The following is a 115,343-nucleotide window of genomic DNA, read 5'->3' on the forward strand; positions in this document are numbered from 1 at the left end:
GTTATGAATTCAACTTCATAACCAAATTCATCAGCAACAATAGTTAATGTTTCTGCATCCAAACGTTGATTCATGGTAACCATGATTCCAAGCGACATACATGTTCCAATAACCTTAGTAATTGGAACATCCATCATTATCGCAATTTCACCAACGGTAACAAATTCAGTAACCTTAATAGTTTTACTTCCTTCGTCTATTGCTCTTTGCTCCTCATCCGATTTTTGACGGTGCGTATCTCTTTTGTCTCTTCTGTATTTCGCTGCTTTAGATTTACCTCCTTTTTTACCTTGAAGTTTTTCTAAAGTCTCACGAATTTGATTTTTAACTTCCTCTTCTGTTGGCTCAACTTTAGCTACAATAGCTGGTCTATTCCCTTTAACAAATCCAGGTCTAGAACTTCTATTTGCATTAAAACCACCCCCACCAGTATTTGGTGTAATTTTGTTTGGGTTTGGCGCACCAGGAACTCCAGGAGGTCTAGGTGTTCCAGGTTTTGGAGCAATTCTTTTACGCTTATTTTTATTTGCACCAGCAGCTCCTGGAGCACCAGGCTTATTAGGTGTAATTTTAGGCTCTTCTTTTTTCTTCTTTGGCTTATTAAATTGAGACAAGTCAATTGTTTGACCAGTTAATTTAGTACCAGATAATTTTTGATACTGCGTTGTGATTGCCTCTTCAACAGGAGCTTCATCAGTTTTAGGGACGACTTTTGCTTCAGGAACAATTGCCTTAGCAACCACTTTCTTAACATTTTCTTTTTTCTCTTCCTTTATTGCCTCTTTTACTTCAACAGTAGGTTTTACTTCTTTTTTGTCTGAAACAAGATTTTCCTGTACTGGTTCTTTTTCAACTGGTTTTTCAACTGGAACTATTGCTTTTGGAGCCTCTGTTTTTTCAACTTCCGCTTTTACTGGAGCAACTACTTTTTTAGGATTAAGATCTATCTTCCCAACTTGAACAGGACCGGTAACTACAGCTCTCGCTTTTATCACTTCTTGTTGTTGTTTCAGAACTTCATCGTCATGCTTGCGTTTATCTTCAATTTCTTTTTCTCGCTCCACACGCAATGCCTCTTTCTCTTTTCTTTTCTCTTCTCCTACTTCTTTCGAAGCTTCTTTTTTCCCTCTGTCACCTGCAAATTGACCGCACAAGACATTGTACACATCATCAGAAATTTTTGTGTTTGGATTTGCTTCAATAGCAATCCCTTTATCTTTTAGATAATCCACAGCTCTTTCCAAAGAAATGTTCAATTCCCTTAAAACTTTGTTTATTCTAATAATTCTCTCTTCAGACATAAAACCTTTTTATTATTACCTTTTTTGTTATTCCTCACTTTACTCCCAACTAGGTCCTTATTGACCAAGAAAATTATAAAGTGGCATGTTTATCGTTGAAGATACATTGACTAACTGTCAAATTCTTCTTTCAATATTCTCATTACATCTAGAATCGTTTCCTCTTCTAGGTCAGTTCTTCTTACCAAATCCTCTACATCTTGTTTTAAAATACTTTTTGCAGTATCCAATCCAATTTTTGCAAATTCTTCTATTACCCACTCTTCTATTTCATCCGAAAACTCAGTTAATTCAACATCATCTTCATCAGCAGTTGCTCCAGCTACATCACCTTCACGAATCACATCTAATTCATAACCTGTCAATAAACCTGCTAATCTAATATTGTGTCCACCTCTACCAATTGCTTTAGAAACTTCTTCCAATTTCAAAAACACTTCAGCTCTTTTAGTTTCTTCATTAATTTTAATTGAAGATACTTTGGCTGGACTTAATGCTCTTGTAATATATAATTGTATGTTACTTGTAAAATTAATAACATCTATATTTTCATTTCCTAATTCACGAACAATACCGTGAATACGTGATCCTTTCATCCCCACACAAGCTCCTACAGGATCAATTCTATCATCATAAGAATCAACAGCTACTTTTGCTTTTTCACCAGGAATTCGCACTACATTTTTAACCATTATCAATCCGTCAAAAACTTCAGGAATTTCTTGTTCAAATAATTTTTCTAAAAACTTCTCAGAAGTTCTAGACATAATAATTTGAGGTTTGTTTCCTTTCAGCTCAACGCTTTCAATGATACCACGAACATTATCTCCTTTACGGAAAAAATCGGATGGGATTTGTTTTTCTTTTGGCAAAACAATTTCATTCCCTTCGTCATCAACTAAAATAACAACTCTAGGTCTTACATGATGCACTTCGGCTGTATAAATTTCACCAATTAAATCTTTAAATTGCTTGTAAAGATTCGTGTTGTCATGTTCATGAATTTTAGAAATTAAGTTTTGGCGTAAAGCCAAAATTGCTCTTCTTCCTAAGTCAATCAACTTCACTTCTTCAGAAACTTCTTCTCCAATTTCAAAATCTTCTTCTATTTTTCTAGCTTCAGTAAGTGTAATTTCTTCGTTTTCAAAATCTAAATCTTCGTCAGCAACGATCACCCTTCTTCTCCAAATTTCCATATCTCCTTTATCAGGATTTATAATAATATCGAAATTATCGTCTGAACCGTATTTTTTCTTCAATGCATTTCTAAATACATCTTCCAAAATTGCCATAAGCGTTACACGATCAATAAGTTTATCATCTTTAAACTCTGAGAATGAATCGATTAATGCTAAATTTTCCATGCGAATTCTTTAATTAAAATGTTACTGTAACAATTGCTTCTTTTATGTCTACATAAGGTATCTCAAGTCTTTTTTGAACCGTCTCCTTACCTTTTCCAATTTTTTTAGGTTCTCTTGCTTTCCACGACAAAATTACAAAATCATCATTAGCTTCCACCAATTCTGCCTCTATATTTTCTGTTCCCGTTTTAACAATCAACATTCTACCTATGTTTTTCTTGTATTGTCTTATCAATTTTAAAGGTGATCCAACTCCTACTGACGCTACTTCCAGAGAGTAATCTTGCTCTTCTCTATCTAAATTAGCATCGATAAAACGACTCACATCAATACAATCTTGAAGAGCCACACCATTGTCTCCATCTAAGTTCACAATTACTTTAAAAGCATCCGTAATAATTAGATCAATTAAGAAGATAGAGGGCTTATCCACAAGACCTTCCGCTAACAATGTATTTACTTTTTCTTTAAATGTCATATTTTTTATAAAAAGAGGGGACATTTAGTCCCCTCATTATCTAGATTTTAATAAATAACGGTGCAAATATAGTGTTTTTTTTATAAACCAAAATAATTGATTGCTGTTAAAATATTTCTTATCTTTATTGGAGCATTTAAATAAAGGTTTTCTGAATAATTAATTCTATAAATTATGAAACGAATTCTAGTTCCTATCGATTTTTCAGCTCATTCTGAAAACGCTTTAAAAGTAGCTGCTCAAATTGCAAAAAAAAATAATAGCGAAATCCATTTGCTTCACATGTTAGAAATTCCAACTCAAATGAACGATGCCATTACTGGAGCAACAGGCATCCCAGAAGTCATGTTATTTATTAAAAAAGCCAATGAAACGCTACAAAAATTTAGAGAAAAAAACTACCTAGACGGCATACAAGTAACTGAGCAAGTGAAATTTGAAAGAGCTTTCGAAGGCATTCTTTCTTACAGTAAAAAAAACAACCCTGATTTAATCGTAATGGGTTCACATGGCGTTTCAGGCATCGAAGAAATTCTAGTTGGATCTAATACTGAAAAAGTAGTTCGCCTTTCAGACACTCCTGTTTTAGTAATTAAAAAAAACATCCCTGAATTTAAATCTGCTGATTTTGTTTTCGCTTCTGATTTTTCAAAAGAAATAAAAAAACCATTTAAAAAAATGATTGAGTTTACTAATCTTTTTGATGCAAATTTACACTTAGTCATGATTTGCACCCCTAATAGTTTTAAAACTACTGAACTTTCAGAGAAAATAATGAATGACTTTTTAACTGAATTCGATATTAAAAACTATTCAACGCATATTTACAATGATGTTAACATTGAAAAAGGGATCCTTAATTTTTCAAGAAAAATAGATGCTGACTTAATAGGCTTGTGCACACATGGCAGAACAGGATTATCACATTTCTTTTCAGGAAGCGTATCCGAAGATTTAGTAAACCATGCTATTAAACCCGTAATAACATTTAAAATTTAGCCAAAAAATCATAACCGACTAAATAAAATCATTTCTCAGTCTAAATTTAATCCAAAAAAAAAGCCTCTCAAAAATTGAGAGGCTTTATGTTGGTCTACAAGGACTCGAACCTTGAACGACTGCACCAAAAACAGTTGTGTTACCATTACACCATAGACCATCATTGCTGTTAAGCGAGTGCAAATTTATAATAAAATTTAGTTTGCGCAAACTTTTTTAGAGTTTTTATCAAAAAAATTTACGTCAGAAACCAATAAAATTAAGCAAAACCTTGAAAAATACTAAAAACCAATACGTTACCAAATGTAAATAGTTTCCCAGAAAATTTTGTTAATGCCTACATCCTTAAATAAAAAAACATTTTCTTTGTAACTTAAAATATAACTAAATTTTAATACATGAATAAGGCGACATTCAATTTCAATAAATGGAATACGATAATAGGATGGATTACATTTGGAATCGCACTAATAACATACACGCTTACAGTGGAGCCCACAATGAGTTTCTGGGATTGTGGAGAATATATAGCAACTGCCGCTAAACTCGAGGTAGGTCATCCACCTGGAGCACCCTTATTTCAGATGATTGGCGCATTTTTCGCCATGTTTGCCTCAGACAATCAGCACATCGCATTGATGGTTAACATGACATCCGTATTCTCAAGTGCATTTACGATCTTATTCCTTTTTTGGTCATCATCCATGATTTTAAAAAAATTAGTTTTAAGAGTTACTGACAATACGAATGATAACAATCAAGACTCAACTCTTACTAAAAGCAATGCGATTGTAGTTTTAGGAAGTTCATTTGTTGGCGCTTTAGCTTACACTTATTCAGATAGTTTTTGGTTCAATGCCGTTGAAGCGGAAGTATACGCTATGGCTTCGCTGCTTATTTCTTTACTTTTTTGGCTTGGGTTACGCTGGGAACAAGACATGGATTCTCCAAGAGGAAATAAATGGTTACTCATAATTTCGCTTGTAATTGGTCTTTCATTTGGTGTTCACTTCATGGCATTATTGACCATTCCTGCTATAGGTTTTTTATATTATTTCAAACATTACAAAACGGTTACAATCAAAAACTTCCTCATAGCCAATGTTGTTGTAATCTCTATCCTATTGTTCATTTTCAAACTATTACTTCCGTTAACAATGGCTTTCTTTGGTAAAACAGAAATATTCATGGTTAACAACTTAGAAATGCCTTTTAACTCTGGAAGTATATTTGTTTCCATAGCATTAATAGCTTTCTTTTATTTTGGATTAAATTACACTCGCAAAAAGGAAATGGTTCAATATAACACCTTATTGTTGTGTGTTTTATTTATTTTTATTGGATTTTCAACATGGATGATGCTACCTATTAGAGCAAATGCCAATACCGTTATTAACGAAAATAAACCTTCTGATGCTGCCGAAGTACTGGCTTATTACAACAGAGAACAATATGGTGTTAATCCATTATTTTACGGACCGCAATACACAGAAACATTTGCCGGATTAGACAAAAACAACCCTTACCTTGACAAAGCTCCAAATTACGAGAGAGACTACAAAACAGGCAAGTACGTTATTGTAAATAACTTTAAAAATGCAGAGCAAAATAGCGATGATAATCAAAAAACTATTTTGCCAAGAATGTGGAGCGCTGATCATATTTCAAATTATATGAACTTCACCAATCCTCCTGAGTTCAAAATAAATCCAGCTTATCCTTATGAGAATGATTTAGCGCAATACGGAATTGACGCTAGTAAATTATCTGAAGAAGATTACAATAAAGCAATCGCTCAGTTGAAAAATGAAGTAGCAAAAACAGTTACGGAATTTAGACACGCCTACGCACAAAAGCAAATTGACAATGACGGATACGTTAAGTTTCTAAAAAGTTACGGCGATTATCTAATAATTGAAAAACCAACAACAATTGACAACTTAAGTTTTATGGTCGAATACCAATTTGGCTATATGTACTGGAGATATCTAATGTGGAATTTTGTTGGACGTCAAAGTGATGTACAAGGAAGATATGACAATCAAGATGGTAACTGGATAAGTGGAATTAATTTTATAGATAATTTACATGTTGGCTCTCAAGATAATTTACCTTCGGATGTTTTAAACAACAAAGGACGTAACGTATATTACTTTCTTCCATTCATTCTTGGACTTATAGGTTTAATGTATCATGCCAATAAAGATTTAAAAAGTTTTTATGTCTTGCTAGCCCTATTCCTTTTTACGGGTTTAGCATTGAAAATCTACTTAAACGAAAGACCCTTTGAACCTCGTGAGCGAGATTATGCCCTCGTAGGTTCCTTTTATGTCTTTGCCATATGGATTGGTTTTGGAGTATATGCTCTTTACGAAAGTTTGCAAAAATACTTAGCTCCAAAAATAGCTGGACCAGTTATCATTGCTGCTTCTTTATTGGCCGCTCCCGTACTTATGGCTTCTCAAAACTGGGATGATCATGATCGCTCTGGCAAATATACTGCAACTGCAATGGCAAAAGCGTACCTTAACTCTTGCGACCCCAACGCCATATTATTCACTATAGGAGACAACGACACCTTCCCACTTTGGTATGCCCAAGAAATAGAAAAAGTAAGAACCGACGTGAAAATTGTGAATACAAGCCTTTTCATGACCGATTGGTATATCGATCAAATGAAAACAAAAACTTACGAATCAAATCCATTGCCTATTTCATTTACACATGACCAATATGTAGGAGACAAACTGGATTATGTAGTTCATATTCCAAAAACAGAAAGCAGATGGGAAATAAAAGATTTTATAAATTTTATAAAAAACCCAAAATCAACAGTTGATATGCAAAATGGACAAAGAATCCATTTTTACCCAACTAATAAAATCAGAATTCCTGTAGACAAAAATAGCATCATAAAAAACAAAGTGGTTGCTACAAAATACAATGACTCTATTGTCCCCTACATTGATTTAGACATCAAAGGAAATGCATTGTATAAAAATAGATTAATGATGTTGGACATTGTAGCCAATAACAACTGGAAAAGACCTATTTTCTTCAGCCCAGGAGCTTTTGATGATGAAGATTATTTATGGATGAAAACCTACCTTCAATTGGACGGAATGGTTTATAAACTAGTCCCAATAAAAACCGCTATTCCTAAAGATGGAAGCCCACTAGATATGGGACAAATTGATTCTGATAAGATGTATGCCAATATTATGAAATGGGATTGGGGAAATAGTGATAGCGATAAAATCTATCATGATCCAGAAACCAGAAGAGAAAGCATAACCTATAGAACAAATCTTGCCCGACTAATGGACCAATTAATTGTGGAAGGAAAAATGGACAAAGCCAAAAAAGTAATTGATTTGGCAATGAAAAAAATGCCATTAGAAAAATTTGGCTATTATTCCCTTCTAGAGCCTTTTACAAGAGGATATTATCAAGTTGGAGAAAAAGCAAAAGCACAAGAACTTTTAGGGAAGCTAATTACAAAATACAGAGAAAACTTAAATTATTATTCAAAACTAGCTCCATCAGAACAAACAAGTATCGCTATTGACATCATTACAGATATTGAGCGCTACAGAGGACTGTTACAAGTAATGATTGAAAGTGGCGACAGTACGTTTTACAACCAAAACAAAGTTGTATTCAATACCTACATTACGATGTTTGAACGTTTTGGACGTAAAAAAGAATAACTTTAAATCATTTTTAATCTAAAAAATGCAGCAAAACCTTCTGACTTTGCTGCATTTTTTTTAATTTTATAAAAAAACAAATGAGCTTTTATTGGATAAAAACACACTCAATAATAAAGAAATTATTTTCAAAATACATTTGGGATTTACCCAATACTGAAAATAAAATATATCTTACTTTTGATGACGGTCCCACACCAGAAATTACCAAATGGGTGTTAGCAGAATTGAAAAAACATTCCGTCAAAGCTACTTTTTTTTGTATTGGGAAGAACATCGAAACAAATTCAGCCATTTTTAATCAAATAATAAATGAAGGTCACGCAATAGGGAATCACACTTTCGACCACTTAAAAGGATGGAAAACAACTACAGAAACATATATACATAACGTTTCCCTTTGTGCAGATTCAATTTCTAAATTTAAAAAGAAAAAAACAACTTTATTTCGTCCTCCTTACGGCAAAATAAAATCCAATCAAGCTAAAATATTAAAAGCCCAGGGATATAAAATTATTATGTGGGATGTACTTAGTGCTGATTTCGACCAAGCAATAACTAAGGAAAAATGTTTAGAAAATGTGATCTCCAATATGAGATCAGGAAGTATAATAGTCTTTCACGATAGCATAAAGGCATTTGATAACCTCAAATATACATTGCCTAAAGTTTTAGATTATATAGCTGAAAATAAATTATCCTGCGAAGTTTTAGAATAATAAAAAGCAAAACTAAAGTTGCTCCTGAACAATACTAATGATAGTATTTGCGTCCAGTTCACCAGATTGTCTCCAGATCATTTGTCCCTCTTTATAAATCATTAAGGTAGGAAGCCCTTTAATTCTTAAAGCATCTGCTAATTCTTGATTTTTATCCACATCAATCTTGATGACTTTTGCTTTGTCACCAAGAGCTGCTGCAACATCTCTAATAACTGGATGCATCGAAACGGATGATTCATTCCAATCTGTGTAAAAATCGATTAACACAGGTACTTGTGCGCTTATAAGTTCTCCAAATTTTGACATAAAACCAAAAATTTAATTTTTAAATCTATTAAAAAAAATAGATATAATTTACAAATGTAGCATTTTTAACGAATTATGCCACATTCTTGCCTTTTTTTAGTTCAATGACTGTGATTTCGGGCATAATTCCCACTCTTCCTGGGTAAGCATGAAACCCAAACCCTCTATTCACATAGACATATCTACCTAAATTTTCGTATAAACCTGCCCATTGTGCATAAACATATTGTGCCAAACTCCATTTAAAATAACCTGGGATTTCTATTCCAAATTGCATTCCATGTGTATGTCCTGACAATGTAAGATGAAAGTTTTTTACATGATTTTTAATTTCATAATCCCAATGACTCGGATCATGACTCATTAAAATCTTAAAATCATCTTGAGCAACATCCTGAGAAGCTTTGTTTATATCACCTGCTTTTTTAAAATTATGTCCCCAATTCTCAACCCCGATTAGAGCAATTTTATCATTTCCCTTTTCAATATATGTATGCTCATTCAACATTAGTGTAAAACCAATTTTTCCGTACAAATCTTTTATAGCTTGAAAATTATCTGCTTTATCTTTCTCTGAAGGCCAAGTCACATATTCTCCATAATCATGATTCCCTAGCACCGAATATTTACCATATTCATGCTTTTTAATTCGGTTGAAGGTCTCTAACCACGGATGCATTTCTTTAGCATCAGTATTCACAATATCTCCTGTAAAAAGAATCATATCTGAATTTTGCTCATTAACTAAATCAATTGCATAATTAATTTTCTCAGGATTATCAAAGCTTCCGCTGTGAACATCTGATATTTGAGTAATAGTAAAACCATCAAAAGCATCTGGTAAGTCCGGAAAGAAAATACGTTGCTTTATTACTTTATAATTATACTTCCCTATTGTAATACCATAAATCAATGACATAAATGGAATTGCCGCCAATCCTAACCCTATCTGGCTAACAAATTTTCTTCTTGAACCCAAAAAAGTATCGTTATTGTTTTCTAAAAAATAGTTCACAGAACCAGCACCAATTCGAAAAACATCTTCACCAAGAAGCAAGAATGTAACTATTAATTTCGGAACATATACTATTAGGAGCAACCCCATAGTAAACATTGTCTGTTTTGTTTGCCCAACCGAACTATCAAACTTGGTAAAAGAATAGAGGATAAACAACAAGACTAAAACACTTATTACTTGATATGAAATTAAAATCCATTTTAACTTAACTAATGTTCTAAATGCTTGGAATGCATAAATCTCTATAATAAGAAGAATCAAACCTAGTAAAAGTATACGAAAAACCATTATTATATATTTTTTGACAAAATAACAAATTAAGAAAAGACTATGTGCTTATATTAATCAATATTTAACAAAAAGAGACCATTTTTTTTCAACCTGTCATGTATTTAGAAACAAAAAAGTCAGCAAGATAATTGCTGACTTTAATATACCTAACTGCTGTTTTAAATTTCATTCCCTAATAAATACTTTTACTTTACAACTATATTTAAGTTTGGAGTAACGATATAATCGTTATTTCCACCTGAATACCTTTGAACATAAACTTCAAGATAGTCATTTGTTACTAACTCTGCTGAAGCAATCAATGGAAGCACTAAAATATCATTTGAAGCTAATCCTTTACCATAAACTTTATATTGAGTAATGGGCACTCCATTCTTTGCAATATAAATAATATAAGTACCTGCTCCACTCACTTGAAATGAAACTGATCCTGTAAGTTGGAAAAACCTTTTTTTCTTTCCTAAGTATTGAAGTCGATTATCCATTGAATTTCTTGAAAACCTATATAAATTCGTTGATGTTGATGTCCCTAATAACTTTATAATATTACTTGGGTTGGAATTATTAAAAGAAGTTGAAGCCCCTGACCCAACAGCATAATCAAAATTCATATCACCTGTGGCTACAGCATCACCTTCAGTAGGTATCCCAGCACATCTAACTGTCCATCTATCATTAAAATTATAACCAACATAACTACCAACTGTGTATCCTTTTAAATACAAACCAGTTGTAAGTGTACCTGTAAAAACAACTGATTCCATTACTGCATCTCCGGTAACTGTAGGATTACTTGACACATCAATCCCAATACCCGTTCCATATACTTCGCTAAATCCCCCGGTTTTTTCAATTAAACCAAAAGTACCTAGAAAGGCTTCATAGGTTCCAGAATTATTTCCAAACCAAGCAGTATTACTAAGCAAAACTTTACTGATATCTTTATAAACAATTCCATTAGTATTCCCTAAAAACTGAACGATACTAACAAAAGCTAATGCGAAATTTTCAATTTTTCCAACGTTAGAAGAACTCGCAATGATACAATCTCTTAAAACTAAACTTTGGGTTTGTGTCCCCGAGGCTATTGATCCAGTTCCTGTAACATTAAAAACATTTCCACTTGTTGCAGTCAAAGTTAATACCTTAACAGACCCTCCAGTTGCACCAGTAAAAAGATCGCCAGATGACTTAACCAATTTATCATCACCAGCATCTTGACCAACAATATAAGCATTATTTAACTCAATTGGTAAATCAACAACAACAGTCCCATTAATCTCATAGAGAGTTTGAGAGTCTAATAGATACTTTGTACCTCCACCTGCTGTTTTTTCAGTAGCTAAAACTGTTGCTAATACATCAGTTGATTTAATTCGTTTGAACTTTAATCTTCCATCACTAACTGAAGCACCAATACTTACCCAAGAAATAGTAGAACTATCATAATAACCAAACGCTTTAAGCGTAGTATCATAAACCATTAAACCATTAGCTGGACTAGCTATAGCCATTTTTTGAGTAGTTGTCATCCTGGGTGCTAATAATCCTTGCGATGTAGAAGAAACATCAAGGACAGCACTTGCATCTGGAGTAGTTGTTCCAATTCCTACTTGTGAAAAAACACTTGTATTTGATATCATGAAAAAGAAAAAAAGGCAAGCTGAAAAATTTTTAAATAATGTAATTTTATTCATGATATTTAGATTTATAATTAAACACACAATTCAATTGCGATTGATTTAAAGATACAAATAATACCGTTTAAAAGCATATTAATACGACTAAATACATGTTTTTTTAACTACAAAGGCATAAAATAAAATATTTTATAAGCTATATATTACAATTCTAGAATCCTTAAGTCATACACAACATTTATTTTATCTTAACCGAATGAATCTAAACTTTCGATAAAAATCAAATAATTAAATTTTTAAACTGATTTTTATAAATATTAAATTCAGCAACTGCATTATCTTTTAAGTTTTGTACTTTTGAAATCCTTACAAAATTAAAACCATGTCACAACAAAAACGTCTTTTCCTACTTGATGCTTATGCCTTAATATTTAGAGGATATTATGCCTTTATAAAAAACCCAAGAATTAATTCAAAGGGCATGGACACTTCTGCTATTATGGGATTCATGAATTCCTTGATGGATGTAATTAAAAGAGAAAAACCAGATCATTTGGCCGTGGCCTTTGACAATGGTGGAAGTCAATTACGAAATGAGATTTATCCAGATTACAAAGCACATCGTGACGCTACTCCCGAAGCTATTAAAATAGCCGTGCCTTATATCCAAGATCTATTGCGCGCCATGCACATTCCAATAATTGAAGTAAAAGGATACGAAGCCGATGACTTAATTGGAACCATAGCAAAGCAAGCTGAAAAAGAAAACTACAAAGTTTTCATGGTGACTCCAGATAAGGATTTTGCGCAATTGGTTTCTGAAAACATTTTCATGTACAAGCCTGCTAGAATGGGGAACGGAATAGAAATTTGGGGAATTCCTGAAGTTCTTGCAAAATTTGAAATAGAAAGACCAGATCAAGTAATCGACTTCCTAGGGATGATGGGAGACGCAGCTGACAATATTCCTGGACTACCAGGGGTAGGCGAAGTAACAGCCAAAAAATTCTTGAAAGAGTACGGAACAATGGAAAACCTTTTAGCAAACACTGATAAGCTAAAAGGAAAAATGAAAGAGAATATTGAAGCCAATAAAGAAAAAGGACTTTTATCTAAAATTTTAGCCACCATATTACTCGATTGCCCTGTCGTATTTAACGAAACTGATTACGAACTATCAACTCCTGATGTAGAAAAAACAGATGCATTATTCAATGAATTAGAATTTCGCCGAATGGCAGAACAATTTGACGCCATATTCAAAAAAGGAGACACAACAGCTACAAGCAATCCAGCTGACGAAGCCAAGTTATACAAAAAACCGCAACCAAAAAACGAAGACCAATTTGACCTTTTTGGAAGCACAATAGCTAATGAAACCTCAGAGGAAACACATCACCAATATTATAACACTTTAGAAAATACAGAACATTCCTATCAAATTATTCAAGGTGATTTAGGATGTAAATTATTGTTACAAAATTTACTAAAACAAACTTCCGTATGCTTTGACACTGAAACTACTGGCTTAGATGCATTACATGCAGAACTCGTTGGTGTTTCATTTTCATATGAAAAAGGAAAAGGTTTTTATGTCCCTTTTCCAGAAAATCAAGAAGAAGCAAAAACTTTAATAGAGAAATTCATTCCTTTTTTCGAAAATGAATCTATAGAAAAAATTGGTCAAAATTTAAAATATGATTTAAAAATATTATCAAATTATGGTGTTTCTGTCGAAGGAAAATTATTCGATACGATGATTGCCCACTATCTAATCAATCCTGATATGCGACATAATATGGATATTTTAGCGGAGACCTATCTAAAATATTCTCCTAAATCCATTGAAACATTAATTGGTAAAAAAGGGAAAAATCAAAAATCGATGCGTGATGTTGATTTAGAAGAAATCAAAGAATATGCAGCCGAAGATGCTGATGTAACTTTTCAGCTAAAAGAACTGTTTTCGGTTGAATTAGAAAAAACCGAGACAAAAAAACTTTTTGAGGAGATTGAAATTCCTTTGGTAAAAGTACTGGCCGATATGGAAAAAGAAGGGATTCGTTTAGATACCGATTTCTTAAAATCACTATCACATGATCTAGATAATGATATTAAAAAACTAGAAGCTACTATTTACGAAATTGCCGGAGAACATTTTAATTTAGCTTCCCCAAAACAACTTGGAGACATCTTATTTGACAAATTAAAAATAGGTGGAGCCAAACAAAAAAAAACAAAAACAGGTCAATATGCTACAGGCGAAGAAGTATTGAGCTACTTGGCCAACGAAAATCAAATCGTAAAAGATATACTTGATTGGAGACAATTGATAAAATTAAAAAACACCTATGTTGATGCTTTGCCTAATCAAGTTGACCCAATTACATTGCGCGTTCATACCGATTATATGCAAACTGTAGCAGCAACTGGCCGTTTGAGTTCTAATAATCCAAACTTACAAAACATTCCAATTCGTACTGAACGAGGGCGACAAATAAGAAAAGCATTTGTAGCACGTGATGAAAATTATACTTTAGTATCCGCGGATTATTCTCAAATTGAACTTCGTGTTATTGCTGCTTTGAGCGGCGAAGAGAATATGATCAAAGCGTTTCTAAATAATGAAGATATTCATAAATCTACTGCTTCTAAAGTTTTTGATGTCCCGTTAGAAGAAGTAACAAGAGAACAACGTAGCCATGCTAAGACGGTCAATTTTGGAATTATATATGGGGTTTCAGCATTTGGATTAAGCAATCAAACTTCACTTTCCCGTTCTGAAAGCGCTGCTTTAATTGAAGCGTATTACAAAACATATCCAAGACTCAAATCATATATTCACGAGCAAATTGAATTTGCACGTGAAAACGGATACGTACAAACCGTTCTAGGAAGGCGTCGCTATTTAAAAGACATCAACTCGCAGAATGCAATAGTTCGTGGTGGCGCAGAACGCAATGCAGTAAACGCACCAATACAAGGAAGCGCTGCCGACATTATCAAAATTGCCATGATTAATATCCATGAAAAATTAAAAACAGAAAACTGGAAAAGTAAAATGCTCCTTCAAGTTCATGATGAACTAGTGTTTGATGTACATAACTCAGAATTAGAAAAAATCCAACCGATGATCAAACACGAAATGGAGAACGCTTTCAAACTTGATGTTCCATTAATTGTAGATCTTGGAATGGGTAAAGATTGGCTGGAAGCACATTAATTTCAATTAAAAAAAGCACAAAAAAAACCACTCTTATATAAATAGGAGTGGTTTTTTTTAATATTAAAAATTCTAATTATCCGTTTCTTGTAGACTCTCTTTCTTTCAAAATTGTTTTAATAACCACCGTTTTAAAAGGTAAATTTTCTTCTTTAGCTTCTAAACGATCAATTAACAACAAAGCTGCTTTTTCTCCAATTTCAGGCGCATGTTGGCTTACAGTTGTAACACTTGGAGTTAGCCTTCTCGAAGCTAATATTCCATCTGCAAAACCAATAATTGATAATTCTTCAGGTATTTTAAAACCATGTTTTAGTCCATACTTTAATGCAGCAACCGTATCCGTTTCTTCCAAAGCAAAAATTGCATCTATAGGCTCATTTGAAGGAATATTTAAAACAGCGGCACTTAAATCCTCTTCTGAGTTTGTTCTTAAAATAATAGTTTCATTTACTGCAACACCATTATTTTTCAACGCTTGTAAATAACCATCTGTACGCAATTTACCAACACTAAGTTCATCTACTGATGAAAACAACGCAATATTTTTACAACCTAAATCAATTAATCTTTGAGTAGAGTTTAAAGCTGAATTAAAATCATCAACCACGACTTTATCACATTCAATTTCATCCGCTATTCTATCAAACATTACTATAGGAGTTCCGTCATTTATTATTGCTGAGAAATGAGAATAATCCTGAAGCTTCTGAGCTTCTTCAGATACTGATAAAATGAAGCCATCAATAGTTCCATTACTAAGCATTTCTAATGTATTTATTTCCTTTTCTATCGACTCATTAGAAATACAAGTAATCACATTATATCCTTTTTCATCCGCAACTTTTTCAATACCACTAAAAACTTTTGCGAAAAAAGAATTTAAAATATTGGGTATAATAACACCAATTGTTTTTGTTTTTCTGTTTTTTAGATTTAAACCAATAACATTGGGTTTGTAATTTTTAAGTTTAGCGTATTCTTTTATCTTAATTTTTGTTTGATCACTAATCTCAGGACTATCATTAAGGGCTTTTGAAACTGTAGAAACAGAAACGTTAAGTTCTTTTGCAATTTGTTTAAGAGTTGCTTTAACTTTCATAATTATGTATTTGTTGACTAAATTAGTAATAATAGTATCTTGAATAGTCTCTAACTTTAAATATAATAGCAATTTACATGCTATAAAAAAAGACAGTATTATTCTATAAAAATAGCTGGTAAGAATGCAATATAAAAATTTTATTATTGATAACAAAAGTAATGTAAAAATAGAATAGATGTATTAAGTAAAAATCGAAAAGATAAAAATACAACGACACCCTAAATATACAATTGATTATCAGTGTAAAAACAAGTGAAAATTATTCTTTTAAGGTATTTGTATTTAAAATAATTAATTGTACTTTTGCATCCCCTTTAATGGGGATGGAATGTTTAATTAAAAAATTATTATGGACGCATTAAGCTACAAGACACAATCAGCAAGCAAAGCCACTGTTACAAAAGAGTGGATCGTTGTAGATGCTGAAGGTCATAACTTAGGTCGTCTTGCTTCAAAAGTCGCTATGATTTTAAGAGGTAAGTACAAGCCAAGTTACACACCGCACGTTGACTGTGGAGATAACGTAATTGTTATCAACTCAGAAAAAATTAACCTTACAGGTAACAAAATGGACGAAAAGATTTACATGCGTCACACAGGTTACCCAGGAGGACAAAGAACTTTAACTGCTAAAGTATTGCAATCGAAAAACCCTGCATTATTAGTAGAAAAAGCAGTAAAAGGAATGTTACCAAAAAACAAAATTGGTGCTGAACTTTTCAGAAATTTAAATGTTGTTGTTGGTTCAGAGCACAAACAAGGTGCACAAAAACCGAGAACAGTTAACCTAAACGATCTTAAGTAATGGGAGTTATTCACAAAATCGGTAGAAGAAAAACCGCTGTTGCACGTGTTTATGTTTCGGAAGGAACAGGAGTAATCACTGTAAACAAAAAAGAATTCGCAACTTACTTCCCAACAGCTACTTTACAGTATAAAGTGATGCAACCTATGTCTATGACAGAAAATGCAACTAACTTTGACGTAAAAGTAAATGTTTATGGAGGTGGTTCAACTGGTCAAGCAGAAGCTGTAAGAATGGCATTGGCACGCGTTATGTGTGAAGTAAATGCTGAAAACAGATTAATCTTGAAACCAGAAGGTTTATTGACAAGAGATCCAAGAATGGTTGAGCGTAAGAAATTCGGTCAAAAGAAAGCTCGTAAGAAATTTCAATTCTCGAAACGTTAATATTGCCTGTCTTGAATACATTTATTCAAGACTCATTGAATTTATTATTGAATTTAAAACAATGTTGTTGTTGCCTACCGAGGTAGGAATTAGTTTAGCATCTAAATGTATTTAGCCGAGAAATCGCCATTCATACATTGCTAATCAACAGAACGTAAACTAGTACAAAAAATGTCAAACAAAGTAGAAGTAAAAGAATTACTAGAAGCAGGTGTTCACTTCGGACACATGACTAGAAAATGGGATCCAAACATGGCTCCGTACATTTATATGGAACGTAATGGTATACACATTATCAATCTATATAAAACTGCAGCAAAAATTGAAGAGGCTAATGAAGCTTTGAAAAAAATCGCTGCATCAGGTAGAAAAATATTATTTGTTGCTACCAAAAAACAAGCAAAAGACATCGTTGCTGAAAAAGCAAAAGCTGCAAACATGCCTTACATCACTGAAAGATGGCCTGGTGGAATGCTAACTAACTTCGTAACTATCCGTAAAGCTGTTAAAAAAATGGCTACTATTGATAAAATGAAGAAAGATGGTACTTTCATGACACTTTCAAAGAAAGAGCGTTTACAAGTTGATCGTCTTCGTGCTAAATTAGAGAAAAATTTAGGTTCAATTTCTGATATGTCAAGATTACCAGCTGCATTATTTGTAGTAGACATCAAAGCTGAACACATCGCAATAAAAGAAGCTCAAAAATTAAACATTCCAGTTTTTGCAATGGTTGATACTAACTCTGATCCTCGTGAAGTAGAGTTTGTAATTCCATCAAATGATGATGCTTCTAAATCAATCGATAAAATTTTAACTTTAGTTACAGCTGCAATCACTGAAGGACTTTCTGATAGAGGGTCTGACAAAGAAGCTGACGCAACTGAAAAAGCTGCTCCTGCTGCTGTAGCAACTGCTACAACTGAAGAAGTAGTAGCTCCAGCTGCTGAAACAGCTGCACCAGCAACTGAAGAATAAAAAACAAATTTTAAATTCCAAATTTTAAATTCCAAATTCCATAAAAAAATTAGAAACAATAAGTTGATAATTTAATAAAATTGGAATTTGGGATTTAAGAATTGGAATTTTTACTTTTAACCTTAAAAAATAATACAACATGGCAACAATTACAGCTGCAGACGTAAATAAATTAAGAACAATAACCGGTGCAGGAATGATGGACTGCAAAAAAGCATTAGTTGAAGCAGAAGGAGATTTTGATTTAGCGATCGAAAACCTTCGTAAAAAAGGACAAAAAGTAGCTGCTAACCGTTCAGATAGAGAATCTACTGAAGGTGCTGCAATTGCTGTTGTAAATGCTGACAAAACTGCTGGTGTAGTAATCACTTTAAACTGTGAGACTGACTTCGTGGGTATGAATGAAAGTTTTGTAAAAATGGCTACTGAAATGGCTACATTAGCATTAAATTTTGATTCAAAAGAAGCATTTTTAGCTTCAGATTTCAACGGAATTACTATTGCTGATAAATTAATTGAGCAAACTGGAGTTATTGGTGAAAAATTAGAAATCAGAACTTTTGAAAAATTAGAAGGTGCTTTTATCGGATCTTACATCCACTCTGGAAACAAAATCGCAACTTTAGTAGCTCTTTCTGCAAAATTAGAAGGTGGTGAAGAGGTAGCTAGAAATATTGCTATGCAAGCTGCTGCAATGGCCCCTATCGCGTTAAACGAAGAAGGTGTTGATGCTGCAACTATCGAAAAAGAAATTGAAATTGCTAAAGATTTACTTCGTCAAGAAGGAAAACCAGAAGCAATGTTAGACAATATTGCTAAAGGTAAATTGGCTCGTTTCTTTAAAGACAATACTTTAGTAAACCAAGATTACATCAAAGACAATAAATTAAGTGTTGCTAACTACGTAAAATCTTTAGATAAAGATCTTATCGTTACAGGATTTAAAAGAGCGGCTTTAGGTTAATCCTAATTTACTTCCAAAATAGAAAAAGAGCGATTTGTTTATTCAAATCGCTCTTTTTTATTTAATGTTACTTAAACTATTATTTCAAAAAAAAAATCAGACATATTCTAAATCAATGATTAAAACTTAAAACTCAAAATAAAATATTAAATTTGAGTTTTAAATCGGTTTTATGCTCAAAACAAAAAAAGAATTTGTATTCATCATCCTTGCAGGAATCTTCATCACTAATGCTGTTGTAGCAGAATTAATAGGCGGTAAATTAATCCAAATTGGCCCTTTTGTAATGAGTATAGGAATCTTGCCTTGGCCAGTTGTATTCCTAACAACTGATTTAATTAATGAATATTTTGGAGAAACAGGCGTAAAAAAACTGTCCTTAATAACGGCTTGCTTAATAGCATATGCTTTTGTCATATTGTTTTTTGCCATAAATGTTCCAGCAGCTGTAGGCATCAGTCCTGTAAATGACAATCAATTTTATGCCGTTTTTGGGCAAAGTATGTGGATTATTGTAGGAAGCATAATTGCATTTATGGTTTCTCAACTAATAGATGTTAGCATCTTTTGGTTTTTCAAGAAGCGCACTGGAGAACAAAAAATATGGCTTCGTACTACTGGTTCAACTGTAATCTCACAATTATTTGACTCCTTCATTGTTTTAGGAATTGCATTTTGGTTGCCTGGAAAAATAAATTTCGATACTTTTATCTCATCTGCATTAACGGGTTATGTTTTTAAATTAACCATTGCTATATTGCTCACTGGAATAACTACAAAATTTGTGACTAATTTACTCAAGCCGCTATTTTAAATAAATCTCTCAACTCTATTTCTTTTTGCAAGGGTGTTTTATAACCTAAACTAGAATGTAATCTTTGTGTATTGTACCACTGTATATAATCAGATGTACAATCATATAATTGCTGATATGTATTAAATTTATACCTATATAAACATTCATATTTTATTGTTTTAAAAAAACTTTCAGCTACAGCATTATCCCAACAATTTCCTTTTCTACTCATGCTTTGAGTAGTTTTAGTATTTTTATCTAATATTTGATTCATTTTTTTAGAAGCATATTGTACACCTCTATCAGAATGAAAGATATGATCTGGAGTTGTTTTTCTAGTATTCTTAGCTAATAACCAAGCTTTATAGATGGTGTTTTCAACTGTCATATCTTCGCTTAATGTCCATCCAATAATTTTTCTATCTGCTAGATCCATTATTGTTGTTAGGTAATTCCACTGGTCATTAACTCTAACATAAGTAATATCTGACACCCATTTTTGTCCTAATTGATTACTTGTAAAATCTCTATTCAGTATATTTTTTGCAATTGGATAAGTATGATTAGAATCTGTTGTAATAATAAATTTTCTTTTTAAAACACTTCTCAATCCTAGTTTTTTCATCAAAAACGCAATGTAAGAACGAGAATAATATAAATGACTTTGTTCTAACTTCTTTTGTATTCTATAACTACCATAAATCTCTTTGTTTTCATAAAATACCTGCTCAATTTTTTCCATTAAAACTAATGTGTCAGATTTTTTATAATCTAATAAAGAGCTTTTTAACCAATGATAATAAGCATTTTTACTGACTTTCATACAGTAACACATCTTCTCAACAGGATATTGATTCTTATTTTCAGAAATGAATTTATACCTTATCTGTCGTTCTTGGAAAAGATGCTCACCGCCTTTTTTAGAATATCTCGTTCTAATTTAACATCTTGAAGCTCTTTCTTTAGTTTCTTTAATTCGACTTCTACAGCAGATAGTTCAATTTTCTTAGAAAAATCTCCTGATTTCGAATCAAACTCTCTTCGCCACCTTCGTAGCATACTGTCATTTAAACCATATTCTTCACTAATCTCTTTTAGCGATTTACCAGACTTTAATAATTCTACAATCATAATTTTAAAGTCGTTTGCATAAACTTTTCCCATAATTCAAATATACTATTTATGGGCTTAATTATTTAGTCACAACAAAGATAGACACTCCACACTCCGTTAATATATTTAGGGCATCATATTATTAAAAAATACTTATCAGAAGAAACTGAAGAATAAAATGGAAGAAAAAACAAGATGTGGCTGGTGCTTATCAAGCGATTTATATAAAGAATACCACGATCAAGAATGGGGAACTCCTGTTTATGATGACGCTACGCTATTCGAATTTTTAATTCTTGAAACCTTTCAAGCTGGATTAAGTTGGATAACTATACTCAACAAAAGAGAGAATTTCAGAAAAGCTTTTGACACATTCGATTATAAAAAAATAGCCAACTATTCTGAAGATAAAATTCAAGAATTACTATTAGACAGTGGAATTATTCGCAACAAATTAAAAGTTCGATCGGCTGTTTCTAATGCACAAGCTTTTATCAAGATTCAAGAAGAATTTGGAACTTTTTCAAAATATATTTGGAGATTTACTGATGGAAAACCGATTGTCAATAACCCCAAAACCCTAAAAGAGGTTCCAGCTACTACTCCATTGTCCGACGTTATTAGCAAAGATTTAAAAAAAAGAGGCTTTAAATTTGTCGGCTCCACCGTAATATATGCTAACATGCAAGCCACTGGAATGGTTAACGATCATGTTCAAGATTGCTGGAAACGCAACTAATTTTCACTTTCAATCGTAGACTTACCTATTTATAATATCACAAAAAAGCACAAACAACCTCAACTTTAAACTTAAAACTTAAAACCTTTAAGTAAAAAAACCATTACATTTGTCTCACACTTTAGGGGTGTCTACAATATTGTAGGCTGAGAATTACCCTCTGAACCTGATCTAGTTCATACTAGCGTAGGGAAAAGTAAGATGACTTCGTCGCGTATTTTTATGCGCCCTTGTTGCCATTCCTAAAGTATAACTATACTAAATCTAAAAGGAATGGAGCTTAAAATCAACAACCAAACAAAACAATTTGCCGAAAACAGCCTAACTATTCAAGCACTTCTGGACTTGGAAATTCCCGAAAAACAAAACGGAATTGCCATAGCCATCAACAATACGGTTATTCCAAAATCCAACTGGAATTCCCATTCTATACAAGAAACCGACATTATTCTAATTATTTCTGCGACCCAAGGAGGCTAATTTGGCTGCTCGGGCGGGCTATTCATTACAAGTCCGCACTGTAATCTTATAAAACATAGTCTTAGTTAAAGCTTCTTTCAGTCGCTTCACTAATCCTTGTTTTACATCGATTCCACTTTACGGGCTTTTCACTGCTATCCCTAGCAGAAAAGAGTTCGTTTTAACAGAGGAAAGAATCAAGATAAAAGAACCAAAAGAAAATCAACAAACTACTACAAACTGAAAAATCCGCTTCAATCCGCGTTTTTGCTTTAGAAAATCAGTCTCATCCGCGTGCCATTACACACAATTAAAACAGACTTTAAGACTTTCGACTTTATAACTTTAAGACCTAAAAAAATGACAAACGAAGAAAAAATATCAAGAACTCCTTTCCCAAATTCCACTAAAATATATGTGGACGGAACAATTCATCCTATAAAAGTAGCCATGCGAGAAATCGCATTGGCCGACACTAAAATGTCAAATGGACGAATTGAAAAAAATCCTCCCGTTACCGTTTACGATACTTCGGGACCATTCACCGATCCAAATATCGACATCGACATTCGAAAAGGCTTACCTCGCATTCGCGAACAATGGATTCTAGATCGTAATGATGTAGAAGAACTTACAGAAATCACATCAGAATACGGAAAACAACGACTACGTGACGAAAAACTTAACGACTTGCGTTTTGAATATTTGCACAAACCCATGCGTGCCAAAAAAGGGGCTAATGTATCCCAATTGTATTATGCAAAACAAGGAATCATCACTCCCGAAATGGAATACATTGCCATCAGAGAAAACCAAAGAATTGAACAAATAAATGACCAAACTAAAGCAATGCAGTGCCAACATGGTGGTCAAAGTTTTGGTGCCAACACGCCAAAATCTAAAATCACACCTGAGTTTGTTCGTTCTGAAGTAGCCAGAGGTCGTGCCATTATTCCAAACAACATCAACCATCCAGAAAGTGAACCTATGATTGTAGGCCGTAACTTCTTAGTGAAAATTAATGCCAACATTGGTAATAGCGCAGTTACTTCAACTATCGAAGAAGAAGTAGAAAAAGCAGTTTGGGCTTGCCGCTGGGGAGCTGACACAATTATGGATTTATCAACGGGTAAAAATATTCATGAAACCAGAGAATGGATTATCCGTAACTCTCCAGTACCAATTGGTACGGTGCCAATTTACCAAGCATTGGAAAAAGTAAACGGAATTGCCGAGGACTTAACATGGGAAGTGTTCCGCGATACCTTAATCGAACAAGCAGAACAAGGAGTTTCTTATTTTACGATTCATGCCGGAGTATTATTACGCTACATTCAATTAACAGCGGAGCGTGTTACAGGAATCGTTTCTCGTGGTGGTTCGATTATGGCAAAATGGTGTTTGTTCCACCATAAAGAAAACTTTTTATACACCCATTTCGAAGATATTTGCGAAATCATGAAACAATATGATGTCGCTTTTTCACTTGGTGATGGATTACGACCGGGTTCAATTGCTGATGCGAATGATGCAGCACAATTTGCCGAATTAGAAACTTTAGGTGAGCTAACAAAAGTAGCTTGGAAGCACGATGTACAAGTTTTTATTGAAGGCCCTGGTCATGTTCCTATGCACATGATTAAAGAAAACATGGACAAACAACTAGAACATTGTGACGAAGCTCCGTTTTACACCTTAGGGCCCTTAACTACAGATATTGCACCTGGTTACGACCACATTACTTCAGCCATTGGCGCGGCAATGATTGGTTGGTACGGTTGTGCTATGTTGTGTTATGTTACCCCAAAAGAACACCTTGGACTACCCAATAAAAAAGATGTAAAAGATGGCGTTATCACTTATAAGATCTCTGCACATGCAGCAGACTTGGCCAAAGGGCATCCAGGATCACAATACCGTGACAATGCTTTAAGCAAAGCACGTTTTGAATTCCGTTGGGAAGACCAGTTTAATTTATCATTAGATCCAGACACAGCAAGAGAATTTCATGATGAAACTTTACCTGCTGAAGGAGCTAAAATAGCACATTTTTGTTCGATGTGTGGCCCAAAATTCTGCTCGATGAAAATTTCACAAGAAATCCGTGATGTTGCCGAAGCCGAAAAAGGAATGAAAGAAAAATCAGAAGAATTTATTGAGCAAGGGAAAGAAATTTATATCTAAACGAAAATATAAGAAAGAAGCAAGATTATGATAGTAATCACAAACCCTATTCCCATAGCAAATGAAATCAACACCATTCATTCTCTTTTTGAGAATGGATTGGAGTTGCTTCATATTAGGAAACCTAATTTCACTGAGGATCAATTAAAAATATTTATTTCAAAAATAGAACTAGAATTTCATTCCAAATTGGTTCTACATCAAAACCATAATTTAGCTGAAGAATTCGGGATCAACAGAATCCATTTTACGGAAAACAAAAGAAGCATTTACCACTTAACCTGTCAAAAATTGATAGAATCTGCATCAACTCATTCGATAGAAGATTTCAATTCATTAAATACTGGTTTTAATTACGCCTTTCTATCTCCTATTTATCAAAGTATTTCAAAACCAAACTATGTGCCTAGACTGAACCTTATCGAAACGGTAAAACAACGAACTAATTTCAAAACTAAACTAGTTGCTTTGGGCGGGATTTCTTCAGAGAACATCACAGAAACATACAAATTTGGTTTTGATTCAGTAGCCCTTTTAGGAACCATTTGGAACAGTAAAAATCCGATAGAAAATTTTAAATTATGTCAACAATTCGCCCATTGGTTCTAAGCATAGCAGGATTTGATCCTTCAGCCGGTGCTGGCATTTTAGCAGATGTAAAAACATTTGAACAACATAAAGTTTACGGTTTTGCCATAAGCACAGCCAATACTATCCAAACTGAAGAGGAGTTCTTCAAAATAGAATGGACTGACATTAATTTTGTTTTAGAATCACTAGAAAAATTGTTTGGCAATTATGATATAAAAGCAGTGAAAATTGGAATTGTACCTTCATTGGATTACTTAAAAAAAATTGTATTAAGTATCAAACGGCTTTCGCCAAAAACAAAAATCGTTTGGGATACAGTTTTGAAATCCACAACTCAATTCAATTTTACAACTGTAGAAAAACAAGACTTATTAATAGAAATCTTGCAAAAAATAGATTTAATAACACCCAATTATGATGAAATTTTGTCGTTTTCATTAGATAAAAAAAAACCAGTTCTAATAGCTCTAGCGCTTTCAAAATACACATCGATTTTACTTAAAGGAGGACATAATTCAGCTGCAGTTGGGACAGATTATTTATATAGCAAGAATGAAATTTTCAGGCTTTCACCAAAAACCACTTTGGTTTTCCAAAAGCACGGTTCTGGTTGCGTATTGTCATCGGCCATTACTGCCAATTTAGCTTTAGGCCAAGACTTATTAACTGCTTGTAATAATGCCAAAATATATATAGAAACATACTTAGCATCAAATCAAACTAAATTAGGATATCATTATGTATAATAAATTACAATACATTTCTCAAGGAAATACAATCAAAAAACAGTTGTATGCTATCCATAGCGCATTAGACAATGGGTGCGACTGGATCCAAATGCGATTCAAAAATCCAAATGTGCTTGAAGTTTTAACTTTGGCAGAAGCCGTAAAAAAGTTAACTCAAGACTATACATCCACATTTATCATCAATGATAATGTCCAATTAGCAAAACAACTGGACGCTAATGGAGTCCATTTAGGCTTAACGGATATGGGGATTATTGAAGCCCGCTCCATTTTGGGGCCTACAAAAATCATTGGAGGTACTGCTAATACATTTGAAGACATTCTTAGAAGAGCTGCTGAAGATTGTGATTATATCGGATTGGGACCATTTCAATACACAACAACAAAAGAGAATCTAAGTCCAATTTTAGGACTTGAAGGGTACCACTCAATTATAAACCAAATGCAAAACAACGGACTCACAATCCCTATTTATGCAATTGGAGGAATCACATTAAATGATGTCGAAGCATTGATGGAAATTGGCATTCATGGTATTGCTGTTTCCAGTTTGATTACACAAAACAAAAATCCATTAGAACTTATTACTCAACTTAACGAAAAACTATATGTCAGTATTTAATTTAGGAGATAAAACCTTCCAATCCCGTCTGTTTTTAGGCACTGGAAAATTTGGCTCAAACCGACAAATGGAAGAAGCAATCTTAGCTTCTGCCAGCGAATTAGTGACGGTTGCTTTGAAACGAATCGATTTAGAAACCGAAACAGATGCTATTTTATCACATCTCAAACACCCACACATCAACTTATTGCCTAATACTTCTGGCGCTAGAAATGCTAAAGAAGCTGTTTTTGCAGCACAATTGGCAAGAGAAGCATTGGAAACCAATTGGTTAAAATTAGAAATTCACCCCGATCCAAAATACTTAATGCCAGATGCCATCGAGACCTTAAAAGCTACTGAAGAACTAGCCAAACTCGGTTTTATAGTCTTGCCTTATATTCATGCTGACCCCGTTTTATGTAAACGATTAGAAGATGTTGGAACCGCAGCAGTAATGCCTTTGGGCGCACCAATAGGAAGTAATAAAGGACTTAAAACGATTGATTTTCTTGAAATTATAATTGAATCCTCCAAAGTTCCTGTGATTATTGATGCTGGAATTGGAGCACCATCTGATGCTGCAAAAGCAATGGAACTGGGTGCAGACGCCGTTTTAGTAAATACTGCAATATCAGTTGCTGGAAATCCAATATTAATGGCAGAAGCTTTTAGAGAAGCTGTAATTGCAGGTCGAAAAGCATATGAAGCCAAGCTGGGACAGCAATATAAACACGCAATGGCTTCGAGTCCCTTGACAGCATTTTTAAATCAATAAATTAACTGCAAAATTCACAAAGATAGGCAGTAAGCGCGCAAAACTTTGTGAACCTTGCGAAAAACCGTGCGCACTTTGCGTTTAAGCTTATGAAAACATTCAAATCTATTTTTGAACAATACGATTGGGAAACCATTAAATCAAAAATATTCAAAACCACTTCAAGAGAAGTTGAGCAATCTTTAGCCAAAACTAAAAGAAATCTTGATGATTTCCTTGCTTTAATTTCCCCTGCAGCCCAACCCTATTTAGAACAAATGGCACAGTTAAGTCATGAACTTACAAAAAAACGTTTTGGCAAAACCATTCAAATGTATGCTCCATTATATTTAAGTAATGAATGCCAAAATATATGTACCTACTGCGGTTTTAGCCTCGACAACAAAATAAAAAGAAAAACACTAACCGACTCTGAAATTAAACTTGAAGTAGGAGCTTTAAAAAAAGCTGGTTTTGATCATGTACTATTAGTAACTGGAGAAGCCAACTATACCGTTAATATCAATTATTTTCTTAATGCTATAGATGTGATAAAAGAACAGTTTTCCATTATTTCCGTAGAAGTGCAACCGCTGTCTACAGAAGATTATGAGCGTTTGCATGAAGCTGGTGTTTATTCGGTATTAGTCTATCAGGAAACCTACCATCAAGAGGTCTATAAACAATACCATACAAAAGGGAAAAAATCAAATTTTGATTATCGACTAGAAACTCCAGATCGTGTGGGATCGGCTGGAATTCACAAAATAGGTTTAGGGGTCTTACTCGGATTGGAAGATTGGCGTACAGATAGTTTTTTTAACGCTTTGCATTTAGATTATTTACAAAAGACCTATTGGCAAACAAAATACACTGTTTCATTTCCTAGATTACGTCCCGCCGAAGGGGTGATAAAACCCAATTTTATTATGGACGACAAAGATTTAGCCCAACTCATTTGTGCATATCGTTTGTGGAATGAAGATCTAGAGATTTCTTTATCAACACGTGAAGATGAAAAATTTAGAAACAATATTATTCCACTTGGTATTACTAGTATGAGTGCAGGTTCTAAAACAAATCCAGGCGGATATGTGGTAGATCCACAATCGTTAGAACAATTTGAAATTAGTGACGAACGATCTTCTTTTGAAATTGCATCGATAATTTCTAATAGCGGATATGAACCGGTTTGGAAAGATTGGGACAGGACTTTTAGCCAAAAGTCTAATTGAAGTCAAGAGCTTCCAATAGACTATTATTAAACATAAAAACCTCATACTTTAATATATAAAATAAAATGGGTGTAATACAAGATTTTTTGCGCTATAACCGCCAAACCATGCTTCCCGAAATAGGTAATGCGGGACAAGAGAAACTAAAAAAAGCCAAAGTACTCGTTATTGGTGCGGGAGGATTGGGTTGTCCCGTTTTACAATATATAGCCACTGCAGGAGTGGGAACTATTGGAATAGTAGATTTTGATATTGTAAAACTACACAATTTACACCGTCAAATTTTATATACTGAAAAACATCTTGGCCATTCGAAAGCAATTATAGCAAAATCAGTTTTAGAGTCTTTAAATCCATTAATTAAAATTGATGCTTTTCAAGAAAAATTAACTTCAGATAATGCTACTCAAATTATTTGTGAATTTGATATTATCGTCGACGGTAGCGATAATTTTGCCACCCGCTATTTAGTCAATGACACTTGCGTAACTTTAGGAAAAACAGTTGTATATGGAAGTATTCTAGGTTTTGAGGGACAACTTGCTGTTTTTAATCACCAAGACAGTAAAAACTTGCGTGATTTATTTCCGGAGGCACCTGATCCTAAAGATGTTCCTAACTGCAATTTAAATGGTGTATTGGGCACTTTACCAGGGATGATTGGCACTATGATGGCTCATGAAACATTGAAATTAATTATTGGGTTGCCGAGTTTGAGGAATGAATTGGTATTGTTTAAAACTTTGGACTGGCAATTTACTAAATTGAAGTTTTAAATCAGTCTTAAAATCTATTTTGATTGTGTGGAATGGAACGCGTATGATGCGGATTTACTGAAGCAAAAACACGGATTAAAACGGATTTCAAATTATTCTGTTTACTGTGTGAAATTGGGCACCGATTTAACGGATAGATAGTTGTTTTATTACTGTGTTCTTATTGATTTATGTAGATTGTGTGTCGTAGTTTTCTTTGTAGGATTGTATGTGTTTTGCCCCAGATGGGAGTGAAAAGCCCGGACTTTTAAAACTATTTTTTCAAGGAATAAAAGAGCGACCGTAGGAAGCTCCTTTTATGACTTTAGAAAAAAAGGTTTTGAAGGAGGACTTGCAACATACAGCTGGATAAGGCACTACTTACTATTTTTAAGAATTGCCATGAAGTCCTTTCTATCAATTTCACGACAGCCTAGACTTTCTAAATGAGGATTATAAACCTGGCAGTCCAAGAGTTGATAATTGGCAGTCTTTAGTGAATTAACCAAGGAAATAAAAGCGACTTTGGAAGCGTTAGAAACTTTAGAGAACATACTTTCGCCACAAAAAACGTTACCTAAATCTATACCGTATAAACCACCAACCAAAATACCATCTTGCCAAACCTCAACTGATTTTGCGACTCCTAATTCATGTAAATTGCAATAGGCATCAATCATATCATTAGTAATCCAAGTGCCGTTTTGACCGTCTCTTTTTATTTTTTGACAATTAGAAATGACATCTTTAAAGTTTTGATTGAATGTAACAGTAAAGAGGTTCCGATTTAGAATATTTCGCATACTTTTAGAAACAATCAATTCATCTAAAAATAAAACCATTCTTGGATTTGGTGACCACCAAGTAATAGGTTCTCCATCTTCAAACCAAGGGAAAATACCGCTTTTATAGGCCAATTGCAGCCTTTCGGGAGATAAATCACCACCCAACGCAATAATACCAGAAGAATGCGTTAAACTAACATCTGGAAAAAATAAATCTTGAGACAAATAATACATATTTTAAATAATATCTAAATCATTACACTTAACTTTGGTATACAATTTTAATTTTCAACCCATTCATTCTTATAATAAAGTCATCCTTATGAAATACAAATCAATTCTACTTGTTTTTATAGTATTGGTAACACAAATGTATGGACAAAAAATTGATACGCTATCAACTTCCAAGAAACTCAGCTATAAACCTTTTATTGTTCCAGCTGCTATGATCACAGCCGGAGTAATATTACTGAATACGGATGATAATCAGGAAATACAAGATAAATCAAATAATTTTTTTGGAAAAAATTTCCATTCTACAGCTGACAACATATTGCCTTTAGTTCCAATTGCACAAATTTATGCAGGACGTTATTTAGGTTTTCAACCCAAAAACAACTTTAAACACCAAACTATTGATATTGTCGTTGCCAACGCAACCAGTTTAATTATTGTTGAGATTCTTAAAAATACCATTAAAAAAGAACGCCCCGACCAATCAGACAATTTGAGTTTCCCCTCTGGACATTCGGCCATCGCTTTTACGAATGCAGCACTGTTGTTCAACGAATATAAAGATTCTAATATTTGGTATGCAAGTAGTGGTTTTCTATTTGCTACTACTACCGCAGTTTTTCGAATAGCCAATAACAAACATTACAGTTCTGATGTGTTGACTGGAGCAGGAATCGGCCTGGCATCGGGAATTTTAGTATCGTATTACAATCCTGTTCAATCCATGCGATTTGGAAAAACAAAAAAGACAACTGCTTTCATTTATCCCCAAATTGGCAATAAAATTGGATTTGGGTTACTTATAAAACCTAATTATTGAGATGGGAATTGATTAAACAAAAAAAGCCTTGAGATAAACTCAAGGCTTTTTTTTTGTTTTTCTTTTTATTAAAAAGGCAAATCGTCTGGTTCATCTTCATTAAGATTTGTAGCAGGAGCAAATGCTTGTGCTGCTGGCATAGGTGCTGAAGCTGCTGGAGCATCGGCAACTAATTTTTCAATTCTCCATCCTTGAATACTGTTGAAATATTTAGTTTCACCTTGTGGATTAACCCATTCTCTACCTCTTAAATTGATTGAAACTTTTACAGGTTCACCAATATTATAATTGTTTAACAAATCACATTTATCCTGAGTAAACTCAATCATAATGTGTTGTGGATACTGCTCTTCTGTAGTAACAACTAATTCTCTCTTTTTAAATGAGGCACTCACTTGTTGTTCTGGATTAACAACTTTAATTTTTCCTGTAACTTCCATCTTCCTTTATTTTAATTGTTATTTAAGATTATTTTTTTGCAAGAAGTACTTTCCATGCAGAAAGAACATCGTTTTCATCTAAGTATTTTTTGGCTTCTACATGTACATTTTTCTTATCATCTGAGCTTAAAACTGCTTTTATAGAAAAGTTCTGTTTTACAAATATACTAACTTCTTCTATCGTAGGCAAGGCTTCTATGTTTCCTAATTTACCAAAATCATTTCCATTAAAAATGCTGCTCTTTTTAATATGCTCAGGAATAGCATCTACTCCTATTCCAAGAGTAGATAATGGCTTTGGCACTTCAAACAAACCTTGATTTGATCTAGAATACCAATTCCCTCCTAGCCTAGAAACTAAATCAATTTTATGTTGATCAATCGCCCCTTTTTCATCCAAAATAGCCTCATCAATATGTAATTTAATCACTTCACACAAAATTAAATTCCCAGCACCTCCTTCAGTTCCCAAAGGAATAATCTGAGTCACTTTGCATTCAAACTGTACAGGTGATTCTTTTACTCTTAATGGCTTTACAAGATCTGATGGAATAGGAGTAAAACCTGATTTCAAAAATTCATTTACTCCATCGGCATACTCCGTACTGGCAAGTGAAGTTTGTTGCACCATATCAAAATTGACCACATTTATCACCACTTCTCTAGTGGCTTCGCAGTTAATTAAAGTATGCTTTACCGAATTATCTCGTACACGACGTGCTGGTGAAAAAACAAGAATCGGTGGATTAGCACTAAAAACATTAAAAAAGCTAAAAGGAGACAAATTAGGATTGCCATTTTCATCTATGGTACTGGCAAATGCAATTGGCCTTGGCCCTACAGAACCCTGTAAATATCCTTGTAACACAGCCGTTGTTATACTTTTTGGATCAATACTAATCATACTTTTTACCTGTTTAAATCGCTTGGTTTACAAAAGTAAGCAAATCGTTTAAGTTTAAAAAAGAAGGGGCACTAATTTAATCTTAAATATTGAAAGCCAAGTAAAAAACTTTCTTTCACCTACTAAAACAATCCAATATTTATTTCGTTATATTTATACCTCAAAATAACATTTATGCAGTTTTCTGAAAGAAGAAATACAAGTCGTTGGATTATTATTTTTGCTTCATTTTTGATTATCTCTCTGATACTTTGGAATACCTATACTTTTTTTCAAATTTTTAAAAACGAAGAACGTTTAAAAATGAATCTTTGGGCAAATGCTCAAAAAACACTTATAAATGCTGATGCAAATACTGATGTCGAATTGCCATTACAAATATTCAGTAACAATACTTCCATACCCATCATTCTTACCGAAAATGACAGCATTATAAACACCGTTAATATTGATGAAGTGATTATAAAAGACAGCAATAAAGCAACTCTTTTTTTAAATGACTTAAAAAATGAAAATGACCCAATTGTAATTAAATATGGCCCCGGGAAATTTCAAAAATTATATTATGGAAATTCTGCTTTACTAAATAAGCTTAAATATTATCCTATTGCTTTATTACTGATTATTGTATTATTTGCTGCCTTAGTCTATTATTTTTATCGAAGTACAAAAATTGCAACTCAAAATAAACTCTGGGCTGGAATGGCCAAGGAAACCGCACATCAAATAGGCACGCCACTCTCCTCTTTAATAGGATGGGTCGAAATTTTAAAAGCAGATAACGTAGCTGAGTCAATTACAACTGAAATTGAAAAAGACATCGATCGTTTACTAACTATCACAGATCGTTTCTCGAAAATAGGATCAGAACCCATATTAGAAAATAAAAATATTGTTGAAGAAACACAGCAATCGTATCACTACTTACAATCCCGTTTTTCTAAACAAATTGAATTTATATTTGAAGCTCCAGAGAAACCCATATACGTTATGCTGAACTCTAGCTTACACAGTTGGACTATAGAAAACTTGGTCAAAAACGCCATTGATGCTATGAAAGGAAGAGGGAAATTAACGTTAAAAATTGAACAGGATAATGATTATGTGAAAATAAATGTGTCCGATACCGGAAATGGAATTCAGAAACAACAATTCAAAACAGTATTTGAACCCGGCTTTACTACTAAAAAAAGAGGTTGGGGACTAGGCCTTTCTTTAACAAAAAGAATTGTAGAAGAATATCACAAAGGAAAAATTAGAGTATTAAATTCTGAAATAGGGAAAGGAACCACCATGCAAATTGTATTAAAAAAGAATAAGCCGCTTAATATCTAATGATGGTACGAAACATAGTCTCTCTTGCTGGCTCTGATTTACTTAAGTATTTAAACACAAACTTTTCATGTTCTTGAGTCAATTGCATTGCAACACTTAAAGTTTTTTTTATTGAATTTAGGCTTGCAACATTTTTATCACCTACTTGCCCCAAATTATTCAACAAATATTGACAGTTACTAAATATATCTTTGGGGTTACGTATCATTCTTTTTAGTTCTTCATCTGAATGAATGGGTCTAAATTGCTTGTTTCTATAATTAATGAATTCATTTAATTTATTAATCCCTTCTTTATATAAGTTTACTATTATTTTAAAATCGTCTAAAGCTTTGACTTGATCGTAATATTCTATTTTCTTTTTCTCATAAGAAAGCTGATCCAAAATCATAGAATTGATAACACCATTCTTTTTAATTCTTTCCGAAGAACTTATTAATTGTTCTTTCTCTGATAGCGTATTATATCTTGAAATTTCTGAATCAAAATCGAAACGTCTTTTTGATGAATTGATTTGGGTTTGCCCATTATAGAATTCCTTATTAGATATTGTATAATTAAGAAATTGCCACATATAATCAAATGGAATGTGAGATGAAATTATTTTACTTGGATCTGTTTTAAAATAATAATTATCAATTGCTTTAACAAATACACCATTTCTTATATAACCAGCGCCCCAAGTTGGATCAAAAACATACCATTTATTATCAATATTAGCACCACACCAAGCATGTGGGTCGGTAAGAATTTCTCCTTTATATTTTGTATATCCGTTTATCACTACGGCATTAATTCCTGCTTTAATTGCAATGTCTTTAAATATTTCTGCATAATCACTACAAACTCCTTTTCTAGTTTTTAATGTGTTTTTTATTCTGTTTTCAAAAGTATCGGTATAGTTAAGGACACGCATGTTTTCAATATCATAACTGATTGTTGATGCAGTCCAATAAAAAACTGCCCGAATTTTTTCGTCATTAGTTTTAAAATTAGATGTGATATAATCTGCAATTGAATTTGTAGAAAAGGTCAATCGATTTGGAATTTCAGCCATTTTCTTATCAATTGAAGCGTACTCTATTTTGGCTTGACCCAAACAAAACAGGGAGAAAAAGAAAGTGATAAAAAGAAATAAAAAACTATTTTTCATTGTAATGGTGCGCTCTAAATTAAAATTAGCAATTGCTTATTTCATTTTAAACGAAAACCGTACCACTTTATTGGATTGTGCTGATAAACTACAAATTGGATTGAATTTGCTCTGCCAACGATTCAAATTCTTCTTTAGTTAAAGAAACTTTATTTTGAAAACGCATTTCATCCATTTCATTAAGAGGAATTAAATGAACATGGGCATGAGGTACTTCAAGCCCTACAACTGCCATTCCTACTCTTTTACAAGGAACGGCTTTCTCTAAGGCTATAGCTATTTTTCTAGAGAAATGCATTAATCCCAGATAATGCGCTTCGTCCATGTCAAAAATTTTATCAACTTCAAATTTAGGAATACAAAGTGTATGCCCTTTAGCATTAGGATTTACGTCAAGAAAGGCCAAATAGTTATCGTCCTCCGCAATTTTATAACAAGGAATCTCACCGTTTACAATTTTGGTAAATATGCTACTCATAATTTATGTTCATTTGAAGTTTTAATTTATCCGATAATTGAGTACAAAATTAGTCACGCGAAATTTCTAAAATTTCAAATTTCAACACTCCATTCGGCACCGTAATTTCAGCAAATTGACCAACTGATTTTCCTAGCAATCCTTTCCCTATTGGTGAGGTCACGGAAATTTTACCGGTTTTTAAATCGGCTTCACTTTCAGCTACCAAAGTATATTTCATTTCCATTCCGTTGGCTTGATTTTTAATTTTTACAATAGATAAAACCAATACTTTAGAAAGATCAAGGTGTGTTTCGTCAATCAATCTAGCGTTTGAATGTACCTCCTCTAGTTTAGCAATTCTCATTTCTAACATCCCTTGAGCCTCTTTGGCTGCATCGTATTCTGCATTTTCAGACAAATCTCCTTTATCTCTTGCCTCAGCAATATCTGCAGAAGCTTTTGGACGCATGACACTTTTTAAATAATCTAACTCTTCTCTTAATTTTTTTAATCCTTCTGCTGTGTAATACGATATTGCGCTCATAGTTTAATTATATTATTTGTTGGGTCATATGTAAGCTTTGAATTAAAAGTGTGAGTATCATTCTTCATTTAGTTTAACCCAAATCAAACTTAAATTCTCTTAGCTTATATAAATAGAAAAAATCCCATCAGGACGGGATTTCTTTCCACAAAGATAGTATTATTTTTTTAGTATATAATTATATGTTAATCATATCTAATTCAAAGTTAAATAATTTAAATTTGTTTAACTAATACTTTTAAAATATTATTATTTAATGAAAAAATGTATCGTATTACTCGTTATTATAACTGCTTTTTGGGGCTGTAGCAACAGTGATTTCAATAATAAAAACCCCTATATACCTAGCTATACTTTTACTGTTGATATCAACATGAATTTACCTGCTTACTCAAACTTACAATATCCTAGCAATGCTATCTATTACTCTAGTGTTGGAGCTAAAGGAATTTATATTTTCAATACAGGAAGTGGCTATAATGCATTTGATGCCGCCTGCCCTAATCAAGCAATTAGCAGTTGCTCTACGATGACATTAAAAGGCATTAATGTAGTTTGCCCATGTGATGACACTGAATATAGTTTATTTACTGGGCAAGGAAAATTACAATATCCTTTAAAACAATATCGAGTGGAGGTCAACGGAAATGTACTACGCGTGTATAATTAATAAAAAAGCCCGAAAATAAAAACTTTCGGGCTTTTTTATGCGTTTCACTATGTTTATCTAAAACTTCAATGTTAATCCTACAAGGAAGTTAATTCCAGCTTGTGGATAGTACCCTGCTCCTTCTATCGTTTTAATTTGATTTGGGTCGCTCCAGTTATCATCGTACGTATAGAAATAACCGTTGGACACATATTTATAATCAAAAATATTATTAACTAATCCTGTTACCAAAATTGATTTGAATACTGACTTCGGTGTAAACTCATATGAAACATTCAAGTCGTTTACAAAATAAGACTTCAATTTAGACCCTTCTGAATCTATATTTCCCATGTATTGCTGACCAACCATTTTTGATAAAAACGAAACTTGAAAATTAGTAATTGGCATAAAAGTGATTATGTTCCCCGCAATAAAATCTGGTGAATAGGCAATATTAGTATTTCCTAAAGCAGTTAATACTCCGTCTCTTTCAAAATGAAAATCTTTATTTTTATTACTACTTAGGGTAAAGTTTGGTCGAATGATTAAATTATCCAATACTGCTATTGTAGCATCAACCTCTACACCTAAGCGATAACTATCCCCGCTATTTTTGCGAATTGGACTTCCTACATCATCTAATTGTCCCGTTAAGATCAACTGATCTTTGTAGGCCATATAATAGACATTTACGTTTAATTTTACTTTTGCAGTACTATGACGCAATCCCAATTCAAAATCATTCAACTTTTCAGGTTTTGGACTTCCGTTTTCATAATCGGTTCTATTAGGTTCACGATTCGCTCTTGCATATGAAGCATACAGTTGATTGTTGTCGTTAATCTCAAAATTCAATCCTGCTTTTGGATTAAAGAAATTAAAGTTGTCATTTACTACTCCTGTTTCAGGACTATCTGCTTTGTAACGTACATTTCTCAATTGTAAATCTCCATATAAACTAAACTTCTCTGCAATTTGATAATTGGCTTTTGCAAAAACATTTCCATCAGTTTTGGTGGCATAATCATCATAATAATGGTCTCCCAATTCGGATGTTGAAGCAAAACGTGCCCAAATTACTTTTCCAAAATGACTTCCTTCGTATTTATTGTATCCCCCTCCAAGTATTACATCTAACTTTTCACTTTTATAATTAGCAGAGAATGTAGTTCCACAGAAATCATTGTCTAACCATTTTTGACGGACAAGGTCGGTAGTAGTCACTGTCCCAACAGGCTGCAAACCATAATCAGCCATATCAGCATCTTCCTTGTAATTTTCATAATACCCCTTCCCTTTGGTATAATGAAAAGCTAGGTTTGTATTCCAGTTATCAGATACTTTTTCGTTCCAATGCAATTGGTAATGATCTTGTTGGTAATTATCCGTTTCATTATCATAAAATCGTGTATTTCCAGATTCATCTGTAAATATTCCAGCTGAATTAAATGTCCTGTCACTGATCAATGTTTCCGCATCAATACCATTCCAAGATTGATAGGTTTTTTCCTTTCCACCAAAGGCCAACGCTTTAATCAAGGTTGTTTTACCTACATAAGTTCCTTGTAAGAAATACGATTTTAAGTCGGAACTAGCGCGATCAATATAACCATCTGATTTTAAAGCAGACAATCGTCCTGCCAATTCAAAATGATTGTTCATTAATCCCGTACTGAATTTAACTGTATGTTTTCTTGTATTGAAACTTCCAAAAGAATTAGAAATCTCCCCATTGCTCTCTTTTGAGTAGGCATCAGTCAACATATTTAGACTAGCACCAAAAGCGCCTGCTCCATTTGTTGATGTTCCTACACCACGTTGCAATTGCAAGCTTTCTACTGAAGAAGCAAAGTCGGGCATATTCACCCAATACGTTCCGTGACTTTCAGAGTCATTATAAGGGATTCCATTAATAGTTACATTCACACGGGTAGCATCACTACCTCGTACCCGAATTCCTGTGTAACCAACACCGTTTCCTGCATCTGATGTTGTAATAACCGAAGGTAGATAGTTCATCAAAATAGGAATATCTTGACCTAGATTTCTAAACTTGATGTCTTTTTTATCTAAATTACTAAAACTAACCGGTATTTTTGTGGTAACCCGAACCGCTGAAACCAGTACCTCATCGAGTTGATTCACCTTAGTCGTATCTTTTACTTGTGAAAAAGAAAGAAAAGAAAAAAGAAAGAAAAGAATTGACGTTGAGATTGTCAATTTTTGTTGTTTTGCAGCTTTGCAGCTTTGCAACTTTGCGACTTTGTAATCAATAATAGTATTCATCCGTAAATAAGATTACGAATAAAAGGGGGAATTATTCTTTTGTTAAATTAATAAATGATTGTTTCCTATGACTATCAGATAGCTTACACACTATTGATTTATCATTTTTTCCCTTGACAACATTACTCGTCCAGGTTCGTTGGGTATAATCTCAGCTCGTTATTTAGAGCACCCCTTTGAGACGGTGCAAATGTAATCTTAAAAAAAATAAAAATCAAACAAGAAATTACAATTTTAATTAAGAAAAACAAACGAATGCAAACAAGTTAAAAACCACCATAAAACCTAGCTACTCTATATCTGGTTTTTTCCTATTTTGCTTTACTTGAGAGATATTCTTTTTATTCTTAATCCTTTTTCTAATTGCTGATTTTGGAACTTTTGTCTCTTTTCTTGATTTTTGTAAAATTAAACCTTTCTTGATTAGTTCCAAAAAACGTTTGGTGACAATTTCCTTATTCCTTAACTGACTTCTATCCTCATCACAGTTTAGTATCAAAATCAAATCAGCGGTTAATCTTGTGGAAAGACTTATTTCAATAAGTGCTTTTTCAGACTCGGACAAAGCATTAGAATTTTTCAAATCAAAAGTCAATACAATCTTTGAAGAGACCTTATTTACATTTTGCCCACCAGCACCACTGCTACGAACCGCCTTGTACTGTAATTCTGATATAATTTTTTGAACTTCCATTATGTTTTCTTACTAATTCAAAAACTATTGGGGTTGATGAGCTAGGTTTAATAAATCATTTACAGTCTTCACTGGATTAAAGGTAATCAACGGAACTTGTACAAAAACAGTCAGCCAATTGGCCATTGCGCCATTCCATAAACCAGGTAATTCATAAGCTTTAATATCTTTTCCAGAAATACTTTTATGAACTATAAATCCACGATCATGATCTACAAAATTCATTAAATCGAACTTTTCATTTTTGTAGTTTTTAAAACTACAAACCAAATCTACAGGGTTAAAATGAGAAGCGTTTTCCATAATTTTCAGTTGGCCTTTAACTGATAAATCAACTTCCGAAGATTCTACAATTTGAAGTGATACATTTCCATTATTTCCTTTGGTCCAAAAAGGCCCCCCTCCAGGTTCTCCTTCATTTTTAACCATACCGCATATACGAATTGGTCTATTTAAAATAGTCCTAATTTCTTTAACTCTATTTTCAAAGGTAAGGTCTTGGAAATCTAAAGAGAATGATATGTTCAATTTTTCTCTCAAAAAAGTAATCGTCTCATCTAATAATTCTTGATTAAAAGTAGCGGAATCAATTGCATTGAGATATAAAAATATTTTTTGTTGTAATTCAATCAAAATTCCAGCTAACGCTTTCTTATACAATGAAATTTTTTCGTGGTTAATTTGAGTTACATTATCAATGTTTTTAATAAAAACAATATCAGCATCTAATTCATTTAAATTTTTAATTAATGCTCCATGTCCACCAGGCCTAAACACTAATTCCCCATTTTCATTTCTAAAAGGTTTATTATTTAAACCCACCGCAATTGTATCAGTACTTTTATTTTGAAAAGAATAATTTACATTTATTTTAGTCTTCGTTTTTTTCTCAACTATAGGCTTAACATCGTTTATTATATCTTCAAATTGTTTTAAATGATTTTCAGAAACAGTAAAATGTAAATTTGAAACTCTATTTGAACTTGAGTAATTAGTGCACTCATATAAATGTTCTTCTATTGCTGTAGCGCTATGTGTTTCATATCTATGAAATGGAAGAACACCTTTTGGTTTATTTGAATAATCAAAATAATCCTCAGACAACATTAATTTTATAAAATAATAGTTTTTTAAATTTCGATGCAAGGAATCAAAACTTATAAATTCTTCTTTTAATTTTTTATCAATTACGTCATAAAACGGCAGCCTTTCTAATCCTACTACAAAAACAGGTAGTTTACTGCTTTTTTTCCTATTTACATAGGCTTTAATACTTTCATTTTCTACATCAAATTCATTCAAAAAGGTAATCAAAAACTTAAACATTCTACTTGCTGCACCAGATGCCGGAACGAATTTCTCTAACCTTAATGTCGAATTATTTGCGTCATAAAAACCTGCTTTATCTTTAAATTCGTTTTCGGATAGTTTTAAAATTCCATTGTATAGGGTTGCTGGTTCCAATAAAATCGTTTTTGCAACACCATTTTTAAATATCGACAACTGTTTTCGAATATTCTCTAATGGAATTCCATATTCATATATCTGTACAAAATCACGGGAGCTCAAACCCATTTCTTTAGCCTTAGTTAAATCATCAATAATAGAAATCGCTGTATTTAATCGAAGATTTTTATCTCCAGAAAGCGTTATAAATGGTTTTTTATTTTCTATCAATGCCCTTTTAAAAACCTCAAAAACCGATTTCCTTCCTTCTGGCTTGTCCCTCAAATCGTCTTTCTCCCACGGCACATCGATATCAGTAAGAAAAAACAAGTCGTATTCATGTTTAAGTGCAGCTTCATCTAGAGAAGGCTCACAAGTATTATAGTAAACCTCAGAGAAAACTTTTGTAACCATTAAGTTGGTATCACAAAATAAATAATCATTTGCATGAGCAAGAGCATCATTTTCTAATTTAGTTTGGCCATAAGCGATTGGTAGCATATCACTAACATCACAAACAAGTTGCTGCTTATCCCATTTTTCTTGTAAATAATCACGCGCAAACTCTGGAACCCACAGTGTCTTATAGTATTCCGCAAGTTGCTTTGCTAAAGTTGTTTTCCCTGTACTTTCAGGGCCAAACATAGCAATTTTTATAATTGCAGACTGCTTTTGTTTAAGATTTTCCTCCATTCTAAATAAGCTGAAACAGCTAAAATTGTAAATATTAAATATTGTAAAGACAACATCCCTAACCCTCTATAAGCATATAATGGTGTTACAATTATATCACCAATAATCCAAAGCGTCCAATTTTCTATTTTTTTATTGGCCATATACCACATTCCAGTAAAGAAAATACCTGAGGCAATGATGTCTATATAATTATCATTATGAATTTTATAATCAAATAATTTATATATCCCGAAAACTACGAAAATTGTCACAAAAAACAACAAAATACCAATTAATTTTTCTTTACCATTGGTTCTTGTTATTGGCAATGAGTCGCTATCTTTTGTCTTTCTAGTCCACTTATACCAACCATAAATACTCATAATTGTAAAATAACCGTTAATCATCATGTCACCAAGATATCCTGCAACATAAAGTAAATATACTGAAATTATTGTGGCTATCAATCCAGTAGGATATACTAAAATATTTTCTTGTCTAGCAAACCAAACGCTTAATATCCCAAAAACGAAAGCTATAAACTCTAATATAATATGCGTCATACTTACATCTTTGTAAGCATTTAAAAAAAAATCTATCATTGATTAAAGTGATTAAAAAAATTAAAATCTTTTTCAAAAGCTGTCCCTATAACTACCAAATCAGCCCCTGCAGCATATGCTTTTTGAATTCCTTGTAAATCTACAATTCCACCACCAACAATTAAAGGAATTTCTAAATTTTGAGCAACTAATGCAATCATTTCAAATGGAACAGCTTGTTGCGCTCCACTACCCGCTTCTAAATAAATGAGCTTATTACCCAGCATTTCGCCCGCTTGGGCAGTTGCAAGCACTAAATCACCATTGCTTCTCGCTACAGGATTTGTTTTACTAACTCTGGCTACGGCAGTTTCATTTCCGCTTTCGATCAATATATAACCTGTCGAAATAATTTCGAGATCACTTTGCTTTAAAATTGGAGCTGCTATAACCTGATGGCCTATTAAATAATCTGGATTTCTTCCTGACAATAAGGAGAGAAACAAAATTGCATCGGCTTCATTTGAAATTTGAGACGGATTGCCTGGAAAAAGAACGATTGGTAAATTAACGTTCTGCTTTAATCGAATAATTAATTCATCGATTCGATTCGATTCTACCAAACTCCCACCAATGAAAACATGTGAAGCAGGAGATTGATTAATTTTCAAAATCAAATTATCCAAATCTCTCCAGACAATTTTATCTGGATCCAACAAAATGGCCAATAGTTTTTTTCTATCTGCCTTACTTTTTACTATTTCTTGATATGTGTTTTCTGTTTTTTTTTGCATTGGAACGTAAAAGTAAAAGTTTTTTTTTTAGCACAATAACTATTTTTGAAACAATTACATTTGCTTGAAAGACCCTCCATAACAAAACCAAAAAAATAAAAAATGATTGCTATTGAATTATTAGAGAAATATGGAGCCGTAAAAAAACGATATGACAAAGCCTCCACTATATTTGAAGAAGGAAAACTGCCTACACATTATTATCAAATTCTTTCTGGCGAAGTGAAAATGAACAATTATAATGACGATGGGCGCGAATTTATTCAAGGCTTTTTTTATCAAAATCAATGTTTTGGCGAACCTCCTTTATTCCTAAATCGAGTTTATCCAGCTAGTGCAGTTGCCGTAGAAAATACCGAATTGATTTGCATCACTAAAGAATGCTTTTTAGAATTGCTCGCTAATAATCCTGCAATAAGCATAACAATAATTGAAAACTTAGCACAGCGATTGTATTATAAATCAGTAATGGCAGCTGAAATATCTTCTGAAGAACCCGAACATAGAGTCTTAACACTCATTGATTATACGATTGCTAATTTTAATTTAAAAAAATCCCAACATGGATATCTAATCAATTTTACTAGGCAACAAATTGGTGATTTAACGGGACTTCGAGTAGAAACCGTTATTCGAGCTATTAAGTCTTTAGAAAAAAAAGGGCTCTTAAAAATTATTAATCGAAAGGTCTACCGTTAAGTTGCCCTTTATGATTTGAATCATAAATACAACGAGTCCCATACATCTAACTTTGTCATATTAAATTTTTACACTATGACACTTTATAAAAATACATTAGAGAATTTCGACAAAAATTTTATTGGTTTTTCAACTTTAGCTATATTAGGACAAAGTTGCCTTGGCGGAGCTGCAGCTATGACCATATTAGCTAACGGAACTTCTGTTGGACAAATGATTCAACTTAGCTTCATCGTGTTAATTTGTATGCTGGTAAATACTTCTATTTTAGCACAAATGAAACACAAGCTAATTTTCAACCTGATTATCACAAGCACGCTGCTAAGCACTTTATTGATTGTATTAAATAATCTTTAATAATGAAAAAGACTATTGATAACCGAGCTGACATTTCACTTTTAGTCACCACTTTTTACAAGAAAATAAGAGCCGATAGTGAAATAGGTTTTTATTTTAATGACACCATAGTTAACTGGGAAGAACATGTAACAAAACTGACCGATTTTTGGGAAACCAATTTATTTGCGGTCAAAAAGTACAGCGGAAACCCAATACTGGCTCACAATACAATCGACAAGTTATTTACTAACCAAATATCATCACATGAATTTGGCATTTGGCTGAATTTATGGTTTGAAACCTTAGACGAGTTATTTTTAGGAGAGAATGTGGATATTCTAAAAAGAAGAGCCCGAAAAATGAGTACTTTTCTTTATATGAATATGTTCGAAAGCCGAACTAAAGTGTAGTTCATTTATACCGTTTTACAACACATATTACTTTTTCTCAAAAGCATACACAAGCCCAAAGTCTTCTATTTCTTCGTGAAATATTTTAAAATCTTTCACTAACTTATCAAAGTGAAGTTCTGCTCTTAATTCTTTATCATGTAAACGGAAGGCTTTGACTTTAATATGATCTTTGAAACTAATTCCCTTTTCATTTCTAATTTTAAAAATAGCTTCTTTGGCTCCCCAAATCACGGTAAGTTTTTTTATGTATTCTTCGTGATTTTTTTTATCTAAATAGTTGAACTCTTCATCAGCAAATTTATCAGCGATGCGAATGATTTTTTCTCTTTGCAGCTCAATATCGATGCCTACGGTTTCATCACTCAGAATAATAGCTGAAAAATGGTGGGAATGTGTAATAGAAATGTATTTACCATCTATAAGATGTGGCTTCCCAAATTCATCATAATACAAATCTAAATCATTATAACCTGCCTCTTGCAAGAGTTTACGAACGCTTAAAAAACCCCGTTGATGTAAGTCGGATTTCATATTATCAAGTCGGATACGGTTTTTCATGTTTAACACTACTTCCCCATGGAGTTCATTAAAAGATTCGGTGATTTTCCAAACCAGAATTTTAGTATTTATCCCAACGTTTGGGGAGAAGTTTATGGTCTTGTATAAAGGCATGATTCTATATCGTGATTTTTAGCCCCGATGGCAACGGCATCCTTTTTATCTTGAAAATTGTTTTAGTTTACCAAAACAAGTTCAAGATAAAAAGATATAGTGAACAGCGGGATTAGCTCCTGAAAATGAAGCTAAACAGTCTTTAATTTATTATTTTACTGATTTTTAAAAGATTACACTATTAAACAATTCATAAATATAAGTGAATCCTTTTTAAATCATAAGTTATTACGTAAATTTGCAAAAAATTACAATACAAATATACTATAAATGAGTACTACAACTATGCCTTTTGTGGCTTTCAAAGTAAAAGACATCTCTCTAGCAGCCTGGGGAAGAAAAGAAATTGAACTAGCTGAAGCTGAAATGCCAGGTTTAATGGCACTTCGCGCTGAATACAAAGACGAACAACCTCTTGCTGGTTCTCGTATTGCTGGATGTTTACACATGACGATTCAAACTGCAGTTTTAATAGAGACTTTGATTGCTCTTGGTGCTGAAGTGACTTGGTCTTCTTGTAACATTTTCTCAACTCAAGATCAAGCTGCTGCTGCTATCGCTGCTGCAGGAATTCAAGTATACGCTTGGAAAGGTTTGAACGAAGAAGATTTTGACTGGTGTATTGAGCAAACATTATTCTTTGGTGAAGATAGAAAACCATTGAACATGATTCTTGATGACGGTGGAGATTTGACTAACATGGTTATTGACCGTTACCCAGAATTAGTTGCTGGAATCAAAGGATTGTCTGAAGAAACTACAACTGGAGTTCATAGACTTTACGAAAGAGTAAAAGCAGGAACTTTACCAATGCCTGCAATCAATGTTAATGACTCGGTTACTAAATCGAAATTTGACAACAAATACGGATGTAAAGAATCTGCAGTTGATGCAGTTCGTCGTGCAACTGATATTATGCTTGCTGGTAAAAGAGTAATCGTTTGTGGATATGGTGACGTAGGAAAAGGTACTGCGGCTTCTTTTAGAGGTGCTGGTTCTATTGTTACAGTTACTGAAATCGATCCAATTTGTGCTTTACAAGCTGCAATGGACGGTTTTGAAGTGAAGAAATTAAACACTGTTGTTGGAAATGCTGATATCATCATCACAACAACTGGAAATAAAGATATCGTTCTTGGTTCTCACTTTGAGCAAATGAAAGATAAAACTATCGTTTGTAACATTGGACATTTTGATAACGAAATCGCAGTTGCTTGGTTAAATACTAACCACGGAGCTTCTAAAGTAGAAATCAAACCTCAGGTAGACAAATATACTATCAACGGTAAAGACATCATCCTTTTGGCCGAAGGTCGCTTAGTAAACCTTGGTTGTGCTACAGGTCACCCAAGTTTTGTAATGAGTAACTCATTTACTAACCAGACTTTAGCGCAAATCGAATTGTGGAAAAACAGCGCAAACTACGATAATGACGTATACATGTTACCAAAACACCTTGACGAAAAAGTAGCAATGCTTCACTTGGCTAAATTAGGAGTTGAATTGGAAACGCTACGTGACGATCAAGCGGCTTACATTGGTGTTCCAGTTGATGGACCATTCAAACCAGAATACTACAGATACTAATTAATTGTAAATTAGCGATTGCTGATTATAATTTTAGATTTATAGAAACCCTTGCAAGAAACTGAACTAAATTCAGTTTGAATGCGAGGGTTTTTTGTTTTTGGGCGAGACCCTACGTAAAAACTTCGGGCCGGGCTATTCACTATATCTTTTATTTCTTCCCGAAGTTTCGAGATGAAATAAAAGGATACCGCTACTATCCCTTTCGCAGTTCCCACGAGCTAGGGAATCCCTTCCTGCACAGATTTTCATGTAGAGTCGCACTGCAGTGAGGCTCTGCAATTACGCAACGTTTTGACACAAACAATTTTTACAATCAAAAAAATCCATTTCTCGTTCAGCCACCCTCTCCTTTGGCAAGGGACTGGGGATTTTCCACAAAAAAAACCCGCTTCTTTCGAAACGGGTTTTTAATAAATTGAGAAAATCAATTATGCTTCAACTTCGAATGGAAGTATTGAAACGTATGATTTGTTGTCTCTTTTCTTTTGGAACTTTACAATTCCAGGTACTCTAGCGTGTAGTGTATGATCTTTACTGATGTAAACATTTTCACCTGGATTGTGCTTAGAACCTCTTTGTCTTACGATGATGTTCCCTGCAATAGCAGCTTGTCCTCCAAAAATCTTAACGCCTAAACGTTTTGATTCTGATTCTCTACCATTCTTGGAACTACCGACACCTTTCTTGTGAGCCATGACGTATTAGTTTAATATTGTTATTATTCTTTAGTATCTTCTTTTTTCGCTTTTGGAGCTTTTTTTACTTTTGGAGCTGCCTCTTCAGTAGTTGCTTCAACCGCTGCTTTCTTAGGAGCTGCTTTTTTAGCACCTGCTGCAGTAATACCTTCAATTACAATTTGAGTAAGATATTGTCTATGACCGTTTCTCTTTTTGTATCCTTTTCTTCTTTTCTTTTTGAAAACGATTACTTTATCTCCTTTTAAGTGTTGTAACACTTTAGCTTCTACTGAAGCACCTTCTATAGCTGGGGCGCCTAAAGTGATAGATCCATTGTCATCTAATAAAAGAACTTTGTCAAAAGAAACTTTTGAACCTTCTTCATTAGTCAAACGATGAACATAAACCTTTAAGTCTTTGCTTACTTTAAATTGTTGCCCTGCTATCTCTACGATTGCATACATACCGAATTGATTTATTGATTTTTAAGGTTGCAAATATACAATTTATTTTTTACCATGCAATCACTTAAAGGAAAAAATATTTTCATTGCTTTTCACCCCATTTTCAAGACTTTAGAAACATAAAATACCATTCATTTAAACAACAATTAAAAACAATGTACTTTCATCCTTAAAAAAAAGGTATTTTTGAAGTAACAATAATCAACTTTAAATAACTTATTGTAAATACATTTTTATTAATCTTTATGAAAAAATCAATAATGGTATTAAGTTCTGCCCTTATGCTTGGTGGAGTAGCAACTGCCCAAAAAATAGCTTTTGAAGAATATGATCTTGATAACGGAATGCATGTTATTTTGCATCACGACCCTACAGCACCAGTAGTTATCACCTCCGTAATGTACCATGTAGGCTCAAAAGACGAAAATCCTGAAAAAACAGGTTTTGCCCATTTTTTTGAACACTTATTATTTGAAGGAACTGCCAATATAAAACGCGGAGAATGGTTTAAAATTGTAGCTTCAAATGGAGGTACTAATAATGCCAACACTTCTGACGACCGAACCTATTATTACGAAGTCTTCCCTTCCAATAATTTGGAATTGGCTCTTTGGATGGAATCCGAAAGATTAATGCATCCTATAATCAACCAAATTGGTGTTGATACTCAAAACGGTGTTATAAAAGAAGAAAAAGCATCCCGTTATGACAATCGCCCTTATGGAAAAATCATAAACGTAGTAAAAGAGCACCTGTTCATTAACCATCCGTACAGATGGTCAACCATTGGCTCCATGGAACATTTAGATACCGCTACATTGGAAGATTTTCAAGCTTTCAATAAAAAGTTCTACACCCCTAATAATGCCGTACTGGTTGTTGCAGGAGATTTTGAAAATGCAATTACTAAAGAATGGATTCAAAAATACTTTGGAACTATCAAAAGAGGAGAAGAAATACAAAAACAAATTTTCACCGAAGAACCGATTACACAAACTATTAAAGCAACTTATCAGGATCCAAATATCAAGATCCCAATGCTTGTCGCCGCATATAGAACGCCTTCAATGAAAACCAGAGACGCAGTTGTTTTGGATTTCATTTCTGCTTATTTAAGCGATGGTAAAAGTTCAAAATTGTACAAGAAAATTGTTGACCAAAAAAAAATCGCCTTACAAATTGGAGCCGTTAATCTTAGCGAAGAAGATTACGGAATGTATATTTTATATGGTCTACCAATGGGCACTAATTCATCTGAAGATTTATTAAGAGAAATAGATGAAGAAATCCTAAAAATACAAACTGAATTAATTACTGACAAAGACTATCAAAAACTATTGAATCAATTTGAGAATCAAAATGTAAATAACAATTCTAATGTAGAAGGTGTTGCCGAAAATCTAGCCAAGTATTATTTGCTTTATGGTGACATTCATTTAATAAATAATGAGATTGATATTTACCATTCTATTACCCGAGAGGAGATTCGAACAGTGGCTAAAAAATACTTAAATCCAAACCAACGATTATTATTGGATTACGTTCCCGCTACTGAAACAGCACAGAACTAAGATAATCATGAAAAAAATAAGAATTACACTCATCCTTTTGTTTATAACAGGAATTATGCAAGCACAAGATCGCCCACAACCCAAAGCCGGAAAAGCTCCAGTGGTAAACATACAAAAACCACAAACTTTCTTTTTGGCAAATGGACTTAAAGTCATGGTAGTCGAAAACCACAAATTACCAAAAGTTACTTTTAATCTTACGATAGACAATCCCCCATTTGCCGAAGGCGATAAAAAAGGGGTAGATGAACTTTGCAGTTATTTAATAGGAAGCGGAAGTACTAAAATCACAAAAGATGATTTAAACGAAGAAGTAGACTTTCTTGGTGCAAATATCAGTTTTAACTCCCATGGTGCTTACGCGAGTTCTCTTTCTAAATATTCGGGGCGCATTTTAGAACTCCTTTCTTATGGCGCTTTATACCCTGATTTTACTCAAGAAGAATTCGATAACGAAAAAGCCAAACTTCTTGAAAATCTAAAATCGCAAGAAAAAAGCGTTCCTACTATTGCCAATAGAGTCATTGACGCCTTAGCATTTGGAGAAAACCATCCATCTGGAGAATACATTACTGAGGAAACTATAAACAATGTGACTCTTGCCGATGTTAAAGCTAACTACACAAACTATTTTGCTCCTGAGAACGGTTATTTAGTAATCATCGGCGATGTCAAATTCAAAGAAATAAAACCAATTGTCGAAAAGCTTTTTGGAACTTGGAAAAAAAGGAATACTCCTAAATTAACTTATACTGCACCACAAAACGCACCTTTTACTCAAATAAATTTTGTAGACGTCCCTAGTGCTTCACAATCTGAAATTTCATTAGTCAACACCATAAATTTAAAAATGGGAGACAAAGATTTTTTCCCCGCAGTTATTGCTACCTATATATTAGGAGGAGGCTTCAATAGTTACCTAAATATGAACTTACGAGAAGAACACGGCTGGACGTATGGCGCTAATGCTATTATAGGTGCCGGTAAATATGTGTCCAAATTAAGATCAGCATCATCCATTAAAACTAGCGTTACAGACAGCGCAGTCGTTGAATTTATAAAAGAAATCAAAAGAATCCGAACCGAAAAAGTTTCAGCACAAACACTTAACGAAGTCAAAGCGGGCTATATTGGTCGTTTTGTAATGCAGGTCGAAAAACCACAGGCCGTTGCACGATATGCATTAAACATTGAAACGGAAGAACTACCAAAAGATTTTTACGAAAACTACATCACAACAATAAATGCAGTAACCCCAGAAGATGTACTACAAGCTGCTAACAAGTATTTTTTAATTGACAATACTCGAATCATTATTGCTGGTAAAGGAGCCGAAGTAATCCCTGGCTTAGAAAAACTCAATATCCCTATATCCTATTTTGATAATTATGGAAACTCCGTAGAGAAACCGAATTACAAATAAAAAATAGTGCTCTTTTTAAAACACAAAGGCGGTCTAGAAAGACAGCCTTTGTTGTTTATACTATATTCAAAATAGACACTACTACTTTTTCGCCGATAAATACACTCCTATTAAAATAATGAATGCACCAAAAAACTGTACAGGTGTCAACATTTCATTATCTAATAACCCCCAAAAGAAAGCCACAACTGGAATCAAATAAGTCACTGAAGTTGCAAAAACGGGTGATGAAATTTGGATTAATTTAAAAAATAAAATATTAGCAATCCCAGTTCCTACTACACCCAAGATCATAATGAAATAAACCGAATGCTGTACTTTTTCAACTGCTAGCACATCATAAAATCCTGTAAAATACAGAATTGTTAATGCGGGAAATATTAGAAATAAAAAATTTCCCGTTGTTATACTAAGCGGAGCTAAATCAGACAGAAATCGTTTAATTAAGTTTACGTTGACAGCATAACAAAGCGAAGCAATAACAACTAAAATAGCATAATAGTAATTTTGATCAGGATGGTTCATTGCTCCGTTAAAAACGAGAAGTAAACTCCCAACCAATCCAATAAAAACACCCCAGACCTGTCTTCTTTGAAAATTAACACCAAACACTAAAGCACCCAAAATCAACGTATTTAAAGGAGTTAATGAGTTTAGAATCGAACTTACTGAACTATCAATTTCTGTTTGCGCTAATGCAAAAAGAAAAGCAGGAACAAAAGTCCCAAATACCGAGGTTAGAGCAATATATTTCCATTTCTCTTTAGGGATCTTTGACAAACTTTTAAAACCAATCAACAACAAAAAAATGGCAGCAAATATAATTCGTAATGAACCCACTTGAATCGCGGACAACCCTATTAATCCTTTTTTAATTAGAATAAAAGAACTCCCCCAAACCAAAGAAAGCACCAATAAATAACCCCATTTTAATTGTTTTGATTCCATGCTATAAATTTTACCTCAAAATTGTAACAATTTTATGAATAGGCTGCCATTTTTTAATTTATTTTAGAAATAAATTATAACTCCCATCAAATAAGCACAATACAATATTACAGCTAATTGCTGTCAGAAAAATTGAATCAGAAATTTGAAACAATTATCTATCAAAATTAACTTTCAAACATGCTACCTTGAATTTGACTAAAAAAGCTTCTCAATTGAGAAGCTTTCTAAGCATAATCCTATATTTATAACTTAATTTCTTTTGCAATTTTTATCATTTTTTTATATACAAAATTCAAACCAAAAGTACCCTGAAATCCATAATCTCTAATTTTTTTAATAGTTCCATCTTTAAATCTAACCTCCAATACTACTGAAGAAAAATCAACACCATTAATTTCATAATCATCTGCTAAATCTTTCACTCGAATATACTCTAACAAATCGCTTAACTCTTCAAATTTATTTCTTGTTATATTCTTTGTCGCATTTCCATTATATAAATCACCATAATATCCAAATGCCAAAAAAGGATCTTGAATAATTTCATACTTAGCAACACCTAAATTATTGACCTCTAACTGGAAAAGGTTTTGAAATAGAAACACAACTGATTCAATTTCATAGTTTGTTTGTTTTTCTGAATGCTTTTCAACAAAAGAATCAAATTTATAAGTCAACGTATCCTCAAAATAAGTCGAAGTATTCATTTTGACATGATCTGCATCTCTTTTAAAATCATGCAATAACAACTCATTTTTTCCATCAATTTTTATAGGTTTTACTAATTTACAACCATATTGAATATTGTCTGAGAGTTCATTAAGCTGAAAACTATTTTTCTCTTTTGCTATTATGGCATATTGAGAGTAAGTGCTGTACCAGTAAGCCGTAAATAACAAATCTGTTTTACCATCATTATTTAGATCTACTTTCTCCCAGTTATTAATTTGCCATTCTTTAGTCAAGGGACACTTACCTAAATCGTTATAAATAGAATCTGTTTGTTTTATTTCTAAATTACCAAAATTCTTACCTGCAAATTTTGAATCTATAGATTTCACAAAAACAACAACATCAGCTGTATTTACTAACAAATCTATTCTATTGATTATTATTTTTATATTGTCATTATTTTTGGCCGAACAATTAATTGAACATAAGCCACAAAATAAATAAATCACTACTTTTTTCAAATTTTTAATTTATTAATTAAGGGGATTATTGATAACCCCACCATTTCTCTTTTTATCGCATCTGTTTTCTTTTGTTCTTTGAGAATAAAGAGTAACACCGCTTAAACTTACTAATAAATAAAATAGATTTGTTAGTAAATACAGCTGATTTATTGATCCCACAGCCTTGTTTAAAAATAAACTTATCCACAAACTGCTAATAATAAACCTCATCCCATTTTTTATGTTTTAAAACCCATTTATCTTTAAATCTTTCCATAACCATAAGATACGTTTCTGGTGATGCATGAAACCATGCCGCTGAAACAATGGTATAAGTAAATAAAAGATATTTCTTATTTTTATAATAAATAGGATTTGAAATATTAATGATGTAACGTTTGTCATCTCTATCGTATAAAAGACGCGTAGCTTTATATCGTACTGAGTCTCCTTTTTGAAAATTAATATTTTGAAATTTAAAATCTCTAGCTTTCCAACAATCACTAGTAACCCATTCGTTTTCATCATTCAAAGCATATTGCTTTTTCATCGTTAAAAACGCATTCTCATCATATAATGAGCCTTGAAATTTACTGTTTTTATTTTCAGATTGAGCTATAGAATCTCTCTTATATCCACTAAACATTCTAATAATTTCATTTGGATTTACCTTTTCTTTAATCAATATAATTTCCTTGTTTTTATCAATAATTATAGTTTCTAAAAATTCATTAATTACCTCCTTTTTTTCATTATTATCTCGTTTGTTTTCTTTTGCTCTTTGAGAATAAAGAGTAACACAACTTAAACTTAGTACTAAGTAAAATAGCATTTTTTTCATATCCTTTGTCTTATTAATTACATGGTTTACCTACTGGACTTTGTACATTTGGAGTACCTGCGCCTACAGTTCTACCCGTTAGTTCGCTAGAATTTTGATTAATAAATCCACATAGAGGTTGCTTTCAAAAATAAATTTTTCAATCTTTAAAATCAATACCCTAATTTAGTGATTTTCATAATAGTTTAAGCAAACCCAATATAGTGAGTCTCTTCCATTATAAGAACAAAAAAAACTTCTCAATTGAGAAGCTTTTATATAAAAATTTATTTCCACTTTAAGGTTTCCAGCAGTCTTTGCATATCATTTTTCACATAACTAGCAGCAGGCATAATGGAATCAAAATTGGGTTTTGCATAAAAATAGATAGAACCTGTTACAAAATGTTTAATACTATCAGTTGCATAAAACTGTGAATTAGTAGCTGCATTTCCATCTACTTGATAAAACATTCCATATACTTTTTTTTGTGGATTCAAATACGGTTGTTCTAGTATATCATCGGCCTTTATAACATGCTCATAAGTCAGTTTTTGAGCATCTTTCAATAATTTATTAATATCATTATTGACAGGCTTATAAGTCAGATAAATAGTTGCTTTCATTTTTGGATAGGTAATCGTAAAACCACAATCCTTTTCTCCTTTTATGACAGCCTCTGAATTCATTTCAAAAGTAAACGGACAGGAATTTTCGAAATTTACATATTTAGCGACTGGATAATCCAAACGCAAATAACTTGATGGTTTAGGTATAACATCATCTTTACAACTTGAAAAAAGGAATAGCCCCAAAAATACAATTGAAAGCATTACTAATAAATTATATTTTTTATATGCTGTTTTAATATTAAACATCAATCGTAACTTTAATTTGTTTTATCCGTTTCTTATCTACTGCTTCTATAGTAAACAAACAGTTTTCATAGGAGATTTTCTGTCCTTTAGTTGGGAAATTACCTGAGATTTCAAGAATAAACCCTGCCAATGTTTCTGCTTCTCCTTTTTTAGTTTCAAAGAGATCTTCATCAACATCTATAATTCGGTAGAAATCTTTAAGGTTTATTTTACCTTCAAAAATATAATTTTTATCATCTAATTGAGAAAAACTAACACCCTCATCATCAAACTCATCGCTAATATCACCAACAATTTCCTCTATTACATCTTCCAAAGAAACCAAACCAGAAGTCCCTCCATATTCATCAACAACTATAGCCAAATGGCTTTTCATATTTTGAAAATCTTTCAACAAATTGTCTAATTTTTTATTTTCTGGCACAAAAAACGGCTCTCTAATTAATGTAGCCCAATCAAAATCAGTAGTATTTAGGTGTGGTAATAAATCTTTTACAAAAAGTACCCCTTCAATTTGATCTACATTATCTCTATAAACAGGTATTCTAGAATACCCTTTTTCAATAATTTTAGCATATATCTCAGTAAAGGATTCTGTTATTTCTAAAGCAAAAATATCAATCCTAGGACTCATTACCTGCTTTGTATCTGTATTTCCAAAAGAAACAATTCCTTCAAGAATTTTTTGCTCTTCTGAAGAAGTTTCGTCAGATGAAGTAAGCTCTAACGCCTGAGACAATTGATCAACTGAAAAACTGGTTTTTTGTTTCCCTAATTTGTTATGCAAAAACACAGTAGCTTGACGCATTGGAATACTTAATGGCGAAAGTAACTTGTCAAGTATTACTATTGGATAAGCAACACCTTTAGCAAATTTAATATTATTTCTACTTGCATATACTTTGGGCAAGACCTCTCCAAATAGTAATAATAAAAAGGTCACAACTATTACTTCTAATATAAATTTTAAAATAGGAGAACTGATTGCCGCAAATAAGTCATTCCCAATAAATGAAAATAAAATTACTACTCCAATATTAATAAAGTTATTAGCGACAAGAAGTGTAGCCAGTAATTTTTTGGGCCTTCCTAAAAGGTCAGACAAAATTCTTCCTTTGGAGGCATTTCCTTGTATTGCTTCATCAATATCTTTTTGAGATAAGGAAAACAAGGCAACTTCGGCTCCAGAAACTAATGCAGAGCAAAAAAGCAATACAAATATTCCGGCAAAACCAAACACTAGATCAGTATCTAATGTATAGGCAAAATTTAAACTGGGCTCTGGGTCCAAATTAAAAAAGATTAGTTAAACAATTAAAACGGCAAATCATTGATTGGTAAGCCGTTATTCTGTGGGTCAAAGTTAGTGTTTTTTGTCGATTCTTGAATGGGAATTTGCTTGTTGTTTTCTCCATCCTTTTTCGTGGATAAAAAAGTGAACTCTGTAACCTGTATTTCAGTAGTGAATTTTGTTACACCTTCCTCCGTTTGCCATTGACGTGATTTAATTCGACCTTCTACGTAAATTTTATCTCCTTTCGAAAGATATTTTTCGCAAAGCTCAGCAGCTTTATTACGCACTACCAAATTATGCCACTCTGTAGAAGTTATTTTTTCATTAGTCGTTTTATTTATATAGACTTCATTTGTTGCCAATTGAAACCGTCCAATACAATTTCCTCCATCAAAATAGTGCATTTTCACTTCATCACCAAGATGCCCAATAAGCATCACCTTATTTAACGTTCCGTTCATTTTATTTATTATGGTATTTCTATCAAAGATACATTTTTTACAAACCAAATATTATTCCTTTTCAATAAAATTATGAATCACTATTGGAAAAGGGAACGTCTTTAAAGCAACATTGTCAACCCCATTTTCAATCACCCCTTTTACTTTAATTTTCCAGAACTTAATATATAGGTGTTGATGAGACAATTTATGAATTATACTTTCAGCATTACACTCCATTATACTGACAACCTCATTGTTCTTAAAAAAATCATTTTTCACCTGCATGGCTACATATTCAAAATCTTCCACCTTATCCGTTTCAATAACTGGAAATTCATATAGATTTTGCCAAATCCCTTTTGAAGTTCTCTTTTGGATTAGCGTATCCTCACGCTCATCAGAAACCACTAAATAATTAAAATAACGATTTCTAACTTTTAGTTTCTTAGACTTAACAGGCAATTGGTCTACTTTGTTTTTTTGCAAGGCTGCACAACTTTCGTTAAAAACACAAATGCTGCAATTAGGACTTTTAGGCACACATTGTAAAGCACCAAACTCCATAATTGCCTGATTAAAGGTTGCCGGATTATCTTTAGGCATTAATTCAAAAGCCAAAGCGGCAAATTCTTTTTTGGCGGAAGCCAAAGCGATATCCGTTTCAATATCAAAATAACGAGATAATACTCGAAACACATTTCCATCTACAACAGGAACCGTTTCATTATAGGAAAAAGAAGCTATGGCCGCTGCAGTATATTCGCCAACTCCTTTCAACTTCAATAACTCATTATAAGTATCAGGAAAAATTCCTGATAAATCATTAGCTACATATTGCGCAGTTTTATGTAAATTGCGAGCACGGGAATAATACCCTAAACCTTGCCATAGTTTCAAAACCTGTTCTTCATCGGCTTTAGCCAAATCAAATACAGTAGGAAATGCAGTAGTAAAAGACAGAAAATAAGGCATTCCTTGCGCTACTCGAGTCTGTTGCAACATGATTTCAGAAAGCCAAATGAAGTAAGGATTGGTGGTATTTCTCCAAGGTAAATCACGTTTATTTTGTAAATACCATTGAATAAGCAAGTTAGAAAAAATCATTATTAAATATTTGTTTGCAAAAGTAAAAGTTTATATGATTAAAATTTAACGAATTAGCTTGATTTATTGTTTTTTAAATTCCTATATTTGCACACTCAAAAAAATTATTACAATATAATAAATAAGGAAAGAAAATGACGAAAGCAGATATCGTAGCAAAAATTTCAGAAAAATTAGGTCTTGAAAAAGGTGATGTTCAAGCAACAGTAGAGACTTTTATGAATGAAGTTAAAAATTCATTAGAAACTGGAGACAATGTTTATTTAAGAGGTTTTGGAAGTTTCATTGTGAAAACAAGAGCTGAGAAAACTGGTAGAAATATTTCTAAAAATACCACAATAAAAATTCCTGCACATAACATTCCTGCATTCAAACCTGCAAAAGTTTTTGTAGAAGGAGTAAAAATAAATAACGAAGCAAAATAATATTAATTAATCATAAAATCAACACAATATGCCAAGTGGTAAAAAAAGAAAGAGACATAAGGTAGCAACTCACAAACGTAAAAAAAGAGCGAGAGCTAACCGTCACAAAAAGAAAAAGTAGTTTATAACTACTTTTTTCTTTTTAAACGTTCATTGAAATCGAAAATTAGTCGTCAGTCGTCAGTTTTTAGTATTCAGTTTACTGATCACTTATTACTGCAAACTGCCAGCTAGTTTTCTCCGGGTTCAATACCTGTTAAAATTATTGTTTAATCCATCCTTACAATTCAGTTATGAATTATGAGTTAAGAGTTTTTTAAACTTAAAACTTTAAATTAAAACTAAAAGTTTGGATAAAAATTTACAGATGAATAAAGAATTGATCATTAGATCTAGTTCTGATTTCGTAGATTTTGCCTTATTAAAAGATGGAAAACTAATTGAATTACACAAGGAAGAAGAAAAAAGCAATTTTCAAGTTGGAGATATTTTTATCGCCAAAATTAGAAAACCCGTTGCTGGACTTAATGCCGCTTTTGTAAATGTAGGCTTCGAAAAAGATGCTTTTTTACATTATCATGACTTAGGACCCAATTTATCTTCCCAACTGAAATTCATAAAACTTGTAAGCGCAGGTAAATTAAAAGATTTCTCCCTAAAAAACTTTCAGTTTGACAAAGAGATTGATAAAGATGGCACCATTACTGATGTAATCAATGCCAATCAATCTATTCTTGTACAAGTCGTAAAAGAACCGATATCAACCAAAGGACCAAGAATTAGCGCTGAGCTTTCTCTTGCCGGACGTTTTATTGTTCTAGTTCCTTTTTCTGATCGTGTCTCTATTTCTCAAAAAATAGAAGACAAAAAAGAAAAAGACAGACTAAAAAAACTTGTACATTCCGTTAAACCAAAAGGTTTTGGTGTTATTGTTCGCACAGTAGCAGAAGGCAAAAATACAGCCGAATTAGAAAAAGATTTGCAGAACCTGCTAAGCAGATGGGATGCAATGTGTAAAAAATTACCAACCGCTCATCATCCTTCCAAAATATTAGGAGAACTCAATAGAGCTTCTTCGATATTAAGAGATGTTTTTAATGATACCTTTAGTGGTATTCAAATTGATGATGAAGAGTTGTACAACCAAACTAAGGATTATTTGCAAGAAATTGCACCTTCAAAACAATCAATTGTTAAGTTTTATCAATCAAACGATACACCTATTTTTGAGAAATACAATATAGAGAGACAAATCAAGACTTCATTCGGGAAAACAGTATCCATGAGTAAAGGGGCTTATCTTATAATAGAACACACTGAAGCTTTGCACGTTATTGACGTAAACAGCGGAAACCGTTCTAATAAAGCTACCAACCAAGAAGACACTGCCATGGAAGTCAACATGATAGCTGCTGCAGAAATCGCAAGACAATTGCGTCTACGTGATATGGGTGGTATTATTGTAATTGATTTTATCGATATGTCTAATCCTGAAAATCGTAAAGTTTTGTTCGACTTCTTGAGAGAAGAAATGAGCGATGACAAAGCGAAACATAAAATCTTACCTCCTAGTAAATTTGGATTAGTCCAGATTACAAGACAAAGAGTAAGACCAGAAGTAAACATAAAAACTAGAGAAGAAGATCCAAACGATGTTAAAGGCGAAATTGAAGCGCCAATTTTAATTATCGACCGAATCAATTCTGATTTAGAAAGAGTTTTAAAAACCCACAAAGATGTTGTACTTAATGTACATCCATTTGTGGCAGCATACCTTACCAAAGGTTTTCCATCATTACGTTCAAAATGGTTTTTTGAACATAAGAAGTGGGTGAAAATCATACCTCGTGACGCTTACACGTATTTAGAATATCATTTCTTTGACAAAAAAGGAAATGCTATAAAAGACTAAACAAAAAACCGCCTTTCGTGAGATTGGCGGTTTTTTTGTGCGTCATTGCGAGATTCTTCGAAGCAATCTGTAATTTATAATTTATTTGTTTTTAAGAGCTACTTCCAGCTATACGCTGCAATCTTTTTATTTTTAAAGAAAAAATAAAAAGGATTTCCACTGCTATCTGGGCTAAAGTAATTTCATTATCAATACAATTACCTTCTCTCCAGAACGAACAAAAAACAAATTGCAATTCAGTTGGAGATCTTAAAAACAAGAAAACTGTTCCTATAATCTAGAGTTATCTACTTATAAATCAATAGTCACTAACAAATTTAGTTGTTTTGCCATTTTAATATTCGGCGCTTTCTCTGAAGAAAAATTGTTGTAAAAAACACCCCTGATAATGCCATCATGACTCCAACTAAATTAGGAGTTGCGTAATTTAACCCCACCACTAAAGGCAATCCGCCAAGAAAGGCACCTAATGCATTCCCAACATTAAAAGCGGCTTGAATTGCAGCCGAAGCAATCATCTCTGATCCTACAGCCGTTTTAATCATCAGCATTTGAATAGGAGCTCCTATAGAAAATGAAATACATCCAGTAGTAAATACTAATAACAAACTCACATATTGGTTTGAAGAGAATAAATAGACTAAGATTAAATCAACCGATAGAAATAAAAGAATCGATATAATTGTAATTTCAGGAGAAAATCGATCCGTCAGTTTCCCTCCTATTAAATTTCCTATAACCATCCCAAGCCCAGCTAAAACCAATATATACGAGACATTTGAAGCAGAGAATTGTGACACTTCAGTGAGCAACGGAGCTATATAGCTAATCCAACAAAATAATCCTCCAGTTCCGATGGCTGTAATTAAAATAACCAACCAAGCTTCTGGTTTCTTAAAAAATTGCAACTGACTCTTAACTGTTTCTTTTGCTCTAGCTTCTAAATTTGGCATCCAAAAGTAAAGAGCAACAAATGTGATCATACCAATAAAAGCAATTATTATAAAAGTATAACGCCAAGCAAAATGATGTCCTATATAAGTTCCAATAGGCACCCCAGCAAGATTGGCAATCGTTAAACCAGAAAACATAATTGATATAGCTTGCGCTTCTTTCCCTTTATCGGCAAGACGAGTAGCAACCACGGCACCAACACCAAAAAAAGCTCCATGTGGCAATCCAGAAAGCAAACGTGAAATAAACAGCAAACTATAAGATGGTGCAATTATAGATAATGAATTAAAAAAAGCAAGCATTGTTGCTAATATCAGCAATATCTTCTTTGGCGGCTCATTTCTCGCTATTATTACAATTAAGGGCGCACCAATAACCACACCTAAGGCATAAGCCGAAATTAAATATCCAGCTACTGGAATGGATACTTTTAAATCGGAGGCGATATCAGGCAATAGCCCCATCATTACAAATTCAGTTATTCCTATTGTTAACCCACCCAACAAAAGAGAAAAAAGACTTTTTTTCATGTAAAAAAAATTAATTATTTGAATATGCAGCTTTTTTTAAAATAAGCTGCTATTAGATTTTGCAAATTTATTTATTAAGCAATGGAATAAATTGTAGATTTACACTATAAACTTGTAGTTATCCGTTATGAAAAAGTTAAATCAATTTGAGTCATTAGTTATTGATGAATTTGAAGAAGAAAAGTTTCACCTCCCAACGCATAGTCACACCTATTACGAAATCATCTACATCTTAAAAGGAAACGGAATTCATCATTTAAACAAAAATCTATTACCCTATAGAGCTGGAGACTTATTTGTGATTTCACCTGATGATGAACATTATTTTGACATTAAAAAAAGTACTCGATTTGTCTTTATAAAATTCACCGACACTTATTTTAACTCAAACAAAAAACTCTCTTGTGACGAGTTTCTTCTAAACACACCAGAGAATTTCATGCGAGACCAATCTCTAAAAGAAAATGTTTTGAGACTCGATGAAACTTGCAAAATAATACTAAAAAATACAATCGAAAACATCACTAAGTACAATTGCAAAACAAACATTTCAAGTTCACCAATCATTTTCTATCAAATACTTTCTATTTTTGGACTAATCAAGGAAACTATGCGCGGCATGAATATGCAAATCACAGGAAATGCTATTGATAACGATCAAATCATTTCCTATATTCATCAAAACATTTACAATCCAAAACTAGTTCAAATCAAAACAATTGCCAATCATTTCAATATATCCCATACGTATTTTGGTACTTATTTTAAACGCAATTTTTCTCTAACTTATAGAGACTATATCAATAACCTAAAAATACAACTAATTGAAAAAAGAATAATTCTTAAACAAATGTCAATTAAACAAATTGCATATGAATTTGGTTTTACTGATGAAAGTCATCTCTCAAATTATTATAAAAAACAAAGAAATAGGAAACCCAGTGAGATTAAAAAAGATTAAATCATAAATCAAAGTCAATTTAATTAGGGTCTTTATTTTCACCTTCTAAGAACGACACTATATTAACTGTTTATTCCCTATATTAGTTGCCTAACTATAGCTAAACTACTAGACAAGACCAACATTAATGTTGGAATTTTGACAAGTATAAAATCAAGACTATGAACTATTTTGTTTTTTTTCTAGGAATCATTCTCCTTTTAGTAACTGCTTCCGATTTAATAAATACATCATTATCCGTTCGTGGAGCCGGTTTTATTTCAAAAAGGTTATCCAAATCTATTTGGAGTCTATTATTGGTCATTAATAAAAAAACAGGACGCAAAAAAGTTTTAGAACTTGGAGGAGCTTTTATTTTAGTTTCGATTCTGATTAACTGGCTGTTTCTTATATGGATATCGGCTAGCTTGTTGTTCATTAGTGATCCTAATTCAATTATGAATGTTGAAACTAATTCGAAAACGACAATTATTAATAAGATTTATTATACTGGCTACACCCTATCTACTTTAGGTTTAGGTGACATGGAATCCTCAGGTGAATTTTGGGACATACTTACTGCTATACTTTCTTTTACAGGTTTGATTTTGATTTCTATAGCGATTACCTATTTAATTCCAGTGGTTTCAGCTGAAATAATGAAAAGAAAAATAAGTGTTTATATCAATACACTTGGTGGATCGGCAGAAGAAATTCTATTGAATTACTGGAATGGAAAAGATTTTAAAGAGCTAGAACAACCTTTTATAAGCCTCATAGATTCTATCATTTTACACGCCCAAAATCATAAAGCATACTCAGTCTTGCATTTTTTTCACTCCTCAGACAGAAAAGAGGCCTTTGTTCTCAATCTTACGAACCTTGACGAGATGCTTACTATATTACTTTATAATATTCCAGTAGACCAACGACCTTCAAAAAACATTCTTATTAGACTGAGGAAAGCCATTTCTAGCTATCTCGTTACTCTTCCAGCCACTTTTATAGTACCTGGTAAAGAAATCCCACCCATACTAAAACTTACAGCCCTTGAGAATAAAGGAATAAAAATTATATCCGGTGAAAAGGTAGATTTAGAATATGAAAAACTAAAAACCAGACGTCAATTATTACTGTCCCTTATTAAAGATGATGGCTGGGAGTGGGCTGATCTAACAACCAGTGGCTATAATCATGCAATAAATACGGGAGAAACTTATTAAATACTTGTTTAACCTTTAATCAAATTATCCCTTTTGGGTTTTTAAAAAATCACTTCCTTTTTCTAACAAAAAACCGCTTCATCAATTCAGCAGCTTCATCTGCTAGAACACCATGAACAACAGCAGTTTTTGGATGCAGTTGCGTTCCCATTTTTTGAAAACCGCGCTGTAAATCACTGGCTCCAAAAACAATTTTAGAAATCTGGCTCCAATACAAAGCTCCAGCACACATCTGGCAAGGCTCCAGCGTAACATAAAGCGTGCAATCTTTCAAATATTTTCCCCCAAGATAATTAGCCGCTGCCGTTATGTTTTGCATTTCAGCATGTGCAGTCACATCGTTCAATAATTCCGTCAAATTATGAGACCGGGCTATAATTGTATTATTAATCACAATAATAGCCCCTACAGGAATTTCTCCTTTTTCAAAAGCTATTTCGGCCTCATTCAAAGCCTTTTTCATAAAATATTCGTCGGTGAAAATGTTTTCCATAATAATAGCTACAAATTCACAAATTTTAAATTCTTTGTGAATCATCCTTATGTTTGTTAATCTTTATCTAACAACTTTTTTATCGAATGTAAAAATACAATTTCAAATCGTACATTTGCTTTATGTCAGCTAATTTACTTTCAAACATAAATACCCCAATCGATTTACGCCAACTTGACGAAGCTCAACTTCCTCAAGTAGCCAAAGAATTACGTGATTTTATAATTGATATTGTATCCGTAAAAGAAGGACATCTGGGTGCTAGCTTAGGTGTTATCGAACTTACCATTGCCTTGCATTATGTATTCAATACTCCAGAGGATTTATTGATTTGGGATGTAGGTCATCAAGCGTACGGACATAAAATATTGACTGGTAGAAGAGAAACTTTTCATACCAATAGGCAATTAGGCGGTATATCTGGCTTCCCAAAAAGAAGTGAAAGCATCTATGATGCCTTTGGCGTAGGCCATTCCTCTACTTCCATTTCAGCAGCTTTAGGAATGGCAATTGCTTCAAATTTAAACGGAGACTTTGAAAAACAACACATAGCAGTCATTGGGGACGCCTCCATCGCCTCCGGAATGGCTTTTGAAGGACTAAATCATGCTGGAGTAACAGATGCTAATTTATTAGTAATACTTAACGACAACGCGATTGGTATTGACCCTAGTGTAGGCGCTTTAAAAAACTATCTAACTGCTGTAAAGGAAGGAAAGAATCCAAGACAAAACAATATGATTAAATCCCTGAATTTTAATTATTCAGGACCTATTGATGGACATGATATTTTTGCTGTTATTAAAGAATTAAAACGTTTACAAAAAATAAAAGGTCCAAAATTCCTTCATGTGATAACTACAAAAGGAAAAGGATTAAAACAGGCTGAGGAAGATCAGGTAAAATACCATGCTCCTGGGAAATTTGATGCAAAATCAGGAGAAATTCATTTAAAGTCCGAGGGAAATCTTGCTCCAAAATACCAAGATGTTTTTGGTTTAACCGTATTAGATTTAGCTAGAAAAAATAAAAAAATTATAGGCATCACACCAGCTATGCCCTCAGGGAGTTCCCTAAAATTAATGATGGATGCCTTACCTGAACGTGCTTTTGATGTTGGAATTGCAGAGCAGCATGCGGTAACACTTTCAGCAGGAATGGCAACGCAAGGCATGATCGTTTTTTGCAATATTTACTCGACTTTTTTACAGCGCGCTTACGACCAAGTGATTCATGATGTCGCAATACAAAACTTACCTGTTATATTTTGTTTGGATCGTGCTGGTTTAGTTGGCGAAGATGGCGCAACGCATCATGGTGTTTTTGATATTTCGTATTTACGCTGTATTCCAAATATGATTATTTATGCCCCTTTGAATGAAATTGCCCTTCAAAACATTTTATATACTGCCCAGCTAGGTCTAAAAAACCCTATCGCTATTCGCTATCCTAGAGGCCGTGGCGTAACACCTGATTGGCGATCCAAACATCTAGGAAATTATGAAGAAATCGAAATTGGAAAAGCAACTTGTTTAAAAAAGGGGAGCGAAGTAGCTGTACTGTCTACTGGAACCATAGGGAAAAATGTCACAGATGCTTTGGCTAATTTAAATAACCCAAAAACAATATCTCATTATGACTTTCCTTTCGTTAAACCATTAGATGAAAAGGAACTACACTCTATTTTTAAACAATCAAAATCAATTATAACAATAGAAGATGGATCTATAATTGGAGGTTTCGGAAGTGCCATTTTAGAATTTGCATCTCAAAATAATTATAACCTAAAAATAGACACATTAGGGATTCCTGATAAGTTTATTGAACAAGGAAGTGTGCTACAACAACAACAAATTTGCAAAATTGACGTTAAAAATTTAGAAATAATTTTTTCAAGTAAATGAAAATAATTATTTTGCGCCCACTAACTAAAAAAACCTATGTTTAAATTACTATCATTCACCTGTTTATTAATTTTAATTTCAATAAATAGTTACTCACAAAAAATCATAACTACATTAATTCCTCCACAACCAATAAAAGACACCGCTTCACATTGGGTAAAGAAAAATAGAATTGGATTTGACATCTCCGAAATTGCTTTTGTGAATTGGAATGCTGGGGGGACCAGTTCTATTTCCGGTTTATTAAAAACAAAATTTAACCGAGTATATACTAAGGACAATTACAATTGGTCAAACGAACTTATTATGCGTTATGGCTTAAACAAACAAGATGGGATTGAACTTCGTAAAACTGATGATGTATTCCAATTTAATTCTGCTTTTGGCTATAGAAATGACACTATTTCAAACTGGTATCATACAGCAAAATTTAATTTTAACACTCAGTTTACTGATGGTTACTCCTACCCAAATAAAGAAATTTCCGTTTCAAAACCTTTTGCTCCAGCTTATGTGTTCTTAGGTTTAGGAGCTGAATATGCTACTAAAAAGAAAGACAGAATGTTTTATCTTTCTCCATTCACCTCTAAAATGACTTTTGTTTTAGACCAAAGGCTAGCCAATCAAGGATCATTTGGGGTTGAAAAAGCAATATATGACATCAACGGAAATCTAATTAGACAAGGAGAAAAATCAAAAATAGAACTTGGAATATTAGTAACTGGTTTGTACAAAAAAGAGGTGGTTAAAAACGTAACGCTAGAAAATCGCGTGAGTCTTTACTCTGATTACATCAATAAATTTGGGAATATTGATGTAGATTATGATTTAGTTTTGGATTTAGTCGTAAACGAACACATACGCACAAATATAGGAGCACATATTATTTATGATGATGATATTAAAGCAAAAGAAGATGTTAATGGAGAGCAAATTACTGTAGGTCCAAAAACACAACTAAAACAAACTCTAGGAGTTGGTCTTGTTTATGATTTTTAGTGACCTAATCCTTCTTTTTCCCATTGATAGTATCAAACAATTCTAATGCATTTCCATCAGTTAGCAATGAAATATAATGGCAAATATGAAGCAATCTTTCATATAAATTTTCTTTCTCTAAATGGTGTCTTTCAGGTAATAATTTCAAAATTAATTTGTCATAATTAGAAGCCGTCCCATTGAAATTGTTATTGAAAGCTGTTATGAACTTATCTAGCAAGGTCTGAATAATCTGGTAGCCCACAATTTCTTTTTCAATCACTTCGCGACTTTGATAAATATTGTTCACACTGATTTTAATAATATCATCCATCTGTGCTTTATACTTGCTTTTATCCGTCAAAGCATACGGAAATTTTCCATTTAAAATCGCCTCTTCATTATCTACAAATACTTTTACCGCATCGTTGATTAAACTACCTATAGCCAATGCACGCAAATAACTGATTCGGTCTTCTTTTGTTTCTAATGTTTTATATTTTGAAGTATCAATACTGTCTTTTACCAATTTGATTAAGTACTCTAAGGCAAAATCTTCCGAAACCAATCCTAAATTAATTCCATCTTCAAAATCAATAATCGTATAACAAATATCATCCGCGGCCTCTACTAAATAAGCCAGTGGATGTCTTTCAAATCCAATATCACTGCCCGACTTATTAGGAATCATGCCCATGTCTTTAGCCACATGTTCAAAAAACTTTTTATCCGTTTGGAAGAATCCGTATTTTTTATCAGCAATATTTTTGGTTGGTTTTTTAGGCAAACTTTCCTTTGGATATTTCATAAAAGCACCAAGTGTAGCATACGAAATACGTAGTCCGCCTTCAATTCCTGGGCGACTTGCTGTAAGCACCGAAAAACCATTGGCATTTCCTTCAAAATCAATTAAATCCTGCCATTCTTTGTTAGACAATTGGTCTTTGTATTGTTTACCCTTTCCAATTGAAAAATACTCTCCAATTGCTTTCTCTCCAGAATGACCAAAAGGAGGATTCCCTATATCGTGAGCCAATGAAGCTGCTGCTACAATAGCGCCAAAATCATTCATATGGTAGCCATGTACTTCTTTTAAATGAGGGTATTTATCAATTATCTTTTTACCAACTAATCGCCCTAAAGAACGTCCCACAACTGAAACTTCTAAACTATGCGTCAATCGAGTGTGTACAAAGTCGGTTTTAGAAAGAGGAATCACTTGTGTCTTATCTTGTAAACTTCTAAAAGCGGCAGAGAAAATAATACGGTCGTAATCTACTTCAAAACCCAATCGGGTGTCATCTTGTTCAATACGTAATCTTTTGCTTGTGTCGCCTTGTCGTTTTAATGATAAAAGTTGTTCCCAGTTCATACTGTTTTTGTCGAATTTGAATATTTGGATAATTATTCAAAGATAGAGAAATACCAATAACTAAAAATAAGTTTCTGTTGATTTATAAAAGCAACAAAAGAAAACCTGTCTTAAATTGAGCAATCAATTAAAAATGATTAAAATCAACAATAAGACTATTTAATAAATTGATACTATAAAACCATTTTTAAACAAACAGATTGTATTTTTACAACCAATAACTACTAGAGCAATGTCCAAAAAAATAATCATATTGGGAGCAGGATTAAGCGGATTACTAACTGCTTATCGTTTACAATACAAAGGTTTTGAAACCGAAATTATCGAAGCCAGAGAACGCATAGGCGGACGAATTCACACCATAAGTACAGATACCGCTCAGGTCGAAATGGGCGCGACCTGGTTTAATGCTATTCATGTTAACTTTAGAAATCTTTTAAGCGAACTAGAATTGGATTATTTTGAACAATTCATGCAAGGCACCTCGTATTTCGAACCATTTTCGGCAGCTGCCGTACAAGAAATCCAGATTCCAGAAAATAGCCCAAGTTATCGTGTTTCGGGTGGCACAAGCCAACTTATTGACACCTTAAAAAACAAACTAACAACTGTTCCTATTCACTTAAACGAAACCGTTTCTAGTCTTGATTTTGAAAATGAAAAGATTCAAATTAAAACTCATAATCAATCTTTTGATGCTGATTATGTGATTTCGACTTTGCCACCAGCTTTATTTACAAATGAAATTATCGTTACTCCTGCTCTTCCACAAAAACTAACTGATATCGCTAATAAAACGCATACTTGGATGCAAGATTCTATTAAAGTTGCTTTTGTATATGCAGTACCGTTTTGGCGCAACAAGAATTATTCAGGCACTTTATTTAGCAATGTAGGTCCCATAACTGAATTCTATGATCAGTCAAATATTTCCTTAGATAAATTTGCCCTTTGCGGTTTTATTAGTTCTGGAATGGAAATATATTCTAAAACAGATCGTTTAGAAAAATTAAAAACACAATTGGTTAAGGTTTTTGGTAAGGACGCACTAGATTTTACGTCTTATCACGAAACAGTTTGGGCCAAAGAAAAACAAACCAAAAGCGCAAAACAAATTGGTTTTATGTATCCGCATCAAAACAATGGACATCCTTTATTTAGAGAATCTTACTGTGAAAATCGTTTGTTTTTTGCAGGAACAGAAACGGCAAATCAATTTCCTGGTTATATGGAAGGAGCTGTAATTGCTGCCGAAAATACGGTTAATGCTATTTTAAAATTATAACAAAGTCTTTTAAATTAATGGATTTGGTTTTTACCAAATTGATGCTTCCAATGGTAATTTACTTAAAAACTACCAATTGTAATCGCTAGCCCCGATTGTAGCGGCATCCTCTAGTGTTAGCGAAAGCAGACACTAGAGATATAGCGAAAAGCGGGACCAATGTTGCTAAAACCAATAAACTGTCTGCTCCTAAAACGACAAAAAACGTTGTTGCTATTAAAAATTCAAGGCTGTACTATGCTTAATTTCCCCCATTACAAAAATAGTTTGGGTATTCCCTATATTGTCAATCGTGGACAATTTATTCATTACAAAGTCCTGATAACTTGCCATATCCTTGACTAATATTTTCAGCATAAAATCATAATCTCCAGCAATATTGTACGATTCTATGATTTCAGGAAGTGCAACAATATCTTTAACAAAATTGCTACCTACATTTCGAGCGTGCTCTTTTAATCGTACGTTACAAAAAACAATCATACCCAAATTCATTTTTTGTTTATCTAATAAAGCGACATATTTCATAATATATCCTTCCCTTTCCAATCTTTTTATACGCTCGTAAACTGGTGTTGCGGTTAAGAACAACTTACTCGCTAGGTCTTTTATGTTGATATTAGAGTCTTCTTGAAGGTGTTTTAGAATTTGTATGTCGGTTGCATCTAGATTTTCCATAGTGTTTTTTACTGCTAATGTTATTTATTTAAATACTAAACGAAATTAAATACTGTATTTTTTACAATATACAGTTCATATTACTTAGTTAAAGGCCAAAATTAAGTATTTAACACTAAGCTTATACCTTTGTTTAGAAATAAATACTAAAAAATGAAAACAAACAATTTAGGTTATCCAAGAATAGGCAGCAACAGAGAATTAAAAAAAGCGAGTGAACTATACTGGTCTGGTAAAATCACAGCCGAAGAACTTATTTCTACAGGAAAAAACATCCGAAAAGAAAACTGGGCACTTCAATTTAATGCTGGAATTGATTTAATTCCGTCAAATGATTTCTCTTTTTACGATCAAGTACTTGATTTATCTCTAACGCTTGGCGTTATTCCCGAGCAGTATAAAGCTTTCGCAAAAGAGAATTCGGTTCTCGATTTATATTTTGCTATGGCAAGAGGTGCTCAAAAAGAAGGTCAAGATGTTGTAGCCATGGAAATGACCAAATGGTTTGATACTAATTACCATTATATTGTACCTGAATTTTCTAAAAATCAAGAATTCGAATTGTTTTCAGAAAAAATTATTGACGAATACAAAGAGGCAAAAGCAGCAGGATATCAGACTAAACCAGTAATTATAGGACCCGTTTCTTATTTACTTCTTGGAAAAGAAAAGCAAGAAGGTTTTCATAGAATTGACCTCATCAATAAACTACTTCCTGTTTATTTTGACATTTTACAAAAATTACAAGAGGAAAAAGTAGAATATGTTCAGTTTGACGAACCTTTTTTGGCTTTAAATCTAACAGATATTGAAAGAGCCACATTAGTGTATGTGTATACTAAAATCAATGAAAAATTCCCAAAAATCAAAATCATTCTTGCCAACTATTTTGATTGCTTCGGAGAAAATTTAGCAACTGCTTTATCCCTTCCAGTTCATACTTTTCATTTGGATTTAGTGCGTTGTTCATTACAATTAGACGATATTTTAGAATCTAATTTATTAGCAAAAACAACTTCGCTTTCACTAGGAGTTATTGACGGTAGAAACATTTGGAAAAATGATTTCAAAAAATCGTTAGCACTAATCCAGAAAGCTACGGATGCTCTTGGAACTGACCGTATTTTCATTGCTCCATCTTGTTCTTTAATTCATTCGCCATGTGACCTAGATTTAGAAACCAATGACGAAACGCTCACTCCAGAAATTAAACAATGGCTGGCTTTCGCCAAACAAAAAGTAGACGAGGTTGTTGTTCTAAGAAATTTAGCTTCGAACGAAATTACGGAAAATGACCAAGCTGTTTTTGAGGAAAATACATTGGCAAATAGCAACAGAAAAAAAGCAACAATCATTCACAATGAGGCTGTAAAAAACAGAGTTGCTAGTATTGTCGAAGAAGATTCGAGAAGAAAAAGCCCTTTTTCGGTGAGAAGACAACAACAAATTGACGCTTTACAATTACCGTTGTTCCCAACCACCACTATTGGTTCATTTCCACAAACTCCTGAAGTACGTAGCTGGAGAGCCAAATTTAAAAAAGGAGACTTATCCCAATTGGAATATGACGACCTTCTTCGAAAAGAAACCGAAGAAACCATCCGTTTTCAAGAAGAGTCTGGCATAGATGTTTTAGTACATGGTGAATTTGAGCGTAATGATATGGTGGAATATTTTGGAGAACAACTCGATGGATTTGCTTTTACCAAAAACGGTTGGGTTCAAAGCTACGGAAGTCGTTGCGTAAAACCACCTGTTATTTATGGTGATGTATCTCGTCCAAAACCTATGACAGTCAAATGGGCCGAGTTTGCACAATCCATAACACCTAAATGGGTTAAAGGAATGCTTACAGGACCCGTAACTATCTTGCAATGGTCATTTGTACGTAATGACCAACCAAGATCAGAAACCTGCACGCAAATTGCCTTAGCGATTCGTGATGAAGTGGTAGATCTAGAGCAAGCAGGAATCAAAATCATACAAATTGATGAACCAGCCATTAGAGAAGGATTACCATTGCGCAAAGAAGAATGGGCGGCCTATTTAGATTGGGCCGTAAAAGCTTTTAGAATTTCGGCAAGTGGTGTAAAAGATGACACTCAAATTCACACACATATGTGTTATAGTGAGTTCAATGATATCATTCAAAATATCGCCGATATGGATGCCGATGTAATCACTATAGAATGTTCCCGTTCCCAAATGGAATTACTAGACGCCTTTGCTTATTTCAAATACCCAAACGAGATTGGACCAGGAGTGTATGACATTCACTCACCACGTGTTCCCTCGAGTCAAGAAATGGTTCATTTATTAAAAAAAGCAGCTGCCGTGATACCTATTGATCAATTGTGGGTCAACCCAGACTGTGGTTTAAAAACCCGCCATTGGGATGAAACCAAAAAAGCATTGATCGAAATGGTTGCCGCAGCTAAAAAAATGCGAATTGCCGTTACCAATACCGCCACTATTTAATTGAAAGCAAAAACCCTAGTGTCTCATACGCACTAGGGTTTTTTGATTATTCGGCTCTACCAAATTCTTCTGGATGATTAAAGTACTGTATGCTTTTCGCTAATTTCCTTTTCTTAACTACATAAGTCCCCGAAAAGCGATCATGCCATCCCCAAGAAACGGATCCCAAGTAGGACAAGCCCTCAAAAGGGATAAAACGACAAATAGTTCGAATAAAAATCATATCGATTGTAGGCTTTAAACCATCACTTTTAACCACGATAGTTCTGGTAACTAATTTAGCTAGTGTTCTTGAGAAATAAACCTCGGTTAAAAAATAATAAAGAAACAGTATCAACATGCCATAGAATAGTATTGCGGTCCAACTCAGGGTTTCAACCCAATCAGAGATCGTAAATTTATTGGCAACATCGGCTATCAAAATAATGGATGTTCCCACGCTTAAAATAATGATATAAATGAAGAGTAAGTCGAGTAATAGATTCAATAAACGCTGCCCTTGACTAGCAAGCAAATGATCTGTAATTGTAAATGTTTTATTTTTCATAATTGCTTTTTTTAAGAATTTAAAAAAGAATTTCAATAAACCATAACCTACTCAAATATAGTGAATTATTCTTAAAATATTAATCAGATTATTCACAATTATGAAGTATAATTAAATCTATTTTATAAAAAATAAAATACAGGCAGAACAAAAAAAGCTACCTAAAAAGGCAGCTCCGTATTTTAATATATGACCCTCGATCTAGCAAAAGCCAACACGAGTTAGTCTTCAATTTATTTTTTAAACACATCCATGAAAAAACTGTCGGCAATAAAAAGACGATTGCATTCTATAAAAAAGGCTAAAATAAATATCTCGATATTACTGGCTTGTTTTGAATACACAATTAATTCATTGGTACAAGTAGCATAAAATAAACGTATCATTTTTTTACTTAGCTCCTTAGTTTTTTCAATTGCGCTCATAATTCTGTCATTTGATATTACAAATATACCTCCTATGTAGCTCAATCATTTTATAGAATTATTTGTTAGTTTTATATAATTATACCTCACAAAAAGAACGGTTTAGCTTTTTGAGTTGCAAGTAAAACCAATCAACTCCAAATAAAAAGCAGCTATCAAAATTGATAGCTGCTTTTTTTAATTAAGTTAGTTTATCAGGGTTTTTACTTATTCCTTTAATTTCTGAATTAACTCGTCGCTCCAATTTTTTTATATCTTCCTCTGGAGGAAGATTTTCAGGAACAATCTTTCTTTCTAATAACAGTTTTCGAACGCCTAAGTTATTTTTAACATGCTCCGTAGAAATATTTTTTTCAGAAGACAAACCTTTGTCTTTTGTATTAAACACAGTAATTTCAGTTGCAAAATCTTTTGCTTTTATGACGATTGTTGAAAGAAAATCTGCCAAAGGCCTACTATCAGGAACTCCAAGCTTTTTCTTCATTTGGGAAGTGTTTTTCCCTCCAAACAACGCCTGATCTCCTTTACTTCTTATTATTCCAAAATTTTTATCGTTTCCAGTTTTTTCAAAAATAAGTTCTGATAATTCCTTTTCAGATAAAGTTAATTTCTGTCTCGCATTAAGTCGTTCCCAGTCATCTATTCTTTTGGCGATTAACTCAAATTTTCTTGTTTGAACGGCAAAATAGTTTTGAGCAAATGCAATTTGTTCTTTTCTTGGATCTCCATTTTGAGCAATCAAATAACACGCATAACGAGTTAGCATTATATCATCAATTTCTCGCTCTGTTCCTGAGCCAATAACGACCATTTTGTTGACGTCAACAAAATGGTCTAATATCAGATTATCAGAGACTTCACACGAAATCTTTGCTTTAGAAATTACTTTAGTAAAATTTCGCCATTCAGCATACCCTAAAAGATGTTGAATATCTCTAGCAAACCAAAATTCAATTCCACTTTCGGTTTTTTGAGAGTGATCTTCAAAATCATTAGTCAAACTTCTTATTAACTCGTTTTTCATATTCGATATGATTTTTATTTGCAAATATCTAACTAAATTCTTTCAACGTTATTCTTCAAATACCAAGACAATATTATTCTCTCAACATATTGAACATTCTTAATGTTGTTAAAAAACATCATTAAATTCTATTTAACCCTCATCATAAACTCCTAATACTCTTTTTAAAAATCTAATAAACCTAATTCTTCAAGTCTAATTGCCATTGTTTCAACCGATACATTAAATATCTCAGATATAGATTTAAAATACTGATTATTATAAGCTTCAACTTTAGCTAATTTTCTTGACAATCCTCTTAAATTCTTACATTCTATTCTAAGGGCATAAGGGCCTTTTTTCACTAGATTAAATGCTGTATTTTCATCTATAATAAATTTATCCGTTAAAAATATTTCTTTAAATATCGCTATAACTTGTTTTTTTGGCATTAGAAAATATGATGCAAATTTATCAGCCTGATACTCTTCAATATTTCGATTCGTTTTAGATCCATCAATAGGCAAATCACGATGTAACACCATCTTTTTATGTAATAAGGCATGACCTAATTCATGTGCAAATGTAAAATTCTGAACTTCTTTTTTAACTTTACACGATATTAGAACAATTTTATTGCGCTGATCAATTATACCTGCAACTTGAATTTTAGAATTTTCGGAAGCTGTATCAATTTCATCTTTTACATAGCAGTTATACGACAATCCTTTTCTAAAAATGTATTCTGGTTTTAAAATATCAATTGGATGTAAGGAACTATTTTTACCCCAAATAGTCATTCGATATTTCCAAATTACGTTTTGTAATGCGACTGAATAAATTTCAATATCTTCATCAGACAAATACCTCTTCCCTTTATATTCATAAATTAAAGAATTAATATCTTTAATTAATTCCAAATTCTCTTTCACTTCATTTTCAAGAATTACAAGTTTTGCAGTAACCAACAAATCTAATTCTTTAAATTTTAATTTTAGGGGATTAGTTTCCTCTAACTTTTGTTCAATCCATAAATGATCGTTAACACGGAAAGACTTTAGATTTAATTGTATAATTGACAAACAACTAGAAAGCCCTGAAAACGCAGCACTTAATGCGACATGTGAATCCCCCCTAACTGCCTGAAATCCATTATCAAATACAAAAGCTGCCATTTTCCCGAGTTCAGCACACAGTTTGGCGATTTCTAAAGGAATATTAACCGCTACTTTTAACTCCTCTAACGCTTTGATTGATAATTTGTTATGGAGATAAGTATCAGTACGAAAAGCCCTATCTCTTTCTTTACGAGAATTAATGGTTCTTTCAAAATGATCAGAATCTTGCTGAAATAGCCTACATAAATTTGGATAAATATGTGATTCTATACGTTCATTCATTTGTGTTAAAGCTGGAAAAAATGGAGCGTATTTTTCTTTTCCTTTTGTTAAACTAATTACCGTGATAAGCAATTTTGCAGATAACATTCCTTGAAATGCTGCAGCACTTCCTGATCCTGGAATTTCCTTTCCTGAACCAAATTGTTCTAATAGATCTCCTGTTATAACTTGTAATAATTCCATTTTTATAGATTATGATTTTATAATGCTATACTAGTTTTAAAACTATTTAGCACATATGTGTATATATTTGTACTTGATTTTACTTGTTAAATAAAGAGTTGATTGCCAAAAAAAGCAGTTACTACTACAATAACTGCTTCAATTGAATTTTATCGAATAGATAAAATATTACCTGCTTTTTATTCTATTTCGTAAAACTTAAGAACCACACATTTCACAATCGTCTGGACCTGCATTTTTAGCTAGTTCAATCATTGCTCTGTATTCCTCGGCACTCATGGCCGCTGGTTCTACTGCTTCCACTGCAATTGCAACTTCTTGCTCTTTAATTTCTATTGGTTCTGTTTTTTTATCATTGTTCAATGTAAATTTAATCGCATCCACCGCAGCTTTTGTTCTTAAATAATACATTCCTGTTTTCAATCCAGATTGCCATGCATAGAAATGCATAGAAGTCAATTTAGAATAGTTAGCATTTTGCATAAACAAGTTCAATGATTGAGATTGATCTACAAAATAACCACGTTGACGTGACATATCTATAATATCTTTCATTGACATTTCCCAAACAGTTTTATACAGTTCTTTCAAATCTTGCGGAATGTTTAAGTCCTGAACTGAACCGTTATTACGCATTAATTCTTGTTTCAACGTTTCGTTCCATAAACCACGCTCTACTAAGTCATGTAACAAATGTTTGTTCACTACAATAAATTCACCCGAAAGTACACGTCTAGTATAAATGTTAGAAGTATAAGGCTCGAATGCTTCATTGTTACCTAAGATTTGTGAAGTAGAAGCTGTTGGCATAGGCGCCACCAATAAAGAGTTACGAACTCCGTGTTCTACCACTTCTTTTCTTAAAGAACCCCAATCCCAACGACCAGACAATTCTTCATCTTTCATTCCCCACAAATTGTGTTGGAATTCTCCTTGAGAAATTGGTGACCCTTTGAAAGTAGAATACGGTCCTTCTTCTTTGGCCATTTCCATTGAAGCGGTTACAGCAGCAAAGTATAAAGTTTCAAAAATTTCTTGGTTTAGTTTTTTAGCCTCATCAGATGTAAAAGGCAAACGCAACATAATAAAAGCATCCGCTAATCCTTGTACTCCAAGACCAATTGGTCTATGACGCATATTAGAGTTTTTAGCCTCTTCAACAGGATAATAATTTCTATCAATTACCTTATTCAAGTTTCTAGTTACCCGTTTGGTTACTTTGTATAAAGCATCGTGATCAAATTTTCCATTCTCAACAAACATAGGTAATGAAAGTGAAGCTAGGTTACAAACCGCTACCTCATCTGGAGAGGTGTACTCCATAATCTCCGTACACAAGTTAGACGAACGAATCGTTCCTAAATTCTTTTGGTTTGATTTACGATTAGCTGCATCTTTATATAACATGTATGGCGTTCCAGTCTCGATTTGAGATTCTAGAATTTTCTCCCACAATTCATGCGCTTTGATCGTTTTTCTACCTTTACCTGCTTTTTCATAATCCGTGTACATTTTTTCAAATTCCTCACCATACACATCATACAATCCTGGACATTCGTTTGGACACATTAAAGTCCAGTTTCCATCTTCTTGTACACGCTTCATGAATAAATCTGAAGTCCACATCGCAAAGAATAAATCTCTAGCACGCATTTCTTCTTTTCCAGTATTCTTTTTCAAGTCTAAGAAGTCAAAGATATCCGCATGCCACGTTTCGATATAAATAGCAAAACTTCCTTTACGTTTCCCTCCACCTTGATCTACGTAACGTGCTGTATCATTAAACACACGTAACATAGGAACAATCCCGTTTGACGTTCCGTTAGTACCACGTATATAAGAACCTGTCGCACGAACATTATGAATAGAAAGACCTACTCCACCTGCTGATTGAGAAATTTTTGCCGTTTGTTTCAACGTATCATAAATTCCATCAATACTATCATCTTGCATAGCCAAAAGGAAACAAGAAGACATTTGTGGTTTTGGAGTTCCTGAATTAAACAACGTTGGCGTAGCATGTGTAAAGAACTTTTTAGACATTAAGTCGTAGGTTTCTAAAACAGAATCTAAATCATCCAAGTGAATCCCCACAGAAACACGCATCAACATATGTTGTGGTCGCTCTACAATTTTCCCGTTTATTTTAAGCAAATAAGAACGCTCTAATGTTTTGAAACCAAAATAATCGTAGTTAAAATCTCTATTGTATATAATATGTGAATTTAAAAATTCAGCATTTTCTTGAATTACTTTATGTACTTCTTCTGATAACAATGGTGCTTTTTGACCATTTCTTGGATTAACATAATGAAACATTTCGTTCATCGTTTCTGAGAACGATTTGTTGGTATTCGAATGTAAATTTGAAATGGCAATTCGAGCCGCTAATTGAGCATAATCAGGGTGTGCGATAGTCATTGACGCTGCTGTTTCAGCTGCCAAATTATCCAGTTCTGATGTCGAAACCCCATCGTAAAGTCCTTCAATAACACGCATTGCCACTTTCACAGCATCTACCAAATCATTTAAACCATAGCATAGCTTTTTAATTCTATCCGTGATTTTGTCAAACATTACTGGTTCTTTGTGACCATCTCTTTTAATTACATACATAAGCTCAATTGTTTTTTAAAAAATAGAAAATCCCTTTTCTATTTTTTGGGTATTTGTTAATTTTTTTTGGGAAGCTAATCCCGCTCTCATTCCTATCTTTGTGTTTTTTAAAGAAAAAACACAAAGGATATTCCCTTCCATCGGGGCTAGTGCCACCGGTAACCTAAAAGCTAATTTCTAAAAATCAGCGTCAAAAGATATTTTTTGAGCATCACCATCCGTGTTCATCACACCTGATTTTTGATATTCAGCCACTTTCTTTTCGAAGAAATTGGTTTTCCCTTGCAACGAAATCATATCCATGAAATCAAAAGGATTTGTAGTATTGTATTCTCTTTCACAACCTAATTCCACCAATAATCTATCAGCCACAAACTCTAAATATTGAGTCATCAATAAGGCATTCATCCCTATCAAACTCACAGGAAGTGATTCCGTAATAAATTCTCTTTCGATGTTCAGCGCATCTACAATAATACTTCTAATTCTTTCTTTTGGCACTTTATTCACCAAGTGATGGTTGTGTAAATGCACTGCAAAATCACAATGAACTCCTTCGTCACGAGAAATCAACTCATTAGAAAAAGTTAATCCAGGCATTAATCCACGTTTTTTTAACCAGTAGATAGAACAAAATGCTCCCGAGAAGAAAATCCCTTCTACCGCTGCAAAAGCAATTAATCGTTCTGCAAATGAATCCGATTCAATCCATTGTAAAGCCCAATCTGCTTTTTTCTTAATCGCAGGGAAAACTTCTAATGCATTAAACAATTCATCTTTCTCAGCTTCATCTTTTACATAAGTATCAATTAATAAAGAATACGTTTCACTATGAATATTCTCCATCATGATTTGAAAACCATAAAAGAATTTTGCTTCCGCATATTGTACTTCGTTTACAAAATTTTCAGCTAAATTTTCATTTACGATACCATCTGAAGCAGCAAAAAAAGCTAAGATATGTTTTACAAAATAACGCTCGTCATCAGAAAGTTTATTATTCCAGTCATTTAAGTCTTGTGATAAATCTATTTCTTCAGCTGTCCAAAAACTAGCTTCCATACTTTTATAAAATTCCCATATATCATGGTGCTTGATAGGAAAGATTACGAAACGATTTTTATTCTCTTGTAATATTGGTTCAATTTGCGACATTGTAGTTGTTTATTTTTTGAAAATTTATGTATTCCGTGGATTACAAAGATTGGAAAATATTGCCATTATTAAAAGCCAAACTTATCCACAATCGGCACTAGTTTTTAACAAACATAAAAATTAGGATTCTTTTTTGACGTAAATACAATTGGCTGAAAAACAGTATTTTAAAAATTTAAAAGTGTCGTTAAGCACCGTAATACATAGGATTTTTAAAATCCAAATACAATGATTTAACAATGTTTTTTTGTTAAATTTTTTCCTTCCAAATAAAAATTAATGGACAATTTGTTTCGGATAATCGAATCGAAAACAAAATACTTTAATCTAAGATGCAAATGAATTAAAGTTTCATCTCAAGAGCCACTTTTTCAAGCTCTAAATACCAATCCTCACCAAATTTTCGAACTAAAGCCTCTTTTACAAATTTATAAACAGGTACTTCAAGCTCTTGACCTAGTGAACAGGCTGGATCACAAATATCCCATTTGTCATAATTAACAGCGGCAAATTCAGTGAAATCTTTTACACGTATTGGATATAAATGACAAGAAACAGGTTTTTTCCAGTCAATTATTCCTTGATTGTAGGCTTGTTCAATACCACAAAGTGCCGTTTTGCCATCAAAAATAACATAAGCACAATCTTTATTGTCAATCAGTGGCGTTTCAAGATCACCATCTGTTCCTTTTACCCAAACTCCTTGTGCCTCAATAGCTTCAATTCCTTGTTTACGAAGAAATGGTTTTACTTTTGGATAGATTTCTTCCAGAATTTTTGTCTCCTCTAAACTTAGTGGTGCACCAGCATCTCCATCTACACAACAAGCGCCCTTACAAGCAGACAAATTGCAAACAAAATCTTTACTTAATATATCTTCTGAGACGATGGTTTTTCCTAACTGAAACATGCTTTTTTTTTATAACTATTGAGAATGCAAAGGTAGCATTAAAGTAATCAAGTTGCAAAGGAAAGCGTCATAACCAATAAAACCACTGCGGTTTAAACCACTATTATTAAAGACCATAAATAAACCCGTACAGCAACTCTGTTTTTTATTTAGGAACAATTTCTTTTTTTAACACAAATAGTTCATTTTTAATCAATTTACATCAAAAAAAGAGCGAGAAATAGCTATCTCCGTAAAGCATTTAAAAATCAAAAATAATTGTACTTTTGTGCCCATAAAAAATTAAAAAAATGTTTGAGTTAAGCTGGAAAGAAATTGCAACTGTTGGAATGGTATTGTTTGCCGTAATTGATATTTTAGGAAGCATTCCTATTATTGTTGATTTACGTACTAAAGTAGGGCATATCCAGTCTGAGAAAGCCACTATTGTAGCCATGATCATTATGATTCTATTTCTTTTTGCTGGAGAAGAATTGCTAAACATAATTGGAATTGATGTCAATTCATTTGCAGTGGCTGGTTCTTTTGTATTATTTTTTCTAGCTTTAGAAATGATTTTGGGCATTCGTTTATATAAGGACGAAGAGGAATCTACAACTGCTTCAATCGTTCCCATTGCCTTCCCATTAATTGCTGGCGCTGGAACCATGACCACTTTGTTATCCTTAAAATCTCAATACCATACAATCAACATCATTATTGCCATTTTACTCAATATGATTGTCGTTTACCTTGTATTAAAATCATCTTCAAAAATTGAAGAAATGCTTGGAAAATCAGGTTTAGGAGTTATTAGAAAGGTTTTTGGTGTTGTATTACTCGCAATTGCTGTTAAATTATTCGGCGCTAATGTTAAAGGTTTGTTTGTATAATATTTTTTTTTATAAATTTACCCCCTAATGTACTCTGTAAATATAATCTGATTTTTAAGAGACCGACATTTCAAAAAAAATAACACTCTCAATATTTTTTATATTTCAGAACAGAAAAAAAAACAATCTTATGAAAATCTTTACTAACATATTAGTGTTTCTAGCATTGGCACTTATTGTTTTCAATATTACTTTGTTAGACTTCAAACACCCGTTTCAAGGAGATAGTGTAGTTGCTTTTATAGGAATTGCAGCTTCATTTTGTGCCGTATTAATTCTTTTAATTTTTAGAATGTCTAAAAAAATAGAGGAAAAAATGAACGATAAGCTATAAATACATGTTCGACGTATTAATTATTGGCGGAGGCGTTTCTGGAATATCCTGTGCACTTGTCTTGGGCTCATCAAAAAACAAATCCTTTGTAATTGACAAGAAAATTGGGGTAATCACTCATCAAAAAGCTTCTTCACTTCAAGATGCTCTTTTTAACAATGCCTACGGAATTGCTCCAGGTACATTGGGCTCCACTATATTACAAGAAAGCACGCAACATTTATCTGAAGCGTATCCACATATAAATCAAATACCAAACGAAAAAGTCCTTAAAATCGAAGGGGATTATCCCGAGTTCACTATTACTACAAATAAAGACACCTATACAAGTAAAATTGTTGTTATTGGTATAGGATCCGCAAATACGTTTGCTATTGAAGGATTAATGCAATATGTAGAACCACACCGAAAAGCACTACCCGAAAAACAACGAATCCAGCTACAAAATTCAGATCATAAAGTGGCTGATGGGATTTATGTCATTGGAACTTTAGCTGGATGGAGAAGTCAACTAGCTATTGCTGCAGGAAGCGGTGCTGCTGTTGCTACAGACATTCTTACTTTATGGAATAACGGGACCCAAACTCACGCGCACGACAGCATTAGATAAATAGAAATTAGCATATTAGAAAATTAATAGTAGATTTACCTTTTTTATAAATCCACTCTATGTTTTCATTTCTACTTGGCCTACTCAGACTTCTCGTTTTTATCCTATACATTTCCTTTTTTTCATTAACCTTTTATTTGGCAAGTTTTTTTTGGAGCAAAAAAACAACAAATCGGAATGCGCTAATCCTACGTGATTTTATTATAAAAACAACAAATCAAATTTTAGGAATCCGCACTATTGTTTATGGCGAGTTACCACAAATTCAAGGGTTAATTGTAGCCAATCACCGTTCTTATTTTGATCCAATAGTAATTGTAAGTCATATTCATGCATATCCCGTAGGCAAAAAAGAAGTAGCGTCATGGCCACTTATAGGTTATCTCTGTAAAATATCAGGAGTGATTTTTGTCGAAAGAGCGTGTCAAGACAGCAGACAGAAAACGTGTGACATGATCAAGAAAACACTAAATGAAGGATCTTCAATAATTAATTTCCCAGAAGGTACAACTGATATTTCACCTACCACATTACCCTTTAATTATGGATCTTTTAAGACAGCTACTCAAATAAAAGCCGCTATTATTCCTGTTGCAATAGACTATAAAGTACAATCGGACGCCTTTGTAAATGACGACACTTTTATCCCACATTTTTTAAAATGTTTTGGAAAACAAACTACCGAAATAAAAATAACCTACTTCCCTCCAATCTATTCCGATGATGCTGATTTTTTATTAAACACCTCAAAAGAAATGATAGACAAAGAACTTATTCGCTTTAGAAAAGATTGGGATTGGGATAGCGAAAATAAAAACTGATTAAAAAAGATTCTCTCTTATTTATTATGTTCCAAAATTTCCTTTGTAATCGTATTTACTTCTTTGATCAATAAAGGAAAAGCAGGCTCAGCCATGGCACCATGATTGAACCCTTCGAGCTTGTATAAAGTAGTCCGCTTATGACCTGCGATCTTCATCATACGCCACATATAGGCATTTTCTTCATAACGCCCCAACATTTCTAATTCAGGATCACCCGTAATAAGTACTAAGGGTGGCGCATCGGCACGAACAAAATAAAGAGGTGCATATTCATCTATTAAAGGCTGAATATCATTCATCCCTTTTTCTTTACGAATGGTAAAATGGGTAATGGTATGCCCACTAAAAGGAATGTTTCCTGCTATTTTATTGGCGTCAATGCCATACTTACTTAAATACTTTTTATCAAGACCTACCATCATAGTAAGATAACCGCCAGCCGAATGCCCCGATAAAAAAATTAAATTCGGATTCCCTCCATAATTACTAATATGTTGAAAAGCCCACGCTATCGCCGCAGCAGCATCCTCAATATACACTGGTGCTTTCACTTTGGGTGAAAACCTATAGCCTACCCCTATTACTGCGAAACCTTTTTCTAATAATGCAGTTGGTATTTCTTTATGTCCTCCAGTAAGTCCTCCTCCATGAAACCAAACCACTGTAGCGAAATTGCTCGTTTTTTTAGGATAATAAATATCCAAAGTACATTGAGAGTCTATATATTTATCACTTTTACTTAGTGAATCTGAATAATAATGAATGTCTTTTTCTAACGAATATTGTTGTTGTGCAATTCCCGAAAAAGTCGATAATAGTACCAGTAAAAAAAAGAGTTTCTTCATCATTATTTTTAAAATTAAAATCTTAACCTATCACAAATTGAGATGTATTTATTTTAAGACTGCTTTTATCATTGCGTCTTCTTTTAAAATCACCTCATAATAACTGCTCTCTCCATAAAACTGTCTAGCTAGTTCGGCTGTAAGGTATCGCTTCACAATCGCCTTGTTTTTGACAAATTTTATATCCAATCCATTTTTGGAAAGAAACTTTTGGAAAGCATTAAAATACAAATCGGTTTCGTTCATTTTTGCAACAAATTGCTCTAAAGACAATCCTTTAAAAACAGTACGGTTTTTGTCTAATTGTTCGAAAACAAAATTTCCAACAATTCCAGATTGCATGAGATAAACAGTGTTCTCATTTCCGTGTTCTAAAGCAATAGGAACAAAAACATCAGGAACAATCCCTCCGCCACCATAAACTAGTTTCCCTTTTGGCGTTTTGAATTTAAGACTATCCACTACTTTAATACTGTCTTTCTCGTACAATTCCCCATTAGCAAATCGAGATTCCGACTCCTTAAAATAGGATTCATTCCCTTTTGTATACGGTTTTTGTATAGAGCGACCAGTGGGGGTATAATATCTAGCAACAGTTAATCTAACTGCCGAACCATCGTCAAAATCCATTTCACGCTGTACTAATCCTTTCCCAAAAGAACGACGTCCCACAATAGTTCCTCGGTCATTATCTTGAATAGCACCCGCTAAAATCTCACTTGCTGAAGCACTATTCTCATTAATTAAAACAAAAACATTTCCAGTTTCAAAGTCTCCTTTTTTTGTTGCATAGGTTTTATCAACCTTCCCTTTTTTATTTTTGGTGAAAACAATTAACTCTTTATCTTTCAATAATTCATCAGCAATTTCAATGGCTTCTTCCATGTATCCACCACCATTATCCCTAAGATCAATAACCAATGTTTGAGCACCTTCTTTTTTCAATTTCAACAAACCAACTTTAAATTCCTCATAAGTGGTTTCTGCAAATCGGTTTATTTTTATATATCCTGTTTTGGCATTTAGTAATAATGAAACATCCACACTTTTTAAAGGAATGACATCTCGGATAATATTTAATTTTAATTTTTTATGCTCCGATTTTCTATAAATAGTGAGCGATACTTCCGAGCCTTTCTCTCCTTTTAAATAAGAATATAAACTATCACTAGGTAATTTACGACCAAATAATTTTGTCTTATCGGCATATAAAATTCGGTCACCCGCTTTGATTCCCGCTTTTGCCGAAGGGCCATTTTCAACTGGTTTTATTATCGCTACTGAATCATTATACATGTAAAAATTAACGCCAATTCCCACAAAATTACCTTTCATGTTTTCTACAACTTGCGCTTGCTCACTTGGCGGAACATATACAGAATGTGGATCTAGTTGTCCTAAAATATTATCAACTGTAATATTCACAATTGAATCCGTATTTACATCATCAACGTACTCATTATCAATAAAATCAATTAATTTATTGAGTTTGTTTTTAGAACTACTTTTTGCTACTAGAAAATCATCATTGGAATTATTAAAATACTTACCAAGAACGATCCCCAACGACAGCGTTGCACAAATAATTATAGGCAAATATATTTTATTGATGTTCATTTATTCTTCTAATAATGGAATATGCTCGACTATCACACCCGCTTTCTTTAAAAATTGGATTCCAGAATCATCTCGATATCCTTTGTGATACACTACCCTTTTTATTCCTGATTGATGTATCAACTTACTACATTCTTTACAGGGCGAAAGTGTTATATACAACGTTGCGCCTTCACAGGATTGAGTAGATCTAGCCACTTTCAGTATAGCATTGGCTTCAGCATGTAAAACATCCCAACGGGTTAATCCCTCTTCATCTTCACAACAATTTTCAAAACCAGAAGGAGTTCCATTATATCCATCCGATATTATCATTCGATCCCGAACAATTATAGCCCCAACTTGCTTGCGCTTACAGTAGGATAGAAGCCCCCATTCAGTTGCAATTCTGAGATAGGCTTTATCGTACTTATTTAACTTTTTATCTTCCATTTTATTATCTAAACCAAATTTCATTTTCAATAATCATAGGCAATACTACCCCTATTATAAATGCTGACATCACCAATGTCCAATCTCTTTTAGAAAACCTAAAAATGGTTTGAACAATATATGACAAAACTAAAACAATAAAAACAACTATAATTTGTGCCGCCTCAATACCTAAAGCAAATTCTCCTAATGGTAATAATTTAGAGGTTGCCGTTCCGCCAAGAATGGATTTAAAATAATTTGAAAATCCCAAACCATGAACAATCCCAAAGAACAGTACAATAAAAAACACCAAATTAATACTTTCTTTTTTATTCGACTTACCAGCTGTAAAAAGGTTAAATAGCGCTGTTACTAATATGGTTATAGGAATTAACAATTCCACAACGTTTACTTTAATAGCAATAATTCCAAATACAGAAAGAATCAAGGCCATAGTATGCCCAATTGTAAAAAGGGAAACTAAGAGTATAATTCTTTTCCAATCTTTAAAAGAGAACGGAACCGCCAAAGCGATTAAAAATAAAACATGATCATAGGAATGTATATCTAAAACGTGTTTTAATCCTATTTGAAAATAAATCCAAAATTCTGACATAGGTTTTTTTATTAAATTGATAAAGGGGTTGTAAACTTACGATTTATTTTGAAAATGTTGGATTTGAAATCCCAATTCCAAGAATAATATTATAATTAAAACTAAGGTTGTTAAAGAAAAATTAAAAAGAAAATTAATAATTTAAAAATTGAATTATCTTTGTCGAATATAAATAAAAAATTAACTATGTCATTTTCAGATTTATTTGATAACGAATTCAAACAAAGAAACAAAGGTCACTTTGCTTCTATAGTAAGATTAGCATTAGCTGATGGTGTTTTTGCTCCAGAAGAAAAAGAGTTTCTAGACAAATTAGCCATAAGACTTGAAATATCTGCAGCAGAATACGAAGAAATTTTAGAGAACCCAACAAAATACCCAATCAATCCTCCCTATTTAAACTCTCAAAGAATTGAGCGTTTATTTGATTTGGCTCGAATTGTAAACGTTGATCACCATTTAGGTGACAACCAAGAAGTGATGCTAGAAAAACTTAGTTTAGGTATTGGATTCACACCCGAAAACGTAAAAGCTGTTGTTGCAACTGCACTTTCATTAGCAGATGAAAAAGCAGATTTAGATACTTTCATACTAGAAATAGAGAAAGCGGAAAAAATGAACTAATTATATAAAAAAAGCTTCCGAAATTTCGGAAGCTTTTTTTATATTTTTAATACTTACTCAATTTGGCTTCAAGCATAAACTCTTCTGCTTTTTCAACCATATTGTAACTTCCACAAAAGAAAGGCACTCTTTCATGTAATTCTGTTGGTTCAATTTCCATTATTCTTCCAAAACCATCAGACGCTTTTCCTCCAGCTTGTTCAACAATAAAAGCCATTGGATTACACTCATAGAGTAATCTTAATTTTCCTTTTGGAGCTTTAGAGCTCGTTGGGTAAATATAAATACCTCCTTTGATCATATTCCTATGAATATCCGAAACCAAACTTCCTATATAGCGAGAAGTATAAGGTCTGTCTCCTTCTTCTGATTGACAATATTTGAGGTAGTTTTTCACCCCTTGTGGAAAATGAATGTAATTTCCCTCATTGATGGAATAGATATTTCCATCTTCAGAAAACTTCATATCAGGATGTGATAAGTAAAACGTCCCAATAGCGGGATTTAAGGTAAAACCATTTACTCCATGACCTGTAGTATAAACGATCATCGTTGATGTTCCATAAATCACATAACCTGCAGCAACTTGATTTGTACCAGGTTGCAAAAAATCTTCTAAAGTAACAGGTGATCCTATAGGAGTTATTCTTCTATAAACCGAAAAAATAGTTCCAACAGAAACATTTACATCTATATTAGAAGAGCCATCTAATGGATCCATGAGCACAACGTATTTATTGTTATGACTATGATCACTTCCTTCAACTGTTATAAATTCATCATTTTCTTCAGAAGCAATACCACAAACAATTTCCCTATTGATTAAAGTTTGAATAAAAACTTCATTGGCATATACATCTAATTTTTGCTGATCTTCTCCTTGAATATTTTGTTCTCCAGCTGCCCCAATAATATCAACCAGACCTGCTTTATTAACTTTGTAATTGACAACCTTGGCTGCCAAACGAATGGAATTGATAATCCTTGATAATTCACCTGACGAATATTGAAAGGCATTTTGGTTTTCAATGATGAATTCTCCTAGTGTTGTGTTGCGTTCTTTCATTACGAAATCGTTGTAGTTTTTTTGAAGTCACAAATATCGTTTTTTTTGTGAAAATGAATTGAATAAAATTTAGTTAGTTTGCGTCTATTGTATATTTGTGTAAAAAAAAGAAAAAACAAGTCTTTAAAAAGCTTTATTTTTAGCAAATAACCTAAAAAATAAGAATTCATGAAAATTAGAAGAGGAAAATCAGAAGATATGGTTGCGGTACTTGACCTTATTCAAGAATTAGCTATTTTTGAAAAAGAACCAGATGCGGTTTTAATAACTGCTGAAGATTTAGTAAGAGATGGTTTTGGTGCTAATCCCTTATTTCATGTTTTTGTAGCCGAAGTAGATTCGGAAATAGTAGGTATTGCTCTTTACTATTATCGCTATTCTACATGGAAAGGAAAAACACTTCATCTAGAAGATTTAGTGGTAAAGGATAAAATGCGCGGAACAGGATTAGGCTACGCATTATATTCTGAAATTATAAAACAAGGAAAAAAAGATAACGTTCGTAGAATTGAATGGAATGTTCTTGACTGGAATACACCAGCAATAGATTTTTATGAAAAATCAGGCGCTAAAGTATTAAGAGATTGGGATAATGTCCAAATGGATGAAGAAGGAATTAATGACTTTCTAGAAAACAAGTTAAAATAAAGTATAAGATTACATTTTTTAAAAATTATTATGAGAGTATTCAAATTTGGTGGAGCTTCTGTAAAAGATGCTGAGGGAATTAAAAATGTTTATGACGTTTTACAAAAAGTAGGTTACGAGGATGTTTTATTAGTAGTATCTGCAATGGGAAAAACTACTAATGCCCTTGAAATGGTTATCAAAAACTATTTTGATAAATCGGCTGAATTACAATCTTCTGTTCAAGAAGTAAAAAAATATCATAATCAAATCTTATTGGATTTATTTGAGGATGATAAAAATAATGTGTTTGAAGCTGTAAAATTACAATTTTCTGATTTAGAATTTTTCTTATCTCATAATAAATCACCTAATTACAACTTTGTTTATGACCAAATTGTAAGTTATGGTGAATTGATTTCTACTACCATTTTGAGTCATTTCATGAATTTCATGGGTATAAAAACGCAGTGGATAGATGTTCGAAATTTTATAAAAACAGATTCGAATTACAGAGATGCCGAGGTAGATTGGGAATTGACACAAAAAAATATTTCGAAAAATGTAAAAAGAAAAATTTTAAACATTACTCAAGGATTTTTGGGATCAGATGACAACAACTTCACAACAACATTAGGTCGTGAAGGGTCTGATTATACTGCTGCCATTTTTGCTTATTGCCTAAATGCTGAAAGTGTTACCATCTGGAAAGATGTTCCTGGTGTAATGAATGCGGATCCAAGGTATTTTGAAAATGCCAGTTTATTAAACCAGATATCGTATCGTGAAGCGATTGAGTTAGCCTTTTATGGAGCAACCGTTATTCACCCAAAAACATTACAGCCTTTACAAAAAAAGGAAATTCCATTATATGTAAAATCATTTATCAATCCTTTACTAAAAGGAACAAGTGTTTCGAAAGGAGTTGCGTTAGAACCTTATCTGCCTTGTTTTATTGTAAAAAGAAACCAATTGTTAATTTCTCTTTCTTCAATTGATTTCTCTTTTATCATGGAAGAAAACATTAGTGAGATTTTTGCTTTATTCCATCAATTTAAACTTAAAGTCAATTTGATTCAAAATTCAGCTATTAGCTTTTCTGTATGTGTTGAAGATAAGTTTGATAACTTTACAGAAATGAATGCCATATTATCCAAGAAATTCAAAGTTGACTTTAGCCAAAACGTTACTTTATATACCATTAGACATTTTAACGATGCTGCTGCACAAACAGTAGAACAAGGAAAAAAAGTAATTTTGAAGCAAGTCAGTACGGAGACGATGCAAATTGTAACTAGCGAAAATTAAATATCATTTCTTTTGCGCTGTCTTTTTACAAGACGAAAATTATATAGAATACACTACTTTTGACATATAGACGTTATTCTCTTTATGTTAAAAAAAGCACTGCTAATACTAATGATTATTTGTTTTTCTGGGATTTATGCCCAGGAAAACAAATCATTATATCAAAGCAAAAAAATTGCGACATCTAAGGATACCATCCATATAGAAAACGAAAGTCTAAACTCCAGTTTTCTAAAACTACTGAATGCAAATAATCAACTCATTGATTCTACATCTTACAAAGTAGATTTCAAAAAAGGAACACTAATTTTAAATGAGGAAATCTACAATAAGTCAGATTCTGTCACTGTATATTATTTAAAATACCCAGAATTTCTAACCAAAGTATACCAGATTTACGATTCCAGCAGATTGGTAAGTACTGATATTGATTCGGAAAAACAGTATAGAATTGATCCAACTCCTATTCAAGAAAACGTGCCGTTTGATGGATTAAGTACATCCGGAAGTATTACGCGTGGCGTTATTATAGGAAACAATCAGAATACTGTTTTAAATTCAAATTTAGATTTACAAATTACAGGAAAAATATCCGAAAAAGTAAATTTAAGAGCTTCACTTCAAGACAGCAACATCCCTTTACAAGATGGGGGTTATTCTCAAAAATTAGATCAGTTTGACAATGTTTTCATGGAACTATATAGTGATAAATGGAATATAAGAGCTGGTGATGTATTTCTAGAAAATCATAAATCTCAATTCCTTAATTTCAATAAAAAAGTACAGGGACTTTCGACAAATTTTGAATTTGGAAGTGACGAAAACAAAACTAATATTTTCACATCAGTAGCGCTTGTTAAAGGGCAATATGCCAAAAGTAATTTTATTGGTATTGAAGGAAACCAAGGTCCGTACAAATTGAAGGGTCAAAACGGTGAGCTGTATGTGTTGGTTGTATCGGGTTCGGAAAGAGTTTATGTCAATGGAACTTTGCTGAAAAGAGGAGAAAACAACGATTACACCATTGACTACAATGCCGGAGAAATAATCTTCACCCCTCTTTTTACAATAACTTCCGAGATGCGAATTGCAATCGAATATCAATATTCTGATAGGAATTACACTCGCTTTGTGACTTATGCTGGAGCTACTCATGAAAATAAAAACTGGACTTTTGGCAGTTATATCTATTCTGAGAATGATATAAAAAACCAACCTCTACAACAAAATTTATCTACAGAACAAGCGCAAATATTAGTAAATTCTGGTGACAATACTAGTTTAATGGTAGCTCCTTCTGCATATGTGGATAGCTATTCGAATAATAAAGTTCTCTATGCAAAAAAAATAGTAAATACAATTGAAATTTTTGAATACTCTACTAATTCAGAAGATGAATTATTCAATGTTCGATTTAGTTCAGTGGGCATAAATAAAGGAAATTATGTCTTAAAAGACGCATCTAACCTCAGTCGAATTTATGAATATGTTCCTCCAATAAATACTATTCCTCAAGGTGATTATGAGCCCATCATTCAACTAGTGGCACCTACTAAAATTCAAGTAACAACATTTTTAGGAAAATATAATCCTTCTGAAAAAACTTTAGTTGATTTTGAACTTGGAATTAGCAACAACGATCTAAATTTATTCTCAACTATTGATGACTCGAATAACCAAGGTATAAGTGCTAAAATAAAAACGAAGCAACGTCTTTTTTCAAAAAAATGGACAATAGATGCATTTGCAAATTATCAATTCACTCAGAAAAATTTTAAAACTGTCGAGCGCATTTACACCATAGAATTTGACAGAGACTGGAATCTAGGCGGATCAACTATAGGAAATCAAAGTTTATTGGTCACGGGGTTAAATTTTAATTTAAGTCCAAATAATAAAAATCAAAGCAACGGCATTATCAATTATCAATTTGAAAAACTGGATTTCTCAGATAGTTTTTCAGGAAATAGAAATCTTCTAAAGGGTCAGTTTCAGCTTAAAAACTGGAGCTTTCAAAACCAAAGTAGTTACTTAAAAAGTGATGCAATAACTAATACTTCAAAATTCATTAGAAGTCAATCTCAGGTACGCTACCATTTTGATAAAAACTGGATTGGAAGTAGCCAACGTTTAGAAGACAACCAAGAAAAAAACAAATCAACAAATCAATTTACATCATTAAGCCAAAAATTTTCTGAATACGGTTTTTTTGCAGGACATGGTGACAGCACCGCAGTCTATGTTCAATTCGGTTTTCTAAATCGGGTGAATGATAGTATTCAAAATAATCAATTGCAAAGAGTAAACAGCTCAAAAACATATTATTTGAAATCTAAATTAATTCAAACCAACAAAAGTGATTTGTCAATTTATGCCAACTATAGAGTTTTGGATTATAACGAAGAATCCAAAAAAAGTGAGCCTTCCTTAAATTCACGCATCCTGTATAATGACCGCTTTTTTAATCAATTAATTCAAAGTACCAGCTCGTACGAAACGAATTCTGGCACACTTCCCCAACAAGAATTCACTTACTTAGAAGTTCCTGCTGGGCAAGGAGTCTATACATGGAATGATTACAATAATAACAATATTCAAGAATTACAAGAGTTTGAAATTGCCGCCTTTATTGATCAAGCAAAATACATTCGGGTTTATTTACCAAATAGAGTTTATATAAAAACACATCAAACTAAGTTTTCACAATCCTTGATATTAAATCCAAATCAATGGCAAAATGAGGATAACTTTAAACGAATACTCTCTTATTTTTATAATCAAACTTCTTATCTCATCGATCGAAAAACAAAAAATGTAGGAGATAATTTCGAATTTAATCCATTTAAATCTTCACAAGAAAATGTGTTGGGTCTGAGTTCGAGTTTCAGAAATAGTTTGTTTTACAATCGAGGAAAACAACAGCATTCCGTAACCTATACCTATCTTCAAAATCAAACAAAAAATCTACTTTCAATTGGATCACAACAATCCAAGAACAATTCTCATCAAATCCAATATTCCCATTTATACCAAAAAAGTTGGTTGTTTAGTACATTTGCAAAAACAATAAAAACTTCAATACTATCCGAAAACTTTTCTGAAAAAAATTATACCATTACCGGATATCAGCTGGCTCCTAAAATCAGTTATTTATTTTCCAAAAATACAAGTTGGGATATATTCTATGAATTACAAAACAAAGAAAACACCATTGGAAATTTAGAAACTTTAAATCAAAATCGTTTTGGAACATCTTTTTCTTATGCCAATGATAAAAAAATCACGATGAATGGGGAAGTTTCCTTTTATCAAAATAAATTTACTGGTAATGAATTCTCCTCAGTAGGTTTTCAAATGCTCGAAGGACTACAAACAGGGCAAAATATTACTTGGAGATTACTCTTACAAAAAAACATAACAGAGTTCCTTGATATTAACTTGAATTACCAAGGAAGAAAGAGTGAGTCTAGTCCAGCAATACATACTGGAAACATTCAACTGAGAGCCTACTTTTAAATTAATTGGCTTAATTATTGTGATTTTATTTTCGTAATAATTAATTTATTACTTTTATTCTTTAATCTTAAAAAACAGACTATTATGAAAAAATTATTGTTGTTTTGTTTAGCATTTGTGTTGTCAAATAGTTTTTATGCACAAGAAGCGGTGGCTAAAAAGAAAGTCACTAAAGCTACAACAGAAAAGGTAGAAAAGGCAGACAAATCAGTGGCTAAAGCGGAAGCAGAAAAAGAGGCCAAAAAGCAAGCTGCTAACGAAAAAAGAAAGGCGACTATTGCTGCTAAAAAAGAAGCGGAAGCAAAGGCAAAGCTTGATGCAGAGAAAGAAGCAAAAAAGCTAGCAGCAAATGAAAAGAGAAAAGCTACAATTGCCGCAAAAAAGGAAGCTGTAAAAACAACTACAAAAATCGAAACTGAGAAAGAGACTAAAAAACAAGCAACTAGTGTAGCTAAGAAAAACCTTAGAGTTGCTAATAGCTCAGCAACTAAAAGTGCAAAAGCAACGACTAAAAAAGTAAAACCAAAAATTAAGGAAACTACAGAAAAAGCACCAAAAGTAGCTGATAAAATTACTGGTGAGTACAATGGTAAAAAAGTTTATACTGGACCTAGAGGAGGAAAATATTATATAAACAAAAACGGGAACAAGACTTATATTGAAGAGTAATATTCCATTTTTAATTAAAAAAAAGAGGCTTTTTCAAAATGGAAAAGCCTCTTTTTATATTAGTTCTATTACCAAAAGGCAATAAAAATATTTCATTTATTATTCCATCGAAATAACAACAAATTCACTGCGTCTATTCGCTTGATGCTCGGCTTCTGTACATTGAACACCATCTGCACATTTATTTACCAATTGAGATTCTCCATATCCTTTAGCTGTTAATCGACTTGCATCTATACCATTTTTAATCAACCAATCTCTAGTTGACTTGGCTCTTCTATCAGATAATGCTTCATTATATTGTGCTGTTTGTCGGCTATCAGTATGTGAGCGTATATCAATTTTAATTTTAGGAAATTCATTCATTACTGCAACTATTTTTTCTAACTCAAAAGCTGCATCTTTTCTTATGAAAGATTTATCTAAGTCAAAATAAATAATTGGAATATCTAAAGTTTTGGCAAGATCAGTGCCCACTCCTATTGGTTTGATTCGTTTTTCTAATTCAAGAGACAAATAACTTTCTCCATTTACTTTTTCAATAGAAATCGAACCTTCCTTCGTTTCATAATTACGTTTCTCAGCACGTACGTAATACGTTTTTCCACATTCAACTTCGAAACTATACTGCCCTCTTTTATTAGTTACATTTCCTTTTAACAACTGATATTTCTCATCAAACAAACTCATTTTTGCATCTTCAAGGAAATCTCCTGACTCTTTATCAGTGATTGTTCCTTTTAAGATTTGTTCACATGTCAGCTTCTTTGTTTCAGAAAATTTATAGATATCATCATATCCCTTTCCTCCTTCTCTATTAGATGTAAAAAAACCTATACGGCTTTTGCTATCAATAAAAAAACCAAAATCATCTTTAGGTCCATTAATTGGAGCACCTACATTTTGGACTTCGTTAAAACTTTTGTCCTTTTCAATTTTAGCAACATAAATATCTAACCCTCCAAGTCCTGGACGGCCATCAGTAGCAAAATACAACTCGTTATCATCACTGACGAAAGGAAATGTTTCTCTTCCTTCAGTATTGATTTTTGTGCCTAAATTCTCAGGAGTTGAATATGTTCCGTCTTCATTAATTGTTACTTTAAATAAATCAGACTGTCCAAAAGTTCCTGGCATATCTGAAGCAAAATATAACGTTTTATCATCATTACTTAGAGCAGGATGAGCAACACTGTATTGATTGCTATTGAATGGTAATTCGGTGACATCCTTCCACTCTCCGTCTTCTAAAGTTGCTTTATATATTTTTAGTAAAGTAATTCTTTTACTGTCTTTTCCTTTTTTGCCGTCTAGAAAATTATTTCTGGTAAAGTACATTGTTGAACCATCTTTTGTAAAAACGGGTGTAGATTCATGAAACTTCGAATTAATTCTATTTCCAAAGCGTTTTGGTTCTTCTAATTTTCCATTTGATTGTACTTCAGAACTATACAAATTAGTAAAAGATTGATTGGTCCACTTAAAAACTTTTTTAGAAATCCCACCAGTATCACGAGCTGAAGCGAAAACCAATTTGTTACCTGAAAAAGAGGTCCCATAATCTGAAAATTCCGAATTGATTCCGGCATCCTCGACGTTAAATCGGCCCGAATTTGCTTCAATTTCTTCTAAATAATCTTTATGCTTTTCGTATAATTTAGCTCTTAAGTCATTTCCAGACTTCTTGTTAAACTGATCAAGCATTTTGTCTGCTTTAACATATTCTCCAATTGACTTAAGTGCTTGTGAATACCTATAAAGATATTCTGGCTCTTGATTCTCATTCAGCAAAAAAAGTTCACCGTACCACTTGGCAGCCTTATCTAATTCTGCATTGAAATAATAAGCATTACCCAATTTTTGAAACATTTTTTCGTCTTTGTACCCTTTTTCTGCTACTCTTTCATAAGTTGAAATTGCATCAATGTAAGCATACTGCTCATATTTTTTATCAGCTGCAGCTACTTTGGCTTTTTGAGCATGTCCCTTAAGACTTAGCAGACTTAAAAGGACAATGTAAACGTAGGATTTAATTTTCATAATAAATTAATTAAAAGAATCTTGGAGATACTATTCTATCGTACTTATTGAACAATTCATATCTTAAAAAGATTTCATGTGAACCAGAATTATAATTAGCAAGTTTCGTAGTTTCTAAGTCATAACCATAACCGATAAACCAAGAATCACTAGCTTGAAAACCAACCATAGCACTTATAGCTGCACTCCATCGATAAGCAATCCCTGCTACAAATTTTTCGTTTATCAAAAAATTTCCTGATAAATCAACTTGTAAAGGAGCCCCTTGTACCACTTTAGTTAGGATAGATGGTTTGAATTTCACATCTCCGGTTAAGTCAAAAACATGTCCAGCTATTAAATAATAATGTATTTTTTCTGTAGCTATATGTGTATTTGAACCAGTCCCTGCATAACGATCAAAATGTTTCGTCTCTAACAAGTTAGGCGCAGAAACACCAAAATATGTATCGTCAGAATGATAATACAAACCAACTCCTATATTTGGCGAGAATTTATTATCCACATTAGTGGAAAAAATATTATCACCACTGTCATACTGGTTCAATTTGTTAAAATCAATGTTTAGTAAATTAGCTGTTGCCTTTAAACCAAACGACAACCTATATCGATCTGAAGTTTCAATACTATAGGAGAAATCAGCTGCAACATTGGTTTCATCAGACGGTCCTATTTTATCACTAATAATTGATAATCCTAAACCAATATTGCTTCCTTCAATAGGTGTGTTTATAGATGCTGTACTAGTAACTGGTGCGCCATCTAGACCAACCCATTGGGCTCGATGCAAAATAAACACATTCATCGACTCTCTTGATCCAGCATATGCTGGATTAATATTAATCGTATTGTACATATATTGGGTAAACTGTGCATCTTGTTGTGCATAAATCGATCCCGATAATAGAAGTAAAACTAATAATAACTTTATTTTCATCATTTTTTATTTTAAGCCTTGAGAAATTAAATTTCTTAGGGAATAGATTTATCTATTTAAATACAAATATCCAGCTTTTTCATGACCTATAGCATCGTTATCTTTATATTTCAAAATATAATAATAAGTACCTGTAGGTAATCCTTCTGATTGGCTAATAGTTACACGCCCTTCTGAGAAACCTTTAAATGATTTATCAGTGTTATTGTAACCAACTCTTTCAAATACAAGAACTCCCCAACGGTTATAGATCTCAACCTTATTTTCAGGATAACATTCTAGACCATCAATTCTAAAGAAATCATTATTACCATCGCCATTAGGAGACACTGCATTAAACACTTCTATAACACATTCTAAAGCTGGTAAAACAATTGGTTCTTCATTAAGTTTCGTTTCAATTTGTGTATCGTCTTTCACAATAGTTCCATTTAAAATTGACCCTGTTACATTCGCATAGTTTGTAACTAATCCAAGTTGAATATCTCTTAACGTCACAGGATAAACACCACTATATGCTGTGTTATTGGTTTCACCAGCACCTAAGCTAACTATTGGACTACCTGTTAAAATCAATCCTGTCAGATTATCTGTAACAGTGACATTAGAAAGAGCCATATTTCCAGTATTAGTGATAAGGAAACTATAAGATATTGTCTCTCCTACTTGAGCAAACCCATCATTATTGCTATCGTTGAAAACTCCAGTTTTTATAATTGAAATACTTGGTGACTCCGTTTGACCTGCAGCCACGGTTACTGTTACTGTAGCCGTATCACAATTGTACGGATTTAATACATCACAGATTGTATAATTTACAGTATAAGTTCCTCCAGGTGTATTTATCGCCACACTTACTGTTCCATCTGCATTTACTGTTAATGGCCCGTTTGGCGTGCTTGTCAATACAACATCTGATGGATTAACTGATACCCCGTTTAAGGTATCGTTTGTCAATACACTTGGTACTGTTCCACCTGTTGTTCCATTGATTGGGCCTGCAACATCAGCTACTGCATCGATTGGTGCTGCAACTACATGTACTGTTACCGTAGCCGTATCACAATTCGTTGGGTTCAATACCTCACAGATAGTATATGTTACTGTATAGTCTCCCGCTGGTGTATTTGGTGCAATACTTACTGTTCCATCTGCATTTACTGTTAATGGTCCGTTTGGTGTGCTTGTCAATACAACATCTGATGGTTTAACTGGTACCCCGTTTAAGGTATCGTTTGTCAATACACTTGGTACTGTTCCACCCGTTGCTCCACTGATTGGACCTCCAATATCTGATACTGCATCGATTGGTGCTGCAACTACATGTACTGTTACCGTAGCCGTATCACAATTCGTTGGGTTCAATACCTCACAGATAGTATATGTTACTGTATAGTCTCTCGCTGGTGTATTTGGCGCAATACTTACCGTTCCATCTGCATTTACTGTTAATGGTCCGTTTGGCGTGCTTGTCAATACAACATCTAATGGTTTAACTGGTACCCCGTTTAAGGTATCGTTTGTCAATACACTTGGTACTGTTCCACCCGTTGCTCCATTGATTGGACCTCCAATATCTGATACTGCATCGATTGGTGCTGCAACTACATGTACTGTTACCGTAGCCGTATCACAATTCGTTGGGTTCAATACCTCACAGATAGTATATGTTACTGTATAGTCTCTCGCTGGTGTATTTGGCGCAATACTTACCGTTCCATCTGCATTTACTGTTAATGGTCCGTTTGGCGTGCTTGTCAATACAACATCTAATGGTTTAACTGGTACCCCGTTTAAGGTATCGTTTGTCAATACACTTGGTACTGTTCCGCCCGTTGTTCCATTGATTGGACCTCCAATATCTGATACTGCATCGATTGGTGCTGCAACTACATGTACTGTTACCGTAGCGGTATCACAATTGCTTGGGTTTAGTTTTTCACAAATCGTGTATTGTATCGTGTACTCTCCTGCTGGTGTTCCTGCAGCAACACTTACGCTTCCGTCGGTGTTTACGCTTAAGGCCGTAGTCGCTGTCGATGTTATTACTACATCTGCTGGAACTACTTTTACTCCATTTAAGGTGTCATTATCCAATACATTGATCCCTGCATCTCCTCCGTCTTTTCCATTGATTGGACCGGCAACCACATCGTCAATTGCATCGATAACTGCTTTAGTTACTGTTACCGTTACTGTAGCTTGATCACAATTGCTTGGGTTTAGTTTTTCACAAATCGTGTATTGTATCGTGTACTCTCCTGCTGGTGTTCCTGCAGCAACACTTACGCTTCCGTCGGTGTTTACGCTTAAGGCCGTAGTCGCTGTCGATGTTATTACTACATCTGCTGGAACTACTTTTACTCCATTTAAGGTGTCATTATCCAATACATTGATCCCTGCATCTCCTCCGTCTTTTCCATTGATTGGACCGGCAACCACATCGTCAATTGCATCGATTATCGCTTTTCCAACGGTTACCGTTACTGTAGCTTGATCACAATTGCTTGGGTTTAGTTTTTCACAAATCGTGTATTGTATCGTGTACTCTCCTGCTGGTGTTCCTGCAGCAACACTTACGCTTCCGTCGGTGTTTACGCTTAAGGCCGTAGTCGCTGTCGATGTTATTACTACATCTGATGGAACTACTTTTACTCCATTTAAGGTGTCATTAGTCAATACATTGATCCCTGCGTCTCCTCCGTCTTTTCCATTGATTGGACCGGCAACCACATCGTCAATTGCATCGATTATCGATTTTCCAACGGTTACCGTTACTGTAGCTTGATCACAATTGCTTGGGTTTAGTTTTTCACAAATCGTGTATTGTATCGTGTACTCTCCTGCTGGTGTTCCTGCAGCAACACTTACGCTTCCGTCGGTGTTTACGCTTAAGGCCGTAGTCGCTGTCGATGTTATTACTACATCTGATGGAACTACTTTTACTCCATTTAAGGTGTCATTATCCAATACATTGATCCCTGCGTCTCCTCCGTCTTTTCCATTGATTGGACCGGCAACCACATCGTCAATTGCATCGATTATCGCTTTTCCAACGGTTACTGTTACCGTAGCGGTATCACAATTGCTTGGGTTTAGTTTTTCACAAATCGTGTATTGTATCGTGTACTCTCCTGCTGGTGTTCCTGCAGCAACACTTACGCTTCCGTCGGTGTTTACGCTTAAGGCCGTAGTCGCTGTCGATGTTATTACTACATCTGATGGAACTACTTTTACTCCATTTAAGGTGTCATTAGTCAATACATTGATCCCTGCATCTCCTCCGTCTTTTCCATTGATTGGACCGGCAACCACATCGTCAATTGCATCAATTATCGCTTTTCCAACGGTTACTGTTACCGTAGCGGTATCACAATTGCTTGGGTTTAGTTTTTCACAAATCGTGTATTGTATCGTGTACTCTCCTGCTGGTGTTCCTGCAGCAACACTTACGCTTCCGTCGGTGTTTACGCTTAAGGCCGTAGTCGCTGTCGATGTTATTACTACATCTGCTGGAACTACTTTTACTCCATTTAAGGTGTCATTATCCAATACATTGATCCCTGCATCTCCTCCGTCTTTTCCATTGATTGGACCGGCAACCACATCGTCAATTGCATCGATTATCGCTTTTCCAACGGTTACTGTTACCGTAGCGGTATCACAATTGCTTGGGTTTAGTTTTTCACAAATCGTGTATTGTATCGTGTACTCTCCTGCTGGTGTTCCTGCAGCAACACTTACGCTTCCGTCGGTGTTTACGCTTAAGGCCGTAGTCGCTGTCGATGTTATTACTACATCTGATGGAACTACTTTTACTCCATTTAAGGTGTCATTAGTCAATACATTGATCCCTGCATCTCCTCCGTCTTTTCCATTGATTGGACCGGCAACCACATCGTCAATTGCATCGATTATCGCTTTTCCAACGGTTACTGTTACCGTAGCGGTATCACAATTGCTTGGGTTTAGTTTTTCACAAATCGTGTATTGTATCGTGTACTCTCCTGCTGGTGTTCCTGCAGCAACACTTACGCTTCCGTCGGTGTTTACGCTTAAGGCCGTAGTCGCTGTCGATGTTATTACTACATCTGATGGAACTACTTTTACTCCATTTAAGGTGTCATTAGTCAATACATTGATCCCTGCGTCTCCTCCGTCTTTTCCATTGATTGGACCGGCAACCACATCGTCAATTGCATCGATTATCGCCTTTCCAACGGTTACTGTTACCGTAGCGGTATCACAATTGCTTGGGTTTAGTTTTTCACAAATCGTGTATTGTATCGTGTACTCTCCTGCTGGTGTTCCTGCAGCAACACTTACGCTTCCGTCGGTGTTTACGCTTAAGGCCGTAGTCGCTGTCGATGTTATTACTACATCTGATGGAACTACTTTTACTCCATTTAAGGTGTCATTAGTCAATACATTGATCCCTGCATCTCCTCCGTCTTTTCCATTGATTGGACCGGCAACCACATCGTCAATTGCATCGATTATCGCTTTTCCAACGGTTACTGTTACCGTAGCGGTATCACAATTGCTTGGGTTTAGTTTTTCACAAATCGTGTATTGTATCGTGTACTCTCCTGCTGGTGTTCCTGCAGCAACACTTACGCTTCCGTCGGTGTTTACGCTTAAGGCCGTAGTCGCTGTCGATGTTATTACTACATCTGATGGAACTACTTTTACTCCATTTAAGGTGTCATTATCCAATACATTGATCCCTGCGTCTCCTCCGTCTTTTCCATTGATTGGTCCGGCAACCACATCGTCAATTGCATCGATTATCGCTTTTCCAACGGTTACTGTTACCGTAGCGGTATCACAATTGCTTGGGTTTAGTTTTTCACAAATCGTGTATTGTATCGTGTACTCTCCTGCTGGTGTTCCTGCAGCAACACTTACGCTTCCGTCGGTGTTTACGCTTAAGGCCGTAGTCGCTGTCGATGTAATTACTACATCTGCTGGAACTACTTTTACTCCATTTAAGGTGTCATTATCCAATACATTGATGCCTGCATCTCCTCCGTCTTTTCCATTGATTGGTCCAGCAACTACATCGTCAATTGCATCGATTACTGCTTTTCCAACGGTTACCGTTACCGTAGCGGTATCGCAATTGCTTGGGTTTAGTTTTTCACAAATCGTGTATTGTATCGTGTACTCTCCTGCTGGCGTTCCTGCAGCAACACTTACGCTTCCGTCGGTGTTTACGCTTAAGGCCGTAGTCGCTGTCGATGTAATTACTACATCTGATGGAACTACTTTTACTCCATTTAAGGTGTCATTATCCAATACATTGATGCCTGCATCTCCTCCGTCTTTTCCATTGATTGGTCCGGCAACCACATCGTCAATTGCATCGATTACTGCTTTTCCAACGGTTACCGTTACCGTAGCGGTATCACAATTGCTTGGGTTTAGTTTTTCACAAATCGTGTATTGTATCGTGTACTCTCCTGCTGGTGTTCCTGTAGCAACACTTACGCTTCCGTCGGTGTTTACGCTTAAGGCCGTAGTCGCTGTCGATGTTATTACTACATCTGATGGAACTACTTTTACTCCATTTAAGGTGTCATTATCCAATACATTGATCCCTGCATCTCCTCCGTCTTTTCCATTGATTGGACTGGCAACCACATCGTCAATTGCATCGATTATCGCTTTTCCAACGGTTACTGTTACCGTAGCGGTATCACAATTGCTTGGGTTTAGTTTTTCACAAATCGTGTATTGTATCGTGTACTCTCCTGCTGGTGTTCCTGCAGCAACACTTACGCTTCCGTCGGTGTTTACGCTTAAGGCCGTAGTCGCTGTCGATGTTATTACTACATCTGATGGAACTACTTTTACTCCATTTAAGGTGTCATTAGTCAATACATTGATCCCTGCGTCTCCTCCGTCTTTTCCATTGATTGGACCGGCAACCACATCGTCAATTGCATCGATTATCGCTTTTCCAACGGTTACTGTTACCGTAGCGGTATCACAATTGCTTGGGTTTAGTTTTTCACAAATCGTGTATTGTATCGTGTACTCTCCTGCTGGTGTTCCTGCAGCAACACTTACGCTTCCGTCGGTGTTTACGCTTAAGGCCGTAGTCGCTGTCGATGTTATTACTACATCTGATGGAACTACTTTTACTCCATTTAAGGTGTCATTATCCAATACATTGATCCCTGCGTCTCCTCCGTCTTTTCCATTGATTGGACTGGCAACCACATCGTCAATTGCATCGATTATCGCTTTTCCAACGGTTACTGTTACCGTAGCGGTATCACAATTGCTTGGGTTTAGTTTTTCACAAATCGTGTATTGTATCGTGTACTCTCCTGCTGGTGTTCCTGCAGCAACACTTACACTTCCGTCGGTGTTTACGCTTAAGGCCGTAGTCGCTGTCGATGTTATTACTACATCTGATGGAACTACTTTTACTCCATTTAAGGTGTCATTAGTCAATACATTGATCCCTGCGTCTCCTCCGTCTTTTCCATTGATTGGACCGGCAACCACATCGTCAATTGCATCGATTATCGCTTTTCCAACGGTTACTGTTACCGTAGCGGTATCACAATTGCTTGGGTTTAGTTTTTCACAAATCGTGTATTGTATCGTGTACTCTCCTGCTGGTGTTCCTGCAGCAACACTTACGCTTCCGTCGGTGTTTACGCTTAAGGCCGTAGTCGCTGTCGATGTTATTACTACATCTGATGGAACTACTTTTACTCCATTTAAGGTGTCATTATCCAATACATTGATCCCTGCATCTCCTCCGTCTTTTCCATTGATTGGACCGGCAACCACATCGTCAATTGCATCGATTATCGCTTTTCCAACGGTTACTGTTACCGTAGCGGTATCACAATTGCTTGGGTTTAGTTTTTCACAAATCGTGTATTGTATCGTGTACTCTCCTGCTGGTGTTCCTGCAGCAACACTTACACTTCCGTCGGTGTTTACGCTTAAGGCCGTAGTCGCTGTCGATGTTATTACTACATCTGATGGAACTACTTTTACTCCATTTAAGGTGTCATTATCCAATACATTGATCCCTGCGTCTCCTCCGTCTTTTCCATTGATTGGACCGGCAACCACATCGTCAATTGCATCGATTATCGCCTTTCCAACGGTTACTGTTACCGTAGCGGTATCACAATTGCTTGGGTTTAGTTTTTCACAAATCGTGTATTGTATCGTGTACTCTCCTGCTGGTGTTCCTGCAGCAACACTTACGCTTCCGTCGGTGTTTACGCTTAAGGCCGTAGTCGCTGTCGATGTTATTACTACATCTGATGGAACTACTTTTACTCCATTTAAGGTGTCATTATCCAATACATTGATCCCTGCGTCTCCTCCGTCTTTTCCATTGATTGGACCGGCAACCACATCGTCAATTGCATCGATTATCGCTTTTCCAACGGTTACTGTTACCGTAGCGGTATCACAATTGCTTGGGTTTAGTTTTTCACAAATCGTGTATTGTATCGTGTACTCTCCTGCTGGTGTTCCTGCAGCAACACTTACGCTTCCGTCGGTGTTTACGCTTAAGGCCGTAGTCGCTGTCGATGTTATTACTACATCTGATGGAACTACTTTTACTCCATTTAAGGTGTCATTATCCAATACATTGATCCCTGCGTCTCCTCCGTCTTTTCCATTGATTGGACCGGCAACCACATCGTCAATTGCATCAATTATCGCTTTTCCAACGGTTACTGTTACCGTAGCGGTATCACAATTGCTTGGGTTTAGTTTTTCACAAATCGTGTATTGTATCGTGTACTCTCCTGCTGGTGTTCCTGCAGCAACACTTACACTTCCGTCGGTGTTTACGCTTAAGGCCGTAGTCGCTGTCGATGTTATTACTACATCTGATGGAACTACTTTTACTCCATTTAAGGTGTCATTATCCAATACATTGATCCCTGCGTCTCCTCCGTCTTTTCCATTGATTGGACCGGCAACCACATCGTCAATTGCATCGATTATCGCCTTTCCAACGGTTACTGTTACCGTAGCGGTATCACAATTGCTTGGGTTTAGTTTTTCACAAATCGTGTATTGTATCGTGTACTCTCCTGCTGGTGTTCCTGCAGCAACACTTACGCTTCCGTCGGTGTTTACGCTTAAGGCCGTAGTCGCTGTCGATGTTATTACTACATCTGCTGGAACTACTTTTACTCCATTTAAGGTGTCATTATCCAATACATTGATCCCTGCGTCTCCTCCGTCTTTTCCATTGATTGGACCGGCAACCACATCGTCAATTGCATCAATTATCGCTTTTCCAACGGTTACTGTTACCGTAGCGGTATCACAATTGCTTGGGTTTAGTTTTTCACAAATCGTGTATTGTATCGTGTACTCTCCTGCTGGTGTTCCTGCAGCAACACTTACACTTCCGTCGGTGTTTACGCTTAAGGCCGTAGTCGCTGTCGATGTTATTACTACATCTGATGGAACTACTTTTACTCCATTTAAGGTGTCATTATCCAATACATTGATCCCTGCATCTCCTCCGTCTTTTCCATTGATTGGACCGGCAACCACATCGTCAATTGCATCGATTATCGCCTTTCCAACGGTTACTGTTACCGTAGCGGTATCACAATTGCTTGGGTTTAGTTTTTCACAAATCGTGTATTGTATCGTGTACTCTCCTGCTGGTGTTCCTGCAGCAACACTTACGCTTCCGTCGGTGTTTACGCTTAAGGCCGTAGTCGCTGTCGATGTTATTACTACATCTGATGGAACTACTTTTACTCCATTTAAGGTGTCATTAGTCAATACATTGATCCCTGCATCTCCTCCGTCTTTTCCATTGATTGGACCGGCAACCACATCGTCAATTGCATCAATTATCGCTTTTCCAACGGTTACTGTTACCGTAGCGGTATCACAATTGCTTGGGTTTAGTTTTTCACAAATCGTGTATTGTATCGTGTACTCTCCTGCTGGTGTTCCTGCAGCAACACTTACGCTTCCGTCGGTGTTTACGCTTAAGGCCGTAGTCGCTGTCGATGTTATTACTACATCTGATGGAACTACTTTTACTCCATTTAAGGTGTCATTATCCAATACATTGATCCCTGCATCTCCTCCGTCTTTTCCATTGATTGGACCGGCAACCACATCGTCAATTGCATCGATTATCGCTTTTCCAACGGTTACTGTTACCGTAGCGGTATCACAATTGCTTGGGTTTAGTTTTTCACAAATCGTGTATTGTATCGTGTACTCTCCTGCTGGTGTTCCTGCAGCAACACTTACGCTTCCGTCGGTGTTTACGCTTAAGGCCGTAGTCGCTGTCGATGTTATTACTACATCTGATGGAACTACTTTTACTCCATTTAAGGTGTCATTAGTCAATACATTGATCCCTGCATCTCCTCCGTCTTTTCCATTGATTGGACCGGCAACCACATCGTCAATTGCATCGATAACTGCTTTAGTTACTGTTACCGTTACTGTAGCTTGATCACAATTCGTTGGGTTTAGTTTTTCACAAATCGTGTATTGTATCGTGTACTCTCCTGCTGGTGTTCCTGCAGCAACACTTACGCTTCCGTCGGTGTTTACGCTTAAGGCCGTAGTCGCTGTCGATGTTATTACTACATCTGATGGAACTACTTTTACTCCATTTAAGGTGTCATTAGTCAATACATTGATCCCTGCGTCTCCTCCGTCTTTTCCATTGATTGGACTGGCAACCACATCGTCAATTGCATCGATTATCGCTTTTCCAACGGTTACTGTTACCGTAGCGGTATCACAATTGCTTGGGTTTAGTTTTTCACAAATCGTGTATTGTATCGTGTACTCTCCTGCTGGTGTTCCTGCAGCAACACTTACGCTTCCGTCGGTGTTTACGCTTAAGGCCGTAGTCGCTGTCGATGTTATTACTACATCTGATGGAACTACTTTTACTCCATTTAAGGTGTCATTATCCAATACATTGATCCCTGCGTCTCCTCCGTCTTTTCCATTGATTGGACCGGCAACCACATCGTCAATTGCATCGATTATCGCTTTTCCAACGGTTACTGTTACCGTAGCGGTATCACAATTGCTTGGGTTTAGTTTTTCACAAATCGTGTATTGTATCGTGTACTCTCCTGCTGGTGTTCCTGCAGCAACACTTACGCTTCCGTCGGTGTTTACGCTTAAGGCCGTAGTCGCTGTCGATGTTATTACTACATCTGATGGAACTACTTTTACTCCATTTAAGGTGTCATTATCCAATACATTGATCCCTGCATCTCCTCCGTCTTTTCCATTGATTGGACCGGCAACCACATCGTCAATTGCATCGATTATCGCTTTTCCAACGGTTACTGTTACCGTAGCGGTATCACAATTGCTTGGGTTTAGTTTTTCACAAATCGTGTATTGTATCGTGTACTCTCCTGCTGGTGTTCCTGCAGCAACACTTACGCTTCCGTCGGTGTTTACGCTTAAGGCCGTAGTCGCTGTCGATGTTATTACTACATCTGATGGAACTACTTTTACTCCATTTAAGGTGTCATTATCCAATACATTGATCCCTGCGTCTCCTCCGTCTTTTCCATTGATTGGACCGGCAACCACATCGTCAATTGCATCGATTATCGCTTTTCCAACGGTTACTGTTACCGTAGCGGTATCACAATTGCTTGGGTTTAGTTTTTCACAAATCGTGTATTGTATCGTGTACTCTCCTGCTGGTGTTCCTGCAGCAACACTTACGCTTCCGTCGGTGTTTACGCTTAAGGCCGTAGTCGCTGTCGATGTTATTACTACATCTGATGGAACTACTTTTACTCCATTTAAGGTGTCATTATCCAATACATTGATCCCTGCGTCTCCTCCGTCTTTTCCATTGATTGGACCGGCAACCACATCGTCAATTGCATCGATTATCGCTTTTCCAACGGTTACTGTTACCGTAGCGGTATCACAATTGCTTGGGTTTAGTTTTTCACAAATCGTGTATTGTATCGTGTACTCTCCTGCTGGTGTTCCTGCAGCAACACTTACGCTTCCGTCGGTGTTTACGCTTAAGGCCGTAGTCGCTGTCGATGTTATTACTACATCTGATGGAACTACTTTTACTCCATTTAAGGTGTCATTATCCAATACATTGATCCCTGCATCTCCTCCGTCTTTTCCATTGATTGGACCGGCAACCACATCGTCAATTGCATCGATTATCGCTTTTCCAACGGTTACTGTTACCGTAGCGGTATCACAATTGCTTGGGTTTAGTTTTTCACAAATCGTGTATTGTATCGTGTACTCTCCTGCTGGTGTTCCTGCAGCAACACTTACGCTTCCGTCGGTGTTTACGCTTAAGGCCGTAGTCGCTGTCGATGTTATTACTACATCTGATGGAACTACTTTTACTCCATTTAAGGTGTCATTAGTCAATACATTGATCCCTGCGTCTCCTCCGTCTTTTCCATTGATTGGACCGGCAACCACATCGTCAATTGCATCGATTATCGCTTTTCCAACGGTTACTGTTACCGTAGCGGTATCACAATTGCTTGGGTTTAGTTTTTCACAAATCGTGTATTGTATCGTGTACTCTCCTGCTGGTGTTCCTGCAGCAACACTTACGCTTCCGTCGGTGTTTACGCTTAAGGCCGTAGTCGCTGTCGATGTTATTACTACATCTGATGGAACTACTTTTACTCCATTTAAGGTGTCATTAGTCAATACATTGATCCCTGCGTCTCCTCCGTCTTTTCCATTGATTGGACTGGCAACCACATCGTCAATTGCATCGATTATCGCTTTTCCAACGGTTACTGTTACCGTAGCGGTATCACAATTGCTTGGGTTTAGTTTTTCACAGATTTGGTAAACTAAACTGTAGTTCCCTGCTGGTGTTCCTGCTGCTACAACTACATTAGTTCCTGATAAGGTGATTCCTGTATTGGTTGCTGATACAAATGTTGTAGTCACTTTAGTTGGATCAACCAAAGATCCGTTTAAGGTATCGTTAGAAAGTACATTTGTTAATGATGTTCCGCCTACAAATCCGTTTATGTTTGTTCCTGCATCATCAATTGCATCGATAACTGCTTTAGTTACTGTTACCGTTACTGTAGCTTGATCACAATTCGTTGGATTTAATTTCTCACAGATTTGGTAAACTAAACTGTAGTTTCCTGCTGGTGTTCCTGCTGCTACCAATACATTTGTTCCTGATAAGGTGATTCCTGCGTTAGTTGCTGATACAAATGTTGTAGTCACTTTAGTTGGGTCAACCAAAGATCCGTTTAAGGTATCGTTAGAAAGTACATTTGTTAATGATGTTCCACCTACAAATCCGTTTATGTTTGCTCCTGCATCATCAATTGCATCGATAACTGCTTTAGTTACTGTTACCGTTACTGTAGCTTGATCACAATTCGTTGGGTTTAATTTCTCACAGATTTGGTAAACTAAACTGTAGTTTCCTGCTGGTGTTCCTGCTGCTACAACTACATTAGTTCCTGATAAGGTAATTCCTGTATTGGTTGCTGATACAAATGTTGTAGTCACTTTAGTTGGGTCAACCAAAGATCCGTTTAAGGTATCGTTAGAAAGTACATTTGTTAATGATGTTCCTCCTACAAATCCGTTTATGTTTGCTCCTGCATCATCAATTGCATCGATAACTGCTTTAGTTACTGTTACCGTTACTGTAGCTTGATCACAATTCGTTGGGTTTAATTTCTCACAGATTTGGTAAACTAAACTGTAGTTTCCTGCTGGTGTTCCTGCTGCTACAACTACATTAGTTCCTGATAAGGTGATTCCTGTATTGGTTGCTGATACAAATGTTGTAGTCACTTTAGTTGGGTCAACCAAAGATCCGTTTAAGGTATCGTTAGAAAGTACATTTGTTAATGATGTTCCGCCTACAAATCCGTTTATGTTTGCTCCTGCATCATCAATTGCATCGATAACTGCTTTAGTTACTGTTACCGTTACTGTAGCTTGATCACAATTCGTTGGGTTTAATTTCTCACAGATTTGGTAAACTAAACTGTAGTTTCCTGCTGGTGTTCCTGCTGCTACAACTACATTAGTTCCTGATAAGGTAATTCCTGTATTGGTTGCTGATACAAATGTTGTAGTCACTTTAGTTGGATCAACCAAAGATCCGTTTAAGGTATCGTTAGAAAGTACATTTGTTAATGATGTTCCGCCTACAAATCCGTTTATGTTTGCTCCTGCATCATCAATTGCATCGATAACTGCTTTAGTTACTGTTACCGTTACTGTAGCTTGATCACAATTCGTTGGATTTAATTTCTCACAGATTTGGTAAACTAAACTGTAGTTTCCTGCTGGTGTTCCTGCTGCTACCAATACATTTGTTCCTGATAAGGTGATTCCTGCGTTAGTTGCTGATACAAATGTTGTAGTCACTTTAGTTGGGTCAACCAAAGATCCGTTTAAGGTATCGTTAGAAAGTACATTTGTTAATGATGTTCCGCCTACAAATCCGTTTATGTTTGTTCCTGCATCATCAATTGCATCGATAACTGCTTTAGTTACTGTTACCGTTACTGTAGCTTGATCACAATTCGTTGGATTTAATTTCTCACAGATTTGGTAAACTAAACTGTAGTTTCCTGCTGGTGTTCCTGCTGCTACCAATACATTTGTTCCTGATAAGGTGATTCCTGCGTTAGTTGCTGATACAAATGTTGTAGTCACTTTAGTTGGGTCAACCAAAGATCCGTTTAAGGTATCGTTAGAAAGTACATTTGTTAATGATGTTCCACCTACAAATCCGTTTATGTTTGCTCCTGCATCATCAATTGCATCGATAACTGCTTTAGTTACTGTTACCGTTACTGTAGCTTGATCACAATTCGTTGGGTTTAATTTCTCACAGATTTGGTAAACTAAACTGTAGTTTCCTGCTGGTGTTCCTGCTGCTACAACTACATTAGTTCCTGATAAGGTAATTCCTGTATTGGTTGCTGATACAAATGTTGTAGTCACTTTAGTTGGGTCAACCAAAGATCCGTTTAAGGTATCGTTAGAAAGTACATTTGTTAATGATGTTCCTCCTACAAATCCGTTTATGTTTGCTCCTGCATCATCAATTGCATCGATAACTGCTTTAGTTACTGTTACCGTTACTGTAGCTTGATCACAATTCGTTGGGTTTAATTTCTCACAGATTTGGTAAACTAAACTGTAGTTTCCTGCTGGTGTTCCTGCTGCTACAACTACATTAGTTCCTGATAAGGTGATTCCTGTATTGGTTGCTGATACAAATGTTGTAGTCACTTTAGTTGGGTCAACCAAAGATCCGTTTAAGGTATCGTTAGAAAGTACATTTGTTAATGATGTTCCGCCTACAAATCCGTTTATGTTTGCTCCTGCATCATCAATTGCATCGATAACTGCTTTAGTTACTGTTACCGTTACTGTAGCTTGATCACAATTCGTTGGGTTTAATTTCTCACAAATTTTGTAAACTAAACTGTAGTTTCCTGCTGGCGTTCCAGCTGCTACCAATACATTTGTCCCTGATAAGGTGATTCCTGCGTTAGTTGAAGATACGAAAGTCGTATTCACTTTAGAACCAACAACCGCTACTCCATTTAAAGTGTCATTGGACAAGACATTAGTGAATGAAGTTCCACCTACAAATCCGTTTACTGAACTTCCTGTATCATTAATCGCATCAATCACAGCTGCAGAAACAGGTACAGTTACTGTAGCTGGGTCACAATTCGTTGGATTCAATATCTCACAAATTTTGTAAACTAAACTGTAGTTTCCTGCTGGCGTTCCTGCTACTACCAATACATTTGTTCCTGATAAGGTGATTCCTGCGTTAGTTGAAGATACGAAAGTCGTATTCACTTTAGAACCAACAACCGCTACTCCATTTAAAGTGTCATTGGACAAGACATTAGTGAATGAAGTTCCACCTACAAATCCGTTTACTGAACTTCCTGTATCATTAATCGCGTCAATCACAGCTGCAGAAACAGGTACAGTTACTGTAGCTGGGTCACAATTCGTTGGGTTTAATTTCTCACAGATTTGGTAAACTAAACTGTAGTTTCCTGCTGGCGTTCCAGCTGCTACCAATACATTTGTCCCTGATAAGGTGATTCCTGCGTTAGTTGAAGATACGAAAGTCGTATTCACTTTAGAACCAACAACCGCTACTCCATTTAAAGTGTCATTGGACAAGACATTAGTGAATGAAGTTCCACCTACAAATCCGTTTACTGAACTTCCTGTATCATTAATCGCGTCAATCACAGCTGCAGAAACAGGTACAGTTACTGTAGCTGGGTCACAATTCGTTGGATTCAATATCTCACAAATTTTGTAAACTAAACTGTAGTTTCCTGCTGGCGTTCCTGCTACTACCAATACATTTGTTCCTGATAAGGTGATTCCTGCGTTAGTTGAAGATACGAAAGTCGTATTCACTTTAGTTGGATCAACTAATGCTCCGTTTAAGGTATCGTTAGAAAGCACATTTGTTAATGAAGTCCCACCTACAAATCCGTTTACAGTTGTTCCTGCATCATTAATCGCCTCAATTGGAGTGTTTATCGGTACAGGTGTAGATGTAGAAGTATTATTATATGGATTCGGATCTATATTGTCAGTCGTAATTGTTGCTGTGTTAGCATAATTCCCTGTAAGGTTAACAGTGGCAACTATTGTTAACGTTTCCGTTTTATTTTTATTTAAAGTTCCTATAGTCCAAGTAGATGACGACGAAATAGTCCCAGCTGAAGGAGTTGCACTAATTAGCGTATAACCAGATGGGATAACATCACTAACAACTACATTTGAAGCATTATTAACTGTACTTAAATTTTGTGCAGTTATTGTAAAAGTGATAGTACCTCCTTTATACGGAGTCTCATTACTTGCTACTTTTGTAACAGCAATATCAGTAGTACATAAGTCAACATTAACAGGAGGAGATTGAACAATTTCTCCACAAGACAAAGTTGCGGCAACTGTATAAGCTCCAATTTGTGATGCTGTATATGTATTTGATGTTGCTCCAGATATAGCTACCCCATTCAAATACCATTGATATGGTGCAAAACCAGTATCAGCAGTTAAGAGTGCTTCACCATTTGAACAACCATTTTTTGTTTTGTATGTTACCGTTGGCGTATTAGGTTGTTCCACAAAGTTTGAAAAGAATGCAGACATTGAAAATCCACCACCTTGCTGAATTAGCGAAACAACAATTCTACTAGTTGATGAAATACTTATAACATTAGGCTTACCAATTTCAGTACTAGTAAAATCAATAAGATACCAACCAGTAGTACCTAATTGTCTTCTAGCACCAACAGCAGCTGTTTCAATATTACTACCATTTAATTTCACTGAAGCAGTAGCACTTTGAATTAAAATATATCCGAAATAAGGCAAATCGGAATTATCATATTTTTTAAACTTAGATGTTTCAACAAAATAAGAACCTCCACAGGCAGATGTTGGAGAAATAGCACTAATATCAACCTCGCATGACTGAGCCGATCCAGTATATATAGCTACTTTTTTATCACTAACAATACGATTAGCTGTATAAGGAGTAGTTCCATCACCATTATAAAAAGTATAAAAATCCCCAGCATTAACAAGAGTTTTGTTAATCGTATTAACCAAAGTTCCAGTTAAAGAGAATGTATTTATTGTAAGAATTGTATTCGCCTCTGTTGCTACTACTGTAGATTGTTCTGATGTAACTGGATTGCCAGTAGTTGTATTAGAACCTTGGGTTCTTACAAGGAAATATTCCTTACCTAAAACACTTACTGGAGGAATTTGACATAATGTACCATCACCACATGTATCCGGATTATCAAGTATAGCCCCCGTATTCATAACGACACCTGCAGATGTTTCAACCAAAGACCCAATTGCTGCTTTAAACAAATAACTTTGACCCGCATGCAAAGTGGTTAAAGTAGTACCATTTAACTTTACAACTGTGTTGTTTACAATAGCCATAACACTGTATATAGGCAATTGATTTTGTATACTCGTTTCCCATTGAAATGGACCTAAGGTTCCGTTTCTATAATATCCAACTCTAAAATTTATACCAACACCAGGGTTACCATAACTAGTTAAAGAAGCATTTCCTTTTATATGTTGATCAGCTACATTACTATTAATATTATCGGATGCTATATTTCGTAAGTTTACAAGTGTAGGAGATGTACTTGTTATTATTAATCCAGCATTACTTAAAACAGTATTTAAAGCTAGATAATTTTTACTAATAGGATCCCCGGAAAAACGGTATACAGCAGGAGTCCCTTTAGTAGCACTCAAAGTTGCCACTAAAGTTCCATCACTTTTCTTTACAGTAATAGTTACATTACTAGTAGCTTCAGTTGAAACTACAAGCTCATTTGCGTTAGTAAAATAATCCCAAGGAGCTGGAGCAATATTATGGGTAGTATATTGCGAATATGAATTT

The 115,343-nt window shown here is 34.1% G+C and carries 92 protein-coding genes, 1 tRNA gene and 1 riboswitch (2 of these 94 running past the window's edge); of the genes, 44 read left to right on the forward strand and 49 right to left on the reverse strand.

All coding sequences use genetic code 11. From position 1 onward, the window contains the following. The 3 genes from infB to rimP form a co-directional block, all read right to left on the reverse strand. Nucleotides 1-1,301 carry the start of a translation initiation factor IF-2 gene (gene infB, locus AB3G36_RS01835; protein WP_367755426.1) on the reverse strand. 1,567 nt of this gene lie to the left of the window's left edge, so 1,301 of the gene's 2,868 nt are visible here — the first part of the coding sequence; it begins with the start codon at nucleotides 1,299-1,301; its stop codon lies off the left edge, out of view. 110 nt (nucleotides 1,302-1,411) lie between these two features. Beyond that, entirely contained in the window at nucleotides 1,412-2,665 is a 1,254-nt protein-coding gene (gene nusA, locus AB3G36_RS01840; protein ID WP_367755428.1) for a transcription termination factor NusA, read from the reverse strand. A 13-nt stretch (nucleotides 2,666-2,678) separates the two neighbouring features. After that, complete coding sequence (rimP, locus tag AB3G36_RS01845; protein WP_367757989.1) at nucleotides 2,679-3,143, reverse strand: ribosome assembly cofactor RimP; 465 nt, start codon at nucleotides 3,141-3,143, stop codon at nucleotides 2,679-2,681. 174 nt (nucleotides 3,144-3,317) lie between these two features. On the opposite strand from rimP, the gene AB3G36_RS01850 reads away from it, so the two are divergent. Then, nucleotides 3,318-4,142 (forward strand): universal stress protein, encoded by an 825-nt coding sequence (locus AB3G36_RS01850; RefSeq protein WP_367755430.1) that lies wholly within the window; start codon nucleotides 3,318-3,320, stop codon nucleotides 4,140-4,142. Between the two features lie 89 nt (nucleotides 4,143-4,231). On the opposite strand, the gene AB3G36_RS01855 is transcribed toward AB3G36_RS01850, so the two are convergent. Beyond that, a tRNA-Gln gene (locus tag AB3G36_RS01855) sits at nucleotides 4,232-4,302 on the reverse strand. A 238-nt stretch (nucleotides 4,303-4,540) separates the two neighbouring features. Between AB3G36_RS01855 and AB3G36_RS01860 the strand changes: the two genes are divergently transcribed. Further along, nucleotides 4,541-7,852, forward strand: coding sequence for a DUF2723 domain-containing protein (locus AB3G36_RS01860; protein ID WP_367755432.1), 3,312 nt, complete (start codon nucleotides 4,541-4,543; stop codon nucleotides 7,850-7,852). Nucleotides 7,853-7,932: 80 nt separating this feature from the next. After that, on the forward strand, nucleotides 7,933-8,571 hold the full coding sequence (locus tag AB3G36_RS01865; RefSeq protein WP_367755434.1) for a polysaccharide deacetylase family protein: 639 nt from the start codon (nucleotides 7,933-7,935) through the stop codon (nucleotides 8,569-8,571). A 12-nt stretch (nucleotides 8,572-8,583) separates the two neighbouring features. Here the strand turns inward: AB3G36_RS01865 and AB3G36_RS01870 are convergent, their stop codons facing one another. The 3 genes from AB3G36_RS01870 to AB3G36_RS01880 form a co-directional block, all read right to left on the reverse strand. After that, a complete protein-coding gene (locus tag AB3G36_RS01870; protein WP_367755436.1) occupies nucleotides 8,584-8,880 on the reverse strand; it encodes a thioredoxin family protein in 297 nt (98 codons plus the stop codon). 73 nt (nucleotides 8,881-8,953) lie between these two features. Further along, entirely contained in the window at nucleotides 8,954-10,186 is a 1,233-nt protein-coding gene (locus tag AB3G36_RS01875; RefSeq protein WP_367755438.1) for a metallophosphoesterase, read from the reverse strand. A gap of 188 nt (nucleotides 10,187-10,374) precedes the next feature. Continuing rightward, nucleotides 10,375-11,886: a hypothetical protein gene (locus AB3G36_RS01880; protein ID WP_367755440.1), complete on the reverse strand. Its 1,512-nt coding sequence runs from the start codon at nucleotides 11,884-11,886 to the stop codon at nucleotides 10,375-10,377. 325 nt (nucleotides 11,887-12,211) lie between these two features. Between AB3G36_RS01880 and polA the strand changes: the two genes are divergently transcribed. Beyond that, the gene (gene polA, locus AB3G36_RS01885; protein WP_367755442.1) at nucleotides 12,212-15,052 is read left to right on the forward strand and encodes a DNA polymerase I; all 2,841 of its coding nucleotides are present in this window, start codon (nucleotides 12,212-12,214) and stop codon (nucleotides 15,050-15,052) included. A gap of 76 nt (nucleotides 15,053-15,128) precedes the next feature. On the opposite strand, the gene AB3G36_RS01890 is transcribed toward polA, so the two are convergent. After that, nucleotides 15,129-16,154, reverse strand: coding sequence for a LacI family DNA-binding transcriptional regulator (locus tag AB3G36_RS01890; protein WP_367755444.1), 1,026 nt, complete (start codon nucleotides 16,152-16,154; stop codon nucleotides 15,129-15,131). A 352-nt stretch (nucleotides 16,155-16,506) separates the two neighbouring features. Here AB3G36_RS01890 and rplM point away from each other — a divergent pair, with 352 nt between their 5' ends. From rplM to AB3G36_RS01915, 5 genes are all read left to right on the forward strand, one after another. Continuing rightward, complete coding sequence (gene rplM / locus AB3G36_RS01895) at nucleotides 16,507-16,962, forward strand: 50S ribosomal protein L13 (protein WP_367755447.1); 456 nt, start codon at nucleotides 16,507-16,509, stop codon at nucleotides 16,960-16,962. After that, nucleotides 16,962-17,348, forward strand: a complete 387-nt coding sequence (gene rpsI / locus AB3G36_RS01900) for a 30S ribosomal protein S9 (protein WP_091083100.1) — start codon at nucleotides 16,962-16,964, stop codon at nucleotides 17,346-17,348. The genes rplM and rpsI overlap by 1 nt, the downstream gene beginning before the upstream one ends. Before the next feature lie 171 nt (nucleotides 17,349-17,519). Further along, nucleotides 17,520-18,326, forward strand: a complete 807-nt coding sequence (rpsB, locus tag AB3G36_RS01905) for a 30S ribosomal protein S2 (RefSeq protein ID WP_367755450.1) — start codon at nucleotides 17,520-17,522, stop codon at nucleotides 18,324-18,326. Nucleotides 18,327-18,465: 139 nt separating this feature from the next. Beyond that, nucleotides 18,466-19,290: a translation elongation factor Ts gene (gene tsf, locus AB3G36_RS01910; protein ID WP_367755452.1), complete on the forward strand. Its 825-nt coding sequence runs from the start codon at nucleotides 18,466-18,468 to the stop codon at nucleotides 19,288-19,290. A 172-nt stretch (nucleotides 19,291-19,462) separates the two neighbouring features. After that, entirely contained in the window at nucleotides 19,463-20,104 is a 642-nt protein-coding gene (locus AB3G36_RS01915; protein ID WP_367755454.1) for a queuosine precursor transporter, read from the forward strand. On the opposite strand, the gene AB3G36_RS01920 is transcribed toward AB3G36_RS01915, so the two are convergent. Then, nucleotides 20,088-21,250, reverse strand: a protein-coding gene (locus tag AB3G36_RS01920) for an IS3 family transposase (RefSeq protein WP_367752676.1) whose coding sequence is annotated in 2 segments (ribosomal slippage) — nucleotides 20,088-21,010 and nucleotides 21,010-21,250 — 1,164 coding nt in all. Because the reading frame shifts where the segments join, the coding sequence is not laid out codon by codon here. The genes AB3G36_RS01915 and AB3G36_RS01920 overlap by 17 nt on opposite strands. A gap of 127 nt (nucleotides 21,251-21,377) precedes the next feature. On the opposite strand from AB3G36_RS01920, the gene AB3G36_RS01925 reads away from it, so the two are divergent. From AB3G36_RS01925 to AB3G36_RS01965, 9 genes are all read left to right on the forward strand, one after another. Further along, nucleotides 21,378-21,938, forward strand: coding sequence for a DNA-3-methyladenine glycosylase I (locus AB3G36_RS01925; protein WP_367755456.1), 561 nt, complete (start codon nucleotides 21,378-21,380; stop codon nucleotides 21,936-21,938). Nucleotides 21,939-22,051: 113 nt separating this feature from the next. Then, a riboswitch (TPP riboswitch) is annotated at nucleotides 22,052-22,148 on the forward strand. Between the two features lie 63 nt (nucleotides 22,149-22,211). Next, entirely contained in the window at nucleotides 22,212-22,418 is a 207-nt protein-coding gene (gene thiS, locus AB3G36_RS01930) for a sulfur carrier protein ThiS (protein WP_367755458.1), read from the forward strand. A 339-nt stretch (nucleotides 22,419-22,757) separates the two neighbouring features. Continuing rightward, complete coding sequence (thiC, locus tag AB3G36_RS01935) at nucleotides 22,758-24,581, forward strand: phosphomethylpyrimidine synthase ThiC (RefSeq protein WP_367755460.1); 1,824 nt, start codon at nucleotides 22,758-22,760, stop codon at nucleotides 24,579-24,581. 27 nt (nucleotides 24,582-24,608) lie between these two features. Further along, on the forward strand, nucleotides 24,609-25,190 hold the full coding sequence (locus tag AB3G36_RS01940) for a thiamine phosphate synthase (RefSeq protein WP_367755462.1): 582 nt from the start codon (nucleotides 24,609-24,611) through the stop codon (nucleotides 25,188-25,190). Next, the gene (locus AB3G36_RS01945) at nucleotides 25,163-25,918 is read left to right on the forward strand and encodes a hydroxymethylpyrimidine/phosphomethylpyrimidine kinase (protein ID WP_367755464.1); all 756 of its coding nucleotides are present in this window, start codon (nucleotides 25,163-25,165) and stop codon (nucleotides 25,916-25,918) included. The genes AB3G36_RS01940 and AB3G36_RS01945 overlap by 28 nt, the downstream gene beginning before the upstream one ends. Next, nucleotides 25,911-26,543, forward strand: a complete 633-nt coding sequence (locus tag AB3G36_RS01950) for a thiamine phosphate synthase (protein ID WP_367755466.1) — start codon at nucleotides 25,911-25,913, stop codon at nucleotides 26,541-26,543. The genes AB3G36_RS01945 and AB3G36_RS01950 overlap by 8 nt, the downstream gene beginning before the upstream one ends. Beyond that, nucleotides 26,530-27,300, forward strand: a complete 771-nt coding sequence (locus AB3G36_RS01955) for a thiazole synthase (RefSeq protein ID WP_367755468.1) — start codon at nucleotides 26,530-26,532, stop codon at nucleotides 27,298-27,300. The genes AB3G36_RS01950 and AB3G36_RS01955 overlap by 14 nt, the downstream gene beginning before the upstream one ends. Before the next feature lie 89 nt (nucleotides 27,301-27,389). Next, a complete protein-coding gene (thiH, locus tag AB3G36_RS01960) occupies nucleotides 27,390-28,514 on the forward strand; it encodes a 2-iminoacetate synthase ThiH (RefSeq protein ID WP_367755470.1) in 1,125 nt (374 codons plus the stop codon). Nucleotides 28,515-28,579: 65 nt separating this feature from the next. Continuing rightward, a complete protein-coding gene (locus AB3G36_RS01965) occupies nucleotides 28,580-29,290 on the forward strand; it encodes a ThiF family adenylyltransferase (protein WP_367755472.1) in 711 nt (236 codons plus the stop codon). A 356-nt stretch (nucleotides 29,291-29,646) separates the two neighbouring features. On the opposite strand, the gene aat is transcribed toward AB3G36_RS01965, so the two are convergent. Beyond that, nucleotides 29,647-30,288, reverse strand: coding sequence for a leucyl/phenylalanyl-tRNA--protein transferase (gene aat / locus AB3G36_RS01970; protein ID WP_367755474.1), 642 nt, complete (start codon nucleotides 30,286-30,288; stop codon nucleotides 29,647-29,649). Nucleotides 30,289-30,376: 88 nt separating this feature from the next. On the opposite strand from aat, the gene AB3G36_RS01975 reads away from it, so the two are divergent. Next, a complete protein-coding gene (locus AB3G36_RS01975) occupies nucleotides 30,377-31,108 on the forward strand; it encodes a phosphatase PAP2 family protein (protein ID WP_367755476.1) in 732 nt (243 codons plus the stop codon). Nucleotides 31,109-31,176: 68 nt separating this feature from the next. Here AB3G36_RS01975 and AB3G36_RS01980 read toward each other — a convergent pair whose 3' ends face one another. Then, nucleotides 31,177-31,548 carry a DUF3127 domain-containing protein gene (locus AB3G36_RS01980; RefSeq protein ID WP_367755478.1) on the reverse strand — a complete coding sequence of 124 codons (372 nt, stop codon included), beginning with the start codon at nucleotides 31,546-31,548 and terminating at the stop codon, nucleotides 31,177-31,179. Nucleotides 31,549-31,576: 28 nt separating this feature from the next. Beyond that, complete coding sequence (locus AB3G36_RS01985) at nucleotides 31,577-32,452, reverse strand: flavin reductase family protein (protein WP_367755480.1); 876 nt, start codon at nucleotides 32,450-32,452, stop codon at nucleotides 31,577-31,579. Nucleotides 32,453-32,626: 174 nt separating this feature from the next. Between AB3G36_RS01985 and AB3G36_RS01990 the strand changes: the two genes are divergently transcribed. Next, nucleotides 32,627-33,787, forward strand: a complete 1,161-nt coding sequence (locus AB3G36_RS01990) for a sensor histidine kinase (RefSeq protein ID WP_367755482.1) — start codon at nucleotides 32,627-32,629, stop codon at nucleotides 33,785-33,787. Here the strand turns inward: AB3G36_RS01990 and AB3G36_RS01995 are convergent. From AB3G36_RS01995 to greA, 3 genes are all read right to left on the reverse strand, one after another. After that, nucleotides 33,777-34,940, reverse strand: a complete 1,164-nt coding sequence (locus tag AB3G36_RS01995) for a transglutaminase domain-containing protein (RefSeq protein ID WP_367755484.1) — start codon at nucleotides 34,938-34,940, stop codon at nucleotides 33,777-33,779. The genes AB3G36_RS01990 and AB3G36_RS01995 overlap by 11 nt on opposite strands. Before the next feature lie 88 nt (nucleotides 34,941-35,028). After that, nucleotides 35,029-35,418: an HIT family protein gene (locus AB3G36_RS02000; protein ID WP_367755486.1), complete on the reverse strand. Its 390-nt coding sequence runs from the start codon at nucleotides 35,416-35,418 to the stop codon at nucleotides 35,029-35,031. 49 nt (nucleotides 35,419-35,467) lie between these two features. Beyond that, nucleotides 35,468-35,944, reverse strand: coding sequence for a transcription elongation factor GreA (gene greA / locus AB3G36_RS02005; RefSeq protein WP_367755488.1), 477 nt, complete (start codon nucleotides 35,942-35,944; stop codon nucleotides 35,468-35,470). 256 nt (nucleotides 35,945-36,200) lie between these two features. On the opposite strand from greA, the gene AB3G36_RS02010 reads away from it, so the two are divergent. After that, a complete protein-coding gene (locus AB3G36_RS02010) occupies nucleotides 36,201-36,614 on the forward strand; it encodes a Rieske (2Fe-2S) protein (RefSeq protein WP_367755490.1) in 414 nt (137 codons plus the stop codon). A 57-nt stretch (nucleotides 36,615-36,671) separates the two neighbouring features. Here the strand turns inward: AB3G36_RS02010 and AB3G36_RS02015 are convergent, their stop codons facing one another. The 5 genes from AB3G36_RS02015 to AB3G36_RS02035 form a co-directional block, all read right to left on the reverse strand. Then, the gene (locus AB3G36_RS02015) at nucleotides 36,672-38,882 is read right to left on the reverse strand and encodes a TonB-dependent receptor (protein WP_367755492.1); all 2,211 of its coding nucleotides are present in this window, start codon (nucleotides 38,880-38,882) and stop codon (nucleotides 36,672-36,674) included. A 289-nt stretch (nucleotides 38,883-39,171) separates the two neighbouring features. Continuing rightward, nucleotides 39,172-39,576, reverse strand: a complete 405-nt coding sequence (gene arfB / locus AB3G36_RS02020; RefSeq protein WP_367755494.1) for an alternative ribosome rescue aminoacyl-tRNA hydrolase ArfB — start codon at nucleotides 39,574-39,576, stop codon at nucleotides 39,172-39,174. Between the two features lie 24 nt (nucleotides 39,577-39,600). Further along, nucleotides 39,601-41,715, reverse strand: a complete 2,115-nt coding sequence (locus AB3G36_RS02025) for a DUF4301 family protein (RefSeq protein ID WP_367755496.1) — start codon at nucleotides 41,713-41,715, stop codon at nucleotides 39,601-39,603. Next, nucleotides 41,676-42,299: a nicotinamide riboside transporter PnuC gene (pnuC, locus tag AB3G36_RS02030; RefSeq protein WP_367755498.1), complete on the reverse strand. Its 624-nt coding sequence runs from the start codon at nucleotides 42,297-42,299 to the stop codon at nucleotides 41,676-41,678. The genes AB3G36_RS02025 and pnuC overlap by 40 nt, the downstream gene beginning before the upstream one ends. Then, nucleotides 42,296-43,033, reverse strand: a complete 738-nt coding sequence (locus AB3G36_RS02035; RefSeq protein ID WP_367755500.1) for a geranylgeranylglyceryl/heptaprenylglyceryl phosphate synthase — start codon at nucleotides 43,031-43,033, stop codon at nucleotides 42,296-42,298. Before AB3G36_RS02035 ends, pnuC begins: the two co-directional genes overlap by 4 nt. Before the next feature lie 102 nt (nucleotides 43,034-43,135). Here AB3G36_RS02035 and AB3G36_RS02040 point away from each other — a divergent pair, with 102 nt between their 5' ends. From AB3G36_RS02040 to AB3G36_RS02050, 3 genes are all read left to right on the forward strand, one after another. Continuing rightward, on the forward strand, nucleotides 43,136-43,732 hold the full coding sequence (locus AB3G36_RS02040; protein WP_367755502.1) for a Crp/Fnr family transcriptional regulator: 597 nt from the start codon (nucleotides 43,136-43,138) through the stop codon (nucleotides 43,730-43,732). Nucleotides 43,733-43,807: 75 nt separating this feature from the next. Beyond that, on the forward strand, nucleotides 43,808-44,089 hold the full coding sequence (locus AB3G36_RS02045) for a hypothetical protein (RefSeq protein WP_367755504.1): 282 nt from the start codon (nucleotides 43,808-43,810) through the stop codon (nucleotides 44,087-44,089). A gap of 2 nt (nucleotides 44,090-44,091) precedes the next feature. Continuing rightward, entirely contained in the window at nucleotides 44,092-44,481 is a 390-nt protein-coding gene (locus AB3G36_RS02050) for a group III truncated hemoglobin (RefSeq protein ID WP_367755506.1), read from the forward strand. A gap of 27 nt (nucleotides 44,482-44,508) precedes the next feature. Here the strand turns inward: AB3G36_RS02050 and AB3G36_RS02055 are convergent, their stop codons facing one another. Then, nucleotides 44,509-45,156, reverse strand: coding sequence for a 4'-phosphopantetheinyl transferase superfamily protein (locus AB3G36_RS02055; RefSeq protein WP_367755508.1), 648 nt, complete (start codon nucleotides 45,154-45,156; stop codon nucleotides 44,509-44,511). Between the two features lie 270 nt (nucleotides 45,157-45,426). Between AB3G36_RS02055 and ahcY the strand changes: the two genes are divergently transcribed. After that, nucleotides 45,427-46,743 carry an adenosylhomocysteinase gene (gene ahcY / locus AB3G36_RS02060; protein WP_367755510.1) on the forward strand — a complete coding sequence of 439 codons (1,317 nt, stop codon included), beginning with the start codon at nucleotides 45,427-45,429 and terminating at the stop codon, nucleotides 46,741-46,743. Nucleotides 46,744-47,174: 431 nt separating this feature from the next. Here the strand turns inward: ahcY and rpmA are convergent, their stop codons facing one another. After that, entirely contained in the window at nucleotides 47,175-47,441 is a 267-nt protein-coding gene (gene rpmA, locus AB3G36_RS02065; protein WP_007137428.1) for a 50S ribosomal protein L27, read from the reverse strand. 23 nt (nucleotides 47,442-47,464) lie between these two features. Further along, nucleotides 47,465-47,887 (reverse strand): 50S ribosomal protein L21, encoded by a 423-nt coding sequence (gene rplU / locus AB3G36_RS02070; protein WP_367755512.1) that lies wholly within the window; start codon nucleotides 47,885-47,887, stop codon nucleotides 47,465-47,467. Nucleotides 47,888-48,132: 245 nt separating this feature from the next. Here rplU and AB3G36_RS02075 point away from each other — a divergent pair, with 245 nt between their 5' ends. Both AB3G36_RS02075 and AB3G36_RS02080 read left to right on the forward strand, forming a co-directional pair. Then, nucleotides 48,133-49,458 carry a M16 family metallopeptidase gene (locus AB3G36_RS02075; protein WP_367755514.1) on the forward strand — a complete coding sequence of 442 codons (1,326 nt, stop codon included), beginning with the start codon at nucleotides 48,133-48,135 and terminating at the stop codon, nucleotides 49,456-49,458. A 7-nt stretch (nucleotides 49,459-49,465) separates the two neighbouring features. Further along, nucleotides 49,466-50,881 carry a M16 family metallopeptidase gene (locus AB3G36_RS02080; protein WP_367755516.1) on the forward strand — a complete coding sequence of 472 codons (1,416 nt, stop codon included), beginning with the start codon at nucleotides 49,466-49,468 and terminating at the stop codon, nucleotides 50,879-50,881. 81 nt (nucleotides 50,882-50,962) lie between these two features. Here the strand turns inward: AB3G36_RS02080 and AB3G36_RS02085 are convergent, their stop codons facing one another. The 7 genes from AB3G36_RS02085 to mutY form a co-directional block, all read right to left on the reverse strand. Beyond that, entirely contained in the window at nucleotides 50,963-51,829 is an 867-nt protein-coding gene (locus tag AB3G36_RS02085) for a DMT family transporter (protein ID WP_367755518.1), read from the reverse strand. Between the two features lie 245 nt (nucleotides 51,830-52,074). Further along, the gene (locus AB3G36_RS02090; RefSeq protein WP_367755520.1) at nucleotides 52,075-52,926 is read right to left on the reverse strand and encodes a hypothetical protein; all 852 of its coding nucleotides are present in this window, start codon (nucleotides 52,924-52,926) and stop codon (nucleotides 52,075-52,077) included. A 295-nt stretch (nucleotides 52,927-53,221) separates the two neighbouring features. After that, the gene (locus tag AB3G36_RS02095) at nucleotides 53,222-53,848 is read right to left on the reverse strand and encodes a hypothetical protein (RefSeq protein ID WP_367755522.1); all 627 of its coding nucleotides are present in this window, start codon (nucleotides 53,846-53,848) and stop codon (nucleotides 53,222-53,224) included. Between the two features lie 266 nt (nucleotides 53,849-54,114). Continuing rightward, on the reverse strand, nucleotides 54,115-54,660 hold the full coding sequence (gene gldD, locus AB3G36_RS02100; RefSeq protein WP_367757867.1) for a gliding motility lipoprotein GldD: 546 nt from the start codon (nucleotides 54,658-54,660) through the stop codon (nucleotides 54,115-54,117). A 37-nt stretch (nucleotides 54,661-54,697) separates the two neighbouring features. Beyond that, the gene (locus AB3G36_RS02105; protein ID WP_367755524.1) at nucleotides 54,698-55,996 is read right to left on the reverse strand and encodes a gliding motility-associated protein GldE; all 1,299 of its coding nucleotides are present in this window, start codon (nucleotides 55,994-55,996) and stop codon (nucleotides 54,698-54,700) included. A 23-nt stretch (nucleotides 55,997-56,019) separates the two neighbouring features. Next, complete coding sequence (locus tag AB3G36_RS02110; protein ID WP_367755526.1) at nucleotides 56,020-56,460, reverse strand: single-stranded DNA-binding protein; 441 nt, start codon at nucleotides 56,458-56,460, stop codon at nucleotides 56,020-56,022. Nucleotides 56,461-56,511: 51 nt separating this feature from the next. Continuing rightward, nucleotides 56,512-57,546, reverse strand: coding sequence for an A/G-specific adenine glycosylase (mutY, locus tag AB3G36_RS02115; RefSeq protein ID WP_367755528.1), 1,035 nt, complete (start codon nucleotides 57,544-57,546; stop codon nucleotides 56,512-56,514). A gap of 134 nt (nucleotides 57,547-57,680) precedes the next feature. On the opposite strand from mutY, the gene AB3G36_RS02120 reads away from it, so the two are divergent. Then, nucleotides 57,681-57,971 carry an HU family DNA-binding protein gene (locus AB3G36_RS02120; protein ID WP_016989051.1) on the forward strand — a complete coding sequence of 97 codons (291 nt, stop codon included), beginning with the start codon at nucleotides 57,681-57,683 and terminating at the stop codon, nucleotides 57,969-57,971. A 367-nt stretch (nucleotides 57,972-58,338) separates the two neighbouring features. Continuing rightward, the gene (locus tag AB3G36_RS02125; protein WP_367755531.1) at nucleotides 58,339-59,883 is read left to right on the forward strand and encodes an Rne/Rng family ribonuclease; all 1,545 of its coding nucleotides are present in this window, start codon (nucleotides 58,339-58,341) and stop codon (nucleotides 59,881-59,883) included. A gap of 317 nt (nucleotides 59,884-60,200) precedes the next feature. On the opposite strand, the gene AB3G36_RS02130 is transcribed toward AB3G36_RS02125, so the two are convergent. After that, nucleotides 60,201-61,367: an MFS transporter gene (locus AB3G36_RS02130; RefSeq protein WP_367755533.1), complete on the reverse strand. Its 1,167-nt coding sequence runs from the start codon at nucleotides 61,365-61,367 to the stop codon at nucleotides 60,201-60,203. Nucleotides 61,368-61,494: 127 nt separating this feature from the next. Here AB3G36_RS02130 and AB3G36_RS02135 point away from each other — a divergent pair, with 127 nt between their 5' ends. Together AB3G36_RS02135 and AB3G36_RS02140 are read left to right on the forward strand one after the other, a co-directional pair. Next, nucleotides 61,495-62,328, forward strand: a complete 834-nt coding sequence (locus AB3G36_RS02135; protein WP_367755535.1) for an AraC family transcriptional regulator — start codon at nucleotides 61,495-61,497, stop codon at nucleotides 62,326-62,328. A gap of 161 nt (nucleotides 62,329-62,489) precedes the next feature. Beyond that, nucleotides 62,490-63,530 carry an ion channel gene (locus AB3G36_RS02140; RefSeq protein ID WP_367755537.1) on the forward strand — a complete coding sequence of 347 codons (1,041 nt, stop codon included), beginning with the start codon at nucleotides 62,490-62,492 and terminating at the stop codon, nucleotides 63,528-63,530. Between the two features lie 49 nt (nucleotides 63,531-63,579). On the opposite strand, the gene AB3G36_RS02145 is transcribed toward AB3G36_RS02140, so the two are convergent. Further along, nucleotides 63,580-64,023 (reverse strand): nucleoside deaminase, encoded by a 444-nt coding sequence (locus AB3G36_RS02145; RefSeq protein ID WP_367757869.1) that lies wholly within the window; start codon nucleotides 64,021-64,023, stop codon nucleotides 63,580-63,582. Nucleotides 64,024-64,145: 122 nt separating this feature from the next. Here AB3G36_RS02145 and AB3G36_RS02150 point away from each other — a divergent pair, with 122 nt between their 5' ends. Continuing rightward, nucleotides 64,146-65,927 carry a 1-deoxy-D-xylulose-5-phosphate synthase gene (locus AB3G36_RS02150; protein WP_367755539.1) on the forward strand — a complete coding sequence of 594 codons (1,782 nt, stop codon included), beginning with the start codon at nucleotides 64,146-64,148 and terminating at the stop codon, nucleotides 65,925-65,927. A gap of 36 nt (nucleotides 65,928-65,963) precedes the next feature. After that, on the forward strand, nucleotides 65,964-66,926 hold the full coding sequence (locus AB3G36_RS02155) for a DUF3078 domain-containing protein (RefSeq protein ID WP_367755541.1): 963 nt from the start codon (nucleotides 65,964-65,966) through the stop codon (nucleotides 66,924-66,926). A 4-nt stretch (nucleotides 66,927-66,930) separates the two neighbouring features. On the opposite strand, the gene AB3G36_RS02160 is transcribed toward AB3G36_RS02155, so the two are convergent. After that, nucleotides 66,931-68,277 (reverse strand): deoxyguanosinetriphosphate triphosphohydrolase, encoded by a 1,347-nt coding sequence (locus AB3G36_RS02160; RefSeq protein ID WP_367755543.1) that lies wholly within the window; start codon nucleotides 68,275-68,277, stop codon nucleotides 66,931-66,933. Nucleotides 68,278-68,509: 232 nt separating this feature from the next. On the opposite strand from AB3G36_RS02160, the gene AB3G36_RS02165 reads away from it, so the two are divergent. Further along, entirely contained in the window at nucleotides 68,510-69,562 is a 1,053-nt protein-coding gene (locus AB3G36_RS02165; RefSeq protein WP_367755545.1) for a flavin monoamine oxidase family protein, read from the forward strand. Between the two features lie 216 nt (nucleotides 69,563-69,778). Here the strand turns inward: AB3G36_RS02165 and AB3G36_RS02170 are convergent, their stop codons facing one another. Further along, nucleotides 69,779-70,240 carry an Lrp/AsnC family transcriptional regulator gene (locus tag AB3G36_RS02170; RefSeq protein ID WP_367755547.1) on the reverse strand — a complete coding sequence of 154 codons (462 nt, stop codon included), beginning with the start codon at nucleotides 70,238-70,240 and terminating at the stop codon, nucleotides 69,779-69,781. Between the two features lie 153 nt (nucleotides 70,241-70,393). Here AB3G36_RS02170 and metE point away from each other — a divergent pair, with 153 nt between their 5' ends. Beyond that, nucleotides 70,394-72,718: a 5-methyltetrahydropteroyltriglutamate--homocysteine S-methyltransferase gene (gene metE, locus AB3G36_RS02175; protein ID WP_367755549.1), complete on the forward strand. Its 2,325-nt coding sequence runs from the start codon at nucleotides 70,394-70,396 to the stop codon at nucleotides 72,716-72,718. Nucleotides 72,719-72,764: 46 nt separating this feature from the next. On the opposite strand, the gene AB3G36_RS02180 is transcribed toward metE, so the two are convergent. The 7 genes from AB3G36_RS02180 to AB3G36_RS02210 all read right to left on the reverse strand — a co-directional run bounded on the left by AB3G36_RS02180 (nucleotide 72,765) and on the right by AB3G36_RS02210 (nucleotide 80,957). Beyond that, nucleotides 72,765-73,265, reverse strand: coding sequence for an RDD family protein (locus tag AB3G36_RS02180; protein WP_367755551.1), 501 nt, complete (start codon nucleotides 73,263-73,265; stop codon nucleotides 72,765-72,767). A gap of 233 nt (nucleotides 73,266-73,498) precedes the next feature. After that, nucleotides 73,499-73,690 carry a hypothetical protein gene (locus AB3G36_RS02185; protein ID WP_367755553.1) on the reverse strand — a complete coding sequence of 64 codons (192 nt, stop codon included), beginning with the start codon at nucleotides 73,688-73,690 and terminating at the stop codon, nucleotides 73,499-73,501. Between the two features lie 181 nt (nucleotides 73,691-73,871). After that, a complete protein-coding gene (gene dinD / locus AB3G36_RS02190; RefSeq protein ID WP_367755555.1) occupies nucleotides 73,872-74,714 on the reverse strand; it encodes a DNA damage-inducible protein D in 843 nt (280 codons plus the stop codon). A gap of 164 nt (nucleotides 74,715-74,878) precedes the next feature. Further along, entirely contained in the window at nucleotides 74,879-76,276 is a 1,398-nt protein-coding gene (locus AB3G36_RS02195; protein ID WP_367755557.1) for a cyclodeaminase/cyclohydrolase family protein, read from the reverse strand. Between the two features lie 198 nt (nucleotides 76,277-76,474). Continuing rightward, a complete protein-coding gene (locus tag AB3G36_RS02200; protein WP_367755559.1) occupies nucleotides 76,475-78,892 on the reverse strand; it encodes a ribonucleoside-diphosphate reductase subunit alpha in 2,418 nt (805 codons plus the stop codon). 177 nt (nucleotides 78,893-79,069) lie between these two features. Continuing rightward, nucleotides 79,070-80,047, reverse strand: coding sequence for a ribonucleotide-diphosphate reductase subunit beta (locus tag AB3G36_RS02205; protein ID WP_367755561.1), 978 nt, complete (start codon nucleotides 80,045-80,047; stop codon nucleotides 79,070-79,072). Nucleotides 80,048-80,390: 343 nt separating this feature from the next. Next, a complete protein-coding gene (locus tag AB3G36_RS02210) occupies nucleotides 80,391-80,957 on the reverse strand; it encodes a DUF3109 family protein (protein ID WP_367755563.1) in 567 nt (188 codons plus the stop codon). A gap of 290 nt (nucleotides 80,958-81,247) precedes the next feature. On the opposite strand from AB3G36_RS02210, the gene AB3G36_RS02215 reads away from it, so the two are divergent. The 4 genes from AB3G36_RS02215 to AB3G36_RS02230 all read left to right on the forward strand — a co-directional run bounded on the left by AB3G36_RS02215 (nucleotide 81,248) and on the right by AB3G36_RS02230 (nucleotide 83,594). Continuing rightward, a complete protein-coding gene (locus tag AB3G36_RS02215) occupies nucleotides 81,248-81,829 on the forward strand; it encodes a MarC family protein (RefSeq protein ID WP_367755565.1) in 582 nt (193 codons plus the stop codon). Between the two features lie 130 nt (nucleotides 81,830-81,959). After that, on the forward strand, nucleotides 81,960-82,163 hold the full coding sequence (locus AB3G36_RS02220) for a hypothetical protein (RefSeq protein ID WP_367755567.1): 204 nt from the start codon (nucleotides 81,960-81,962) through the stop codon (nucleotides 82,161-82,163). A gap of 4 nt (nucleotides 82,164-82,167) precedes the next feature. Beyond that, complete coding sequence (locus AB3G36_RS02225) at nucleotides 82,168-82,773, forward strand: FAD-dependent oxidoreductase (RefSeq protein WP_367755570.1); 606 nt, start codon at nucleotides 82,168-82,170, stop codon at nucleotides 82,771-82,773. A gap of 137 nt (nucleotides 82,774-82,910) precedes the next feature. Continuing rightward, complete coding sequence (locus AB3G36_RS02230; RefSeq protein ID WP_367755572.1) at nucleotides 82,911-83,594, forward strand: lysophospholipid acyltransferase family protein; 684 nt, start codon at nucleotides 82,911-82,913, stop codon at nucleotides 83,592-83,594. A gap of 17 nt (nucleotides 83,595-83,611) precedes the next feature. On the opposite strand, the gene AB3G36_RS02235 is transcribed toward AB3G36_RS02230, so the two are convergent. The 4 genes from AB3G36_RS02235 to AB3G36_RS02250 are packed head-to-tail and all read right to left on the reverse strand — an operon-like array spanning nucleotide 83,612 to nucleotide 87,089. Beyond that, on the reverse strand, nucleotides 83,612-84,442 hold the full coding sequence (locus tag AB3G36_RS02235; protein ID WP_367757871.1) for an alpha/beta hydrolase: 831 nt from the start codon (nucleotides 84,440-84,442) through the stop codon (nucleotides 83,612-83,614). Between the two features lie 48 nt (nucleotides 84,443-84,490). Beyond that, the gene (locus tag AB3G36_RS02240; protein WP_367755574.1) at nucleotides 84,491-86,059 is read right to left on the reverse strand and encodes a S41 family peptidase; all 1,569 of its coding nucleotides are present in this window, start codon (nucleotides 86,057-86,059) and stop codon (nucleotides 84,491-84,493) included. Beyond that, nucleotides 86,060-86,491 carry a cytidine/deoxycytidylate deaminase family protein gene (locus tag AB3G36_RS02245; RefSeq protein WP_367757873.1) on the reverse strand — a complete coding sequence of 144 codons (432 nt, stop codon included), beginning with the start codon at nucleotides 86,489-86,491 and terminating at the stop codon, nucleotides 86,060-86,062. Nucleotides 86,492-86,495: 4 nt separating this feature from the next. Continuing rightward, on the reverse strand, nucleotides 86,496-87,089 hold the full coding sequence (locus AB3G36_RS02250; protein WP_367755576.1) for a HupE/UreJ family protein: 594 nt from the start codon (nucleotides 87,087-87,089) through the stop codon (nucleotides 86,496-86,498). Nucleotides 87,090-87,275: 186 nt separating this feature from the next. Between AB3G36_RS02250 and AB3G36_RS02255 the strand changes: the two genes are divergently transcribed. Beyond that, nucleotides 87,276-87,713: a TerB family tellurite resistance protein gene (locus AB3G36_RS02255; RefSeq protein WP_367755578.1), complete on the forward strand. Its 438-nt coding sequence runs from the start codon at nucleotides 87,276-87,278 to the stop codon at nucleotides 87,711-87,713. 46 nt (nucleotides 87,714-87,759) lie between these two features. Here the strand turns inward: AB3G36_RS02255 and fbp are convergent, their stop codons facing one another. Beyond that, nucleotides 87,760-88,779 carry a class 1 fructose-bisphosphatase gene (fbp, locus tag AB3G36_RS02260; RefSeq protein WP_367755580.1) on the reverse strand — a complete coding sequence of 340 codons (1,020 nt, stop codon included), beginning with the start codon at nucleotides 88,777-88,779 and terminating at the stop codon, nucleotides 87,760-87,762. 168 nt (nucleotides 88,780-88,947) lie between these two features. Between fbp and AB3G36_RS02265 the strand changes: the two genes are divergently transcribed. The 4 genes from AB3G36_RS02265 (at nucleotide 88,948) to AB3G36_RS02280 (ending at nucleotide 94,899) form a co-directional block, all read left to right on the forward strand. Further along, on the forward strand, nucleotides 88,948-89,427 hold the full coding sequence (locus AB3G36_RS02265; RefSeq protein ID WP_367755582.1) for an N-acetyltransferase family protein: 480 nt from the start codon (nucleotides 88,948-88,950) through the stop codon (nucleotides 89,425-89,427). Between the two features lie 30 nt (nucleotides 89,428-89,457). Next, entirely contained in the window at nucleotides 89,458-90,714 is a 1,257-nt protein-coding gene (locus AB3G36_RS02270) for an aspartate kinase (RefSeq protein ID WP_367755583.1), read from the forward strand. Between the two features lie 84 nt (nucleotides 90,715-90,798). Next, complete coding sequence (locus AB3G36_RS02275; RefSeq protein ID WP_367755585.1) at nucleotides 90,799-94,230, forward strand: hypothetical protein; 3,432 nt, start codon at nucleotides 90,799-90,801, stop codon at nucleotides 94,228-94,230. Between the two features lie 84 nt (nucleotides 94,231-94,314). Next, complete coding sequence (locus AB3G36_RS02280) at nucleotides 94,315-94,899, forward strand: hypothetical protein (protein WP_367755587.1); 585 nt, start codon at nucleotides 94,315-94,317, stop codon at nucleotides 94,897-94,899. A 99-nt stretch (nucleotides 94,900-94,998) separates the two neighbouring features. Here AB3G36_RS02280 and AB3G36_RS02285 read toward each other — a convergent pair whose 3' ends face one another. The 3 genes in view from AB3G36_RS02285 to AB3G36_RS02295 are tightly spaced (at most 48 nt apart) and all read right to left on the reverse strand, a layout consistent with a single transcriptional unit that may run on beyond the window. Continuing rightward, complete coding sequence (locus AB3G36_RS02285; protein WP_367755589.1) at nucleotides 94,999-96,939, reverse strand: OmpA family protein; 1,941 nt, start codon at nucleotides 96,937-96,939, stop codon at nucleotides 94,999-95,001. A 10-nt stretch (nucleotides 96,940-96,949) separates the two neighbouring features. After that, the gene (locus tag AB3G36_RS02290; protein ID WP_367757875.1) at nucleotides 96,950-97,876 is read right to left on the reverse strand and encodes a type IX secretion system membrane protein PorP/SprF; all 927 of its coding nucleotides are present in this window, start codon (nucleotides 97,874-97,876) and stop codon (nucleotides 96,950-96,952) included. Nucleotides 97,877-97,924: 48 nt separating this feature from the next. After that, a protein-coding gene (locus AB3G36_RS02295; RefSeq protein WP_367755591.1) for a gliding motility-associated C-terminal domain-containing protein crosses the window boundary here: on the reverse strand, nucleotides 97,925-115,343 show its 3' portion. It continues 74 nt past the right edge of the window; only the last 17,419 of its 17,493 coding nucleotides appear in the window; the start codon falls outside the window, past its right edge; the stop codon is at nucleotides 97,925-97,927.

Origin of the sequence: Flavobacterium sp. WC2430, from assembly GCF_040822075.1 — a bacterium.
In the GTDB taxonomy this organism is placed as follows: domain Bacteria; phylum Bacteroidota; class Bacteroidia; order Flavobacteriales; family Flavobacteriaceae; genus Flavobacterium.

Bases quoted from the DNA above. Each gene is read 5' to 3' on its own strand.
- AB3G36_RS01975 (WP_367755476.1), top strand. From the start codon at position 30,377: ATGAAATACAAATCAATTCTACTTGTTTTTATAGTATTGGTAACACAA.
- AB3G36_RS02145 (WP_367757869.1), bottom strand. From the start codon at position 64,023: ATGGAAAACATTTTCACCGACGAATATTTTATGAAAAAGGCTTTGAAT.
- AB3G36_RS01950 (WP_367755466.1), top strand. From the start codon at position 25,911: ATGTATAATAAATTACAATACATTTCTCAAGGAAATACAATCAAAAAA.
- AB3G36_RS02085 (WP_367755518.1), bottom strand. From the start codon at position 51,829: ATGGAATCAAAACAATTAAAATGGGGTTATTTATTGGTGCTTTCTTTG.
- AB3G36_RS02035 (WP_367755500.1), bottom strand. From the start codon at position 43,033: ATGCAAAAAAAAACAGAAAACACATATCAAGAAATAGTAAAAAGTAAG.
- AB3G36_RS02000 (WP_367755486.1), bottom strand. From the start codon at position 35,418: ATGAGTAGCATATTTACCAAAATTGTAAACGGTGAGATTCCTTGTTAT.
- nusA (WP_367755428.1), bottom strand. From the start codon at position 2,665: ATGGAAAATTTAGCATTAATCGATTCATTCTCAGAGTTTAAAGATGAT.
- AB3G36_RS02195 (WP_367755557.1), bottom strand. From the start codon at position 76,276: ATGGAATTATTACAAGTTATAACAGGAGATCTATTAGAACAATTTGGT.
- AB3G36_RS02160 (WP_367755543.1), bottom strand. From the start codon at position 68,277: ATGAACTGGGAACAACTTTTATCATTAAAACGACAAGGCGACACAAGC.
- AB3G36_RS02140 (WP_367755537.1), top strand. From the start codon at position 62,490: ATGAACTATTTTGTTTTTTTTCTAGGAATCATTCTCCTTTTAGTAACT.
- AB3G36_RS02255 (WP_367755578.1), top strand. From the start codon at position 87,276: ATGTCATTTTCAGATTTATTTGATAACGAATTCAAACAAAGAAACAAA.
- AB3G36_RS02165 (WP_367755545.1), top strand. From the start codon at position 68,510: ATGTCCAAAAAAATAATCATATTGGGAGCAGGATTAAGCGGATTACTA.
- AB3G36_RS02205 (WP_367755561.1), bottom strand. From the start codon at position 80,047: ATGTCGCAAATTGAACCAATATTACAAGAGAATAAAAATCGTTTCGTA.
- AB3G36_RS02265 (WP_367755582.1), top strand. From the start codon at position 88,948: ATGAAAATTAGAAGAGGAAAATCAGAAGATATGGTTGCGGTACTTGAC.
- ahcY (WP_367755510.1), top strand. From the start codon at position 45,427: ATGAGTACTACAACTATGCCTTTTGTGGCTTTCAAAGTAAAAGACATC.
- gldD (WP_367757867.1), bottom strand. From the start codon at position 54,660: ATGCTTTCAATTGTATTTTTGGGGCTATTCCTTTTTTCAAGTTGTAAA.
- AB3G36_RS02170 (WP_367755547.1), bottom strand. From the start codon at position 70,240: ATGGAAAATCTAGATGCAACCGACATACAAATTCTAAAACACCTTCAA.
- AB3G36_RS02155 (WP_367755541.1), top strand. From the start codon at position 65,964: ATGTTTAAATTACTATCATTCACCTGTTTATTAATTTTAATTTCAATA.
- AB3G36_RS02180 (WP_367755551.1), bottom strand. From the start codon at position 73,265: ATGAAAAATAAAACATTTACAATTACAGATCATTTGCTTGCTAGTCAA.
- AB3G36_RS02235 (WP_367757871.1), bottom strand. From the start codon at position 84,442: ATGAAGAAACTCTTTTTTTTACTGGTACTATTATCGACTTTTTCGGGA.
- AB3G36_RS01940 (WP_367755462.1), top strand. From the start codon at position 24,609: ATGATAGTAATCACAAACCCTATTCCCATAGCAAATGAAATCAACACC.
- rplM (WP_367755447.1), top strand. From the start codon at position 16,507: ATGGACGCATTAAGCTACAAGACACAATCAGCAAGCAAAGCCACTGTT.
- AB3G36_RS02285 (WP_367755589.1), bottom strand. From the start codon at position 96,939: ATGAAAATTAAATCCTACGTTTACATTGTCCTTTTAAGTCTGCTAAGT.
- AB3G36_RS01870 (WP_367755436.1), bottom strand. From the start codon at position 8,880: ATGTCAAAATTTGGAGAACTTATAAGCGCACAAGTACCTGTGTTAATC.
- polA (WP_367755442.1), top strand. From the start codon at position 12,212: ATGTCACAACAAAAACGTCTTTTCCTACTTGATGCTTATGCCTTAATA.
- AB3G36_RS02025 (WP_367755496.1), bottom strand. From the start codon at position 41,715: ATGGAGGAAAATCTTAAACAAAAGCAGTCTGCAATTATAAAAATTGCT.
- AB3G36_RS02275 (WP_367755585.1), top strand. From the start codon at position 90,799: ATGTTAAAAAAAGCACTGCTAATACTAATGATTATTTGTTTTTCTGGG.
- AB3G36_RS02110 (WP_367755526.1), bottom strand. From the start codon at position 56,460: ATGAACGGAACGTTAAATAAGGTGATGCTTATTGGGCATCTTGGTGAT.
- AB3G36_RS01985 (WP_367755480.1), bottom strand. From the start codon at position 32,452: ATGATTAGTATTGATCCAAAAAGTATAACAACGGCTGTGTTACAAGGA.
- rpsI (WP_091083100.1), top strand. From the start codon at position 16,962: ATGGGAGTTATTCACAAAATCGGTAGAAGAAAAACCGCTGTTGCACGT.
- AB3G36_RS02010 (WP_367755490.1), top strand. From the start codon at position 36,201: ATGAAAAAATGTATCGTATTACTCGTTATTATAACTGCTTTTTGGGGC.
- AB3G36_RS02150 (WP_367755539.1), top strand. From the start codon at position 64,146: ATGTCAGCTAATTTACTTTCAAACATAAATACCCCAATCGATTTACGC.
- tsf (WP_367755452.1), top strand. From the start codon at position 18,466: ATGGCAACAATTACAGCTGCAGACGTAAATAAATTAAGAACAATAACC.
- mutY (WP_367755528.1), bottom strand. From the start codon at position 57,546: ATGATTTTTTCTAACTTGCTTATTCAATGGTATTTACAAAATAAACGT.
- AB3G36_RS02135 (WP_367755535.1), top strand. From the start codon at position 61,495: ATGAAAAAGTTAAATCAATTTGAGTCATTAGTTATTGATGAATTTGAA.
- AB3G36_RS02200 (WP_367755559.1), bottom strand. From the start codon at position 78,892: ATGTATGTAATTAAAAGAGATGGTCACAAAGAACCAGTAATGTTTGAC.
- AB3G36_RS02120 (WP_016989051.1), top strand. From the start codon at position 57,681: ATGACGAAAGCAGATATCGTAGCAAAAATTTCAGAAAAATTAGGTCTT.
- AB3G36_RS01890 (WP_367755444.1), bottom strand. From the start codon at position 16,154: ATGAAAGTTAAAGCAACTCTTAAACAAATTGCAAAAGAACTTAACGTT.
- AB3G36_RS02125 (WP_367755531.1), top strand. From the start codon at position 58,339: ATGAATAAAGAATTGATCATTAGATCTAGTTCTGATTTCGTAGATTTT.
- AB3G36_RS02080 (WP_367755516.1), top strand. From the start codon at position 49,466: ATGAAAAAAATAAGAATTACACTCATCCTTTTGTTTATAACAGGAATT.
- AB3G36_RS01990 (WP_367755482.1), top strand. From the start codon at position 32,627: ATGCAGTTTTCTGAAAGAAGAAATACAAGTCGTTGGATTATTATTTTT.
- AB3G36_RS02095 (WP_367755522.1), bottom strand. From the start codon at position 53,848: ATGAAAAAAATGCTATTTTACTTAGTACTAAGTTTAAGTTGTGTTACT.
- AB3G36_RS02245 (WP_367757873.1), bottom strand. From the start codon at position 86,491: ATGGAAGATAAAAAGTTAAATAAGTACGATAAAGCCTATCTCAGAATT.
- arfB (WP_367755494.1), bottom strand. From the start codon at position 39,576: ATGGAAGTTCAAAAAATTATATCAGAATTACAGTACAAGGCGGTTCGT.
- thiS (WP_367755458.1), top strand. From the start codon at position 22,212: ATGGAGCTTAAAATCAACAACCAAACAAAACAATTTGCCGAAAACAGC.
- AB3G36_RS02130 (WP_367755533.1), bottom strand. From the start codon at position 61,367: ATGAAAAAAAGTCTTTTTTCTCTTTTGTTGGGTGGGTTAACAATAGGA.
- AB3G36_RS01880 (WP_367755440.1), bottom strand. From the start codon at position 11,886: ATGAATAAAATTACATTATTTAAAAATTTTTCAGCTTGCCTTTTTTTC.
- AB3G36_RS02280 (WP_367755587.1), top strand. From the start codon at position 94,315: ATGAAAAAATTATTGTTGTTTTGTTTAGCATTTGTGTTGTCAAATAGT.
- AB3G36_RS01955 (WP_367755468.1), top strand. From the start codon at position 26,530: ATGTCAGTATTTAATTTAGGAGATAAAACCTTCCAATCCCGTCTGTTT.
- fbp (WP_367755580.1), bottom strand. From the start codon at position 88,779: ATGAAAGAACGCAACACAACACTAGGAGAATTCATCATTGAAAACCAA.
- AB3G36_RS02055 (WP_367755508.1), bottom strand. From the start codon at position 45,156: ATGCCTTTATACAAGACCATAAACTTCTCCCCAAACGTTGGGATAAAT.
- dinD (WP_367755555.1), bottom strand. From the start codon at position 74,714: ATGAAAAACGAGTTAATAAGAAGTTTGACTAATGATTTTGAAGATCAC.
- rpmA (WP_007137428.1), bottom strand. From the start codon at position 47,441: ATGGCTCACAAGAAAGGTGTCGGTAGTTCCAAGAATGGTAGAGAATCA.
- AB3G36_RS01860 (WP_367755432.1), top strand. From the start codon at position 4,541: ATGAATAAGGCGACATTCAATTTCAATAAATGGAATACGATAATAGGA.
- AB3G36_RS02050 (WP_367755506.1), top strand. From the start codon at position 44,092: ATGAAAAAGACTATTGATAACCGAGCTGACATTTCACTTTTAGTCACC.
- AB3G36_RS02290 (WP_367757875.1), bottom strand. From the start codon at position 97,876: ATGAAAATAAAGTTATTATTAGTTTTACTTCTATTATCGGGATCGATT.
- AB3G36_RS01915 (WP_367755454.1), top strand. From the start codon at position 19,463: ATGCTCAAAACAAAAAAAGAATTTGTATTCATCATCCTTGCAGGAATC.
- AB3G36_RS02210 (WP_367755563.1), bottom strand. From the start codon at position 80,957: ATGTTTCAGTTAGGAAAAACCATCGTCTCAGAAGATATATTAAGTAAA.
- rplU (WP_367755512.1), bottom strand. From the start codon at position 47,887: ATGTATGCAATCGTAGAGATAGCAGGGCAACAATTTAAAGTAAGCAAA.
- AB3G36_RS01865 (WP_367755434.1), top strand. From the start codon at position 7,933: ATGAGCTTTTATTGGATAAAAACACACTCAATAATAAAGAAATTATTT.
- pnuC (WP_367755498.1), bottom strand. From the start codon at position 42,299: ATGATAGATTTTTTTTTAAATGCTTACAAAGATGTAAGTATGACGCAT.
- greA (WP_367755488.1), bottom strand. From the start codon at position 35,944: ATGAGCGCAATATCGTATTACACAGCAGAAGGATTAAAAAAATTAAGA.
- AB3G36_RS02015 (WP_367755492.1), bottom strand. From the start codon at position 38,882: ATGAATACTATTATTGATTACAAAGTCGCAAAGTTGCAAAGCTGCAAA.
- AB3G36_RS02250 (WP_367755576.1), bottom strand. From the start codon at position 87,089: ATGTCAGAATTTTGGATTTATTTTCAAATAGGATTAAAACACGTTTTA.
- AB3G36_RS02045 (WP_367755504.1), top strand. From the start codon at position 43,808: ATGACACTTTATAAAAATACATTAGAGAATTTCGACAAAAATTTTATT.
- AB3G36_RS01875 (WP_367755438.1), bottom strand. From the start codon at position 10,186: ATGGTTTTTCGTATACTTTTACTAGGTTTGATTCTTCTTATTATAGAG.
- AB3G36_RS01945 (WP_367755464.1), top strand. From the start codon at position 25,163: ATGTCAACAATTCGCCCATTGGTTCTAAGCATAGCAGGATTTGATCCT.
- AB3G36_RS02240 (WP_367755574.1), bottom strand. From the start codon at position 86,059: ATGAACATCAATAAAATATATTTGCCTATAATTATTTGTGCAACGCTG.
- rpsB (WP_367755450.1), top strand. From the start codon at position 17,520: ATGTCAAACAAAGTAGAAGTAAAAGAATTACTAGAAGCAGGTGTTCAC.
- metE (WP_367755549.1), top strand. From the start codon at position 70,394: ATGAAAACAAACAATTTAGGTTATCCAAGAATAGGCAGCAACAGAGAA.
- thiC (WP_367755460.1), top strand. From the start codon at position 22,758: ATGACAAACGAAGAAAAAATATCAAGAACTCCTTTCCCAAATTCCACT.
- AB3G36_RS01925 (WP_367755456.1), top strand. From the start codon at position 21,378: ATGGAAGAAAAAACAAGATGTGGCTGGTGCTTATCAAGCGATTTATAT.
- rimP (WP_367757989.1), bottom strand. From the start codon at position 3,143: ATGACATTTAAAGAAAAAGTAAATACATTGTTAGCGGAAGGTCTTGTG.
- AB3G36_RS02225 (WP_367755570.1), top strand. From the start codon at position 82,168: ATGTTCGACGTATTAATTATTGGCGGAGGCGTTTCTGGAATATCCTGT.
- AB3G36_RS01980 (WP_367755478.1), bottom strand. From the start codon at position 31,548: ATGGAAGTTACAGGAAAAATTAAAGTTGTTAATCCAGAACAACAAGTG.
- AB3G36_RS01850 (WP_367755430.1), top strand. From the start codon at position 3,318: ATGAAACGAATTCTAGTTCCTATCGATTTTTCAGCTCATTCTGAAAAC.
- aat (WP_367755474.1), bottom strand. From the start codon at position 30,288: ATGTATTATTTGTCTCAAGATTTATTTTTTCCAGATGTTAGTTTAACG.
- AB3G36_RS02270 (WP_367755583.1), top strand. From the start codon at position 89,458: ATGAGAGTATTCAAATTTGGTGGAGCTTCTGTAAAAGATGCTGAGGGA.
- AB3G36_RS01995 (WP_367755484.1), bottom strand. From the start codon at position 34,940: ATGAAAAATAGTTTTTTATTTCTTTTTATCACTTTCTTTTTCTCCCTG.
- AB3G36_RS02040 (WP_367755502.1), top strand. From the start codon at position 43,136: ATGATTGCTATTGAATTATTAGAGAAATATGGAGCCGTAAAAAAACGA.
- AB3G36_RS01965 (WP_367755472.1), top strand. From the start codon at position 28,580: ATGGGTGTAATACAAGATTTTTTGCGCTATAACCGCCAAACCATGCTT.
- AB3G36_RS02075 (WP_367755514.1), top strand. From the start codon at position 48,133: ATGAAAAAATCAATAATGGTATTAAGTTCTGCCCTTATGCTTGGTGGA.
- AB3G36_RS02220 (WP_367755567.1), top strand. From the start codon at position 81,960: ATGAAAATCTTTACTAACATATTAGTGTTTCTAGCATTGGCACTTATT.
- thiH (WP_367755470.1), top strand. From the start codon at position 27,390: ATGAAAACATTCAAATCTATTTTTGAACAATACGATTGGGAAACCATT.
- AB3G36_RS02215 (WP_367755565.1), top strand. From the start codon at position 81,248: ATGTTTGAGTTAAGCTGGAAAGAAATTGCAACTGTTGGAATGGTATTG.
- AB3G36_RS02185 (WP_367755553.1), bottom strand. From the start codon at position 73,690: ATGAGCGCAATTGAAAAAACTAAGGAGCTAAGTAAAAAAATGATACGT.